The sequence below is a fragment of the Streptomyces sp. HUAS MG56 genome (assembly GCF_058673395.1).
Genome location: NZ_CM178722.1, coordinates 1,016,943 through 1,128,263, shown reverse-complemented (window position 1 = coordinate 1,128,263; position 111,321 = coordinate 1,016,943). Strand labels below are relative to the sequence as shown.

Annotated in this window: 104 protein-coding genes and 18 pseudogenes (2 of these 122 running past the window's edge); 59 read left to right on the top strand and 63 right to left on the bottom strand. The window is 69.3% G+C overall.

Translation table 11 applies throughout. From position 1 onward, the window contains the following. From AC4OXY_RS05730 to AC4OXY_RS05695, 8 genes are all read right to left on the bottom strand, one after another. Positions 1-1,218: the 5' portion of an Ig-like domain repeat protein gene (locus AC4OXY_RS05730; RefSeq protein ID WP_491993333.1), read on the bottom strand. Its footprint begins 462 nt before the window's first position; only the first 1,218 of its 1,680 coding nucleotides appear in the window; its start codon is at positions 1,216-1,218; its stop codon lies beyond the left edge, outside the window. Between the two features lie 151 nt (positions 1,219-1,369). Next, positions 1,370-2,149, bottom strand: coding sequence for a class I SAM-dependent methyltransferase (locus AC4OXY_RS05725; protein ID WP_491993332.1), 780 nt, complete (start codon positions 2,147-2,149; stop codon positions 1,370-1,372). Positions 2,150-2,526: 377 nt separating this feature from the next. Next, a complete protein-coding gene (locus AC4OXY_RS05720; protein WP_362817199.1) occupies positions 2,527-3,282 on the bottom strand; it encodes an ATP nucleotide 3'-pyrophosphokinase in 756 nt (251 codons plus the stop codon). Positions 3,283-3,646: 364 nt separating this feature from the next. Then, the gene (locus AC4OXY_RS05715; RefSeq protein ID WP_491993331.1) at positions 3,647-4,069 is read right to left on the bottom strand and encodes a hypothetical protein; all 423 of its coding nucleotides are present in this window, start codon (positions 4,067-4,069) and stop codon (positions 3,647-3,649) included. Continuing rightward, positions 4,066-4,845, bottom strand: coding sequence for a winged helix-turn-helix domain-containing protein (locus AC4OXY_RS05710; protein WP_491993330.1), 780 nt, complete (start codon positions 4,843-4,845; stop codon positions 4,066-4,068). Before AC4OXY_RS05710 ends, AC4OXY_RS05715 begins: the two co-directional genes overlap by 4 nt. After that, entirely contained in the window at positions 4,806-5,378 is a 573-nt protein-coding gene (locus AC4OXY_RS05705; RefSeq protein ID WP_491993329.1) for a helix-turn-helix domain-containing protein, read from the bottom strand. The genes AC4OXY_RS05710 and AC4OXY_RS05705 overlap by 40 nt, the downstream gene beginning before the upstream one ends. A gap of 76 nt (positions 5,379-5,454) precedes the next feature. Further along, positions 5,455-6,444 (bottom strand): S66 peptidase family protein, encoded by a 990-nt coding sequence (locus tag AC4OXY_RS05700; RefSeq protein WP_491993328.1) that lies wholly within the window; start codon positions 6,442-6,444, stop codon positions 5,455-5,457. A 366-nt stretch (positions 6,445-6,810) separates the two neighbouring features. Then, positions 6,811-6,987, bottom strand: coding sequence for a hypothetical protein (locus AC4OXY_RS05695; protein ID WP_356033840.1), 177 nt, complete (start codon positions 6,985-6,987; stop codon positions 6,811-6,813). 777 nt (positions 6,988-7,764) lie between these two features. Between AC4OXY_RS05695 and AC4OXY_RS05690 the strand changes: the two genes are divergently transcribed. The 4 genes from AC4OXY_RS05690 to AC4OXY_RS05675 all read left to right on the top strand — a co-directional run bounded on the left by AC4OXY_RS05690 (position 7,765) and on the right by AC4OXY_RS05675 (position 10,761). Then, positions 7,765-8,985 carry a glycosyltransferase 87 family protein gene (locus AC4OXY_RS05690; RefSeq protein WP_491993327.1) on the top strand — a complete coding sequence of 407 codons (1,221 nt, stop codon included), beginning with the start codon at positions 7,765-7,767 and terminating at the stop codon, positions 8,983-8,985. A gap of 520 nt (positions 8,986-9,505) precedes the next feature. Further along, positions 9,506-9,949: a hypothetical protein gene (locus AC4OXY_RS05685; RefSeq protein WP_491993326.1), complete on the top strand. Its 444-nt coding sequence runs from the start codon at positions 9,506-9,508 to the stop codon at positions 9,947-9,949. Positions 9,950-10,184: 235 nt separating this feature from the next. Next, positions 10,185-10,547, top strand: coding sequence for a DUF6400 family protein (locus AC4OXY_RS05680; RefSeq protein WP_491993325.1), 363 nt, complete (start codon positions 10,185-10,187; stop codon positions 10,545-10,547). Further along, positions 10,528-10,761: a hypothetical protein gene (locus AC4OXY_RS05675; protein ID WP_491993324.1), complete on the top strand. Its 234-nt coding sequence runs from the start codon at positions 10,528-10,530 to the stop codon at positions 10,759-10,761. Before AC4OXY_RS05680 ends, AC4OXY_RS05675 begins: the two co-directional genes overlap by 20 nt. Before the next feature lie 678 nt (positions 10,762-11,439). Here the strand turns inward: AC4OXY_RS05675 and AC4OXY_RS05670 are convergent. Then, positions 11,440-12,612 carry an alpha/beta hydrolase family protein gene (locus AC4OXY_RS05670; RefSeq protein ID WP_356033827.1) on the bottom strand — a complete coding sequence of 391 codons (1,173 nt, stop codon included), beginning with the start codon at positions 12,610-12,612 and terminating at the stop codon, positions 11,440-11,442. Positions 12,613-12,709: 97 nt separating this feature from the next. On the opposite strand from AC4OXY_RS05670, the gene AC4OXY_RS05665 reads away from it, so the two are divergent. Next, a complete protein-coding gene (locus AC4OXY_RS05665; protein ID WP_491993323.1) occupies positions 12,710-13,324 on the top strand; it encodes a TetR/AcrR family transcriptional regulator in 615 nt (204 codons plus the stop codon). 52 nt (positions 13,325-13,376) lie between these two features. Then, entirely contained in the window at positions 13,377-13,583 is a 207-nt protein-coding gene (locus AC4OXY_RS05660; RefSeq protein WP_356033854.1) for a multicopper oxidase domain-containing protein, read from the top strand. Positions 13,584-13,982: 399 nt separating this feature from the next. On the opposite strand, the gene AC4OXY_RS05655 is transcribed toward AC4OXY_RS05660, so the two are convergent. The 6 genes and pseudogenes from AC4OXY_RS05655 to AC4OXY_RS05630 all read right to left on the bottom strand — a co-directional run bounded on the left by AC4OXY_RS05655 (position 13,983) and on the right by AC4OXY_RS05630 (position 18,704). Next, positions 13,983-14,375 carry a hypothetical protein gene (locus AC4OXY_RS05655; RefSeq protein WP_491993322.1) on the bottom strand — a complete coding sequence of 131 codons (393 nt, stop codon included), beginning with the start codon at positions 14,373-14,375 and terminating at the stop codon, positions 13,983-13,985. Positions 14,376-14,661: 286 nt separating this feature from the next. Then, a pseudogene (locus AC4OXY_RS05650) lies at positions 14,662-15,310 on the bottom strand (ATP-binding protein); the annotation flags it as partial. Positions 15,311-15,589: 279 nt separating this feature from the next. Next, positions 15,590-16,573: an LppY/LpqO family protein gene (locus AC4OXY_RS05645; RefSeq protein WP_491993321.1), complete on the bottom strand. Its 984-nt coding sequence runs from the start codon at positions 16,571-16,573 to the stop codon at positions 15,590-15,592. 342 nt (positions 16,574-16,915) lie between these two features. Continuing rightward, a pseudogene (locus tag AC4OXY_RS05640) lies at positions 16,916-17,113 on the bottom strand (transposase); the annotation flags it as partial. A 125-nt stretch (positions 17,114-17,238) separates the two neighbouring features. Beyond that, the gene (locus tag AC4OXY_RS05635) at positions 17,239-17,901 is read right to left on the bottom strand and encodes a CoA transferase subunit B (protein ID WP_356033816.1); all 663 of its coding nucleotides are present in this window, start codon (positions 17,899-17,901) and stop codon (positions 17,239-17,241) included. 2 nt (positions 17,902-17,903) lie between these two features. Continuing rightward, positions 17,904-18,704 carry a CoA transferase subunit A gene (locus tag AC4OXY_RS05630; protein ID WP_376292582.1) on the bottom strand — a complete coding sequence of 267 codons (801 nt, stop codon included), beginning with the start codon at positions 18,702-18,704 and terminating at the stop codon, positions 17,904-17,906. A gap of 188 nt (positions 18,705-18,892) precedes the next feature. Here AC4OXY_RS05630 and AC4OXY_RS05625 point away from each other — a divergent pair, with 188 nt between their 5' ends. From AC4OXY_RS05625 to AC4OXY_RS05595, 7 genes and pseudogenes are all read left to right on the top strand, one after another. Next, entirely contained in the window at positions 18,893-20,128 is a 1,236-nt protein-coding gene (locus tag AC4OXY_RS05625; protein ID WP_491993320.1) for a substrate-binding domain-containing protein, read from the top strand. A 4-nt stretch (positions 20,129-20,132) separates the two neighbouring features. Beyond that, complete coding sequence (locus AC4OXY_RS05620; RefSeq protein WP_491993319.1) at positions 20,133-20,945, top strand: ABC transporter ATP-binding protein; 813 nt, start codon at positions 20,133-20,135, stop codon at positions 20,943-20,945. Next, positions 20,942-21,745 (top strand): ABC transporter ATP-binding protein, encoded by an 804-nt coding sequence (locus AC4OXY_RS05615; RefSeq protein ID WP_491993318.1) that lies wholly within the window; start codon positions 20,942-20,944, stop codon positions 21,743-21,745. Before AC4OXY_RS05620 ends, AC4OXY_RS05615 begins: the two co-directional genes overlap by 4 nt. Beyond that, positions 21,745-22,632 (top strand): branched-chain amino acid ABC transporter permease, encoded by an 888-nt coding sequence (locus tag AC4OXY_RS05610; RefSeq protein ID WP_491993317.1) that lies wholly within the window; start codon positions 21,745-21,747, stop codon positions 22,630-22,632. Before AC4OXY_RS05615 ends, AC4OXY_RS05610 begins: the two co-directional genes overlap by 1 nt. After that, positions 22,629-23,762 (top strand): branched-chain amino acid ABC transporter permease, encoded by a 1,134-nt coding sequence (locus tag AC4OXY_RS05605; protein ID WP_491993316.1) that lies wholly within the window; start codon positions 22,629-22,631, stop codon positions 23,760-23,762. The genes AC4OXY_RS05610 and AC4OXY_RS05605 overlap by 4 nt, the downstream gene beginning before the upstream one ends. Further along, positions 23,759-24,253 (top strand): annotated as a pseudogene (locus AC4OXY_RS05600) (alpha/beta fold hydrolase); the annotation flags it as partial. The gene AC4OXY_RS05605 and the pseudogene AC4OXY_RS05600, both read left to right, overlap by 4 nt. Then, positions 24,243-24,722, top strand: a complete 480-nt coding sequence (locus AC4OXY_RS05595; protein ID WP_491993315.1) for a hypothetical protein — start codon at positions 24,243-24,245, stop codon at positions 24,720-24,722. The pseudogene AC4OXY_RS05600 and the gene AC4OXY_RS05595, both read left to right, overlap by 11 nt. Before the next feature lie 29 nt (positions 24,723-24,751). Here the strand turns inward: AC4OXY_RS05595 and AC4OXY_RS05590 are convergent, their stop codons facing one another. The 3 genes from AC4OXY_RS05590 to AC4OXY_RS05580 all read right to left on the bottom strand — a co-directional run bounded on the left by AC4OXY_RS05590 (position 24,752) and on the right by AC4OXY_RS05580 (position 29,236). Beyond that, a complete protein-coding gene (locus AC4OXY_RS05590) occupies positions 24,752-26,701 on the bottom strand; it encodes a helix-turn-helix domain-containing protein (RefSeq protein WP_491993314.1) in 1,950 nt (649 codons plus the stop codon). A 117-nt stretch (positions 26,702-26,818) separates the two neighbouring features. Next, positions 26,819-28,216, bottom strand: coding sequence for an MFS transporter (locus AC4OXY_RS05585; protein WP_491993313.1), 1,398 nt, complete (start codon positions 28,214-28,216; stop codon positions 26,819-26,821). A gap of 192 nt (positions 28,217-28,408) precedes the next feature. Beyond that, positions 28,409-29,236: a 3-hydroxybutyrate dehydrogenase gene (locus AC4OXY_RS05580; protein ID WP_491993312.1), complete on the bottom strand. Its 828-nt coding sequence runs from the start codon at positions 29,234-29,236 to the stop codon at positions 28,409-28,411. A gap of 511 nt (positions 29,237-29,747) precedes the next feature. Here AC4OXY_RS05580 and AC4OXY_RS05575 point away from each other — a divergent pair. The 5 genes and pseudogenes from AC4OXY_RS05575 to AC4OXY_RS05555 all read left to right on the top strand — a co-directional run bounded on the left by AC4OXY_RS05575 (position 29,748) and on the right by AC4OXY_RS05555 (position 35,536). Next, positions 29,748-31,172, top strand: a complete 1,425-nt coding sequence (locus AC4OXY_RS05575) for an extracellular catalytic domain type 1 short-chain-length polyhydroxyalkanoate depolymerase (protein WP_376292603.1) — start codon at positions 29,748-29,750, stop codon at positions 31,170-31,172. Positions 31,173-31,945: 773 nt separating this feature from the next. Further along, complete coding sequence (locus AC4OXY_RS05570) at positions 31,946-32,941, top strand: ABC transporter ATP-binding protein (protein ID WP_491993311.1); 996 nt, start codon at positions 31,946-31,948, stop codon at positions 32,939-32,941. Further along, positions 32,938-33,714: an ABC transporter permease gene (locus AC4OXY_RS05565; RefSeq protein WP_491993310.1), complete on the top strand. Its 777-nt coding sequence runs from the start codon at positions 32,938-32,940 to the stop codon at positions 33,712-33,714. The genes AC4OXY_RS05570 and AC4OXY_RS05565 overlap by 4 nt, the downstream gene beginning before the upstream one ends. Positions 33,715-34,012: 298 nt before the next feature. Next, positions 34,013-34,183 (top strand): annotated as a pseudogene (locus AC4OXY_RS05560) (transposase); the annotation flags it as partial. Positions 34,184-35,188: 1,005 nt separating this feature from the next. Beyond that, the gene (locus AC4OXY_RS05555) at positions 35,189-35,536 is read left to right on the top strand and encodes a hypothetical protein (RefSeq protein WP_491993309.1); all 348 of its coding nucleotides are present in this window, start codon (positions 35,189-35,191) and stop codon (positions 35,534-35,536) included. A gap of 966 nt (positions 35,537-36,502) precedes the next feature. On the opposite strand, the gene AC4OXY_RS05550 is transcribed toward AC4OXY_RS05555, so the two are convergent. Together AC4OXY_RS05550 and AC4OXY_RS05545 are read right to left on the bottom strand one after the other, a co-directional pair. Further along, entirely contained in the window at positions 36,503-37,219 is a 717-nt protein-coding gene (locus AC4OXY_RS05550) for a hypothetical protein (RefSeq protein ID WP_491993308.1), read from the bottom strand. Positions 37,220-37,378: 159 nt separating this feature from the next. After that, the gene (locus AC4OXY_RS05545) at positions 37,379-38,302 is read right to left on the bottom strand and encodes a LysR family transcriptional regulator (RefSeq protein WP_491993307.1); all 924 of its coding nucleotides are present in this window, start codon (positions 38,300-38,302) and stop codon (positions 37,379-37,381) included. A gap of 70 nt (positions 38,303-38,372) precedes the next feature. Here AC4OXY_RS05545 and AC4OXY_RS05540 point away from each other — a divergent pair, with 70 nt between their 5' ends. The 5 genes from AC4OXY_RS05540 (at position 38,373) to AC4OXY_RS05520 (ending at position 43,938) form a co-directional block, all read left to right on the top strand. Continuing rightward, positions 38,373-39,314: an NAD-dependent epimerase/dehydratase family protein gene (locus AC4OXY_RS05540; protein WP_491993306.1), complete on the top strand. Its 942-nt coding sequence runs from the start codon at positions 38,373-38,375 to the stop codon at positions 39,312-39,314. Between the two features lie 14 nt (positions 39,315-39,328). Beyond that, entirely contained in the window at positions 39,329-40,213 is an 885-nt protein-coding gene (locus AC4OXY_RS05535; protein WP_491993305.1) for an aldo/keto reductase, read from the top strand. A gap of 510 nt (positions 40,214-40,723) precedes the next feature. Beyond that, complete coding sequence (locus AC4OXY_RS05530) at positions 40,724-41,122, top strand: GerW family sporulation protein (RefSeq protein ID WP_491993304.1); 399 nt, start codon at positions 40,724-40,726, stop codon at positions 41,120-41,122. 1,035 nt (positions 41,123-42,157) lie between these two features. Next, positions 42,158-43,036, top strand: coding sequence for an SGNH/GDSL hydrolase family protein (locus tag AC4OXY_RS05525; protein WP_491993303.1), 879 nt, complete (start codon positions 42,158-42,160; stop codon positions 43,034-43,036). A 176-nt stretch (positions 43,037-43,212) separates the two neighbouring features. Next, positions 43,213-43,938: a carbonic anhydrase gene (locus AC4OXY_RS05520; RefSeq protein WP_491993302.1), complete on the top strand. Its 726-nt coding sequence runs from the start codon at positions 43,213-43,215 to the stop codon at positions 43,936-43,938. 35 nt (positions 43,939-43,973) lie between these two features. Here the strand turns inward: AC4OXY_RS05520 and AC4OXY_RS05515 are convergent, their stop codons facing one another. The 4 genes and pseudogenes from AC4OXY_RS05515 to AC4OXY_RS05500 all read right to left on the bottom strand — a co-directional run. Next, positions 43,974-45,134, bottom strand: a complete 1,161-nt coding sequence (locus AC4OXY_RS05515; protein ID WP_491993301.1) for a protein kinase domain-containing protein — start codon at positions 45,132-45,134, stop codon at positions 43,974-43,976. A gap of 320 nt (positions 45,135-45,454) precedes the next feature. Continuing rightward, positions 45,455-45,907, bottom strand: coding sequence for a hypothetical protein (locus AC4OXY_RS05510; protein WP_402070501.1), 453 nt, complete (start codon positions 45,905-45,907; stop codon positions 45,455-45,457). 2 nt (positions 45,908-45,909) lie between these two features. Next, on the bottom strand, positions 45,910-47,826 hold the full coding sequence (locus tag AC4OXY_RS05505; RefSeq protein WP_491994793.1) for an amidase domain-containing protein: 1,917 nt from the start codon (positions 47,824-47,826) through the stop codon (positions 45,910-45,912). A 258-nt stretch (positions 47,827-48,084) separates the two neighbouring features. Next, positions 48,085-49,875 (bottom strand): annotated as a pseudogene (locus AC4OXY_RS05500) (DNRLRE domain-containing protein); the annotation flags it as partial. Positions 49,876-50,366: 491 nt separating this feature from the next. Between AC4OXY_RS05500 and AC4OXY_RS05495 the strand changes: the two are divergent. The 3 genes and pseudogenes from AC4OXY_RS05495 to AC4OXY_RS05485 form a co-directional block, all read left to right on the top strand. Beyond that, on the top strand, positions 50,367-50,645 hold the full coding sequence (locus tag AC4OXY_RS05495; RefSeq protein WP_491993300.1) for a hypothetical protein: 279 nt from the start codon (positions 50,367-50,369) through the stop codon (positions 50,643-50,645). A gap of 211 nt (positions 50,646-50,856) precedes the next feature. Further along, positions 50,857-51,015, top strand: coding sequence for a hypothetical protein (locus AC4OXY_RS05490; RefSeq protein WP_376292633.1), 159 nt, complete (start codon positions 50,857-50,859; stop codon positions 51,013-51,015). Between the two features lie 36 nt (positions 51,016-51,051). Then, positions 51,052-51,285: pseudogene (locus AC4OXY_RS05485) on the top strand (IS3 family transposase); the annotation flags it as partial. Between the two features lie 865 nt (positions 51,286-52,150). On the opposite strand, the gene AC4OXY_RS05480 reads toward AC4OXY_RS05485, so the two are convergent. Then, positions 52,151-52,351, bottom strand: coding sequence for a hypothetical protein (locus tag AC4OXY_RS05480; protein ID WP_491993299.1), 201 nt, complete (start codon positions 52,349-52,351; stop codon positions 52,151-52,153). A gap of 90 nt (positions 52,352-52,441) precedes the next feature. On the opposite strand from AC4OXY_RS05480, the gene AC4OXY_RS05475 reads away from it, so the two are divergent. Continuing rightward, on the top strand, positions 52,442-53,011 hold the full coding sequence (locus AC4OXY_RS05475; RefSeq protein WP_491993298.1) for a chorismate mutase: 570 nt from the start codon (positions 52,442-52,444) through the stop codon (positions 53,009-53,011). A 356-nt stretch (positions 53,012-53,367) separates the two neighbouring features. Here the strand turns inward: AC4OXY_RS05475 and AC4OXY_RS05470 are convergent, their stop codons facing one another. Continuing rightward, positions 53,368-53,892 carry a hypothetical protein gene (locus AC4OXY_RS05470; RefSeq protein ID WP_356033748.1) on the bottom strand — a complete coding sequence of 175 codons (525 nt, stop codon included), beginning with the start codon at positions 53,890-53,892 and terminating at the stop codon, positions 53,368-53,370. A 185-nt stretch (positions 53,893-54,077) separates the two neighbouring features. Between AC4OXY_RS05470 and AC4OXY_RS05465 the strand changes: the two genes are divergently transcribed. Beyond that, complete coding sequence (locus AC4OXY_RS05465; RefSeq protein WP_356033746.1) at positions 54,078-56,498, top strand: hypothetical protein; 2,421 nt, start codon at positions 54,078-54,080, stop codon at positions 56,496-56,498. Between the two features lie 243 nt (positions 56,499-56,741). Here AC4OXY_RS05465 and AC4OXY_RS05460 read toward each other — a convergent pair whose 3' ends face one another. Further along, positions 56,742-57,140 (bottom strand): hypothetical protein, encoded by a 399-nt coding sequence (locus AC4OXY_RS05460; RefSeq protein WP_491993297.1) that lies wholly within the window; start codon positions 57,138-57,140, stop codon positions 56,742-56,744. A 257-nt stretch (positions 57,141-57,397) separates the two neighbouring features. Here AC4OXY_RS05460 and AC4OXY_RS05455 point away from each other — a divergent pair, with 257 nt between their 5' ends. Beyond that, complete coding sequence (locus tag AC4OXY_RS05455; RefSeq protein ID WP_356033741.1) at positions 57,398-57,943, top strand: GNAT family N-acetyltransferase; 546 nt, start codon at positions 57,398-57,400, stop codon at positions 57,941-57,943. On the opposite strand, the pseudogene AC4OXY_RS05450 reads toward AC4OXY_RS05455, so the two are convergent. Next, a pseudogene (locus tag AC4OXY_RS05450) lies at positions 57,944-58,717 on the bottom strand (transposase). Between the two features lie 167 nt (positions 58,718-58,884). Here AC4OXY_RS05450 and AC4OXY_RS05445 point away from each other — a divergent pair. Then, positions 58,885-59,084, top strand: a pseudogene (locus AC4OXY_RS05445) (IS630 family transposase); the annotation flags it as partial. Beyond that, complete coding sequence (locus AC4OXY_RS05440; protein ID WP_402070518.1) at positions 59,044-59,343, top strand: hypothetical protein; 300 nt, start codon at positions 59,044-59,046, stop codon at positions 59,341-59,343. The pseudogene AC4OXY_RS05445 and the gene AC4OXY_RS05440, both read left to right, overlap by 41 nt. Before the next feature lie 76 nt (positions 59,344-59,419). Here the strand turns inward: AC4OXY_RS05440 and AC4OXY_RS05435 are convergent, their stop codons facing one another. Both AC4OXY_RS05435 and AC4OXY_RS05430 read right to left on the bottom strand, forming a co-directional pair. After that, positions 59,420-60,097 carry a histidine phosphatase family protein gene (locus AC4OXY_RS05435; RefSeq protein WP_491993296.1) on the bottom strand — a complete coding sequence of 226 codons (678 nt, stop codon included), beginning with the start codon at positions 60,095-60,097 and terminating at the stop codon, positions 59,420-59,422. A 9-nt stretch (positions 60,098-60,106) separates the two neighbouring features. Then, positions 60,107-60,586, bottom strand: coding sequence for a hypothetical protein (locus tag AC4OXY_RS05430; protein ID WP_402070523.1), 480 nt, complete (start codon positions 60,584-60,586; stop codon positions 60,107-60,109). Positions 60,587-60,864: 278 nt separating this feature from the next. Here AC4OXY_RS05430 and AC4OXY_RS05425 point away from each other — a divergent pair, with 278 nt between their 5' ends. From AC4OXY_RS05425 to AC4OXY_RS05405, 5 genes are all read left to right on the top strand, one after another. Next, positions 60,865-61,281, top strand: coding sequence for a hypothetical protein (locus AC4OXY_RS05425; protein WP_356033733.1), 417 nt, complete (start codon positions 60,865-60,867; stop codon positions 61,279-61,281). Between the two features lie 929 nt (positions 61,282-62,210). Beyond that, positions 62,211-62,720, top strand: a complete 510-nt coding sequence (locus tag AC4OXY_RS05420) for a hypothetical protein (RefSeq protein ID WP_356033731.1) — start codon at positions 62,211-62,213, stop codon at positions 62,718-62,720. 973 nt (positions 62,721-63,693) lie between these two features. After that, positions 63,694-64,149: a substrate-binding domain-containing protein gene (locus AC4OXY_RS05415; protein ID WP_491993295.1), complete on the top strand. Its 456-nt coding sequence runs from the start codon at positions 63,694-63,696 to the stop codon at positions 64,147-64,149. Positions 64,150-64,180: 31 nt separating this feature from the next. Then, positions 64,181-65,764 (top strand): class I adenylate-forming enzyme family protein, encoded by a 1,584-nt coding sequence (locus tag AC4OXY_RS05410; RefSeq protein ID WP_491993294.1) that lies wholly within the window; start codon positions 64,181-64,183, stop codon positions 65,762-65,764. A 217-nt stretch (positions 65,765-65,981) separates the two neighbouring features. Further along, positions 65,982-66,545 (top strand): dihydrofolate reductase family protein, encoded by a 564-nt coding sequence (locus tag AC4OXY_RS05405; RefSeq protein ID WP_491993293.1) that lies wholly within the window; start codon positions 65,982-65,984, stop codon positions 66,543-66,545. A gap of 688 nt (positions 66,546-67,233) precedes the next feature. Here the strand turns inward: AC4OXY_RS05405 and AC4OXY_RS05400 are convergent. From AC4OXY_RS05400 to AC4OXY_RS05360, 9 genes and pseudogenes are all read right to left on the bottom strand, one after another. Continuing rightward, complete coding sequence (locus AC4OXY_RS05400) at positions 67,234-68,442, bottom strand: MAB_1171c family putative transporter (protein ID WP_491993292.1); 1,209 nt, start codon at positions 68,440-68,442, stop codon at positions 67,234-67,236. Beyond that, positions 68,435-68,917: a ParH-like protein gene (locus AC4OXY_RS05395; RefSeq protein WP_491993291.1), complete on the bottom strand. Its 483-nt coding sequence runs from the start codon at positions 68,915-68,917 to the stop codon at positions 68,435-68,437. The genes AC4OXY_RS05400 and AC4OXY_RS05395 overlap by 8 nt, the downstream gene beginning before the upstream one ends. Before the next feature lie 105 nt (positions 68,918-69,022). Continuing rightward, positions 69,023-69,466, bottom strand: a complete 444-nt coding sequence (locus AC4OXY_RS05390) for an XRE family transcriptional regulator (protein ID WP_356033715.1) — start codon at positions 69,464-69,466, stop codon at positions 69,023-69,025. A 245-nt stretch (positions 69,467-69,711) separates the two neighbouring features. After that, positions 69,712-70,326, bottom strand: coding sequence for a ricin-type beta-trefoil lectin domain protein (locus tag AC4OXY_RS05385; protein WP_491993290.1), 615 nt, complete (start codon positions 70,324-70,326; stop codon positions 69,712-69,714). Positions 70,327-71,396: 1,070 nt separating this feature from the next. Continuing rightward, the gene (locus AC4OXY_RS05380) at positions 71,397-72,374 is read right to left on the bottom strand and encodes a TolB family protein (protein WP_491993289.1); all 978 of its coding nucleotides are present in this window, start codon (positions 72,372-72,374) and stop codon (positions 71,397-71,399) included. 440 nt (positions 72,375-72,814) lie between these two features. Further along, positions 72,815-73,100: pseudogene (locus AC4OXY_RS05375) on the bottom strand (VOC family protein). Between the two features lie 209 nt (positions 73,101-73,309). Further along, positions 73,310-73,447: a hypothetical protein gene (locus tag AC4OXY_RS05370; protein WP_491993288.1), complete on the bottom strand. Its 138-nt coding sequence runs from the start codon at positions 73,445-73,447 to the stop codon at positions 73,310-73,312. A 35-nt stretch (positions 73,448-73,482) separates the two neighbouring features. Continuing rightward, positions 73,483-74,457 carry an amidohydrolase family protein gene (locus tag AC4OXY_RS05365; protein ID WP_491993287.1) on the bottom strand — a complete coding sequence of 325 codons (975 nt, stop codon included), beginning with the start codon at positions 74,455-74,457 and terminating at the stop codon, positions 73,483-73,485. 69 nt (positions 74,458-74,526) lie between these two features. Beyond that, positions 74,527-75,243, bottom strand: coding sequence for an SDR family NAD(P)-dependent oxidoreductase (locus AC4OXY_RS05360; RefSeq protein WP_356033700.1), 717 nt, complete (start codon positions 75,241-75,243; stop codon positions 74,527-74,529). A 179-nt stretch (positions 75,244-75,422) separates the two neighbouring features. Between AC4OXY_RS05360 and AC4OXY_RS05355 the strand changes: the two genes are divergently transcribed. Continuing rightward, entirely contained in the window at positions 75,423-76,475 is a 1,053-nt protein-coding gene (locus AC4OXY_RS05355) for an Lrp/AsnC family transcriptional regulator (RefSeq protein ID WP_356033697.1), read from the top strand. Between the two features lie 14 nt (positions 76,476-76,489). Here the strand turns inward: AC4OXY_RS05355 and AC4OXY_RS05350 are convergent. Both AC4OXY_RS05350 and AC4OXY_RS05345 read right to left on the bottom strand, forming a co-directional pair. Further along, positions 76,490-76,649: pseudogene (locus AC4OXY_RS05350) on the bottom strand (IS5/IS1182 family transposase); the annotation flags it as partial. Positions 76,650-77,008: 359 nt separating this feature from the next. Continuing rightward, on the bottom strand, positions 77,009-77,641 hold the full coding sequence (locus tag AC4OXY_RS05345) for a type III effector protein (RefSeq protein ID WP_491994792.1): 633 nt from the start codon (positions 77,639-77,641) through the stop codon (positions 77,009-77,011). A gap of 124 nt (positions 77,642-77,765) precedes the next feature. On the opposite strand from AC4OXY_RS05345, the gene AC4OXY_RS05340 reads away from it, so the two are divergent. The 3 genes and pseudogenes from AC4OXY_RS05340 (at position 77,766) to AC4OXY_RS05330 (ending at position 79,199) form a co-directional block, all read left to right on the top strand. Next, the gene (locus AC4OXY_RS05340) at positions 77,766-78,197 is read left to right on the top strand and encodes an Hsp20/alpha crystallin family protein (protein WP_356033692.1); all 432 of its coding nucleotides are present in this window, start codon (positions 77,766-77,768) and stop codon (positions 78,195-78,197) included. Between the two features lie 101 nt (positions 78,198-78,298). Continuing rightward, positions 78,299-78,714, top strand: a pseudogene (locus tag AC4OXY_RS05335) (DUF2267 domain-containing protein). A 50-nt stretch (positions 78,715-78,764) separates the two neighbouring features. Continuing rightward, a complete protein-coding gene (locus AC4OXY_RS05330; RefSeq protein WP_491993286.1) occupies positions 78,765-79,199 on the top strand; it encodes a DUF2267 domain-containing protein in 435 nt (144 codons plus the stop codon). Positions 79,200-79,247: 48 nt separating this feature from the next. Here AC4OXY_RS05330 and AC4OXY_RS05325 read toward each other — a convergent pair whose 3' ends face one another. The 4 genes and pseudogenes from AC4OXY_RS05325 to AC4OXY_RS05310 form a co-directional block, all read right to left on the bottom strand. Then, entirely contained in the window at positions 79,248-80,519 is a 1,272-nt protein-coding gene (locus AC4OXY_RS05325; RefSeq protein WP_491993285.1) for an IS256 family transposase, read from the bottom strand. Positions 80,520-80,642: 123 nt separating this feature from the next. Beyond that, positions 80,643-80,918 (bottom strand): hypothetical protein, encoded by a 276-nt coding sequence (locus tag AC4OXY_RS05320; protein WP_491993284.1) that lies wholly within the window; start codon positions 80,916-80,918, stop codon positions 80,643-80,645. Positions 80,919-80,931: 13 nt separating this feature from the next. Then, positions 80,932-81,075: pseudogene (locus tag AC4OXY_RS05315) on the bottom strand (IS110 family transposase); the annotation flags it as partial. A gap of 746 nt (positions 81,076-81,821) precedes the next feature. Beyond that, the gene (locus AC4OXY_RS05310; RefSeq protein WP_356027904.1) at positions 81,822-82,196 is read right to left on the bottom strand and encodes a winged helix-turn-helix transcriptional regulator; all 375 of its coding nucleotides are present in this window, start codon (positions 82,194-82,196) and stop codon (positions 81,822-81,824) included. Positions 82,197-82,337: 141 nt separating this feature from the next. Here AC4OXY_RS05310 and AC4OXY_RS05305 point away from each other — a divergent pair, with 141 nt between their 5' ends. The 3 genes from AC4OXY_RS05305 to AC4OXY_RS05295 all read left to right on the top strand — a co-directional run bounded on the left by AC4OXY_RS05305 (position 82,338) and on the right by AC4OXY_RS05295 (position 84,169). Further along, a complete protein-coding gene (locus tag AC4OXY_RS05305; protein WP_356027906.1) occupies positions 82,338-83,306 on the top strand; it encodes an NADP-dependent oxidoreductase in 969 nt (322 codons plus the stop codon). A gap of 30 nt (positions 83,307-83,336) precedes the next feature. After that, positions 83,337-83,657 carry an NIPSNAP family protein gene (locus AC4OXY_RS05300; protein WP_356027908.1) on the top strand — a complete coding sequence of 107 codons (321 nt, stop codon included), beginning with the start codon at positions 83,337-83,339 and terminating at the stop codon, positions 83,655-83,657. Positions 83,658-83,722: 65 nt separating this feature from the next. Beyond that, positions 83,723-84,169 (top strand): GlcG/HbpS family heme-binding protein, encoded by a 447-nt coding sequence (locus AC4OXY_RS05295; protein ID WP_362817310.1) that lies wholly within the window; start codon positions 83,723-83,725, stop codon positions 84,167-84,169. A gap of 304 nt (positions 84,170-84,473) precedes the next feature. Here AC4OXY_RS05295 and AC4OXY_RS05290 read toward each other — a convergent pair whose 3' ends face one another. Next, a complete protein-coding gene (locus tag AC4OXY_RS05290) occupies positions 84,474-85,280 on the bottom strand; it encodes an oxidoreductase (RefSeq protein WP_362817312.1) in 807 nt (268 codons plus the stop codon). Between the two features lie 115 nt (positions 85,281-85,395). On the opposite strand from AC4OXY_RS05290, the gene AC4OXY_RS05285 reads away from it, so the two are divergent. Next, positions 85,396-85,908, top strand: a complete 513-nt coding sequence (locus AC4OXY_RS05285; RefSeq protein ID WP_491993283.1) for a MarR family winged helix-turn-helix transcriptional regulator — start codon at positions 85,396-85,398, stop codon at positions 85,906-85,908. A gap of 109 nt (positions 85,909-86,017) precedes the next feature. Here the strand turns inward: AC4OXY_RS05285 and AC4OXY_RS05280 are convergent. From AC4OXY_RS05280 to AC4OXY_RS05265, 4 genes and pseudogenes are all read right to left on the bottom strand, one after another. Next, positions 86,018-86,472, bottom strand: a pseudogene (locus AC4OXY_RS05280) (MmyB family transcriptional regulator). 8 nt (positions 86,473-86,480) lie between these two features. Continuing rightward, positions 86,481-86,861, bottom strand: coding sequence for a hypothetical protein (locus tag AC4OXY_RS05275; protein ID WP_491993282.1), 381 nt, complete (start codon positions 86,859-86,861; stop codon positions 86,481-86,483). 248 nt (positions 86,862-87,109) lie between these two features. After that, on the bottom strand, positions 87,110-87,475 hold the full coding sequence (locus AC4OXY_RS05270; protein ID WP_356027918.1) for a darcynin family protein: 366 nt from the start codon (positions 87,473-87,475) through the stop codon (positions 87,110-87,112). Positions 87,476-87,549: 74 nt separating this feature from the next. Next, complete coding sequence (locus AC4OXY_RS05265) at positions 87,550-88,443, bottom strand: NAD(P)H-binding protein (protein WP_491993281.1); 894 nt, start codon at positions 88,441-88,443, stop codon at positions 87,550-87,552. 104 nt (positions 88,444-88,547) lie between these two features. Here AC4OXY_RS05265 and AC4OXY_RS05260 point away from each other — a divergent pair, with 104 nt between their 5' ends. Together AC4OXY_RS05260 and AC4OXY_RS05255 are read left to right on the top strand one after the other, a co-directional pair. Then, positions 88,548-89,501, top strand: coding sequence for a LysR family transcriptional regulator (locus AC4OXY_RS05260; RefSeq protein WP_491994791.1), 954 nt, complete (start codon positions 88,548-88,550; stop codon positions 89,499-89,501). A gap of 771 nt (positions 89,502-90,272) precedes the next feature. Further along, on the top strand, positions 90,273-91,040 hold the full coding sequence (locus AC4OXY_RS05255; RefSeq protein WP_491993280.1) for a hypothetical protein: 768 nt from the start codon (positions 90,273-90,275) through the stop codon (positions 91,038-91,040). Between the two features lie 396 nt (positions 91,041-91,436). Here the strand turns inward: AC4OXY_RS05255 and AC4OXY_RS05250 are convergent, their stop codons facing one another. Next, positions 91,437-92,909 carry an FAD-dependent monooxygenase gene (locus tag AC4OXY_RS05250; RefSeq protein ID WP_491993279.1) on the bottom strand — a complete coding sequence of 491 codons (1,473 nt, stop codon included), beginning with the start codon at positions 92,907-92,909 and terminating at the stop codon, positions 91,437-91,439. Positions 92,910-93,015: 106 nt separating this feature from the next. Between AC4OXY_RS05250 and AC4OXY_RS05245 the strand changes: the two genes are divergently transcribed. From AC4OXY_RS05245 to AC4OXY_RS05230, 4 genes and pseudogenes are all read left to right on the top strand, one after another. Beyond that, entirely contained in the window at positions 93,016-93,636 is a 621-nt protein-coding gene (locus tag AC4OXY_RS05245) for a TetR/AcrR family transcriptional regulator C-terminal domain-containing protein (RefSeq protein ID WP_491993278.1), read from the top strand. Positions 93,637-94,802: 1,166 nt separating this feature from the next. Then, on the top strand, positions 94,803-95,273 hold the full coding sequence (locus tag AC4OXY_RS05240; RefSeq protein ID WP_356027932.1) for a cupin domain-containing protein: 471 nt from the start codon (positions 94,803-94,805) through the stop codon (positions 95,271-95,273). Between the two features lie 347 nt (positions 95,274-95,620). Beyond that, positions 95,621-95,707, top strand: a pseudogene (locus AC4OXY_RS05235) (transposase); the annotation flags it as partial. Between the two features lie 139 nt (positions 95,708-95,846). After that, entirely contained in the window at positions 95,847-96,533 is a 687-nt protein-coding gene (locus AC4OXY_RS05230) for an alpha/beta hydrolase (protein WP_491993277.1), read from the top strand. A 453-nt stretch (positions 96,534-96,986) separates the two neighbouring features. Here AC4OXY_RS05230 and AC4OXY_RS05225 read toward each other — a convergent pair whose 3' ends face one another. Further along, entirely contained in the window at positions 96,987-97,223 is a 237-nt protein-coding gene (locus tag AC4OXY_RS05225) for a type 2 periplasmic-binding domain-containing protein (RefSeq protein WP_491993276.1), read from the bottom strand. A 358-nt stretch (positions 97,224-97,581) separates the two neighbouring features. After that, entirely contained in the window at positions 97,582-98,181 is a 600-nt protein-coding gene (locus AC4OXY_RS05220) for a TetR/AcrR family transcriptional regulator (RefSeq protein ID WP_362817329.1), read from the bottom strand. Positions 98,182-98,296: 115 nt separating this feature from the next. Here AC4OXY_RS05220 and AC4OXY_RS05215 point away from each other — a divergent pair, with 115 nt between their 5' ends. The 7 genes and pseudogenes from AC4OXY_RS05215 to AC4OXY_RS05185 form a co-directional block, all read left to right on the top strand. Next, complete coding sequence (locus AC4OXY_RS05215) at positions 98,297-99,262, top strand: NADP-dependent oxidoreductase (RefSeq protein ID WP_376292699.1); 966 nt, start codon at positions 98,297-98,299, stop codon at positions 99,260-99,262. Positions 99,263-99,353: 91 nt separating this feature from the next. Continuing rightward, positions 99,354-99,506 (top strand): annotated as a pseudogene (locus tag AC4OXY_RS05210) (transposase family protein); the annotation flags it as partial. Between the two features lie 171 nt (positions 99,507-99,677). After that, positions 99,678-100,271, top strand: coding sequence for a transposase (locus tag AC4OXY_RS05205; RefSeq protein WP_491994790.1), 594 nt, complete (start codon positions 99,678-99,680; stop codon positions 100,269-100,271). Continuing rightward, positions 100,268-100,639 carry a transposase gene (locus AC4OXY_RS05200; protein ID WP_491993275.1) on the top strand — a complete coding sequence of 124 codons (372 nt, stop codon included), beginning with the start codon at positions 100,268-100,270 and terminating at the stop codon, positions 100,637-100,639. Before AC4OXY_RS05205 ends, AC4OXY_RS05200 begins: the two co-directional genes overlap by 4 nt. 282 nt (positions 100,640-100,921) lie before the next feature. Then, complete coding sequence (locus tag AC4OXY_RS05195) at positions 100,922-101,338, top strand: hypothetical protein (protein WP_356027944.1); 417 nt, start codon at positions 100,922-100,924, stop codon at positions 101,336-101,338. A gap of 338 nt (positions 101,339-101,676) precedes the next feature. Further along, positions 101,677-102,528 carry a putative RNA methyltransferase gene (locus tag AC4OXY_RS05190; RefSeq protein ID WP_491993274.1) on the top strand — a complete coding sequence of 284 codons (852 nt, stop codon included), beginning with the start codon at positions 101,677-101,679 and terminating at the stop codon, positions 102,526-102,528. After that, a pseudogene (locus AC4OXY_RS05185) lies at positions 102,525-102,983 on the top strand (IS5 family transposase); the annotation flags it as partial. The gene AC4OXY_RS05190 and the pseudogene AC4OXY_RS05185, both read left to right, overlap by 4 nt. A gap of 291 nt (positions 102,984-103,274) precedes the next feature. Here AC4OXY_RS05185 and AC4OXY_RS05180 read toward each other — a convergent pair. Next, a complete protein-coding gene (locus AC4OXY_RS05180) occupies positions 103,275-104,015 on the bottom strand; it encodes a TetR/AcrR family transcriptional regulator (protein ID WP_356027946.1) in 741 nt (246 codons plus the stop codon). 110 nt (positions 104,016-104,125) lie between these two features. On the opposite strand from AC4OXY_RS05180, the gene AC4OXY_RS05175 reads away from it, so the two are divergent. After that, entirely contained in the window at positions 104,126-105,082 is a 957-nt protein-coding gene (locus AC4OXY_RS05175) for an NmrA family NAD(P)-binding protein (protein WP_356027948.1), read from the top strand. 161 nt (positions 105,083-105,243) lie between these two features. On the opposite strand, the pseudogene AC4OXY_RS05170 reads toward AC4OXY_RS05175, so the two are convergent. From AC4OXY_RS05170 to AC4OXY_RS05135, 8 genes and pseudogenes are all read right to left on the bottom strand, one after another. Beyond that, positions 105,244-105,474: pseudogene (locus AC4OXY_RS05170) on the bottom strand (Tn3 family transposase); the annotation flags it as partial. A gap of 624 nt (positions 105,475-106,098) precedes the next feature. Then, entirely contained in the window at positions 106,099-106,938 is an 840-nt protein-coding gene (locus AC4OXY_RS05165; RefSeq protein ID WP_491993273.1) for an ABC transporter permease, read from the bottom strand. Continuing rightward, positions 106,935-107,540, bottom strand: a complete 606-nt coding sequence (locus AC4OXY_RS05160; RefSeq protein ID WP_362817339.1) for an ABC transporter ATP-binding protein — start codon at positions 107,538-107,540, stop codon at positions 106,935-106,937. Before AC4OXY_RS05160 ends, AC4OXY_RS05165 begins: the two co-directional genes overlap by 4 nt. Positions 107,541-107,547: 7 nt before the next feature. After that, positions 107,548-108,501, bottom strand: coding sequence for a polyprenyl synthetase family protein (locus tag AC4OXY_RS05155; protein ID WP_356028185.1), 954 nt, complete (start codon positions 108,499-108,501; stop codon positions 107,548-107,550). A 116-nt stretch (positions 108,502-108,617) separates the two neighbouring features. Then, positions 108,618-109,424 (bottom strand): phytoene/squalene synthase family protein, encoded by an 807-nt coding sequence (locus AC4OXY_RS05150; RefSeq protein ID WP_491994789.1) that lies wholly within the window; start codon positions 109,422-109,424, stop codon positions 108,618-108,620. 138 nt (positions 109,425-109,562) lie between these two features. Next, positions 109,563-110,111: a transposase gene (locus AC4OXY_RS05145; RefSeq protein WP_491993272.1), complete on the bottom strand. Its 549-nt coding sequence runs from the start codon at positions 110,109-110,111 to the stop codon at positions 109,563-109,565. Further along, the gene (locus AC4OXY_RS05140) at positions 110,051-110,473 is read right to left on the bottom strand and encodes a hypothetical protein (protein ID WP_376292719.1); all 423 of its coding nucleotides are present in this window, start codon (positions 110,471-110,473) and stop codon (positions 110,051-110,053) included. Before AC4OXY_RS05140 ends, AC4OXY_RS05145 begins: the two co-directional genes overlap by 61 nt. Continuing rightward, a complete protein-coding gene (locus AC4OXY_RS05135; RefSeq protein ID WP_356027960.1) occupies positions 110,470-110,598 on the bottom strand; it encodes a hypothetical protein in 129 nt (42 codons plus the stop codon). Before AC4OXY_RS05135 ends, AC4OXY_RS05140 begins: the two co-directional genes overlap by 4 nt. A 104-nt stretch (positions 110,599-110,702) precedes the next feature. On the opposite strand from AC4OXY_RS05135, the pseudogene AC4OXY_RS05130 reads away from it, so the two are divergent. Continuing rightward, positions 110,703-111,042, top strand: a pseudogene (locus tag AC4OXY_RS05130) (IS5/IS1182 family transposase); the annotation flags it as partial. Positions 111,043-111,100: 58 nt separating this feature from the next. On the opposite strand, the gene AC4OXY_RS05125 reads toward AC4OXY_RS05130, so the two are convergent. After that, positions 111,101-111,321, bottom strand: the final stretch of a protein-coding gene (locus AC4OXY_RS05125; RefSeq protein ID WP_362817345.1) for an alpha/beta hydrolase family protein. Its footprint extends 547 nt past the window's final position; 221 of the gene's 768 nt are visible here — the last part of the coding sequence; the start codon falls outside the window, past its right edge — the gene reads right to left on this strand; the stop codon is at positions 111,101-111,103.

Below are 111,321 nucleotides of genomic sequence, written 5' to 3'. Positions count from 1 at the left end.
GGCGAGGTCGGTCCGCGTCACCTCGATCGGCAGGGAGTCGGGAAGCGAGGGCAGGACGAGGTCGAACTTGCCGGTCAGGGTCAGCTTCCTGTCCAGCGGGGCCTTCGCGGGCGCACTGACGCTCAGCATGGTCACCGTCTTGGTGGCGTCGTCGAACGATCGCAGAACGAGGTTCTTCCCGCCCGCGCCGTCGCTGGTGAGGACGAACAGCTTGCTGCCGTCGGGAGCCCAGGCCAGGCCGTGCGGCTGCACGGAGTTGTAGTCGCCGGTGCTGATGGAGCGGATCGCGCGGTTGTCTCCCGGCCGGTAGACGTATGTGTCAACGCCCTTGCCGTAACGGACGCCCACGGCCAGGGCGCCGTTCGGCGCGTACTGGACGGCGTTCGGTTCGCCCTGGATGTCGAGGGTTCTGGTGTCCTTGCCGCCCGAGAGGTCGGAGCGGAGGTTCGTCACGAAGTCGTCGGTGCCGTCCGCGGTGACGATCTCCTTTCCGTCCGGCGAGACGGCGAGGTCTTCCTGGCCGCCGAGGCTGTCGGGCATGATCTGCTTGCGGTAGGCGCGCTTCTGCGCCGTGCCGGAGGAGACGTCGTAGACGGCGAGTTCCTCCGGGGAGCGGTCCTTGTTCCCCGCGACGAGGACTCCCTGAGCGGTGGTCAGCTGCGGTGCCGACTCCCAGGGCACCCCGCCCGACTGGTTCAGCGTGACGACCGGCTTGACGCCGGAGAGGTCGAGAGAGCCGATGTTGCCACCGCCCTGGGCGTACGCGCCGTAGCTGAACCAGAGCTTGCCGCCGGCGAAGGCCAGGTCCAGCGGGGCGGTGTGCGCGCCGGTGGCGTAGCGGGCGGTCTCCTTGAGCGTGACCGTGTCGACGGCGGAGATTGCGTCGGCATCGGGCAGGGCTATGTAGAGCGTCGACGAGTCCTCGCTCAGCGCCATTCCGGTGCCGCTGGTCTCGCCGGTGATTCGGCCCACGGCCTTGCCCGTGTAGTCGGCGACCACGACGGAGTTGGTCTTCGGGTCGCTGATGAAGACGGAGTGGTGGACACCGTCCACCACCATCTCGCCCCGCGGCCAGTCCGCCGAGATCGGCAGAGTCGTACGGCTGTCCGCGGCGGCGGTCTCAGCGCTGGCCCCGGCGAGGCATACGGAACCGAGCAGGATGGCGAGCCCCGCCGTACCTGTGGTGGCGGCTCGAGAATTGGCATGACGAACACGCATGGTCTTGCGTTCCCCGTTCACAATGTGCCCGGCCGGTTCTGCAATGGCCGGTATCGGTCGTTGACGAGGATATGTCATGTCTGGCGCACGGGCGCGACCCGTTCCCCGCGCTCATGGGCCATTTCTGCCTGGTCGGGGATGCTGCTTGGCCTCACTCGGCGCGCCGTCCGACGCGGAGGACGCTCAGATAGCGGCGTGATGCTCGGTCGTCCATCCGCGTGCGGATGCGCTCGGCGATGGCGTCGAGCAGGGGCTCACGGACGTCCCGTTCGAGCCTCCGGTACAGCGACGTCGAGCGAAGGAGATCGGCGAAGCCGTCCCCGTTGAACCACTGAACGGTCGGGTACCAGCGCACGATCGTCGGACCGAACAGTCCTCCGGGGTCGTCGACCAGGCCCCAACCCTCGTTGGTGGTGCGCACGTCGTCCTCCAGCGGTGGATGACCCCAGCCGGGGTTCCCGGGGCAGAACCGCTCGTGGAGATCGGCGGTCTCGGCGTAGACCTCCGGCTCTCCCGGCTTGCGGACAACGACGTTGCCGAGCAGCGCCATCCAGCCTCCGGGATGGAGCACGTCGTACGCTCGCCGCCAGCCGATCGACAGGTCGACCCAGTGCCACGACGACGCAGCCACGAGGGCGTCGAAGCGTCGGCCGCGGTCGTCCCACTCCTCAAACGTCGACGTCTCGACTTCGACGTTGCGGAAGGTGGCGATCCGCTGGCGGGTGAGTGCGGCCATGGCTGCCCCGGGTTCGACGGCGGTCACCGAGCAGCCGAGCGCTGCCAGTGAGCGCGTCGCCTGACCGGTACCACAGCCCACTTCCAGCACCGACGACCTCTCGTCCACGTTGGTGATGGCGCCAAGGTCCGCGAACAGTTCCTCGGGGTATCCCGGGCGGACCCGGTCGTAGAGCTCCGGCACCTCGTTGAACACTCGGCCGAGGCCGTGTCGATTCGGGGGGCACCTTCGGATCGTCGGTCACGAACGCACAAACTATGGGGCCGGTCCATGGAGACGCCACTGGTTTCCCGGCAGCCGCTGGCGTGCCGGAGGCGTGTGGTGGAGCCGGTTCGCCCGACACCGACGCCGTCCAGGCCTGTGGCCATGACGGTGCGGGCGCCGGCGCGGTGTCCTGTGAGGGAGCTGTACGCGACGTTGCTGTAGTTGATGACGACTGAGCTGGCCGTCAAAGGTGAGGGCGGGCAGGCCACCACAGACGTTGGGAAAGTTCCCCGGTGGCGCTGGGTGCGGCGGGCGCCGGTGGCTGGTCCGGGCGCCCGCGGGAAGGGTATCGGCTCTGGTCGGGCGGGTCAGGGGAGGGCAGGCACCGGCATGGGGGTGGTCGGGTTGGCGGGTGGGGTGAGGCGGTCGGCTCCCTCTGGTACGGGGACGGCGTTGAAGACGGCGTCCTGCTGGGCCTGGAGTTCCTTCTTGCGCGCCGGGGGAGTGGAGGGCAGGCGCTGTTCTTCGTAGAGCAGGTGGGTGACTTCCTGGGCGTGCTTGCTCTCGGGGGTGTGGAACTGGATCTCGAAGAGCTGGCCCGAGCGCGGGGCGCGCCAGCCGGTGTTGAGGCCCTTGTAGCCGCTGGTACGGCCCCAGGTGTTGGACCACTTGGTGCTGTGGTTGCCCCAGGCCGTGAGGAGGGTGGAGGCGCGGGTGACGCCGGTGGTGTAGGTGGTGTCGGGCAACTGGAGGGTGTAGCGGACGGCATCGGTGAGCCGGGCCAGGACGGTGTCCACGTTCTGCCCGGGGTCGTCCTTGAGGGAGGTGGCGACCTTCCGCTTGAGCGAGTCCGCGGACTTCAGCCGGTGGTCGAAGCCGACCAGTACTGCGCCGGAGACCAGGGCCGCGGTGCGCACGTCCGTGCTGATGGACTGCTCGGCCTGGCGGGCGTGGTTGAGGTAGGCGTCGACCTTCGCGTTGTCGGTGCTGTTCAGTGTGAGCCCGCCGGCTCCTTTCCAGCCGTCGTCGGCCGCGACCGCAGGGCCGGTAGTGAGGGTGAGGGCCGTGGTGAGCGTGGCCGCCAGCAGGCCCTTGCTGAGAGAGGAGGTGGTGGTGACCGTCATAGAGTGTCCGCCTTCACGCCGGTGGGATGCGTTGTGTCAGGCACAACCGCCGGGACAGGGGGCGGGTTACTGGCGCAGGTGCGGTGGTGCGGCTCCGCGACCGGTCTTGTCCGTGCGTGCGTCGGCGCCGCCTTCGTCACAGCCAGGCGACTGACATAGCGGTCCCGAGGGCACGGGCCCGGACGGCGATATCTCTCGGGTGTGGCTCGGGTGTGGCTCTTCCGTAGTGAGATCGCCGGTCAGGCCGTGAGCTCGTGGTCGCGCTGGTCAGTGGCCGCGCGGATGCGTTCGATCTCCCGGGCGGTGCGGAAGGGCCCAGTACTCCTCGCAGTGGTTGTTGCTGATGAGGTGCCGGCAGGCTCCTTCAATCACCCCGCTGGCGATCGGCCAGCCCTTCGCCAAGGCCTGTGGCGGGGTCCGTGGCGGTGTGGAAGCAGCGGGCAGCGGCCCACAGCTTGTCGATCGCGTGGACGGTGTCGAGGACGATGCCGACCTTCACGTTCCGCCGCCGCGCCGCGTCCTGGATCAGCTGCAGCTGGTGGGCGGGCGCCGTCCACCAGCACGATCCAGGGCCGCAGGTGCTGCGGGTCGCGGGCCTGTGCCTGGTCGAACGCGGCCGCGATGGCCTCGGCGGGGTCGTGGGCGAGCGAGCCGTCAGCCACTTGTTGCGGGCCACCGGGCCCGGTCGAGGGGTGTGGCGGCCACTGCGGCCGCCGGGCGGGGCGATCACGTCGTGGACCCGGCGGCGGGCCGGGTGGGCGTCGTAGACCATGGTGAGGGTGGTCATCCGCTTGCGGTTGTTCCTATCGCCAGGAGCGTGCCAAGCGCCGTGAGTTCGTGTCGGACCGCGCGGCCGTTGCGGGCGGTACCGATCAGTCGTGCTTCGCGGAGAGCGGCCGCGTGCGTGGAGGGCGCACCGGGGCTGATACCCAGCTGGCCGGCCAGCTCGCTGGTGCTGAGCGGATGGGTGAGGAGACGCAGTGTGTGTGCCCGGGTACTGCCAAGGACCGGGGCTGGCGCGTCTTCGTCTGATGCAGCGGGCAGGATCGGCATGCCCGGACCGGCTGGGTAGACCACCAATATCGGGTGCTCCTCGTTGTCGGCGACCAACGGCGCCACGGTCCAGTGGAAGGTGGGCAGCAGCAACAGGCCTCGGCCGCCCGCCATCACATGTCGGCGGTAGGGCGCGGGCAGCTCCCAGCAGCCGTTGACAACTCGGGAACCGGGGCACAACGCGGTCAGCGCGTCGGCCACTCCGTGCTCGGCCGTAGTGAGGGCGTAGCGAGCGAACTCGGTCTGGTGGGAGGCGGATATCCGGGGCCAGGTCGCGCCGAGCACCGCGTTGTGGGCGTCGTGCAGACCCTGGCACGCCAGTTCCCGGGAGGTGGCGTCTCCCCGGACCAGGTCCCTCAGCCACGGTGGCAAGGTGCCCCGCCGTTGTGCCCAGACCTGTTCGACGCCGGCTCGCAACCGGGAGGTAGGAGTGGCCCGCACCGCGTCCAGGCCGGTCGGCAGACCGGCACTCAGCGGGTCCAGGAACGCGGGGCCTCGGTACGCGGACACCAGGTCCCGAAGCGGACGGGTGGTAGTGGGCAGTCGCTGGCGTAACCGGCGGCGCCAGCGTCCGAACAACTGCTCCGAGTGCGGGCGCCGCAGAGCACGTCCTCGCGCAGCCAGCGGCGCACCGAGGACGGGGAGACGGTGTCGGTGAACCCGTGTGCGGCCAGCTCGGCGGCCAGCTCCGGGCAGGACCGGCGCGAAAGAGGCACACCCGTCTCGGCTGGTGACTGGCAGGCCAGAGCCTTGGTCTCGGCGATCTGTACGGGGGTGAAGCGGGCCGGGCGCCCTGAGCGTCTACGGTCGGCCAGGGCCGACAGGCCGCCGTGGGCGAACCAGCCGCGCCAGGCACGAACCGTGTCCGGGTGCAGGCCGGTCTCGTGTGCGATGCGTGCATTGGAGCGCCCCCGTGCCGCGTGCAGGACGATCTGCGCACGGCACCGCAGCTGGTGCTCGGTCTTGTGGCCATAGGCCATCTTCTTCAGTCGCTTGCGCTCGGCGGTGGTCAGGACGATCGGGCAGGCCCGCGCAACGGGCATGACAGGCAGGCCGATCGGGAGACGCGGAACACGACGGGTCGCAGCCCGCCGGGCCTGCGCCAATATCCAACAGAACTCAGCCTTCCGTGACCGCCGGCTCGATCAGGGACAGCGTCTGGTTGTCCGCGTCCACGTCTGCGCGGATGCCGAGAGGCAGCGGCAGGTTCGGCGAGGTGTGACCGAAGTCGACCTGCGCGAGAACCGGGATGTCACGTCCAGCCAGGACATCGAGTACCACGTCGCGTAGACCTGCGCGCTCTCCGCCGCCCTCGTGTGGCGTGACCTCGGTCGGGATGCCGACCACCATGCCCGCGATCCGGTCCAGCACACCGGACAGCCGCAAGGTATGCAGGTCGTTCCAGATCCGCGAGACCGGCCGCTGCAGCTCCTCCCAGAACAACACGGCGCCGTCGAACCGTTCGGCGGCCGGCGCGAACGGTGTCGCCTGCAGCAGGACCAGGCGGTTCAGCAAACCGCCGAACAGTGGTCCCTGCGCGCGGCCCGGCCGCCAGGTTTCCCAAGCCCCCATCGCGGGCAGCACGCCCGGCGCCTCGGCCTTGGTGAGCACACGGGTGTAGAGGTCGACGAGCTCGGAGCGACGGGCCTCGTCGCCCAGCGTGTACCAATCGCTGCCGAAACCGTGGGTGGCGATGTCGGCGTGGAAGCCGACGAGGCCGGTCTTGGCGTACAACGCCATGTGCAGCAGCGAGATATCGCTGTAGCCGAGGATCGGTTTCGGGTCGGCCCGGATCGCGTCCAGATCGATCAAATCAAGATAGCCGATGGTCGTCTGTCCACCGGTATGCGCGATGATGGCCCGCACTTCCGGGTCCCGGAGCAGACCATTGAGTTCGTCGGCCTGCTCCGCCGGAGTGCCCGACGCCCACCAGCGACTCCGCGCCGGGTTGACCATCGGGCTGACCCGCACGCGGAAACCCATCCGCTCAAGTATCGCCACACCGCGGGCGAGCAGTGGTTCCTCACCGGGTTCAAGCTGGCCCGAGGGTGCGGTAACGACCACGAGGTCGCCGGAACGTAGCGCGCGGGGCCGAAGGATCGCAGGCATGGGGTCTTCTCCTTGTTGATCAACAACGGCGAGGAACAAGGCCCGTGCCGCCGATATTCCGCCTCCCCCGACGTGATCAAGCCGAGCCCCGAAACCCCGGCTGGGCCCACCGATCGCCTCCACGCGGACAAGTCAGGAAGGGCGAGTGCCGATGACGTGTTCGTCGGCACCCCGAGGACTCCTTCGACTGCGCCTGCCAGCCCCACTTCGCCGCCCCAGACCACTAACGGATCGATGCGGAATCGGGCCCCGATGTCAACCCCGAAGGATTTCCGAAGCCGACCACTTAGGCACCCTTGCTACGACATGCGCAACGCCAATGGGGCGGCCCCGCCCGATCACCGATCAGGCGGGGCCGTATCCGCGTCAGTGCCCGGGCACGGGACAGGCCTGGATGGCCCTTGGAGTGCGGGCGCGGCCGGTGCGCTCGGGGCCGGGGAGGCCGGTGACCTTGAGCGGGGCCGTCATCGCGGTGACGTCGTGCGCGGTGGCGACCGGCAGGTCGGCGTCGTGGAAGAGGCGGAACATCGCCTCGACGTTCACCAGCAGACGGCAGGCCCACGCGCGGGAGCGCAGCGCCTGGTGCTCATGCGCGCTGAGCGCGGACAGGGTCCGCGGGCGCGGGGAAGTACGCCATGATCACCCCTCTACGGTCAGCCGCACAGGATGTGGCTGATCTCGTAGGGGGTCTGCTCGGCCAGGCCCAGCAGCGACTCCAGCAGGCCGTCCCACAGTTCATCGACTCATCGACCTTCGGCGATCCTGCTTCGTGCGCGTTGTTGGGGTCTGCCGAAGTCGTCGAGGCGTGGGTGGAGGCGGCTCTGCAGCACTCCCGAAGTCCGTCACGAAGCTGTGTCCGAAGCGGCTCCCGATCCGGTTGGCGAGATCGACACGGGGCAGGTCGTGAAGCGGCTACGGGAACTGCACGGGCGGGGCGGTGACCCGGTCTCCGGCGGTCCGCCGCTCGCCACCGACGGCCGGGTCTACGGGGTCGTCCTCGCCCGGTCGGAATCCGATGTCTCCGCCGGATACGGGCTCACCGCACGGCAGGTCGCGGCGGACGCCGCACGGGCCGCATCCACCACGGTTCCAGTCGGCACCGGCAATCGGGGCCGCGCGTTGACGGGTGGCAACGTGGTCGCTCGCTCGCAGCCATTCACGGAGTGGTGTCACAAGATGACGCGCTACGTTCATCATGTTGTCACCTTCGTGCGGGCCGACACCGGCAGTGTGACCCGTGCAAGGCGGTTGACGGAGAGGCGCTGGAACGTGACGGTGTGGTGGCGTGAAACGGTGACCGGGTGTCGCTCAAGGACATGGGTGCCGGTGCTGGCCTGGGCGGTGACGCGAGCCGTACTGCTGCTGACGCTCTTCGGCGCCCTGCGCTTCCCTGGTGACGATGTCCGCCCCGACGTGGTCATCATCTACCACGGCTGGTACGAACGGCTGCTGACCGGCAGCTTTCCGATCGGCGACGTCACCTGGCAGTACCCGCCCGCCGCGGCGGCGGTCTTCCTCGCCCCGGCACTGCTGCCGTTCCTGACGTACTCGCATGCCTTCTACCTGCTCGCCTGCGCCGCCGACGCGACGGTCCTGGTGATGCTGTTGCGGGCCGGGCGGGCCCACGGCCGGGGCCTGGCCGGCGCCTGGCTGTGGGTCGCCGGGGTCGCCGTACTCGGCCCGCTGGCGCTGGCCCGCTACGACGTGATGGTCACCGCCCTCGCGGTCGCCGCCCTGCTTGCCGCCGCACGGCACCCTCGGGTGGCGGGCGCGCTGGCCGGGATCGGCGCGCTGGTCAAGGTCTGGCCGGTGCTCCTGCTCGCCGGTGCGCGGCCGGGCCGCACGACCCGCCGTTCCTGGGGGGCGGCGCTGGTCACCACTGTCGGCGTCAGCGCCGCGTTCCTGGCGTTCACCCGGGGACCGTTCGCGTTCGTCACCGAGCAGCGTCAGCGCGGCGTCGAGATCGAGTCGTTGGGCGCCCTGCCGTTTCATGTCCTGCGCTGGCTCGGTATGTGGCACGGCACCTCCCGGCTGCACTACGGGTCGTTCGAGTTCCTCGGCCCGTATGTGCCCGCTGCGGCCCGGATCGCACTGGCCGGCGCGGTGCTGGCCTTCTGCTGGCTGGTCTGGTGGCGGGTCCGCGCCCGCACTTTCAGCGACGCCGTGCTCTACGACGCGGCGTTCGCCGCGGTGCTGGTCTTCGTCACCACCAGCCGGGTGATCAGCCCGCAGTACCTGATCTGGCTGCTCGGCCTCGGCGCGGTCTGCCTGACCGGCCGCTCCACCGTCCAGCGCCGGCCGGTGCTGCTCATCCTGGCCGCGTGCTTCTTCACGGTGCTCGAATTCCCCGTCGGCTTCGGCCAGGTCGTGCGCAGCGATCTGCCGGGCATAGTCGTACTGCTGATCCGCGACGGGCTGCTGCTGGTGGCGACGGTCTCGGCCTGCCGCCGGCTCTGGCGCAGTACGGCCTCGCAGCCGGAGGCGACGCCTGACGACGTGCCGTCCCCGGACACGGACTACGCGGCGGCACCTACGGGTTGAGCCTCCCAGGGCCAGGCGCGTCGGCCCTCGCCCCAATGGATCCATGCCTCGGGTTCGGCACGCACATGGCGGTTCACGGTCCTGGACAGCTCCGTCTCCATGGTTCTTCGACCAGGCCGTTTACGGGCACGGCGAAGCTGGTCACACAGGTGACCGGGACGACGTTGCGCGGCGCCTTGAACTTCGCTCGCCGAAGACCGGCATTCAAGCGATCCGGCCAAAGAGCGTGCTGCTCCGCGCACTTGCCGAGACCACAGGGCCCCGTGCAGCACCTGCCGTCCCACGGTGAGGATCGAAAGCGCGCGAGAGGACCGTCTTCCTGTGGCAACGCGGGGGCCGGAGCGGGGGCTTGATGCCACGAAGCCAGAGTCGGGTGAGGATGGTGAGGACACGGACGCGTACTCGGCGTGGTGGCGCTGTGTGCGGCCGCCAGGCTGATCTGGGGCGATGTGCCGAATGACCGGCTGACCGCGCGACGAACCATCGGCAGGCCGACCGGCGATCCCCTCCATGGCGGATTGTGGAGGGCCGCGCGCAACACCCAGAGGGGGAGTTCGACGCCGACAGCGGCGGGATGGGCCAGGGATTGCAGGTGCTCGCACCGGTGACCCTTGGCAAGGGCATCACCTTCGACAACAAGGTCATGACGGTCTCTGTCGAGTGTCCGGCTGGTTCACCTCGGCAGGCCGTGGGGAAGACCGGTACCCCGGGGCGCAGAACCCAGATCCCGGACCGCAAGAGCGCCTTCGGCACAGGCATGGGCTCAGCAATGCCCGGCCCTGTCCGGCGCCCCAACGGCCCGCAGATGTGGCCCAACCAGGAACCCGGCATCACCCAGGTGCGATTCGGCGACCGCCTGGAGCAGTTGCGGCAGGTAGTCGACCTGCTGGACGGACACGCGCGATCCGTCGGCCGCGGCTTCACCACGACGGGGCCGGAAGCAGCGAGTTGCTGCACCCGCTGAGGCCGTTCCTACGGGCCACAGCGCGCACTCGGCAGCCGGAAGCCCCGCCACTGCGAGCACTGCCTGGGCGCGTCCCTTGTGTCAGGCAGCCGCGCACGCGGCGAAGCGGGTGCCCTCTCCGCCCTGGCCACTGCCCCGGGCCGCCCGCCGAGGGACGGGCTGTGACACAGGGCTCCTGTGACTCCGCGCACTCTCTCTTGACCGGAAAGGGAGTATTTATCTAATTTCCCACGGCATGACCCCCCAAGACCCGACCCCCGAGATACCGCACCGGAACGAGCCAGCTCGGACGCCGGACGGCACCGCGCCGCCCGCGCTCGTCGGCTTCGACCTCGACTTCACCGCGCACGAGATCGAACGGCGCGCCCAGGTCCTCGCCGCCCTCGGCCCGGACTGGGACCCCATCGAGGCGCTTCGCGGTGAGGAGCAGGCATACGACCTGCTGTACTCCGGTCTGGACGGTGAGCAGCAGCGCCTGTACGACGACCTGGTCACGGCGGGGGTGCTGCCGCGGCGCGCGGGCAGCGACGGGCGTGGCGGCAGCGACAGGTGTGACGGCAGCGACGGCAGCGACGGCGATGACCGTGCTGCCACTTGATCCACAGGCGGATCCCGGCCGCCGCGCGTGGGCGGCCTGCCCGAACTGCGCCGACGAGCGCGGCTGCGAGCCCTGCGCGGCGCGCCGCAGCTGCGCCGCACACTGGCGCTATCTACTGTCGAGCACCGGCAGCCTGCTCTGCCTCCAGTGCCCGGCCTGCGCCCACGTCTGGGTGCACGACAGCGGCTTCGGCGCGACCCGCTCCCCGCTCTAGGGGTGTCGTCACATCGGGGCGGGCGGGCTCTCGCTGAGTAGCCGTGAACCGTCCGGTCTTCAGCGGGAGTTCATAGGTTTCGCCTCGCAGCCGTCTGCCTCCTGGCCCGCCCCTCGCCTCGCGTCTTCTGCCCCACATCCACCGGCAGCCGTCATGGTCCGCGGAAACCGTGATCCGCAGCTTCGAGTCATCGGCTCGAAGAGATCGCGAGAGGACGGACATGAGGCTGCGCGGCCGCGAACGACAGGAGACGGACGACCGGCCCGAGGCTCAGGGCACACTCGGTCTCGCCGTTCGAACTGCGCGGCGTCCGGCGGCGGTACGGCTGCGGCACCGGCGCCGCGCACGCCCCGCCACACGGCACGTTCACCGCGGTCACAGGCCTGTGAGGCGCCAGCCAGTCCACGCTCTTGTAGTACGCCGCCGGCCTCGACCGGCCGCGGGGGCGAGTTCGGCACGGGTCCGGTCCACGAGACCAGGGAGTACGCGACGGACAGGTGGCCACGCGCATCCGCAAGGTCTTCCGGCTCGCAGGCCTGCTTCCCGCCTACCGGCTCTACGCGACCGTGGAGGAGGCGACGTGAGGCGAGCCAGCCCTGTGACACGGCCCCGGAAAGGACGACACCAAGAGAGATCGTCCCCGTACCCTCGGCACGACGTGCAGACCGGCCGGCGAGGTCAGTCGGCGAGCAGGGTGTCGAGCCAGTCGAAGGTGCGCTGGTGGAACAGGGAGAGCGCACCCTCGTGGCAGTGCTCGCCGGCGCCTTCGTCCTCACGGAAGAGGATCAGTTCCTTCGGGCAGGTCAGCTCGCCGAGCAGACGCTGCGGCTGCCCCTTGAAGAACTGGTCGTTCTCGGCGTCGAGGACGAGTGTCGGGCAGGTGATGCGGTCGGCGATTCCCGCCAGGGTGTACGCCTCGGTTGCCTTGACCAACTCGTCGAAGTCGGACACACCGAAGGTCCACCGGCCGTTGCGCACCACCCATCGCACCATGGTGTTCTGCGCCATCAGCGCCTCTATGCCGCCGGGCATCGAAGCGGCTCGGCCGGCCGTCGCGGCGGCGACTTCGTGGAAGTCGTCGACGCCGTCGTGCAGCACGCACGCGGCGAGGCGGTGCTCGAAGGCGGCCGCCCTCGCGGCGAGGTAACCGCCGAGGCTCGTGCCGACCAGCACGAGTCGTTCGGCGTCCGCCTCGGGCACGGTGAGCGCGAAGTCGACGACCGGGGTGACCACGGCCTCCCAGTCCGGCCGGAAGTGCAGGCCCTGGTCGCGGACGGTGCTGCCCTGGCCGGGGCCGTCGAACGCGATGACGTTGTAGCCGCGCCGCAGCGCACCCGCGGCCAGCGCCAGGTAGTCCTCCTCAAGGGTGGAGTCGTACCCCCCGTGGTAGAGCACGGTCGGGCGCGGGATGCCGGAGTCGTCGACGAGGAACAGGTAGCCGGGAAGCGTGGTGTTCTCGTACGGGATGCGCAGGGCGCGGGCTGGTGTGTCGAGCAGGGCGGCCGCGTCGGCGAACGTCTGCTGGGAAGCCTTGGCGAGCCGCGCCGATTCGGCGTCGGCGGCGGGATCCTCGCGGCGGTAGAAGTCGGCGGTCCGGTAGTAGTTGGAGGCGCGCAGCAGTGCCTCCCGGGCGCTGACTCGGTGACCGGCGGCCAGCGCGTCCCGGCCGATGCGCTCGATGCGCGCCGCCGTCGCGGCCCACTGGGCCGACCAGGCCTCCTCGTCTCCCTCTGGGATCTGCCGGCAGGTAACCAGGACCTCTCCCAGATCGGCGCCGCCATAGGCGGCGTAGCCTGCGGCACGCAGTGCCTCGAAGGAGAAGGACTCGTCGTCGTAGAGGAACTTCATCATCGGCCCCCTTCCACGAATGGAACGGAACGGGAGCGTTCCGTCTTGTCCGAAGAGTAGCACACGGAACGGGACCGTTCCGTTCGCTATGCTGGGGAGCATGTCAGTGCAGCAGAAGAAGGGCCGGCCGGTGACCGGCGGGGCGGTCCTGCGACAGCGCGTGACCGAGGCGGTCACCGAGGCAGCCTTCCTCGAACTCGCCGAGGCCGGGTATGCGCGGATGTCGATGGAGTCAGTGGCCCGTCGCGCCGGCGTGGGCAAGGCCGCGCTCTACCGGCGCTGGCCCTCGAAGCAGGCGATGGTCACCGAGTTGATCCGTAGCAAGGTCACCGACACGCTCCCGCCCACACCGGCCACCGGAGCCCTGCACACCGACCTGCGCGAGCTGCTCGCCACCTTCCGCAGCCAGCTGGCCAATCCGCTGCTTGCCCGGATCGCGGCCGGACTGCTCGCCGAGGCCAGTCACGACGACGCCCTGACGGAGGCGCTCTACACCGGAGTGACCGCACCGCGGCGGGCGGCGGCGCGCACGGTACTGCAGGGCGCGATCGACCGCGGCGAACTCCCCCCGGGACTGGATCTGGATCTCGGCACCGACCTACTGATCGCACCGCTCGCATTCCGCATCCTGGTCATACAGGGCCGCAGCGACGATGAGTACCTGGAAACGCTGACCAACGCGATCGAGGCGGCGTTGAAAGCGGCCGTCCGCTGACAACGCCGTCTCGGTTGGGGCGGAATCAAGTGGCGGCCGGAAACGTGAAAGTATCAACGGCCGCCCCTTCAGCACCTCGGAGTTCCTCGCCCGCCCGCGCCCACCGACGCTGGGCTCGAAGGAAACGGTTGACGTCCGTCCGTACGATGCCGTGGACGTCCTGGTCCGCTTCCGCGGCTACCGCGGCCGGTACATGCTGCACTGCCGCAGCCTGGAGCACGAGGGCATGGCGATGATGGCCAACTTCCAGGTGGTGTGAGGAATCTACGCAGCGCCGAGCGCCCTGCGGTCATACTCCTCGCTCGGTGTTCACGGGCTGGCGGCCGTCGGGGCTGGTGTCCCCGCCACCGCCGGTGCTCGTGCAGGCCGGAGAGTCCTCCGAGTGTCGAACCGGCGTATCCGGACGGGGCTGGATACTTGCCCCCGCAGCGCTCGCCCCGGCAGGACGCGGGGGCGAAAGGGATTGTCGACGGCGGTGTGGTGGCCGGGGCAGCGGCTGGCGCCGGCCGGGCGGCGTCAGAAGGGGGCGGCCCGCTCAGATTCGGGCAACTGCTGCCAACGGCGTATGTCATCCCCGTCCCTGGTCCGTCTACCCCTCCCCGTTGGGCGGGGAAAGGCATCCGTGCGGTCACCAGGGACAAACCTGGCATTGGATGCTTCACCCGTCTGAAAGTGGCGTGCCGATGGTCGTTGCGCGAGGGAAGAAGACGCGGAGGGGCATGAGCAGTCCGGCCAGCGACAGAATGATGAAGACTACTTGGTGCACATGGTCCTTGCCGGGCGGCAGCCCGCCCACCAGGTGCGCGATCCAGACGACCGGATAGAACCACTGCACGTACCAGGCCCACCGCTCCCCGCGGCGGAACGGTACGAGAGTGATCAGCAGACCGAACAGGCCCATACCGGTTGCGGCCACTCCGTCGGCGCGCATGAGCTGTTCGTTGCCGGACCCAGGAGCCACAGCGGCGACAACGCCGAAGGCCAGGATGCCGACACCCACGATCGCGAGGCAGATCCACGCTGCCTTCAGACGCACGCTTTCGTGCCGCATACGGGATCTGTACCCGCTTCGAGGGGCGCGGCACGCCTTTCTCCTCGTCGTTCGTGGACACTTGCAAGTCCAGGCGGCAGCGATCAGCGGCCTGGTGGGCCATTTGCGGCAGCCGGTGCGTGACGTGTGCCGTGTCCACATCCGGGCGGCAGACGTCCGTCCGGGGTGAGCGGCGTGATGACCGGCGCCGCAGCGCGCATACTCGTCGCGTCCCCAACTCCCGTCTCCAGAGCCGATACGACCATGTCCTTGTTCAGCAAGCGCCGTGGGCCCGGCATGCTGCCCGTCACGGCCAGATCAAGGTCGACGGGCAGGCGATGCCCACCCGCCGGGGGAGCGGCAGCCGCCGGGCCCTGCACCGGAGTTCACGCACCTGTACGGCCGTACTGGGCGGGCGCACCTGCGACCTGCGGCCCACCAGCCTTCGCCAGGCCCGGATCCTGACGCAGCACCCCGAAACCGACCGCCAGCGAGGCGTGGTGGCGGAGTCGGCCGTGGGCGTCGTATGCGGGCGGCGTTCGACATGGGAGGCGGGGGCGAGGGTGAAGCCGATGACCGTGCCGCCGTGGGTGACGGTGACGGCGTGCGCGATGGCCAGGCTCAGCCCGGAGCCGGGCAGGCTGCGTGCGCCGTCGGCGCGGTAGAAACGGTCGAAGACGCGGGGCAGGTCGGCTTCGGCGATGCCCGGTCCGCGGTCGACCCCACGCGCTTACCGGTCGGGACAGGCCCGTACGACGGCGTCGTCGGCCTCGATGCGGATCTCCCGGCCGGTGCGGCGCCGGGCGAGGGCGGCCGCGTCTTCGGCCAGGGCGCCCAGGGTGTCGGTCTATACGGTCCAGAAGAGCCACGTTCGTCTGCAACGAGGTGAGCGGGGTGCGCAGTTCGTGCCCGGCGTCCTGCACAAGGCGCCGCTGCACCTCCTCGGAGACGGCGACCGTGAAGCCTCCGTGACGAGGGGGCGGCCCTCGTGGCCAGGACCGGAAGGACCTCGTTCGACGAGAGACGTGGAAACCCCGTACGGATGCTCCCGACAGCACGGGCCAGGCACCGGACTCCGGTGGCGAAAAATCACGCCGCAGCGGAACTCGGCTGACGACTTCATCGTTCGCGATGTCGTCGTGCGCTGGGCGTGAGGGCCGCCGACGGGGGCATCCACTACGGGGACGACGGACAGAAACAGTGGTGATCCGGGGGTCTCCCTGACGGGAAGTCATTCAGGGATTGGTGGCTAGATTGGTGGCCGTGCTGGCTGTCCGGAGGGTACGGGCCAGGGAGACGGCGTGGCCGACCGCCCAGAGGTGGAGGTAGAAGAGGCGGGGGTTGTCGCGCAGAGCGTGATTGTGCAGTTCGACGACCTTGATGCCGCCGTGCCGCAGCGCTCTGATGACCGGCTGGACCTCGTTGGCGGTGATGACGAAGTCCCCGCTGACCGCGGCAGAGCCGCTCCCCACGGAGTGCAAGGCGAAGGACGTCGTCACACCCATGGCCGGCGGCACCACGAAGGTGTCGTCGCTGATGGTCTCCCTGCGGGCGAAGGAGAACCGGTAGCCGTCCTCGCTCACGCCCTTCGCGCCGATCGCGGCGTCGATCGCGGCGGTGTCGAGACCGGCCGGAGGGGTCCTGTCGGGCTCCCGGGGCCCGGGGGTGGCGGTGGCGTCCAGGCAGGCTCGCATGGCGAAGGCCAGGACCGCCGGGTCGGTGGAGAGTCCCCGGACGTGCGTCCACCAAAGGGTGGGCCGGTGGGCGAGCAGATGTTTGTGGATCGCGCACTGTTCCAGGTCGTGGGCCTGGATGACGTCGGTCACCCGTTGCAGCTCGGCCTCGGTGGCGACCACATCGCCCATGAGCATCGTTCGGCCGTCGGGGTAGCGGGCGAACGCCGCGTACGACGCCTCCACCAGGCCGCTGACCCCGTACGAGGACAGGTTCAGGTCGTAGCGAGGAAACGTGGCGCGGTATACGACGCCGTCCGCGCCCAACTGCCCAGCCCCGTCCAGTTCCTTGGCCACAGGCTGCCAGCCAGCCGGGCGTGTCACCACGGGGTGCTGCAGCACCCCGGGGACTTCACCGCGCGTGCCCCCGGCGCGGGTCAGAGCGTGTGCCACGGGGGCCTCGGTCAGGGCGGAGGCCAGCGCGCTGCCCGTGAGGAGAAAGCCACGGCGCGATGTCTGAAGAGTGCTGCTGCAGTCTGGCTTCATGTGTCGTCCCCTGGTACCCCGGCTGATTGTTCGGGCCAGACCGGGATAGCGGTTTTCGCCGCTCAGGTGCGGGCGACACGACCGAGTTTCGCCTGGTCGTGGGAGGTCGGGGTACGGCGTTCTGCGCCCTTGTCAGTGAGCTGCCCTCGCCCGGATCGGCAACCAACACTCTCGCGCGCGGGGGCGGACCGCGTGGAACAGCTGCCGACCCACTACGGCTACACGGAGGCGTTGGTGCCCGTGCGAACCTTCCCGCTGCGGCAAGCGATCGGCGGCCTGGCCTGGTCGCAGTCGCTTGTACTCGGTGGCTACTGGCTGCGCGACTCCGTACGCCATCCCGCCGGTTGCACAGGCGAGGAACTCGCCGACCTGGCAGTTCGCCGTCCGCCCGGCGGTGCCGGAGTACTGCCGCCGCGCCCCTGCCGACCGCGTCCGCACTTTCATGAAGCCCGTCTCGTCCACCGCGCACCCCGCCCGCGAAGTCCGCCTTGCCCCCTCCGGGTCGTGTTGGACCCGCAAGCTGTCGATGCGCCGCCCCATGTTCCCGAACAGGGGTCCGAGGCTTCGGAGAGGAGCACGACCCCGTCCCTCGATCTGGGTGGTGACGTGGTGGTGACTGGAGGCCGATGGAGGTTTGGGCTTCGAGCTGTGCTCGTTCATCGGAGTCAGGAGGTGGGTGCAAGCGCCTCCCAGCCCGCGTCGACAAGGAGCCGGGCACCGGTCGCGGCCAGGACCTCCTGTACGCGGATGCCCGGAGCGGTTTCCACCAGGCGCAGTCCCTCGGGGGCGACGTCGATGACGGCCAGGTCGGTGATGATCCGGTTCACCACACGGCGGCCCGTGGCGGGAAGGCTCAACTCCTCGACGATCTTCGGGCGGCCGTCCCTGGCGACGTGCTCCATCACGACCACCAGCCGGCGGGCGCCGTGGACCAGGTCCATCGCACCGCCCATGCCCTTGACCATCTTGCCGGGGATCATCCAGTTGGCCAGGTCGCCGTGCGCCGACACCTGCATGGCACCGAGTACGGAGACGTCGATCCGGCCGGCCCGGATCATGCCGAAGGAGAGGGCCGAATCGAAGTAGGAGGTGCCGGCGACGGTGGTCACCGTCTCCTTCCCGGCATTGATCAGATCGGGGTGCTCCTCGCCGTCGTACGGGTAGGGGCCCACGCCCAGAATGCCGTTCTCCGAGTGCAGTACCACGTGCACCCCGTCCGGCAGGTGATTGGGGATCAGGGTGGGCAGGCCGATGCCCAGGTTGACGTACTGGCCGTCGCGCAGCTCCCGGGCGGCGCGGGCGGCGAGCTGGTTGCGGTCGAGCGGCATGGTCACTTCTCCTCGGAGTGGGTGCGCGGAACGGCTGCCTGGGCGCCGATGTGTGCCGGGCGCACGGTGCGGCGCTCGATGCGCTTGTGCAGACAGTCGTCGACGGCGACCACACGGTCCACGTACACGCCGGGCAGATGGACGGCGTCCGGTGGCAGTTCGCCGGCGTCGACGATGCGCTCGGCCTCCACCACGGTCATGTGCCCCGCCATCGCGCACAGCGGATTGAAGTTGCGCGCCGCCGCATGGAAGACGCAGTTGCCGTGCCGGTCGGCGACCGCGGCCCGGACCAGGGCGAAGTCGGCGGTGATGGCTTCCTCCAGCAGGTAGCGGCGGCCGTTGAACTCCCGTGTCTCCTTGGGCGGGGAGGCCACCGCGACACCGCCGTCGCGGGTGTGGCGCCACGGCAGGCCGCCCTCCTCGACCTGGGTGCCCACCCCGGCCGGGGTGTAGAACGCGGGGATGCCGGTGCCCCCTGCCCGCAGTCGCTCGGCGAGAGTGCCTTGCGGCGTCAGTTCCACCTCCAGTTCGCCGGCCAGGTACTGGCGGGCGAACTCCTTGTTCTCGCCCACGTAGGAGGAGGTCATCCGGGCGATCCGGCCGGCCCGCAGCAGCAGTCCCAGCCCCCAGTCGTCCACACCGCAGTTGTTGGACACGACCCGCAGGCCGGACGCGCTCGTCTCGGCCAGCGCGGCGATCAGCGTCGACGGGATGCCGCACAGGCCGAACCCGCCGACCGCGAGTGTCGCGCCGTCAGGGATGTCCGCCACTGCCTGCGCGGCCGCGGCCACCACTTTGTCCATGCCGTGTCCCTTCCCCACCGGGTTCGTTCGGTGGATCTCACCCTCGCGGTACCGGCCCCCACCGACCATGTGTGCCGATGCCACGACTGGGCCCGGAAGAGCGGTGATTGACCACATGCCGCCCGTCGTGCGGCGCTCCTATCGTTCCGGCAATCACGCACCGCGCCCACTGTCAGGAGCCGATCGCCATGCGTTCCAGCCTCACGGACACCTTCCGAAGCAGATCCGTTCGCGCACTCACCCTGTTCGCGGTCGGCGCCCTGGTCGTGGGCTGCTCCTCGGCCGGCACCGCCGGCACGGCGGCCGCCGGCGCGGGCGGCAGGGCCGCCCCCGTGAAGGTAGGGCTGGTGTACTCGCGCAGCGGACTCCTCGCCGCCTACGGCAAGCAGTACGAGCAGGGCTTCAAGGCGGGTCTGGAATACGCCACGCACGGGACGGACAAGGCCGCCGGCCATCCGGTCGAGGTCACCGAACAGGACGACGCGGGCGACCCGGCGAAGGCCGTCGCCGCGGCCAAGACCCTCGTCGGCAAGGGCTGCAAGATCCTCGCCGGCACCACCGACTCCGGTGTGGCACTGCAGATGGCGCCGCTGGCCGCGCAGAACAAGGTGCTGTACGTCAGCGGTCCCGCCGCCACCGACGCGGTCACCGGCGTCAACGCCTACACCTTCCGCTCGGGCCGGCAGTCCTATCAGGACATCCTCGCCGCCGGAACACTCCTCGGCGACGCCAAGGGCAGCAAGGTCACGGTACTGGCCCAGAACTCCGCGTTCGGACAGGCCAACGTGGCCGCCGTGAAGTCGGTCCTCGGCAAGGAGGGCGCGCACGTCGGCTCCGTGTTGGCCCCGCCGAGCGCCACCGATCTCACGCCCTTCGCCCGGCAGACCAGGGCCGGCAAGCCGGACCTGGTGTTCGTCGCCTGGGCGGGCGCCACGGCCCCCGCTCTGTGGACCGCGCTGAACCAGCAGGGCGTGCTGGACGCCAGCAAGGTCGTCACCGGACTCGCCGGCACCGCCTCGTACCCGGTCTTCGGACCGGCCGGCTCCAAGGTCGCCTTCCTCGCGCACTACTTTCCCGGCGCCGGGGGCGGCAACCCGGTGGAGAAGGCCATGCTCGACGGCATCACCAAAGCCGGCGGAACCCCCGACCTGTTCAGCCCCGACGGATTCACCGCCGCCCAGATGATCGTGCACGCGGTCGAGTCCGGCAGCGCCACCGACACCGCGGCCATGGCCAGGGCGCTACAGGGCTGGAGCTTCGACGGACCCAAGGGCAAGGAGCAGATCCGCGCTGCGGACCACGCCCTGCTGCAGCCCATGTTCACGGCCCGGCTCAGGGGCACCGGCAGCACCGCCCGGCCCGAGCTGATCGGCAGCATCCCGATGACAGCGGTCGCACCACCGGCCGCGCGGACGGCGGGCTGAGACGATGTCCTCCTCGAACACGACGTCACCGGGCGCCGCGCGGGTTCCGGGCGCCGGGGAGGCCCCTGCCTTCCCGGCCCCCGTGCTCCGGCTGCGCGACATCGGCTGGACGGTCGGCGGTGCGACCCTCGTCGACTCCGTCTCCTTCGACGTCCGCGAAGGCGAGCTCCTCGCCTTCATCGGCCCCAACGGCGCGGGCAAGACCTCCCTGTTCAACCTGGTCAGCGGACTCAGTCCGGTCTCCCGGGGCACGATCGAACTGGACGGCCGCGATGTCACCGGGGAAGCCGCCTACGCCCGGGCCCGGCGCGGCCTCGGGCGCACCTTCCAGACCTCCAGCCTGTGGCCGGGCATGACGGTCGCCGACCACGTGGCGCTCGCGGCCCAGGCTGCCGACGGCGGCTCGTACCGGGTCTGGCGCCGTGCCGACACCTACCCGGAGCGGGTCGACCGGGTGCTGGCCCGCACACAGCTCGCGCACCGCGTTGACACCTGTGCCGACGCCCTCTCGCACGGCGAGAAACGCAAACTCGAACTCGCCGTCCTGCTCGTCGGCGAGCCCCGGCTGATCCTGCTGGACGAGCCGATGGCGGGCGTGAGCGCCGAGGAGGTGCCCGCGCTGACCGACCTCATCCGGTCCCTGCACAAGGAGGAGGGGCGCACCGTGCTCATGGTCGAGCACCACATGGACGTGCTGCTGGACCTGGCCGACCGGCTGGCCGTGATGCATCACGGCACACTGCTGGCGCTGGACACCCCGCAGGCCGTGATGGCCGACCCCGCCGTACAACAGGCCTACCTCGGGGAGGAGTTGTGAACCCCGCTCCGGTGCCCCTGCTGACCGTACGCGATCTGCGGGTCGTGATCGGGGGCAAACACATCCTGCACGGCGTCGACCTGCAGGTGGCGGCCTCGGGCACCACCGCGCTGCTGGGCCGCAACGGAGCGGGCAAGACGACCACCGTACGCGGCATCCTCGGCCTGGTCCCTCGAACCGGCAGCGTCCTGCTGGCCGGTGAGGAGACGGTGCGCCTGGCCACCCACGCCCTGGTGCGCCGAGGGATCGGCTACGCCCCCGAGGACCGCGGTGTCTTCGCCGCTCTCAGCGTGGCGGAGAACCTGCGGCTGGCCGAGCGGCCCGGCGCCGGTGAACCGGCCTACGACCTGGTGCACGAGCTCTTCCCGGAGCTGAGACGACGCGCCCGGCAGGCCGCCGGAACCCTGTCCGGCGGCCAGCAGCAGATGCTCGCCATCGCCCGGACCCTGCTCAACGGCAACCGGCTGATCATCGCTGACGAGCCCACCAAGGGCCTGGCGCCCAAGGTGGTCACCGAGGTCGCCCAGGCGCTGGAGCGTGCCGCCGAGGCGGTACCCGTCCTGCTCGTGGAGCAGAACCTCGCCGTGGTGCGCCGTATCGCCCGCCACTGTGCCGTCCTCGCGGACGGCCGCACAGCGCACCGGGGCCCCGCCGCCGACCTGCTCGCCGACGCGGTGGCGGCACGCCGGCTGCTCGGCGTCGGCAGCGCCGGCCACGGCAGTCCCGCGAAGGGTTCCGCGGACCCGTCCGTTCGCACCGCGGCGCGCCCCGCCGCCCGGACCACGGAGGCGGACGCCTGATGGCCACCGTCGTGCTGCTCACCTTCACCGGACTCGGCCTGGGCGCCCTGTACTTCCTGGTCGCCGCAGGCCTTTCGCTGATCTTCGGACTGATGGACGTGCTCAACTTCGCCCATGGCGCGCTGCTGTCCGTGGGCGCCTACGGTGCCTGGTGGGCCGCCTCCGGCCACCTGCCCGGAGCCGGCCCCGGAGTCGCCGGATTCGCCCTCGCCGTCGTCTTCGGCACCGCGGTGGGCACGGTCGCCGCCGTGCTGCTCGAACTCGCCGTGATCCGCCCGCTCTACACCCGTCCTCGCGAGCAGATCCTCGCCACGGTGGGCGTGGGTCTGGCCGTGCCGGCGCTGCTGGCCGCGATCTGGGGGTCCGACGCCAGGCCCTTCCCCGGGCCGAAGGCACTGTCCGGAACGTTCGGGCTGCTGGGCGCCGAAGTGCCGCTCGACCGCCCGGTGTTGATCGGCGCGGCCCTGGTGGTACTGACCGCGCTCAAACTGTTCCTGAGCCGCACCCGGCACGGACTGGTCGTGCGCGCGGGGGTGGAGGACCGGGCGATGGTCACGGCGCTCGGCATCGACGTGCGCAGGGCCTTCACCCTGGTCTTCGCCATCGGCGGCGCGGCAGCGGCCCTCGGCGGTGCCGTCGGCGGCCTCTACTTCGGCTCCGTGGACCCCCAACAGGGCACCTCGCTGCTCATCTTCGCCTTCGTGGTCGTCGTGACGGGCGGCATGGGCTCGCTCACCGGCACCGCGCTGGCCTCGGTGGCCGTCGGCCTCGTCCAGCAGTTCGCCAACTACTACACCACCGCCGGGCTCGGCGACCTCGCTGTCGTCGTCCTGCTCGCCGCCCTGCTGCTCGTCCGGCCGCGGGGGCTCACCGGGAGGCTCGCATGACCACCGCCACCCAGCCGCGTGGCCGGGCCCGCACGGCGAACCACCGCGTCGCCACCCGCTCCGAGCGGCTGCGGCGAGCCACCCGCTGGTGGCCCGCCCCGCTGCTGGTGGTGCTCTTCACGTTGCCCTACAGCGCGTTGCCGTTGCCGGGCCTGCTGGACGGCCCGATCGGCAGTCCCGGCAACCTGCAATTGCTCGCCCTGTGCCTGCTGTTCGGGGGCCTGGCCACCGGCTACGACCTGCTGCTCGGCCGTACGGGTCTGCTGTCCTTCGGGCACGCCCTCTACTTCGCCGCGGGCACGTACGTCACCAACACCGTGATGCTCGAAGCGGGTCTGCCGTTCGCCGCGTCCGCGCTGTCGGGACTGCTGGCGGGCACGGCGCTGTCCGCGCTGCTGGGCGCCGTGAGCCTGCGAGTCAGCGGCATCGGGTTCTCCATGGTGACCCTGGCCTTCGCGCAGGCCGCGTCGATCCTCGTGCAACGCGATCCCGGAGGCGTCACCGGCGGTGAGGAAGGCAGGGCCGCGCCCGCGGACAGGCTGCCGGCCTCGCTGGTCGGCATCGAGCACACGGCCAACCTGTACTGGATGGCCCTGGCCTACCTCGTGGTCGTCCTGGTCGTCGTGCAGTGGGCGGTCCGCTCGCCCACCGGCCGGGTCTGGGAGGGCATCAAGGAGAACGAGCGCCGGGTGGAGGTGCTGGGGCTGCGCCCGTACGGTTTCAAACTGGTCGCCTTCGTCCTGGCCGGCACCCTGGCCGCGCTCGGCGGCATCGTGTACCTGCTGCTGACCGGCGGCGCCACGCCGCAGACGACCACCTCCGACTTCACGCTGTCCCTGCTGGTGATGGTGGTGCTGGGCGGCTCGGGGACCCGGTGGGGACCGATGATCGGTGGCATCCTCTACACCTGGGCCGATCACCGGCTCGGCGACCTGGCCGGCTCGGGTGCGGTCACCTCTCTGCCCTCCGTGGTCCGTGTGCCGCTCTCGCAGCCGCTGTTCCTGCTCGGCGCCCTGTTCGTCGCGGTGATCTACCTGCTGCCCGGCGGCGTGGCCCGGCTCCCGGCCCGGCTGCGCACCGCCCGTACGTCCCACGCCGCCGCCGACCACGAGGAGGTCCTCCAGCCATGAGCCGCACTCCACGGAACGAGCCAACGGCCCATCAGGGTGGCGCTGTCCCCGGGCACGAGGAGTTCCAGGTGCCGGTGGCCGGCGGGGAGTTGGCCGTGTCGCGCTGGCCGGCCGACGACCCGGGCGCGCCGGTGGTCCTGGCGCTGCACGGCATCACCGCCAACGGCCTGAGCTGGGCGCGCGTCGCCCACCACCTGGCCGGCCGGGTCACCCTGGTGGCGCCGGACCTGCGCGGCCGGGGCCGCAGCGGGTCACTGCCCGGCCCGTACGGCATCGCGGCCCACGCCGACGACATGGCCGCCGTGGTGGAGGCGCTGGGCGTGGCGCGGGTGGTGCTGACCGGCCACTCCATGGGGGCCTTCACCGCGGCCCTGACCGCGGTGCGCCATCCGGACCTGCTGACAGGCCTGTTGCTGGTGGACGGCGGCGTGGGCTTCCCCGTCCCCCCCCGGCCTGGATCCCGACGAACTGATCACTTCGGTGATCGGCCCGGCCATGCGGCGGCTGTCGATGACGTTCCCGGACCGGGAGGCCTACCGCACGTTCTGGCGGCGGCATCCGGCCTTCGCCGGCTCCTGGTCGCCGTGGGTGGACGCCTACGTCCAGCGCGACCTCGTGGGGGAGGAGCCCGAACTGCGCTCGTCCTGCAGCCTGGAGGCGGTCCGCACCGACGGCGTGGACCAACTGCGCGAGGAAGTGTCGGGTGCGGTGCACCGGCTGCCCCGCCCGGCCGTGCTGCTGTGGGCCGAACGCGGTCTGATGGACGAGCCGCAGGGCCTGTACGACGAGCAGCGGCTCGCCTCCGCGGGCCTTGCCCCCCGCCTGGTGCGCACACAGCTCGTGCCCGGCACCAACCACTACACGATCATCGTCGGCGACGAGGGCGCCCAGGCCGTGGCACGGCATCTGCTGGCCGCGGCCGGCGTGGCGGGAGCCGGCGGCCGGGACGGCACACCGTAACGGCGATCGCGCCGGCTCCCGTCCGGGCGTCAGGTGCCCGACAGCAGGTGCAGGCGCAGGGCGAGTTGGAGTTCCAGGGCCTGTTCGGGGGTGTTCCAGTCGGGTCCGAGCAGCGCCTGGATGCGGTCCAGGCGCTGCACGACGGTGTTCACATGGACGTGCAGCTCCTCCTTCGCCCGGGTCAGGCTCCCGCCGCAACCGAAGTAGGCGTGCAGGGTGCGGACCAGTTGGGTGCCGCGCTGGGCGTCGTACTCCAGCAGCGGCCCCAGGGTCGCGGCGATGAAGCCGTCCACATCGTGGTGGTCGCCCAACAGCACGCCGAGGAAGCCGAGTTCGTCGGCGCTCGCCCCGGTCCCGGCGCGGCCGAGCACGTGCAGGGCGCGCAGGCAGCGGGTGCCCTCGGCGTGTGCGTCGGCGATGGCCCGCGGCCCGGTGGCCGGCCCGGCGCCGGCCACCGTGACCGGCGTGCCGGCCAGCTGGCCGAGCTGCCCGGCGGCGACGCGGGCCGCCTCACCCGGACCGGTGCCGTCGTACGGCAGTAGCAGTACCACGGTGTTCTCGTGTTCCGCGCTGACGCCGCTGCCCCCGAACAGGCAGCGTGCGGCGGCGTCGGCGAGCCGCTCCCGAGCCGCGGCACCGGACCGGGCGACGAGCAGGACGTGGGGTCGGTCGAGGTCGATGCCCAGGCGACGGCCGCGGGCCACCAGCCCGGCCGGGTCGCGGTCGGGTGCGGTGAGAAGATCGGTGAGCAGGTCGCCGCGGACGCGGTTCTCTGTCTCCGCGACCGAACGCCTCAACAGGAGCAGCAGTGAGGTCACGACGCTGCTGCGCTCGAACAGGCGCCGGTCGGGGCCGTCGAGCTCCGGCCGCCCGTACAGAACCATGCAGCCCAGCAGTTCCTGCCCGGCCAGCACCGCGCAGACCCAGCGCCCGTCGCGGAACACGGCATGGGCGGCCGCGCGCGAGCTCTCCGCGGCCGTGACCAGCGCGGCCGCCTCGGCGTCACCTGCGTCGCCCGTGCCCCGGGTGAAGGCTCCACCGTCCCCGGTGACTGTGGTGAGCGGCCACCCGGAGCCGTCGTGGACCGCGACGTCCCCCTTCAGCAGACCGGCCACGGCGGCGGCCACATCCGGGACGTCACCGCCGCGCAGCACCAGATCGGTGAGCCGGTCATGGGACTCCTCGGCACGCTGCATGGCGGCTGAGTGCTCCCGGATCACGGCGTTCGCCTCGGCCAGCTCGGCCAGCGCGACGCGGGTGTCGGCCATGGCTTTCGCGGTGTCGATGGCGATGGCGGCATGGTCGGCGAGCGAGCACAGCAGGGCGACCTCGTCCGGGGCGAAGGCGCGCGGCGTGCGGTCCGCGGCGAAGAGTGCACCGATGACCTGGCCGCCGCTCCCCGACCCCAGCAGCAGCGGCACGCCGAGGATCGCGACCAGGCCCTCGTCCAGAACCCCGGCGTCGATGCTGCCGGTGTGGAGGAAGCGGTCGTCGGTGCGGTAGTCCGGGGACGCGTAGGGGCGCGCGGTCTGCGCGACCAGACCGCCGAGGCCTTCCCCCAGCTGGAGGCGCAGGTTCTGGAACAACTCCGACACCGAGCCGTCGGTGACCCGCATGTAGGTGTCCCCGGCCTCCTCGTCGGGCAGCGTGAGGTAGGCCGTGTCGGTGCCCAGGAGCATTCTGGCCCGCCGGACGATGGAGCGCAGCACGGCGTCCAGGTCGCGCAGGGCCGCCAGATCGCCGGCGGTGTCGAAGAGCGCGGTCAGCTCCGCCTCCCGGCGCCGGTGCTGCGTGAGCGCGCCTTGTACGCGCAGCGCCGCTTCGGTGGCCTGTTCGACCTCCGCGAGGTCCGGGGCGGAGGCACCGCTGCGTCGCGCCTCTACGGCGACGGCGCCGATCTCTTCGGCAGGGGCGCCTGCGGCGAGGAGTTCGAGCAGCCGGCGCAGGTGACGGGCGGCGGAGGTGGGCTGGTGCGGCATGGGCGGGCAACCGTTGCGAAGTCGGGGACAGGGAAGTCGGCGTACGGCCGAGGAGGGCCGGAGCCATCCCCGACCGGGAAGACCCTGACCCTCCGGCCGGGCAGTGGTACCGGCCCGTCAGGCGGACGCGGCCCGCTGCTGGTCCGGGGCCGGCCGCGCCGCGGAGCCCTCCGGCTCGATCGCGGCCAGGTCTCTGCCACGGGTCTCGCGCGCGGCGACGACCGCGATCACGGTGATGAGGGCGGCCAGGCCGACGTACACCGAGATCGGCGTGGAGGTGCCGTAGGAGCCGAGCAGGGCGGTGGCGATCAGCGGGGCCGGGGCCCCGGCCGCCACCGAGGAGAGCTGGGCGCCGATGGAGGCGCCGGTGTACCGCATCCGCGTGGCGAACAGCTCGGAGAAGAACGCCGCCTGGGGTGCGTACATGGCGCTGTGGAAGATGAGGCCGACGGTGACGGCCACGACCAGCGCGGGGAACGACCTGGTGTCCAGCAGGGCGAAGAAGGCCCACGACCACAGGCCCACGCCGACCGCGCCCACCAGGTACACCGGCTTCCGGCCGATGCGGTCGGAGAGGGCGCCGAACAGCGGGATCAGGCAGAACTGCACGGCCGAACCGATCAGTACGGCGTTCAGCGACGTCTGCTTGTCGATCTTGAGGTGCTCGACGCAGTAGGTGAGGACGAAGGCGGTGATCACGTAGTAGGAGATGTTCTCGGCCATCCGGGCGCCCATCGCGACCAGGATGTCCCGCCAGTGGTTGCGCACGACCGCGACGAACGGCGGCTGCTCGGCCCGCTGTTCCGCCTTGCGCCGCTCGGCCTTGGCCAGCGCCTCCTTGAACAGCGGGGACTCGTCGACGGACAGCCGGATCCACAGACCGATCATGACGAGCACGGCGGAGAGCAGGAACGGCACCCGCCAGCCCCAGGAGGTGAACGCGTCGTCGCTGAGCACGGTGGTCATCAGGGAGAGCACTCCGACGGCGAGCAGGTTGCCGGCCGGTGCGCCGCCCTGCGGCCAGGACGCCCAGAAGCCGCGTCGCTTCGCATCACCGTGTTCGGAGACCAGCAGCACCGCCCCGCCCCACTCGCCGCCGAGGGCGAAGCCCTGGACCAGGCGCAGGGTGGTCAGCAGCAGGGGAGCCGCGACACCGATCGTGTCGTAGCCGGGGACGCAGCCGATCAGGGCGGTGGAAAGGCCCATCATCAGCAGGCTGATCACCAGGAGCTTCTTGCGGCCGAGGCGGTCGCCGTAGTGCCCGAACACCACGGCGCCGATCGGGCGGGCGGCGAAACCGATGGCATAGGTGAGGAAGGACAGCAGGGTGCCGGTCAGCGGGTCCGACTCGGGGAAGAACACGTGGCCGAAGACCAGGGCGGCGGCCGAGCCGTAGAGGAAGTAGTCGTACCACTCGATGGTGGTGCCGATGAGGCTGGCCACGACGATCTTGCGCAGGCCTCCCGGTCTTGCGGAGGAGTCCGGGTCGGTCACGGCGTTGTGAGCGCTGGGCATGGGTGTCACCGTTTCGGAAGGAGAGGGGAGCGGACCTCCGGATCCGGCCGACGCTGGGGGACGAAAGGAGCAGGTCCGGGGGAGTTCGAGGGTGGGTGCGCCGGGGGCAGTGGCGCGCGGGTGCCGTCCCGGCCGACCTCAGCCGGTCGGAACCGGCATGGGCGGGCAGGACGACGGGCGGTCGACGGGCGGTCAGTGCGCCGTCCAGCCGCCGTCCAGGGGGATCGAGCCGCCGGTGAGGTAGCCGGTGCGTTCGGTGCACAGCCACAAGGCCGCCTCGGCGACCTCGGCCGGCGCGATCAGGCGCTTGATCGCGGTGCGTTCCAGGAACACCTGGTCCATCACCTGCGCCGCCGGGATGCCATGGGCGAGAGCCTGGTTCGCGATCTGCTCCTCGACCAGCGGCGTGCGGACGTAGCCGGGATTGATGCAGTTGCTGGTCACGCCGTGCGAGGCACCCTCCAGGGCGACCACCTTGCTCAGGCCCTCCAGTGCGTGCTTCGCCGCTACGTACGCCGACTTGTAGGCGCTGGCCCGCAGGCCGTGCACCGAGGAGATGTTGACGACGCGGCCCCACTGCCGCGCGTACATGTGGGGCAGGGTACGGCGCAGGATGCGGAACGGCGCCTCCACCATGACCCGCTGGATCAGGGTGAACCGCTCCGGCGGGAACTCGTGCACCGGCGCGACGTGCTGCAGACCCGCGTTGTTGACCACGATGTCGGCGTCGTCCGGCAACGCGTCGACGGCGTCGGCCTCGGAGAGGTCTGCCACGACTGCGATGCCGCCTATCGTCTCGGCCACCTCCTTGGCGGCCTCGGCAGCCCGGTCCACCACGTAGACCTCGGCACCGGCCGCGGCGAAGCCCTCGGCGCAGGCCCGGCCGATCCCGCTGGCGGCACCGGTGACCAGAACCTTGCGGCCGGTGAGGAATCGGGTCGAGGCCAGACCGGACGAGGTGACGTCACCGGCCTCGGAATGCTGGGTCGAGCCCTCGGCGGAGCTCTTGGCGCTGTCCATGGCCGAACACGGTAGGTAGGAACCATGAGGTGAGACACGTGGGTCGCCACCATATTTCCGAAGCATGAGATGGGTTCGGCCACCATGGGCGGGTGCTCGGTGCTCGGTGCTCGGTGCTCGGTGGTGGGTGGTGACCCGGCGGCCCCCGAACGCCAGAACACCCGATAAGCACGGGTGTACCGGCCCGTGCGGCCCGTCGCATGTCACAGCGCCATCGCCGACACCATGGGTGCGCGAGCCACGCCGGGCGCCGCAGTCCTGGCTGTTCCTCACATGTCGAGGTTGGGTCGGCCGGTCGTACGGTCCGCTTTCAGTTAGCCGGTACCACAGCGGGCCGGTGCGGCCCGGTGTCGCACCGACCGGTCACAGGGACGTGCGCGGGGCGGCGCCGGGCGGGGTGGGACTGCCGGGCGGCGCGCCGCGTCCGCGCTCCCCTCCCTCTCTCCCCACCACTCATCGGAGTCGCACCATGCTTCACTCCACCTGGCGCAGAGTCTTCCGACGCGGCGCAATGGCCGCCGCATTCGGCGTTTTTGCCGCGGGCCTGACCGTCGTCGCCCCGCTCGCCTCGAATGCGGCGGCCGCCGGCACCCTCCAGCAGGTCACCGACTTCGGCTCGAACCCCGGCAATCTGGCGATGTACGAGTACGCGCCGGCGAACCTTCCCACGAACGCCCCGCTGGTCGTGGCTCTGCACGGGTGCACCCAGTCGGCGAGCGACTACCACACGCACTCCGGCTGGCAGAAGTTCGCCGACGAGTGGGGCTTCGCCGTGGTCTACCCGCAGACCAGCGCTGCCAACAACAGCCTGTCCTGCTTCAGTTGGTTCGACTCCACGAAGGACACCCGCGGTAGCGGCGAGGCGGCCTCGGTCAAGCAGATGGTCGACACGGCCGTGACGCAGTACGGTTCGGACCGTGGTCGCATCTTCGTCACCGGCCTGTCCGCCGGTGGCGGCATGACCGCGGATCTGCTCGCTGACTATCCGGATGTGTTCGCCGGCGGCTCCGTCGACTCGGGCATCCCCGCGCAGTGTGCCACCACCCAGACGGCCGCCTCCGGCTGCCAGTACAGCAACCAGAACCTCACCCCGAAGCAGTGGGGCGACAAGGCTCGCAACTCCTACCCCGGGTACTCGGGCCCATGGCCGCGGGTCGCCATCTGGCAGGGATCCTCCGACACCACCGTCGCCCCGGTCAACGGCACCGAACTGCGCGACCAGTGGACCGACGTCTGGGGCATCGGCCAGACGGCCTCCAGCACCCAGAACCTGACCGGCGGCACCACCGAGAGCATCTACAACGACCCCGCCGGCAAGCCGGCCGTGGCGCTCTTCTCGGTCTCCGGCATGGCGCACGGCCTCGCCGTCAACCCCGGTTCGGGCGCCGACCAGTGCGGTACCACAGGCACGTACTACCTCAACTCCATCTGCTCCAGCTACTACACCGCGAAGTTCTGGGGCCTGGACGGAAGCGGCGGTCAGGGCGGCACCGGTTCGCTGCCCGCCCCGTCCGGCCTCACGGTGACCGGCACCACCGACACGGGTGCCTCGCTGTCATGGAACTCCGTCAGCGGCGCCGCCTCGTACAACGTCTACCGCGACGGCACGAAGGTCGGCTCCGCGACGGGCACCACGTACACCGACACCGGACTGTCCGCCGGCACCACCTACGGCTACACCGTCGCCGCGGTCGACTCCTCCGGCGCCGTCGGCGCGTCGTCCGTTTCGGTCACGGCGACGACGACAGGCTCCGCACCCCAGTGCTACACCGACAACAACTACAACCAGGTGGCGGCCGGCCGCGCCCACCAGAGCGGCGGATACACCTACGCCAACGGCTCTGACCAGAACATGGGCCTGTACAACGTCGCCGTCACCCACACACTGAAGGAGACCTCCCCGGGCTACTTCGTCATCGCCGACTCCGGCTGCTGAACCGGCAAGGGCCGCCACGCCTGCGCCGGCTGGTCAGAACAGCCGGCGCAGGCGGCGGACTGGCCGGTGAGAGCAGCCTCGCGGAAGACGCGCGCCACCAGCCTTCCTGGAGGTTGCGTCTGCAGGCGCCGACGGGGATGAAGCCGATGGGGATGAAGACGTGCCGGATCCCGGGATGGTCCCCAAGCCATGTGCGGGTGGACACGCTGTGGTGCGAGGACAGGTTGTGGGTGACGACGTTTCATGTCTGCCGCGTGCCCGCGGGGCCCCGTGGACCAGGCCTTCTCCGGCCCGCGGTCGTGGTCGACCTCGGACTTGATGTGCTGGCCGTCCGGCGATCAGCCCGGCCCGGCGGGAAGGCGCGGGGGAGCACCGGTCCGGGCTCGTCGGCGCAGACGATCCGAGGACTGAGCCGCTTGAGGTACTCGATGACCGGCAGCCCCAGGCCCAACCGGCGCGAGACCAAAGGCCGGTCTTCAGCAGGGCCGACACGGGCCACCTCCTCCTCGACGGCGGCGACGAGCAGCGGGCGGTCGGGCCGCATCCGGCCCAGCAGCCGCGTGGACGCAAGGGGCGGCGGCGGTGTCGATCGCCGTGCCGTCCAGGCTTCGGCACGTGCGGTGGACCCACGGCGCCGTGCGCACCCTCTGCCGGGGCGCGGCAGCGGCACGGGATGCCGTGCGCGCTCGAAGCAGTCTCGCCTCGGCCAGGAGTGACCAGGTCGAGGGGGTGGCCTGGCAACTCGCTAAAGTGATATCACTTTGAATGTGGCCGTGGACCGAAACAGTGCTGGAGCACGGACCCAGGCGCCCCCCTCCGGGCCCGCGATCGTCGTCGACGGGTTGACCAAGCGCTTCGGCGAACGCACCGCGTTCGCCGACGTGACCTTCTCCGTCGACTACGGCGAGGTGTTCGGCTTCCTCGGGCCGAACGGGGCCGGGAAGACCACCACCGTCAGGACGCTTGGCACCCTGCTCGCCCCTACCGCCGGCTCCGCGACAGTCGCGGGCCTGGCGCTGAACGCCGCCAACGGCGTCGAGATCCGCCGCCGGATCGCCGTCATGCCCGAGTCACCGGGCCTGTATCTGCGCCTCAGCGTCACTGAGAACCTCGACTTCTTCGCAGGCCTGTACGAGCTCGACAACCGGCGTACCCGCATCGAGCACGCCCTGCGGGCCGTCAACCTGCTCGACCGTGCGGACGACCCGTGCCGCTCACTCTCCAAGGGCCTGCGCCAGCGCGTCGGCCTGGCCCGCGCCCTGCTGAGCGACCCTCAGATCCTCTTCCTGGACGAGCCGACCTCCGGCCTGGACCCGCTGGCCGCCCGCGATGTCCACGAGCTCATCGACGGCCTGCGACGCCGCGGCGTCACCATCTTCCTCACCACGCACCGCCTCGCCGAGGCCGAGGCCCTGTGCGATCGCGTCGGCATCATGAACACCACCCTGCGCACCATCGGCCGGCCCGACGAGCTGCGCGAGCGCCTGTTCGCCAAGACCCTCCAGGTCTCGACCCGGGCGCCGCTCGCCGAGCCTCAGCGCGTCTTCGCCGACCTGCCCGGGGTGGAGGACTGGCACCCGAGCACGTGCGACGAGAATGGCGTCGGCTACGTGCTGGCCGTCACCGATCCGGATCTGGCCGCGCCTGCCGTAGCCCGCGCCGTGGTCGCCGAGGGCGCGGACCTGCTCACACTGAGCCCCTCGCGGCACTCGCTGGAGGACGTCTACCTCCAGCTCATCGACGAGGACGTGGAGGCGCAGGCGCGATGACGAACCCGACAACACTCCGGCCCACCGGCCGGCCCACGAGCCGACCGAGCTGGACCCGCATCCGAGCCCTGGTGCGCAAGGAGCTGAACGACTACCGGCGCAACCATTTCATCACCACCACGATGGCCGTGATGCCGCTGCTGTTCATGATCGAACCAGTGATCACCGTGTTCAAGCTGCCCGCGAACGCTCCGGCGTCCAAGCTGGACGCCCTGGTCGGCGTCTCGTCACTGGAACTGATGTTGATCCCGGCCCTCGTGCCGGCGGTGGTCGCCTCCTACGCGGTGGTCGGCGAACGCGAACAGGGCACGCTCGAACCGGTGCTGACCACCCCGATCCGCCCGGCCGAGTTCCTGCTCGGCAAGGCGCTGGCGGCCTTCCTGCCAGCGCTTGTGATCGCGTACGCGATGTACGGGCTCTTCCTCGCCGCCGTCGGAACGTTCGCGCACCCGAACGTCGTGCACGACGTCTTCCAGGCCCCCAGGATCCTCGCGCAGCTCCTGTTCAACCCGCTGCTCGCGCTCTGGTCGATCTGGGCCGCCATCGCCATCTCCACCCGCGCCGGCGACGTCCGCGTCGCCCAGCAACTCAGCTCGCTCGCCAGCCTGCCACCGCTCTCGGTGACCGCGCTGATCGGCTTCAACGTCATCCAGCCCAGCGTCGGCGTAGCGGTGAGCCTCGGAGCCGCCCTGTTCCTCATCGACGCGCTCGCCTGGCGGCTGGTGTCCACCCTGTTCCACAGCGAACGCCTCGTCACCGGCGCCAAGGCCTGAGGCCGACCTCCACATGCCTTCGCCCGGCATCTTCACCGAGCCCACGAAGCGCCTGGCCACATCCGTACCGTCGGCGAACTCCAGGAGCACCCGCCACCGGTCTATCGCCCATGGGCCTGACTCTGATTCAGGAGGTCCCGTTCGTGCGTGTGGTTGTGTGCAAGGAGGCGGGGTACGGGTTCGACCCGATCCGGGGGGTGCTCCGGCGTCGAGGTGAGGACCGCAGAGACGAACGGCCACCGGCTGACCTTCGAGGTGTCGAAGCTCGAAGGAGATCAACACGATGACCGCACCTGACATCCCCAAGATCCGGCAGGGCAGTTACTTCCCGCACCGGCTCCTCGCACGCCGTCGCCGGGCTGAGCAGGTTCTCGCCTCGGTGGTCGCGACTGCCTGTCTGTTGGGTGTCTCCACCCGTCGGGTCGAGAGGCTCGTCGAGTCTCTCGGTGTGACTCAGCTGGCATCGACGTCGCCACCTGCGAGGACGGTGCTGCCGGGGCTCGCCTTCCTGCTCTCGCGCATCGCCCGCAGTCGCCGTCGGCGAGCCCCTGATGGTGCTGGAGATCGAGTCGCGCAGCGCCTCGCTCGTCGCCCTGAGCAGCTGTGGACCGGGTGCGTTCGGCAGCCTGCTCCCTCTGGCACTTGGATTGCGTCTGTTTTGCGGATGTCAAGAAACGCCCTTGCGGTCAAGTAGCCACATCGACAACGTCGTTGATGGTAGGAACTCCTCCGTGACCGAACGGAGGCCGTACCCGAGCGACCTGTCCGACACCCGGTGGGCGTTGACCGGGCCTGTGGGTGCCGCTAATCCGGTCACCAATGCTGAGCTGGGGCTTTCCCTGCCATGTGATTGCCTCGCGCACGTGTACGGCAACGTGGCCGACCGGCACGCGCGGCAGCGCCGGTACCGGACATGACCGACAGGGAGTGGACGGCGATCCGGCCCACAGCGCCGCCTCTCAGCCTGCGTCCGTGGACCGAGCGGCTCGACCGCTACACTGCCTGCGCTGGTCGAACTGATGATCCAAGGGTTGGGGCTGTGAATCTAAAGGCTGGACGCGTTGTGTGCGCAGCGGCTCTCTCGCTGGGCATCATTCCGGTGTCGGCGTGCAGCAGCGCCGGCGGGACGGCCCAGGCACCCCGCACGCCTTTCCCAACTGCCGCAAGGCGGTCCACACAGTCGAGTTCCGACCCCACCCATTCACCAGTCGGCTCCACTTCGCCTTCGGCGGCAAGTGGGACTCCAATGACGGAGAGTCAGCTAAAGGCTGCCGTGATAGCCGCCGCAGACGTTCCGGGTCTGCAAGCCGACACAGCACATGACAGCACCGGGATCATGACCCGAAGGCTCACGGCGAGCTCCGGAGGGCCGGTCTGCACGGAATTCCTGAACGCTTCCAACGCGTCCGCGGACTCCTACCATCCCTCTTCCGAGCTGGGTAGGGCCTTCACTGCCCACACCACCGCCGGAACGATGAAGATCAGGGTCTCTTTGGTGGGCCATGCCTCGTCGGCCGATGCACAGCAGGTCATCAACGACACTCGTAGCTCTGCCAAGGGATGCTCCCATCTTACGGACGAGGGTGGGAAGCAGCGCATGAACCTGGCTCCCCTGCCGCTGCCGGTAATGGGCGACGATTCCACCGTTACCCGCATCGGTATGATCTCCGGCAGCCTGAGCGAATGCGTGACCGTTGGCCTGGTGCGAGTTGGCACGGTATCGCTCACCATCACGGTGTTCGCACATGACGGGTACTACCCCCATATGCTCCAAGAGGTGGCGAAAGCATCCGTGAGCAAGCTTCAAAATGCACAACCCTAGATCGCAGTCTCCCATCCCGATGCGGGCCTGACCTTGCGACGTCAGGGAAGGCCCGAGCGGTGTAAGAAGCCTGGCGCCGTACTGATCTTGGGGTTTGTCGATCGAACGGGAGTCCCGATTGGGTGGTCGCGGTGCGCTCAGCGCATACGAGCAAGGGGCTTACCGGTTCGGAAACGCCACCGACAACATCTCCCGGCATCCGAGCTATCCGACGGACCTGACGTACGCGGAAGCGGGCGGGAAGGGCAGCCGGAGGCGTACGGCCACCGGGCATTGCTCGATACGATCCGCAACCGGGTCGACAATGGCGTCAAGTGGCAAGTTATTAGAATTCGAGATAACGATCGGGCAGGGTGGTGGACGGAGGTATGAGTCGCCCTTGCCGGGAGGATTCGTCAATGCCGTCGTCCGTGTCGGGGGCACGGTGCGTCGTCCAGCCTCTCCTCGCACGAACTTCGTGGGTGATCTGCTGAGGTCGCTCGAAGCCGGTGGCTGGTGTGGAGCTCCGCGGTATCTCGGTGTGGACGAGAAGGGCCGCGAGGTGCTCAGTTACCTCGATGGCCATGTCGCTCGGAGTCGCGACAGCCTGCTGCTGTGGCGTCGTACGAGAGTCTGGTGGCGGTCGCCCGGCTCGTGCGCGAGTTCCGACGGCCGGCACCGGTCATGCGGCTCGCTTCGGCCAGCGGCGTTCATCGACTGGGACTTTGTGGCGCCGGGCGCCCGGATCCATGACATAGCTCATGCCTGCTGGCAGTACCTCGGTCCGGGCCCTGCCGTGGCTGACGTCGGGGAGACAGCCCGGCGCATGAGACTCATCGCTGACAGCTACGAGTTGTCAGCCTCGGCTACCGCAGTCCCGCCGACTACGAGGCAGTCTTGGCGGCCGGACCACGACAACGATGGTGTCCGTCAAAGCATTCCAAGAGTCAGCGATCCGGGCCCCGCCCCGGTGGATAGAACAGTTTCCTAGCTGATGAAGCGCTTGTTGGCGGCCTTGGCAGCAGCGGAGACCAGGCCATCGCGGTTGTGGGGGGTGTTGATGGTGAGAGCCATCAGGTTGGCGCCGTAGCGGACGATGAGTACCGGGTCGGCAATGGTGCCATCCCCGCCGGAGAGAAGTTCTGCGCTTTGATCCCCGTAGCGGGGAGCAGGCAACCGGGTCAGCGTGAATGTCGCTGCGGGCGTCGGTGAGGTGATGGTGCCGGCAGGACAGGCAGCCGCGTCGCGCAGCAGGTTGTTGGCGGCCTGTTCGGCCCGGGCCGGGCTGGAGAAGGAACCCACCCATTCGTCCAGGCCTGCCCCGGTCATGGGATTTCCCAGAGTGCGGAAGGCGAACTGCTTCGCCGAGAGCCTGCCAACCCGCGGATTCGCTGCGAAGGAGGCCATGGCGTCGGTGCAAGCGACCGATCCAGGCTTGAGCGTACGGAAGCCTGGCGGCTGGTCCACTCCTGTCTGAAGGGTGCCGAAGGTCTTGTAGCCGACGCCGAGTTCGTCGGGAGTGAGTAGCCGTTGGATGAGCTGGGCCGTGGTCAACGCGGGCATGCCGGAGGTCGTAGGCGGGGCGGCGCGGTCCGTGGAGGCCGGCTGGGTGCCGGCGCCAGAATGGCCTGTGCTGCTCGTGGCGTTGGGACTGCAGCCGACGACCAGCAGGATGCTGAGCATCCCGGCCATGGCACCGGTCATCAGGGAGGGTCTCGCTGGAGGGGTGAACACCCGCCTATCCAATCCGGTCCGCGGTGCCATTACCAGGGACGATGTTGTGTGACCTCAGCGGTCCCGTACACCGGCACACGGGGGCGTACACACAGACTTCGTCAGCGGTGTACGGATGAACGAGGGCAGTTAGTGCTGTGCGGGTCTGGTTTCGTCCAGCGCTGTTGCCTGTCCCTGGAGGGCCTGTATCAGTGTCCTGACCTGGGCGTGGTTGCGGCGGAGGAGCGTGGCTACGCCGACGTGCCGGGTCGGAGTCGGCGGTGCGATCGGGACGGTGCGCAGTCCTGCCACGTGCGGGGTGTGTGCGATGGAGGGGATCAGCGAGATTCCCGTGCCCGCAGCGACGAGCGAGCGGGCGAAGAAGTAGTCGGTTGTGGTGCCGCGCACCTCCGGGGTGAATCCGGCACGCTCAGCGTAGCGGCGCAGGTACGTCTCGGTCTTGCGGCAGCCGAGTACCCAGGGTTCGGCGGCCAGTTCGGCGATGTCGATCGCCTCGCGGTCGGCCAGGGGATGGGCGTCGGGCAGGACGACGTACAGGGGGTCTTCCATGAGCGCAGTCCACGCCAGGCTGGAACTCGGGCCCCGCCGGCCGGGCAGCGGGCCGTCGAAGTGGTAGGCGAGGGCGAGGTCTACGGCGCCCTGGCGGACCAGCGGCAGGCTGTCTTCGGGCTCGCTCTCCCTGACGTGCACCACGGTCTCGGGATGGGCGGCGGTGAGGCGGGCGAGTGCACCGGGCAGCAGGAGCCTGCCGCCGCTGGTGAACGTGGCGATGGTGAGCTGAGTGCGGCCGCTGCCGAGCCGGTCGACCTGCTGTTTGGCGTGTTCGAGTTCCGCGGCGACCGACTCGGCGGCCCCGACCATGATCCGGCCGGCCGGGGTGAGAGTGACGCCGCGTGTGCTGCGCACCACGATCTGGGCGCCGAGGCTGCGCTCCAGTGCAGCGACGTGCTGGGACACGGCTGAGGGAGTGAGGTGGAGGACTGCCGCCGCCCGGTTGAAGCTGCCCACCTCCGCCACCGCTCGCAGGACACGCAGCCGCTGTACATCGATCAACAGTATTCCTTAATACGTTTCCAGTAAGCAGGCACTTCTGCTGATGACGGTAGATGTCCAGGATGGGGGCATGCAAAAGATCAGCGTCATCGGCGGAAGCCGCTACTTCGGAAAGCTCCTGGTCGAGCGCCTGCTGGCCGGTGGCCACCAGGTCACGGTGATCAATCGGGGCTCCACCTCGCCGCCTGCCGGAGTCGAGCACCTCGTCGTCGATCGCAACGACGAGGCCGCCCTGATCGCTGCGCTCGGCTCCCGCACCTTCGACGTGGTCGTGGACCAGGTCTGCTACACCCCGGTGCAGGCCGCGATCGCCGCCCGCGCCTTCAGCGGCCGCACCCGGCGCTACGTCATGACCTCCACCATCGAGGTCTACGACCCGGCGACCGCCGCACTGCGGACCGTCCCGCCCGGCACTCCGGTGCCGGAGGAAGTCGTCGACGCATCCACGTGGCGGGTGGCCATGGACCTCCCGTGGTACGACGCGGCGTACCTACAGGCGCACTACGCCGAAGGCAAGCGCCAGGCGGAAGCCGTCTTCGCCCGACATCACAGGTTCGATTTCACCGCCGTGCGCAGCGCCCACGTACTCGGTGGCGGTGCGGCGGAGTTCACCGGCCGGCTGGCGCACTACGTCGAACACGTCACCCGGGGCACGCAGATCACCGTGCACGCCGAAGTGCTGCCCACGGTCTTCATCCACTACGAGGAGCTGGCGGACCTGCTGCTGTGGGCGGCCACGCTCACCGACGTCACCGGCCCGATCAACGCCTGCTCAGACGGTCCACTCGACGTCTACGACCTGGGTGCCGTCATCGCCGCACAGGCCGGCAGGAAGGCCGTGTACCGGAGCGCCACCGCGGGCGAGCCGGCCTCGCCGTTCTCCTTCGACCGCCACTACGCCATGAGCAACGCCCGCGCCAAAGAACTGGGTTTCTCCTTTTCCCACACCACCGACTGGCTCCCCGGTGCCGTTGCCGAAGCCCTCGGCACATCCGCCGCTCCCGCCGCCTGAGGAACAGACACACCATGCAGTACCGCACCATCGCAGACACCACCGTCAGCGCCATCGGCCTTGGCGCCATGCCGCTGTCCATCGAGCACCGTCCGGACGAACAGCAGGCCATCGCCACCATCCACGCCGCCCTGGACGCCGGGGTCACGCTCATCGACACCGCCGACAGCTACCATTGGCACGCTGGCGAAGCCGGCCACAACGAGCTCCTCATCGCGCGCGCCCTGGCGCGCTACAGCGGCGACACCTCTCGCCTCCTCGTCGCCACCAAGGGCGGCCGCGGGCGCCCCGGCGACGGCAGCTGGACCGTCACCGCCACCCCTGCCCACCTCAAACGCGCCGCCGAAGCTTCCCTGAAGCGCCTGGGCGTCGAGGCCATCGGCCTGTACCAGCTGCACAAGCCGGACCCGGCCGTGCCCTGGGCGGAGTCCGTGGGCGCGCTGCGCGAGCTGCTCGACACCGGCACCATCCGCGCCGCCGGGATCTCCAACGTGACCACCGCCCAGATCCGCGAGGCGCACGCGATCCTCGGCGACGGCCTTGTCTCCGTACAGAACCAGTACTCTCCCGCAGTCCGCGGCAGCGCGCCCGAGCTGCGGCTGAGTACGCAGCTCGGGCTGGCCTTCCTGCCCTGGAGCCCGCTGGGTGGCATCTCCCGAAGCTCCCTCGACGAACCCTCCGGCCCTACTGCTGCGAGCACCGCCTTCCACCGCATCGCGGCCGAGCGCGGCGTCAGCCCCCAGCAAATCGCCCTGGCCTGGCTGCTGACCCGCTCCCCGGCGGTGATCCCGGTGCCGGGCGCCAGCCGCCCGGCATCGATCCAGGACTCTGCCAAGGCGGCCGATCTTGAGCTGAGCGAGGCGGAGCAGGTGCAGCTGGAAGAAGCACTGCCCGACTGAGTGCCGCCACTTGTCGGCCGGTTGACGGATGAACCCGACGCCCGACCACCACAGGTGACCACCGTCGAACCCCGTGCCGGCCGCGTACGCCGACTGCGCCACTACCTGGACGCGCCGTTCTCCGCCTGCCGGAAGGAGTTGGAAGTGCTCCACGTCGTAGTGCTCGCCGTTGTCCTGCCACTGCCGGAGCTGGAAGGTGACGGTTCGCTCTCCGCATCGGCGCAGTCGTTGACCCAGTGGACTTGCGGAGGCGCCGATGTACGACGGCGCCTCGGACTCCATGAGCACCCCTGCCCGCGACGACCTCAGCAAGATCATCACACGCCGTACCCACAACTCGACGACACCCGGCGTCTGCCTGTAGAAGCCCAGCAACTGCCTTTCCCCGAAGGCTGGTTCGAGGCGGCCGTGGTGTGCCTGGCTCCCTGCTGCGCAGCCGATCCACACGCGCGCCATGCCAGGCACCCCCATATCCTAGGGACCGCCGTACCCGCCCCCCGGAGGTATTCGATGACCAGCTCAGACACACCGGACCAGCCCGTCCCGCAGACCGACACGGCCGCAGCCCTGATGAAACGACTGGCCGAACAGCTCGGTAGCCGGGCCTCGGTGTCAGCCGTCTTCGGTGAACCCGTCACCAGCGACGGAATCACCGTCATTCCGGTCGCCGAAGTCGGTTTCGGATTCGCCGGGGGCACGGGCCCCGAAGCCGGAGCCGCCAACGCCGGCGCAGGAGGGGGCGGAGGCGGCGCCCGCCCCCGTGGCTACATCGAGATCAAAGACGGCATCGCCACCTACAAACCCCTCCGAGCCTCCTGGGCGAGTGTCGCCGTACCGCTGGCCGCCCTCCTGGCAGGAACCGTCGTCCCCCTGCTCGTTCGCCGCCTCGCCAAGCGCTGCTCTCGCTGAACAACTGCAACGACGAACCAGACATCAACTCACGTACTGCCCTCTCAGCCACTCCCGGCGAGATGTGCGAGGTGCGGGATGCCGTCGTGGCGAGTGCATGGTCGCTGCGCCCGTCGACTGGGCGACGCCCCGTTGTGCGTCGTGTTCGTCGTGACCGAGTTGGCGGTGCGCCGGTTCGAGTGGCTCAACTCCCTGTCCCGGTAGTGACGTTCGCCGAGCAGATTCCCGGACTGACCAGCCCCTATGACCGTTGCATTTCGCTGCTGGGAGGCGGGTGGCAACGGTCCGTGCCGATCGGGAGTGTGCAAGGTTCCGGGAGGGTCACGTGACCAGCCCCGCATTGCGGAGTGCCGGCGATGCCACCGCTCTCCACGGCGCAGGCCCGCCGGGTGACGGCCGGGCTACCGGGGGCGACGGGCGACGTCAGACGCTCCGTGGCGGTCCTCGCCGCCCAGGTCCGCGACGCGCACACCGCCCGGGTGCGGCTCCGGCTCGGCCATATCACCTTCCCTGTTGGATCTGCGTGTTGAAGCGGATCGACCAAGGGGGGTGCCTGGGTGCCGCAGGTCCGGAGCGGGGCGTAGGAACGGTCGCGCATGAGCCAACTACCCCCTTCGCCTTCAGGTGACGTCAAAGGTCAGGCGGAGCCCCGCGCACCGCCGGCGGACATCTGGCCAAGTAGGCAGAGGCAACAGCGTCGGTCACGGAACGCATCTTCGATGGCTGCTCCTCTGTGCGGCATGGCCGACTGCGCGCCAGATGCCCTCCGCCCTTTCAGCACACAGCCACGCTGTCGAGCCCGTGCGGCGGCCGGGCCGGGCTCCTTCTCATTCGGGTAAGGATGACGTCCGGGCTCGTCGGCCGTGCCTCTTCAACACCCCTGCTGAACAGGCGAGATGGACACACGCGAGGGGCTGTCCAGGAACGCCTGGGTTAGCTCACATTTACTGGAACATTACATTCCGTGCATGGGTGAATACGGAACATTCCGGCTCGTTCGCCTCTCCTCGTGGGCCTCGACGAAAGGGCACAGGCATGTCTTCGGCCATGCGCAAGACGACGAAAACTCCGGTGGTACGGCGGCTGGTCTCCGCTGCCGTCGCACTGGGCAGCTGCCTGGCGCTCGCCGGCCCGGCGGGAAGCGCCGGCGCGGCGCCCGCCGACCCCGTACCGACCGTCTTTTTGGGCGACTCGTACACCGCCAACTACGGCATCGCCCCCTTCAACCAGGACGGCGACAGAACCCTCTGTTTCCAGGCGAAGGAGAACTGTCCCACCGTCGCCTCGCGGACAAGGGCATCCTGCTCAAGGTCCAGTCGGATGCCTCCTGCGGAGGCGCACTCATCCATCACTTCTGGCAGGAGCAGCAGCTGCCGCTCACCGGTCACAGGCTCCCGCCAGCCGGCCGCCAGGTGCCGTGAGTTCTTCGAGTCCGATGACGGAAAGGAGTGGCTGGACGGTCAGTTCGAGCGGGTCGGATGGGATCTGGAGGAACTGCTCGAACGCATCCGGTATTTCTCCCCCGACGCGAAGCCCGTCCTGGTCGGCTACCCCAGGCTCGTGCCAGCGGACAGCGCGAAGTGCCTGGCGCCGGCGCCCGGTCAAGCGGAGCTGCCGCTCGCCGACATCCCGCGGGACGCCATGCCATTCCTGGACCAGATCCAGAAGAGGCTGGACGACACGATGAAGAAGGCCGTCGCGGACGCCGGAGCCGACTTCGTCGATCTCTATGCCCATACCGGCAGCAACACGGCGTGCGACGGCGCCAACCGGGGCATCGGCGGCCTGCTGGAGAACTCCCAGATCGGTGGCGACGGCCAGTGGCTCCCCTGGTACGCGCACCCCAATGAGAGGGGCCGCGACATCCAGGCCAAGCAGGTGGCCGACAAGATCGAGCAGATCCTCAACCGGTAAAGAGGCACGCGACCCCTCCGCTGCGTTCGACGGTGTTGCGCTGCTTGTGTGCTTTGGCGCCGGCGCCAGCGCCGGGCGGCAGGCCCGAGGAAGGTTGACCGGGCCGCGCTTGCGCGTGGCGGATCGATCAGGTCGGAGAAGAGATCGATGACATATGGACTGTCGAGGTGGGAGCTGTGACGCAGATCGACAGGAGGACCGTATTGCGACAGGCAGGCGTTGCTGCCGGGCTTGCGGCCGTGGGAACCGTGTCCGCGGGTGCGGTCCCCGCCGCTGGGACGCCGCTGCGCTCAGGCGTGTCGGCTCCCGCGTACCCCACACCTCACGAAGCGCTGACCCTGCTCAAGGAGGGCAATGACCGGTTCGTCGCCGGTGAGATGACCCACCCCAACCAGGATCCGGCGCGTCGCAAAGAAGTGGCCGCCGGACAGGAGCCGTTCGCGGTGGTCTTCAGCTGTATCGATTCCCGTGTGCCGCCGGAGATCGTCTTCGACCGGGGCCTGGGCGACCTGTTCGTCATCCGCACCGGGGCGCAGGACTACGACTGCCTGATCGAAGGCAGCGTCGAGTACGGCCCCGTACTCGACCACACGCCCCTTCTCGTGGTGATGGGCCACCAGCGCTGTGGCGCGGTGACGGCCGCCGTCAACGCCCTGGAGTCCGGCACAACCCCTGCACCGAACCTCGACGCCGTCGTGCAGTCGCTCAGCCTCGCCTACGCCGTGGCCAAGAAGACCGGCGCCGACGATCTCGTCGAAGCCACAGTACGTGCGCAGATCCGGCTCACAGCCCGTGCACTGCGCCGCGACCCGGCTCTGAGACCCAACATCGCCCGGGGCATGTTGACGGTCGTAGGCGCCTACTACTCCCTCGAAACCGGTGAGGTCAGCTGGCAGCCCTGAGCTCTTCACGGCATTCGTGTCGGGCTCGACGGCAGTCAGCGGCGTCGAGTAGAGCTTTCCGGCCTGCGTGCCAGACCGTGCGCGCGTAGAGCACCAGATGCAGCAGCGAGTTGTCTCTGTAGCCGAGGATCGACCACGGTCTGGCCGCCGTCGTGCGCGATGATCGCGCGCATCTCAGGATCACGCAGCATGGCATTGAACTCCCTGGCGGTCTGCGTCGGCGTAGCCGCGCTCCACCAAAGGTGCCGCCTGCTGCGAGGGGCGGTGCCTGACGCACGCGGAATCCCATCAGACCTTGAGCACGGCGACCGCCTGCGACCGCCCGGCCTGGTCAACGGCCTGCGCCGGGACGGGCACACCGTCGTGGTGGGCCTGTCCGGCTCCAGGAACACTGGCCAAGACGAGGGGCGGACCTCCGGAGTGGAAGCGTGACAAAAGGGACAGGTGTGGTCGGGGCGGCTTCGATCTCCTCCACACCCGTACCCTGCACAGGTAGCCGGGTTTCGGGATGGCCCGCACCGGTGGTGTGATCCCGCCCTGGCGTGCCGCGCCCCATGGAAGATCACCGCTGCTCTGATCCGGAGAGGCTGTACCGGGGGAGAGAGCAGCCAGTCCTCGGGCGACGAGTCGTTCGGGGAGAGCTGTTCGAGTACCTCGGCGGCCGCCGGACGGATGTCCGGGTCATGGTTGAGGTACCGGGTGATGATGCCGACGAAGCGGGACGGCAACCGGCTGAGGGCGGTTTCCAGGGAGTCGCCGTCCGTGAGCGGCCTGGCTCGGGCGGCGTGGCACAGCACCATGCCGAAGGCGTAGAGGTCCGTGGCATGTGTGATCGATGCGCCGGTGAGCTGTTTCGGGGCGAGGAAACCCTGTGTGCCGACGACGTGGTTGGTACGGGTGAGTGCGGTGCTGTCGAGGGCTCGGGCGATGCCGAAGTCGATGACGCGAGGACCTGTGCTGGAGATGATGGTGTTGCTGGGTCTGAGGTCGCGGTGGATGATGCCGCAGGCATGGGTGCGCTTGAGGGCGTCGGCGACGCCGACGGCGAGGGTGTGCAGGGTTCTTGTGGGCAGGGCGCCCTGTTGTCTGAGAACGTCGTGCAGTGACGGGCCGGGGATGTACTCGGTGGCCGGCCAGGGCGGATCGCCGTGGGCGTCGGCAATCGACCACGGGCGCGGTGTGGAATCCGCCGACAAGGCGATCGGCCTCGATCTCGCGAGTGAACCGTTCCCGGAATGTAGGGTCCGCAGCGAACTCCGGCCGGATGACTTTGACCGCGACCATGCGCTGCCCGGGGGACCGGCGGAGATAGACGGTCCCCATCCCCCCTTGGCCCAGCAGAGCCGTCATCCGCCACCTGAGCCGTGGCGCGCGGTGGGCCAGGCTCCGCGCGAGCGGCCTGCCAAGGCGCCCGGACTGCAAGCCCTTGGCGGCCTGCCGAGCGAGGAACAGAAGAGAAGGGGTGTACCCCGGTCACCCGACCGGGGCACACCCTGCGCACGAGAGGTGCGGCCTCTCAGGACTCCTGCCGCGGCTCCGGTTCGTCCAGAACGATCCCCCAGGAGTCGTCGGCGCCGATCCGCACGGTGAGTTCCTGCGTGCGGCGCGGCCCGGTGAAGTGGAGGACCACGTCCTGGCGCACGGAGCCCTCGTCGAGGAAGTCGGCGGTCACCTCGGACCGGGCCGCCTTGCCGTAGGCCTTGATCCAGGCCTTGGCCGCCGGACCCACGTCGCCGGGTTCGGTGTGCAGGGCGGCGAGGCCGTCGGCGTCTCCGTCGGCGAGGCGCCAGACGACCTTCTGGACGGTTTCGAGGCTGCCGGTGCTGGGGCGGCCCATGACGCGCAGGGGACGGTGGTTGGTGTAGTCCGTCTGGTAGTCCAGGTGGCCGTCGTCGGAGCAGGCGGTCAGGGCGGCACCCAGGGCGAGGGCGAGGGCGAGGGCGACAGCCCGGATATGGCTCGGTTTCACGGTCAGTTCCTCGCCTTCGGGCGCAAGATGATCACGCGCTCGATGTAGTTGGCCTTGTGGCGGTAGCGGGCGATGGCGGCGCTCAGCGTGGTCTTGCTCACGCCGCCGTGCTGGCGCAGTTGGATCTCACGGCCGTTGTTGCCGACGACGATCGCGGCATGGTTGTACACCTTCTCCTTCTTCCACTTGAACATGACGATGTCGCCGGGCCGGGCGCCCTTCTGCGACACCGACGGCGCGCCCCTGTACTTGGTCATGTGCCGGCGGAAGTTCTCGGCGCCCGACCAGGTGTAGCTCTTGTTCTTGATCGTGCCGAACAGGTAGTACTGCTGCCACCAGGCGCGGTCGTGCTTGCGGCCGCCGGAGCGGGTCTTCATCTTGCCGCCGTGGTAGAGGGCCTTGGACACGAAGTTGGTGCAGTCCTGCCCGTACTCCCACTTGGTGTTGATGTTCTTCGAGGCCCACGCGGCGGTCCCGGAGCCGGACACCGCCGCGTCACGCAGGGCCACGGGGGACGCGGCGGACCGCTCCTCGACCGGGAAGCCGTCGGCGTCCAAGGCGATGGGTTCGTCCGGGACCTCGTCGGCGCTCTGGGCGTCGGGCGGGGCCACGTCCAAGCCGTTCCAGGCAGAGGGTGCCTCGGTCAGCACGGTCTCGGCGGCCGGGGCGTCGGTCGCCAGGTGCAGGATGGGGGCGCCACCGTTGCTGCTGAACGTGAACCGCTGCTCCTGGAGCCCCTCGTCCGGCTCGGCGGCACCATCCTGCTTCAGCTGGGCCGACTCGGCGACCGCCGCCCGCAGAAAGACGGTTCCGTCGGCGTCCGTGCCGACCAGGACGTCGGAAAGCCTCGCCGAGGCGTCGGTGTAGGTACGGCCATGCCGGGCAAGGAGCTCGCGGGATTCGACCAGGGCGGGCGCCTGGGCGTTCAGCAGGTCCGCGAAGGACGCCCCGCGGGAGCCGGCGGCGAGTGCCGCGGCGGCGGTCGCGTGCCGGCCGGTGAGGATGCCGGCGCGAGCGTCAAGGTACTGCTGGACGATCTCCCGGTAGGAGGTGGCGCCGCCGGGGACGCCCGCTGTGGTCACCGGCTCGGCGGTGGCTTCGGGGCTGGTGCCGTGCCCGGTGCGGGCCTGGACGGAGACGCGGTAGGTGGTCTTGTCCGCGAGACCGGTGACGACGGCCCGGGGGGCGGTCGTGGTCACGCGGGCGGCCTCGGTGCCGTCCTGCCTGCGGACAACGACGGTGTACTCGGGCCCGTCACCGGCCGACCCGTCGTCCTGCGGCGGGTTCCAGGTGGCCAGCAGTCCACCGTCACCGGACGTGGCGCGGACGTCCTGCGGGCGGCCCGGGGCGGCCGAGGGGACGTAGTCGATCACCAGGCGGGGCCGCTGGGCGGCGTCCTGGGCCCGGGAGGAGTGGTACGCGACGGTCTCCCGTTCACCGGAGGGCAGCCGCAGCGCGAGGCCCTCGCCGCTCTCCTGCTCCAGCCAGGACTGGACGACCGGGGCGAGGTCCTGGTCGCCGGGCCGGGCGGCGTCGGCGAAGGGAGCCTCGTCGAGGAGGCCCGGGAGGTCCTTGCCGTGCTGCGGAGAAGACCAGGCGTCGAGCAACTCATAGATTTCGACCGGCCGTTCGGCGCCGCTCACGGGCGTGAGTTCGAGCCGGGCCCGGGCGATCCGCGCACCGGCAGGCACCTTGGTGAGGTCCGGTTTGATCCAGCCGATGTGGTCGGCGTCCAGTACAAGTCGGCCGTCCCGCGTGGCGGGAGCGTCCTCGTGCACAGGGGCGGTGGCGTCGTCCAGCGACGGGCCGGTCAGCGTCAGCGACTTGGTATCGGGGGCTTTCGGGCCGGGCTTGTCGGACGCGGTGAACTCCTGCTCGTACGACCAGGCCGAGCAGCCGGCGTCGGTGCAGGCGCGCATTGCCCAGAGGTACGTCGTTCCGGATCGCAGCGCGCCTGCCGGGACCGGGGCGGCGGCGCGCCGGCCGCTGTCCACCCAGGCGTCGGGCACATGCACGCCGTCGAGTGGCTTGCCGTCCTCGTCGCGCAGGGAGAACTCTGCGCGGACACGGCCCTGTTCGGGGCTGGAAGCGACACCGGACAGCAGCGGGGTGCGGGTGTCAGTCGCACCCTGCTCCAGCGCCTGCGGCATGTCGGGCAGCCCGCCGGGCCGGCGGCCGGTCTGCACGGTGAAGGTGGTCCACTGCGACCAGGCGGTGTTGTAGTGGCTGCCGTCGTAGGGGCTCGTGCGGAAGCGGTAGGTGGTGCCGTCCCTCAGCAGCCCGTCGGGCAGGGTGACGGCGGCGGGGCGGCCGGAGTCGACATAGGGCGAGACGAGATGGTTCCCGACGCGCTTGCCGGTGGCGACCTCGACGATCTCGAAGGTGCCGTTGACCCGGTCGCCGTCCTTGTCGGAGAAGGTGTCACGCAGCGTCGGGGTCGTGGTGTCGACCTGCCAGGTGGCAGAGGCGTCCTTGACGAACGGCGGCCCGGCCTGCCGGTTGTTGCCGCTGCGCGGACGGAAGTTGTACGTCACGGACAGCTTCGGCGGGTTCGCGGTGGCGTTGGCCGAGTTGACGCGCTTCCAGGGGGCGACGGCAGACTCGTCGGCGGCCCGCAGGCCCATCGTGGCCTTGGGGGCCCTGGCGGAGGCCCAGGTCTGCACGAGACCGGTCACGTCGGCACCGATCCAGCCACCGGCACCGCAGGCCGGGTTGCCCTTGGTCTCGGTGGAGGTGGCGTACTTGTTCTGCATCGCGGGCTGGCTGGTCCAGCGGCTGGCGGTGGTCGCCGCGTCGGCCGACCAGACCTCCCAGGCCTGCGGCTTGCAGTCGGTGTTGGCCGAGTGGAAGTTCCACAGGCTCAGCTTGGCGTTGCTGACCAGGGCGTCCGCGACGGGGGCGGTGCCCCAGGTGATGAACGAACGGGCCGTACGGGGCGTTCCGTTGGCGTTCTTGGTCCCGGGATTGCCGAAGTCCAGCTCGGTGTCGGTGGACCAGTCGCGGGTCTCGCCCTGTTGGACGTAGGTGTCGAAGACGTTGCTCAGCGCCGAGGTGGACGGGTCCACGGTCACCGGGTAACGGGTCTTTGGGTCGGCGAGGAAGCCGGCGTCGGGCGTCACCACGAGATCGAAGGAGTCGTCACCCTTCTCCACGACATCCATGTCCACCGGCACCCTGCGGGTGTGCTCGCCCGACCGCTCGTCCACGGTCGCGTCCCACATCACCGGGGCCGGCATGACGGCACGCTCCTGGCCGGTGCGGCGGTCGGTGAACAGCACGCTGCCGTCGGTCTGCTGCTTGAGTTTCAGTCCCTCGGCCCGCAGCGGCAGGGTGTACCGGTAGGCACCCTCGCCGTCGAGCTGCCGGGGCCGCTTCTTGATCTCGACGTACTGCTCGAAACCGGTCCGGGTCGCCTCCACGACCACGTCGGCACCGGGCACGGCTTCGACGTACTCGGCCCGGTTGCCGTCCAGCAGGGGCTTGGGCAGCCCGCCCTTCCATTGGAGGGTGACCTGCTGCTCGCCCTCCCCGAGAGTGACCAGGTCACGGGGCTTGGCGGTACGGGTCCCGGCGAGCGAGTCGGCCGGCTCGCCACCCGGGCCGCCCAGGGTCAGCTCGGCGGGGTGCGCCTTGGGGGCGACGGAGCCGTCCGGCCGGACGGCCAGGTCGGTGTCCACGGCCACCCAGCGACCGTCCCGCTCGAACCGGACCGGACCGGCGGTTAGTTCCGTGGTCAGCGAACCGTCCGCGTGCACCCAGGTGGTGGAGGTCTCGGTCCGCTCGGACAACGCCTCGACGCGATCGCCGCCACGGCGGGCAGCGGCGAGGGCGGAGGGAACGTCGGGGGCCGTCGTGGCGTCCGGTACCGGACCGCTCTGCTGCGACGGCGCAGCGGCGTACGCCGGTGTCGCCGGCACCAGGACGGAGAGAAGAACCAGGCCGGCGACACCGGCCTTTGGTATGCGCATGTGCTTGTCAATTCTCTGGCCAATAGAAAGTAATGCAACCGTAAAGTCTAGGGTCTGGGGCGATCCTCAGGCGCAGGCCAATGACCGTTTCGTTGCCATGTATCCATAGATCTGACCTGCCGTCCCACAGGTGACATTGATCATCGATCATGCTGGAACGCTGAGCTTCGAGAATCCGTCCCTCTCCGGTCAGTCCCTCCCGGCCGAACCGCGCACCCCCTTCTCTCCGCGACCCGCTTGACATCCGGCAGGGCCTGGGAGCGCGGGATCGACGAATGACTCCGACGTCGACTCCACCGCCATCGCCGTCATGACTCTCGCCAAGGCGGACCGTGACGCCTTGGACGCGGGCCAGATGGGAGCCGTCAGACAGCCGGTCCGTCGTCGGCAGACGCCGGCCGGTTGGAGGTGAGGCGAACGCGGCGGCGTCAAGGGCCATGCCCGCTACGTCCCCTGACCACCGCCACCCGCACGCACGGGAAAGTACCGCCATGAAACCGGAAGAGATCGCGGAACTGCGCACCATGTTCGTCTTCACCCCTCCTCAGGGCCAGAGCTGGGCACTGACCTTCGAGGGGCTGGAAGCACGGCTGCGCGAGCGCAATCCGGACACCTTCATCCGCCTTGACGACGGGGGAGACGAACCGGTCCGCGGGGCATCGATTATCTTCGGGATCACTCTCAAGGACGAGGACCTGGAAGGCCTGGCCAGCCTGGAAACCGAGGGCGCGTCCGTACTGGACTGCTTGCCCACGTCGCGAAGGACCTGAGCATCCACGAAGAGGCCCTGCGGGGCTGGGTCCGCCAGGCCGAGGCCGACCGCGGCGGGCGCGATGAGCGGCTGACCAGCGCCGAGTAGGACGAGCTCAGTCAAGTCCGCGAGGAAGTAGCGGAGTTGAGGCGGGAGAACGAGATCCTCAAAGCCGCCTCGGTGTCTTTTGCCCAGAAGATCGCCCGTCCCCGGACGAGGCCGAGCAGGTGATGGACCACCTGCGTGACAAAGGTCTCGGGGCCGATCTCGTCTGCCGGGTGTTTCAGCTGTTGCCGTCGACGTACTTCGCCCGCAAGAAGCGGCCGAAGTCGGCCCGTCGGCTCCGTGACGAACAGCTGATGCCGCTGACCGAGGGGATCCACACGTAGTCGGGCGGCACCTATGGCGCCCGCAGGATCACCCGCGCACGAGAGATGGCCCTGCGGAGACGGCGGATCAAGAAGGGCTCCGGCCTCGTTCGTCACAGCGACCGCGGGTCGCAATACGTATCCCTTCGCTACACCGACCGGATCGCCCACATCGGCGCCTCCGCGTCCGTCGGCTCCGTCGCGGACTCGTTCGTCAACGCGCCGGCCGAGGCGCTGAACGGCACCTTCAAGGCCGAGCTGATCGAAATGCAGGGCCCCTGGACCGGCTTCGGCATTTTCCGCGCACGACGACTGGGTGATGCTCGGCGCTGGTGGCTGCGGAGCCGCGGCAGTGCGCGTGGAGGCGACTCGGGTGTGCTTCGACGTGCCGATAGCTGATGATCGTTTGGCGAGGCTTGCCTGGCGCAACCGTCGAGGCCGGACCCGCTGTTTGAAGCACGTGGTCGACGGCCGCCTCAAGCGCTCGGTCGGCCTCCAGTGCTTCTAGCGGCTGACCACCGAGTCGGCCGACGCGTCGGCGGAGGTCGTCAGCAACAACATCCCTTCACCCTGAGGGCTGCCACTGTTGGGCGGGAGGCCCGAGAAGCCCTCGTCATTCCGATCTTGAAGTGTGGCAGTCGCACGAGGTTCTCATTCAGGCGCGCGTCGCCGCGTGTGGGACGGGCCACGCCGACGGCTCAGCGTGCGGCGCGCCCAGGACGGAGCTCATCAGGGTCGACCGTCGTCAGCGCCACGGTCAGTGGCACGCCGGTGCGGGCCGCGGCGGCCAGCCGCTCGCGTACCTCGCGCGGCGTTCGAGGCCGCCAGCCGGGCCCGTCACAGCAGCCAGAGTGGAACGTGACACCCGCATTCAGCAGGGCGGTCAACGTCCGCCACCCAGCGGAGTCGCTCCGCCTCGGCACAGCGAGGTCCTGGCCCGCGTCGATCAACTCTCCACCGCAGCGCGGGCATCGGCTTGCCCACGTGCCGCGCTTCTTGAACGAAGAGCGACAGGGAAGGCACACGTAATGCCGGTTAGGGGTCCCTCCGCGAAAGCACATCGCATCAGTATGGCAAGGCCACTTCGCCTGTCCCAGCGATTATCGATGCGAAAGAGTCGGTATTCTGACTTACCGTCAGGGTGGCTGCCCCTGCCTCAACGACCGCTGTCGTTTGCGTTGCGGTCCCACGCAACGTGGTGTGACCAGGCCATGCCCAGCTGCTCCCACTGTTGGATGCGTTCGGCGTCGAGGCGTTCGCGGGCGTAGACGACGGCGGCTTCCACGCTGCGTCGCCGATACCTGCTCCCCTGCCTGTCGATGGACAGGCGCGACAGCGCCTCTCTCTCGACCCCCAAGTCGCCCTCCAGGCAGGATAATTGAGGATGTTTTCCGGTGGGATCGCGTTTTTCGGGTGATCCTGGGATCGGTTCGACCGAGGAGGAACTTTGCGTCAGACGATCATTGCCGTACTCACGACGGCCGCCCTGGCCGTCGCCGTCGCCCCTGCGGCGGCCGCCGGACCCGCCGCACGTCCGTCCCTGGAACCGCTGACCAGGCTGTCCGCCGAGCGGGTCCTCATCGCCGACCAGGTGGCCGCCGCCAAGTACCGCACGGGGCAGCCCATCGACGATTCCGCCCGCGAGCAGCAGGTACTCGACGATGTGGCCGCCCAGGCCAAGGCGCTCGGCACCGACCCGGATGAGGTGGTAGCCGTATTCAGGGACCAGATCGAGGCGAGCAAGATCGTCCAACGCGGGCTGTTCCACACCTGGGACGCGGATCCGTCGAAGGCGCCGACCAGCAGCCCCGATCTGTCAGTGATTCGCGCCGAGATCAACCGCGTCAGCGGCGAGCTCGTTCAGGCCATCGCGGACACCGAGGCGCCCCGTACCGGCCCCCGGTGCGGAGGTCGGCTGCTGGCCGCGTACCGCAACACCGACCGTACGATGCGGCTGGACGTGCTCCACTCGATCGCGCTCGGACGTTCCCTGCCGCACGTGTGCGAGGCAAAATAGCTCCCTCACCAGTGCCGTCGGCGCGCCGGGGGAGCGGTCAATCGCGCAACGTCTGACCACGATTGAACGGGTGATGTTCGCTTTCACCCGTGCGCAGGGCGTCGATCCTGCTTCGCAGCAGGGCATCTGCGTCTGCGCCCTCTGCCCGCACCGCACCGCCCGGATCCGCCCCCTCCCCGGGGCGGGCGCCCGTGCCTCGTCCGTGACCCCTGGCAGACGGTCTGGTCGCTCTCCCCGACGCGGTGGACGGGTCCGGCGCTCGCCGCCGTGTGATCGAGAAAGATGGCGAGACCGCGGCGCCGTACGCTCCGCATCCGGCCTCCCTGGCCCTGGAGCGCTGGGGTCTGGCCGGTGGATCAGGACTTCGGTGGCATCCAGGGAGTGAGGTCGTCGCGCCAGTCCTCGAAGTGTTCGAGGGCGACGCTCAGATGGGAGTTCGCTCGATACAGGGTGCCGACGATGTGGTGCGGGTCGACGGTCGGGAGCAGGGACTCGCCGTCCTCCTCGGAGGCGGCGACGGCTTCGGCCTCCCGGTCGGTGAGGTGGTCGTAAGGGTAGGTCACGGCCGGGCACGACCGGTCCGGGCTGGGGCAGGGAGTGTCGGGCGGCCACACCCAGACCGCGCCGTGGTGCCGTACGAGGACTTCGCCCACGTACCAGCCGACCGCGCGCAGGAACGGCCCCCGTCGGTCCTCGTACTGCTCCTCCCAGGTGGCGTAGCGGTCGAGGACGAGGTGTTCGAGGCGGGGGAGGGAGTCGGGGGAGAAGTCCCAGGATCCGCCTGCCTGTTCGGCGAGGGCGGTGAAGTCGGCGCGGGCGGCGTCCAGCCAGGCGTTCAGATGTGGGTTGTCCTGGTAGGAGGGGTCGTCGATGGGGCGCATGCCCGGCACTCTACGGCTACCGGGGTGCGCCCGGTTGTGTCGATCCTGTGTGCGCGGCGAGTTGACGAGGGCGTGTCAATGGTCTCGTCCGTAGGGTGAGGCTTCCGGCGGCGCCACAGATGTCACGGGGGCCCCGTGGCGCCGTATGCGAACCGAGTGGTCTGGGCTCCCACTGGAGAAGCCTCGTGACTCAACTGATACCTGCGCCCCGTCGGCGCGTGTGGCTGCGGGCCGCGCTGACCCTGGCCGCAGCTGGCGTGCTGACCCTGACCGGGCTGCCCGGCCTGCCGGGCGATGCCGCGTACGCGGCCAAGGGCAAGCGCTGCGACAGCCTTGCCGACGTCACCGCGACGAATCCGGGTACGAACGATCTGCCGTGGGATCACAACATCCAGGTCCGCGCCCCGGGTGACGTGGACACCTACACGTACAACGCCCCGCGGCAGACCTTGGACGGTCTGACGCTGCCGGGGGACGCGGAGAACCCGACTCCGGATCAGATCAAGGAGCGGGACGCGTTCCTCGACAAGTTCGACAAGAAGTACACCCAGTATCCGGAGAACAGCGAGGAGCGGGCGTTCGCCCGCTACAAGCAGTATCTCCAGGACAATCAGGGCAAGACGCCGAAGTACTCGACGTTCGCGAAGTGGCTGTCGGACGGCTACATCCTGCCGAACAACAACAACAGACGCGGCGCTGCCTACGAGACGAAGGTGATCAACGATCTCGGCCTGGTCGGCGAGGACTGGCTCTGCCAGGAGGAGATCGAGATCAAGGACAAGGACGGCAACCCCGTCATGGTCAAGGACCCCAAGACCGGCCGGATGAAGCCGCTGGTCCGCAAGTTCGACGCCGTGAACTACAAGAAGGGCGAGTTCCTGGAGTTCAAGGCCGGTCCGGGCCGCGACACCGGGCAGGACCTCGCGAATCAGAAGTTCCTGGAGGACCCCCGCTTCAGCGAGGGGAAGATCGCATATGTCAACGGGGAGTCCAAGGACTCCGCCACCACCAAGTACGTCACCAGGATGGCCGACGAGTACAAGGACGCGAGCGGCCAGCCCCGCATGCGGGCGTACGAGCACCTGTCCGACGACGTCCCGGAATACAAGTCCGTCAACTACCGCAACGTGTCCGGCTCCACGCTGGAGGATCCCGACTTCGCGGTGAACGGCAACAACCGGGCCGCCGGCGGAGCCTCACGTGTCATCGACCAGTCACCGCCCACCCCGCTCGACATGGAGAGGCAGCTCCAGCGCATCGGGAGGAACGGCGCGACCAACTTCGGTGTCCGCGGGCCGGGCGGCATCGACTTCTCCACCCTCGACCTCGCCTATGTCGGAAAGCCCGTCAAGGGCAAGGGCCTGCCGTACGCGTTCTCCGCGGACAAGATCCAGGACGAGAGCAAGGACTACGGCTGGGGCGGCAAGGCCAAGGCCTCCCTGATCTCCGACAGTTTCTTCACCTGGCTGGCGCTCACACCGGACAAGTTCTGGGTCAACCTCAACCCGGACCAGCCCGACAAGATCATGAACCCGGTGTTCGGGAAGACCGACGCGGGACGCGTGCTGCTCCAGGCCGACCTCCAGCTCAAGCACGACTACGCCAAGGACATGGATCCCCGTCAGGGCGTCGGCAAGACGTTCTGGGACGCCATGAAGGTCGCCAACGTCCCCTGCTCGCCGTCGATCCGCCTGTGGATCGAACCGAAGACCGCCAAGGTCCGCGCCGACGACAACGGCCTCTACATCCTCGACGCCCCCCTCAAGGTGAGCGTCGCCCACCTCGTCGTCAAGCACCCCAACCCCAACGGCAAGTGCGACCTGACCGACGCCCAGGAGAAGACCGGCGAGGCCCTGGTCCGGCAGTACGTCATCCCCGACGTGGAGCAGAAGGTCAGCTCCACTGCCGACTTCGCCGACCTGCGCCGCGTCTACAGCGCTCGCGTGGCCGCGGAGTACGTACGCCAGCAGGACGCGCAGAGCCCGTCGGACTACCACTCCGTCATCAACAGCGGCAACATCGGCGCGTGGCCGCTGCGCGCCCCCAACCAGCACTGGACGCCGAAGCAGACGTGGGACGACTACATGACGTCCTACACCAAGGGGGACTACTCCTACCCGTGCGAGTACGCAGGCCAGCAGAAGGTGTGCGTCATGGGCGGCGTCGACTTCTCCAAGGCGCCCAAACGGAACATCACCTCGGTCGAGTTCCGCGTACAGCACCCGTACCTGCCCAAGTCGGCCAGGACAGCCGCCAAGACGCAGCCCGATGACGCCGACAACCCGAAGCTGACCCTCCTCGGCGGCGACGGCCAGTCCACCGGCAGCGGCGGCGGCACGCCGACGCCCACTCCCACCGGTACTCCGACCAGCACGCCCACCCACCAGCCGACCACGCCCCCGGCCAGCCACACCCCGGCCCCGGGACACTCGACGCCGGCGGCCGGGCACACGCCGCCCGCCACCCCGCCTGGCGATGACAACAATGGCGGCGGCCTCGCGCACACCGGCACCCAGGTCCTCGGCATCGCCGGCATCGCCGCGATGCTCGTCGCGGCAGGAGCCGCTCTGGTCTGGTTCAGGCGCCGACACGGCACGCACCGCTGACGGCACAGACGGCACCAGCGAATCGTCGCGGCTCCCGCACCCGCCTTCCGGGCGTGGGAGCCGCGTCGTCATCCCGCGCTGGCGGCCCGACGCCACATCGCCGTTCTCTCACCGAGCAGGCCCCGGAGGCGAGGCGAGCCGGTGCGGACGGCGCGGGCGGGCGAGGAGCGGAGCCGCCTTCCCCGGAGCGGTCGTGCCGTTCCGGGGAAGGCGGTCGATCGGCGTTCGGTGCTGTTGCGTGGGTCAGCGGACGACGTGGACGGTCACTGGCGTGGAGGTGCGATCCGTCGTCGCGTGCTGGTGGTGCTTGTCGGTCGAGTACAGCACGGAACGGAACTGCAGCTCGCCCGTGTGCGGGGCCTTGACGTTCGCGCGCGCGTCGCCGTTGAAGCTTCGTGTGACGGCGTGCCAGTGGCCCCAGTGGCCGGGTTTGCCGGACCGCTCCTGTATGACGAGCGTGGTGTACCGCTCGGCGTCGTCATCACCCTGGCCGCGTACCTTCACCACGTGGCCGGCGTGCACGGTGTGAGGAGTGGCCTGAATCGAGATGTCGCCCTTCGCGAACGCCGGGGATGCCGCCAGTGCAGCCGAGGCCACACCCAGCGCGCCGACCGCCGCGAGACGCTTCATGCCAAGCTTCATGCTCGGGTCTCCTTTGATATCTTTGCTCCCTTTGCGTCAACTGGGCTTTATTAATCCCTAATTGACGCTCTTTCATCGGAGAAGAGTGGTTGCCGTGCCAAGAAGTTGGCCCCCGATTGTCACTGCCTCGTAACTGCAGTGGGCCGACCACCCACGCTGCCTCACCGTGTACGGACCAAGGCGAGCTGCCTGACAGCCAACCTGGGCGTCGACATAACTGATCGACACGCTGATCTTGACCGGGTTGGCTGGGTGGCATGCCAGAGCTGCGAACCGATCGTCTTCTGCTCCGCCGGTGGCGGGAGTCCGACCTCGAACCGTGGGCGGCCATGAACGCCGATCCCGAAGTCCGAGAACACCTGGGGGCACTGCTGACGCGGGAGCAATGCGATGCCTCGGTGGCACTCATGCAGGCCGAGTTCGACGAGCGTGGCTTTGGGTGGTGGGCGCTCGAAGCACGGGAGACCGGTGAGTTCATCGGCCGTGCCGGCCTGGACGAGGTGGGCGGGGACATGCCGTTCGCGGGAGTGGATGTCGGTTGGCGGTTGATGCGTTCGGCGTGGGGTCACGGTTACGCCACCGAGGCCGCCCTGGCCTGCCTGGCTTTCGGCTTCGAGGCCCTCGGGCTGCCGGAAGTGGTGGCGTCGACGACCGTCCACAACCTCCGTTCCCAGGCAGTGATGCGCCGGATCGGCATGACCCGGGATCCGGCCGACGACTTCGAGGATCCGAGCGTGCCCGAGGGGCCGCTTCGCCAGTGTGTCCTGTACCGGATCCGCTCGTGCCCTCGCGAAGTGATGTAGTCACCGGCCGAGCTGATTCGGTTCTGGCGGGAGAAGCCGCCGGTCGCAAACCTGCCACTCGCCGTGGTGCTCGGCCAGGACTGCGGCTGCGACGCGGTCCGGGGCCGCAGGGTTGGGAAGATCTGCCCAAGTGGGCCGGCGGGGAGTCCGCGAACGCGCTGCTATCCGTCGAATCCTCCAGCAGCAGCGTCCTAACCTGTGGGAACTCGCGTCCGAGCATGTCGGTGACCACGTCCAGCTGGGTGCGGACGGCCTCTGCCGTGGTCTGCGCGCAGATCGTGCGGATATCACCAGCTGGACATCCTCCAGGGCACGGGCCCGTAAGGAGCGCAGGAACTTACCCAGAACGGCCGCGACTGGCTGTCACCAACCATCAGCCCGAGGATCGGTGGCCGGTTGCGGAGATTCCCGTGGCGATGACCACGGCCTGGGACACGATCCGATGGTGCACCCTGGCCTTGCAGTAGGCGGCATCCAGGCAGACGTAGGGGAAGACGGTGTGGTCCAGGCTAGGGAAGAACGGCCCGGCCGCACCTTCGGGATCTTCAGATCGAGGTCACCGGCCTGGGTGGTCAGCCCCCGCTCCCGGTGGCCGTTGCGTCAGGTCGTGCACCTCTCGGAGTGCTCGCCCCGGGCGGCACCGACGACGTCCGTGGCCTCGGCCTCGATGAGCTCCCGCCGAATGCTCTCGCACAGCACCCTGATCGTCTCGACTACGTCAGCCGTACGTAGTGACTCCGGCATCCGCATCAGATCGGTTTGGGACAAGGCCATCGCGGGCTCCTCCGGTCGAACTGCCCATTCACCAGGTCGACTTACGCGATGGCTTGCATCTGGTCAGGGAGCAGTCACGGACAGAAGGTGCACACCCTGGGCAGATACCAGCGCGTTCACGTCGAACGACCGGCTACAGTTCCTGCCCGGCTGGGTGAGAGAGCTCGAAGACCTCCCGCGACCCTGACTACGCCGCCAAGAAGGCCAGGCTGGAGCACCTCTACGCCGTCGCCGACGGCGAGGTCATGAGCCCGACCGGGAACCCCGCCCCCGCCGGCGGGCGACCTGCGCCCGCCCGCACGGTTTCCGCCACCTCTTCGCCGCGAATGACCCCGCACCTGACCGCGAAGAAGCACACCCGCGTCGGCATCCTGGTGAACGGCGTGAAGTCCACCAGCTCTGGCTCCGGCGTCACGTCCACCTTCGTGGGCCTCGACTCCGGCCATCCGCTGGGCCTGACCCTGGAGAACGTCAGCCTGGACGTCACGGCGTTCACGGCCTCGTACCCGAACATCGGCCTGTACAACAGTGACATCACACCTTCCGGCAACGGCGTGACCACCGGCTCGGTGAACGGCAGCGGTTCCGTACCGTGCTGCACGTTCCCCTCCTTGCCGAGCCTGTAGCCTGCGCCCCGGATCACCGCACCGCTCGACGGGGTACGCCGTGACATCGCACGTACCCCGTTCCGCGATCCGTCGGTCACCGGTCTCCCGGCAGCAGATGCTGGTCGACCTGCGTGAACGACCAGGATCCGGACCGGCGGCGGAAAACCCACACGAGGTCGAAGCGGTCCGGCCAGGTGGCCGGCGTTCCTGGTGCGTCCGCCGCGCCCAGCCCTGCTACGACGGCGGGGATCCGGCTGTGCTCCCAGCAGATCAGTACGGGGCCCGGCGCGGTCAGCGCGGCCTGCGCGAGCCGGCGCTCGGACCCTTCGGCGAAGTCGGTGTCGACGGTCAGCCCGAGGTCCTTGGCCAGCGGGGTCACGGTCTGGCGCATGCGATGGGCGCCCGCGTTCGGGCCCTGGTCGGCGGCGGCGAACACCGTTGCCGGTCGTGCCAGTCCCGCCCTGGGCGGCGAGAACAGCTTCGGGAGCGCGTGTGCCCGCTCCCAGCCCCGGGCCGTCAGCGACTTGCTGTCCGGTCGCCCCGAGTCGTCCATCCCGCTCAACCCGGAGGTGGGCTTTTCGCCGTGCCGGATCACCATCACCACGGTCCCGTCAGCGGCATGCACCGTGGGTGAACCGGCCGCTTCGGGTTTCTTGTGCGAGTCGCCGCATCCGACGCCGAATTGGGCGACCGACACGAGGGCCGCGCCCAGCAGCAGACGACGAGCCACAGGGGCGGAGGACAGCGAGGGGGGTTCACCGACTGCACGCACGGGCCGACCTTACGCCGACGACGGCGCGGTTTGCTCGCGCATACGAGGAGATTGCGAGGAGTTGGCGGGCTGTTGGCCTGTGCCGACAGCCCGACGGCCGGGCTCCACGGTGCCGACGACGAACGCACTGGCCGGGACCGCGTACGTGAACAACGTGTTGTTGCCGCGACAGGTGCCGATCGGCAGGCTTCGAGAACTCGGCTCGCCGGAGGCGCCGCGCGCAGGAGGTCCAGTCCAGGACGAGGCGATGTTCTGACCCGCGGTGACGGTGTCGGCCGTCACGCCCACGGCCCGTGCGGCGACGGCCAGTTCGTCCTGGAAGAGGGTCTGGGTGTACGTACCCGGCCTCAGCACCAGGCTGCTGAAGTTGCCCGTCGACGCGTCCGGCGTGCACCAGTACTGCGCCGTGATGTCGGCGAGGCCGACCAGGGTGGTGGAACGGCTCGTGGCGCCGGATGTCTCGCCACTCGCCGGTGGTCGGGGCGCCATACGGGTGCGGAGGGGCCTGTGGTGGAGCAGGTCGGCCGGTGACGTCGGCGTCCCGGCTCTCGTCGCAGCTGGCTCCTTCGGCGCAAACCTTCCTGGTTCGCTGTGCACTGCGGCACCGGAACCCCCGCTTCACTGTGCAACCAGACACTCCACATGAAGCGTTGCCGACCCTAGATTCGCGATGGAGCGCAAACAGGCAAACCGATGTGCGGACGAAAACCGGAAATCGTCCGCGGCCCCTCACCAGGGCCTCCACTCACACAGGGGGAACTTCACGCATGCCCAAACTCGGGAAGTCCAAGCGCGCGATCGCCATGGCCGCAGCAACCGTCGCTCTCGCCGCCGGCACTGCTCTCGGCGCCGGCGGGACCGCCAACGCCGCCGTGAGCGGCCCGGATCCGTCGACCACTGACTGGTTCAAGCTCTATCTGCAAAACGACTCGGGCGGTCGCACGTTCCTGGTCTGCAACGAGCAGTCCGGCCCCAACACGGTCGGCGTCCAGGTCATCGACTCCGGCTGGAACAACCTGAAGTTGCAGGACGTCAACACCGGGGCGACGTTCTACAAGGCGAACATCTACTTCAACCGCGGCGCCTGTAAGGAGTACAACGTCATCGGCAGTGATGGCAGCACGATCCTGGGGCTCATCACGACGCCCAACATCTACGACACGGGCTGGGTGACTTTCAACTGACCTCACCGGCGCGTGTGACCTCGCGGTGAACGATGCCCTCTCTGGCAGGTCCCGGGGAGGGCATCCTCATGCGCCGCCGTCCCACACCCAGCAGGTGGCGCGCCGAGCCGCGCAGCTCTGGGTGCTCGCCGGCGACCCCGGTCAGAGGATGAGAGGCGTTGCGGCATTGCTGCTCATGGCAGGAGGCTGTCCGGGTGGTTTCTCTGCCGTCGCGCGAAGAGTCGACCGTCCGTTGCGTTTCTCCCATCGGTGGTCGCATCCCGGCACGGGGACCCCGCCCAAGCTCCCAGGGCCCGTCTTCGTCCACTCCCGACACCTCGCACTCCCCAGGGCCGACTCCGGAGGCGGCAAGCGCGCCCCTGAACGGGGCCGAGCACCGCACGCGGGCGAGGACCCCGGCTGCGCCCTTCTCGGTATCGCCCTGGACGCTCTCAGCCGCCTGGGTGCCATGGACGTGATCCTGTTCGTGGACGACAACGCCCGCCCGCCTGGCGACGATCGAGCGAGGGCGAACTCGGCTGTGAGCTGGGCAGGGTCCCGAAGTGGCAGTCCGGTTTGGAGACCAGGGCTGAACACCGGGCAGGTACCCCGTGCGTGCGCTTCCAGCGGAGCTCCTCTGGCGATGGCGGTGACGGTCGCATCGCATCGTGTAAGGGCGTCGGGACAGCGCTGTTGCGACGTGTCGAGGTCCAACACCGCGCCCCGCCAAGGCTCCCAGGGCTGCTCCGGTTGGCGATGCGGGGATGGTCCCGTGGATTTCGTGTAAACGTGAACAGTACTTTCGCTCGGGCCGGTCTAGGTCGGGCAAAGGGATCTACCCGCATAGAGGGATTCGCTGATGTCATGCACGCGTCCGCCCGGAATCCCTGCCGGGCATCCCCACCGGGAGATCCCCCATGTCCCCCCTGCCCCACATATCGCGCCCTCTGGTGACCACTCTGTCGGCCTTCGCGCTTGCCGCCGCGGGCCTGACGGCCACCATGGGCACCGCCCACGCGGCCAGCTGCAGCCAGTCCTATCTCCCCCTGCCCGACTCCAGTTGCACGCCGGGCGCCCTCAACCCGGACGTGACGCAGGACACCATCGACTCGACCATCTGCGTCTCGGGCTGGACCTCGACCGTCCGGCCCCCGAGTTCGTACACCACCGCGCTGAAGAAGCAGCAGATCGTGGAGTACGGCTACGCGGACACCAGCCTCTCCGACTACGAGGAGGACCACTTCGTCCCGCTCGAACTCGGCGGCAGCCCGACCAGTGAGCAGAACCTGTGGCCCGAGCCCCGCTACGACACGGGCACCGGGTACGTCTCGGCGAACAAGGACACCGTCGAGAACAAGCTCAAGACGGCCGTCTGCGACGGTCAGGTGAACCTCTCCGACGCGCAGAACGCCATCATGACCGACTGGACGACCGCTCTGTCCAACCTCGGCCTGAGCTGACCTCGGACCGGAAAGCGGCGGGGCCCTCCGTGCGGGAGGGCCCTGCCGGCGCCGGTCCGTTGTGCAGAACCCCGCGCTACTGCGTGGCCGGGGCCACCAGTCCAGGCCGAGGCCGGCCACGCGCTGCGCCGACGGTGGCGGTGAGAAGGCCGGGGCGTGCCGCCTCAGCGGTCCTTCCTGCTCCCCGGCGACATCATCCGCCGGCAGTCGGTGTCGAGGCCGTTGCTCAGCCCGACTGGTCATCCATCGGCCACACCCTGCCCGCCGTCCGGTGTGGCGCACCGCCCGTGTGTGGGGAGGCATCTGACGGCCCGTAGCAGGCGACAGCATGCGCGGCCACGTGGCCCTGGGGCCGGGCCCGCGCACCTGTGCGCCCGGGCCCCGGCGAGTAAAGCGGTCCACGGGTCGTGGAGCATCTGCGCAGCTGCCGCTCGTCCGTGAGGGGATCGTCATGAGTTCGCTTGGTCGGGCTGTCCTGTAAGTTGCCTCTGTCTTCCAACGGCGCGGCTCGGCATGGCAGTTGCTCTGCGGCGTACTGCGCCGCACGACCCGTTTCTCCCTGTCCCGCACTCGTGCCGCACGCCATCTCGGTCTGTTCCTCGCCGCGGAGTTCACATGCGCTCCCTGACCATCCGGCTCCGGCCCGCGTGCCCTCACCATCACAGCTGGCGACACTGTCCGCTGGGCCAACCAGGACCAGGCTCCCACGACGTGAAAGCCACCTCCGGCCCGGAGTCGATCCACGCGCCGATGCTGAGCAAGGGCGGCAGCTGGAGCCATACCTTCACCAGGGCCGACGGAGTCGCCTCCGCGTCCCGCCCGCTCGGGCCCGATCCCTCCTCCTCACCGGAGTCGTCGTCGGGGTCGCCGTGCTCTGCCTGGTCCTGGTCGGATCACGCGCTGGGCCGTAGGGTCACCGGAGTCGGCGAGGTGATCGACCTTCTGGTGGGCCTCGGTCACCGCACGATCGCGTGTGTCATCGCCATCGGCATGCTCACCGCCCTGCGGGGAGGCGGGGGGTCCGGTTCCCCACGATGTCTCCGTCGTCGGCCATGACGACGACACCCTGTCCCGGCTGACCTGCTTCGATCTGACCACGGTCAGCCAGAGCACCGAGGAACAGGCCCGTCAGGCAGAGTCCTGGCCGTCGTCGAACGCTTCGACCAGGGCCGTAACGAGCCACGCGGGATCGTCCTCGTTCCCTCCCGCGTCGTTCGCGCGATCACCGCGCGGCCACGCTGATCGTGCCGAACGACTGCCGTCGGCCCAGACCAAACACCGAACCGCCGAGCACGTCTTCGCCTCGGCCCCCGCCCAGCACATCCCCGGAACCGCCGCGTCATGGAACTCCGCCGGCTGGTGGCCGAAGGTGGTCCCTGTGAAGCCACGGCTTCTGAGCGGCGTGTTTGGATGTGTTGGTGATCATTAACGCACAGGAAACTTCCGAGCCGCGGACGTACGTGGACCGGATTCTGGAGCACTGGTGCAAGGACGAGGACACCGAGGCGCTCGTCCAGGGGGCGCAGCGGCTGACCAGGGGGGAGGCTCGGCGGCGGCTGTTCAGGTTGGGGCATGCGCTGCGCGGGCAGGGGCTCGCGCCCGGCGACGGAGTGGGGCTGTTCCTGGCCAATCGCGTGGACTCCGTCCTGGTGCAGCTCGCCGTTCATCTCATCGGCTGCCGCGTGGTGTTCCTGCCGCCCGAGCCAGGGCCGGGCGAGCTCGCCGCGCTGGTCGAGCAGTCCCGGGCGTGCGCCGTGGTCACCGACCCGCTCTTCGCGCAACGGGCCGCCGATGCGGCCGGTCGCAGTGTCCATGCCCCTGTACTGCTGAGCCTCGGGCCCAGTGAGCAGCGGTGCACGGACCTGCTGGCCCTGGCGGCAGAGTGCCCGGCCGTGCGCCCAGACGGCGTGCCCGCCCCGGGAGCGGACGAAGCCGTCACCGTCCTCTACACCGGCGGAACTCTGGGCCGTCCCAAGCTCGCCGCACACAGCCACCGGCTTTACGACGCGCTGGTGGACCTGCTGGAAGACGCTCCGCAGAACTCCCGCCCCGCGGTCTTCCCGGCCATGGACCAGGGCACGGACAGGGTGCTCGCCTCCACACTGCTCACGCACGGCAGCGGCCACCTCACCTCGGTCCAGGCTCTGGTGACGGGGTGCACCCTCGTCGTGCTGCCCGAGTTCGAAGCGGGCGCGGCGTTGACGGTGCTGCGCGAGGAGCGGATCACCGCCACCATGTTCGTACCGCCCATGCTGTACGCGGTTCTCGACCACCCGGCGTGCGAGCCGAACGCTCTGCCTGCGCTGCGGCGGATCGTCGTCGGCGGCGCGGCCACGTCGCCCAGCCGGCTGCAGCAGGCGGTCGAGGTGTTCGGGCCCGTGCTCAGCCAGGGCTACGGGCAGTCGGAGGCGCTCGGGATCACCGTGTTCGGTGCGGAGGATCTCGCCTCGGAGGGAGCCCGCCGCCCCGAGCTCTGGCGCAGCTGCGGTCGCGTGATATCCGGCGTCGAGATCGAGATCCGTGGGGAAGACAGCGCGGCGGCACTGCCCGTCAGGCAGGTCGGCGAGGTGTGCGTCCGTGGCGAGACGGTGATGCTCGGCTACTACGAGGACCCGGAGCGCACCGCGGCGGCGCTGCACGACGGCTGGCTGCGCACCGGGGACATGGGCTATCTCGACGCCGAGGGGTACCTCTATCTCGTCGACCGGGCCAAGGACATCATCGTCACCGGCAGCACGAGCGACAACGTCTACTCCAGGGTCCTGGAGGATTTCCTGCTCACGCTGCCCGGTGTGCGCAACGCGGCGGCGCTGGGTGTGCCGGACGAGGAGTACGGGGAGGTCGTCCAGATCTTCCTGGCCACGGCCGAGGGCGCTGACGTCGACCCGGAGGCGGTCGGCGCGGCGGTGACCGCAGAGTTGGGCGCGTTGTACACGCCCAGGAAGACAGTGCTGCTGGACCACCTGCCGACGACCAGGGTCGGCAAGGTGGACAAGAAGGCGCTGCGCGCCGCGTGGGCCAGCGGGGTCTTGGACATGCCGTAGGTTCCGTCGCTGTGGAGGCACGTCGGCCGATGCGACGTCAAGTGCGCCCGGAGGACACGATTGTCGTGGCCCACCTCTACCGGCCGCCCTTTCCCCTGTGGAAAGGCCGAAGAAGTGCGGAACGGTGAGGTGGTTCGGCCCGGATTCCGCGAGTCGCGATGAGTCCTGTGGCGTCCGGCGGTCCTACTGTCGAACCCGTCACCGAGGAGGGCTTCTGATGCGCAGCGTGACCTGTTCGATGAACGTCTCGCTCGACGGTTACATCGTCGGGCCGGACGGCGACTTCGACTGGACGGCGCCCGACGAGGACGTCTTTCGCTTCTGGATCGACGAAATCCGAGAGGTCGGCGTCCACCTGTTGGGACGACGGCTGTACGAGACCATGCTGTACTGGGAGACCGCCGATCAGGATCCATCGCTCGACGACTCCATGCTTGAGTGGGCCGCACTCTGGAAGCCGCTCCCGAAGGTGGTGTTCTCCACCACGCTGTCCGCGGTGCAGGGCCGTGCCCGCCTGGCTTCCGGTGGTCTGGCGGAGGAGATCGAGCGGTTGCGAGCCGAGCCGGGGGAGGGCGACATCGCGATCGGGGGCGCGACCCTCGCCGCGGAGGCGGCCGCGTTGGGTCTGATCGACGAGTACCGGGCCATGGTCCACCCGGTGCTGGTTGGCGGTGGCATTCCGTTCTTCCCCCGGCACAAGCGCCGGGTGGATCTCGAACTCGTCGAGACCCGCACCTTCAGCTCAAGAGTCGTCTACCTCCGCTACCGGGTGGCGCGCTAGCGTACGCCAACGTTCTTTCAGCTCCGCCGCGGTGCGCTCGCCGAGCGCTCGGACGTCTCTGATCAGCGCGTTTTGCATGCGTGTGGCGACGTGGAGGGTCTGCTCGGAGCGGCCGAGGCGGCGGCGGACGGGGACATGGATGCCGATGCCGGCGCTGATGTAGCCCTTGTCCGCGGGACCCCGTGCGACCGCGGAGCCCCACACAGGGTCGCCATCCGGCGCGGACAGGAACTGCACGTTGCCGCCGAACGCCTTGTGCTCCTGGCTGAACCACCCGTCATTGCCGTTCTCGGGCGCTCCGGCGCCGTGGAGGGCGGCGTAGGCACGCGCGACGGCCAGGCTGTCACCGGCCCGGGCGCCGCCGGGTCGTGCGGAGAATCGCTCCGCTTCGCCCTTGGCGAGGCCGAGTTGGTCGAGCAGAGACTGTTGACCCTGCTGCAGCTGGCGGGTAATGGGTGATGTGGTGACGCAGCCACCGCCGGCGGCAGCTCGCTAGGCCGTGCAGGTTGTCGTCAGTGCGCAACTGGGCCGCGCTCAAGCACGTGGGTACGGGCCCCGTACCAACCGCGCTGCCGGTCGATCGGCCAGGGCGGGTTCCACACTGTCAACGGTCAAACAATGTGGCGGCGTCAACAATTATGTGGCGGTGTCGTTGTGGCACGGCGCGCATACGGGGCGGGATCCACCCTCAGCCGCCCACCGTCGGGCCGGTGTGCTTGCGGGCAGTGGCTCGGACGTGGGCGATGACGGGTGAGGTGGCGAAGACGTCGCCGAGTTGCGCGAGCCAGTCGGCCTCGGCCTCCAAGGGCTGATGGAGTGCATCCGTGCCGCTGGCATCGGCGTCGCGAGGAGTTGGGAGGGCACCGACGGCCGCGCGTTCGAGGGCGCCGGCCAGGGACGCGGCTTCGGCGATGAGTGAGACCTGCTCTGCGGCCGGGGGGAACCGACGGGTGGCCTCGGCAAGCCAGTCGACGGTGCGCGGATCCGTGTAGTGCCGGAGGATCATACGGGCATCCTGGATCTCGATGACTCTCCGGTAGAGCGCGAAGTGCACCTGGGACGGCCCGAACTGCCCTCGCGGCGCAATGAGCGTGATCTCGGGCAGCACGGCGTGCATTTCGCCCCATAACGGGGTGAGCGCACGGTAGCGGCGACAGGCGCCGAACCAACCACGCACGGCGGTGGAGATCGGTGCCCACAACGTGGTGCCGACCCCGGCCGCGAGCAGCCCTATGCACAACCCGCCCAGCACGGCGGACAAGGTGTCGTCCCCGCTGTCCTGGGCGCTGGTCATCGCCTCGCGGATCATGTCGTCGACTCCCCAGGCGTCCCACGCCAGACCGGCCAGGGCGCCGAGGGTGAACAGGCGCATCGCGGTGCGCAGGAGGCCGGGTCCGGCCAGGCGGGCACGCCGGGCCAGCGGGCGGACCAACGCAGCCAGACAGTAGCCGAGGTACAGCGTGATGATCGCGTCGTACCCGACGAGGTACCACCGGTGCGACGGGTTGGTGACCAGATCGCCGCTGACCAGCCGCGGACGAGCGAGGAGTTCCAGTGCGAGTGAGGTCAGCAGGGCCCCTGCCGTGAGGACCAGCTCCCGGCGGACCGCACATCGGGGCGGCTCCGCGGCGTACAGGGCGAGGGCGAGCAGCCGGAACGCACACGCCGCGCACACATACAGGCCGGCGCCCAGCAGCACCGGCAGCAGGACCAGCCGTAGGCGCGCGGCACTCTCGATGGTCAGGGGATCGAGCAGGCTCAGCTTGGCGCCCAGTGCCGCCGCCGCGAGAGAGCCGTACCGGGTAGCGGCCGAGAGGCCCTTCCAGCGGACGCGGCGGAGATAGCAGGCGCTGAGTACGAAGACCGCGGAGATCAGGTAGAGGCCGATGTCAGTCACGGCCGTCCTGGTCCGGTGCCGGAGCGAAGAAGACGTCGAGGCTCAGGAACCGCTCGCGGTGTAGTGACGCCATGTCGGCTCGGGCCGCCCTGCTCATGATCAGCGACGCCAGCAGTTCGGCCTCCCGCTCCTGCGGTTCGTCGTAGCCGGTGCGTCCGAGCACCCGCCGTACCAGGTCGGAGGACAGGTGCGGCAGGAGTGTCTGGGATGTGACCGGGGAGAGCGGTGTGGTGCCCGCGTGGTCGAACAGCAGGTGGGCGGCCTCGTGGACGAGGATGTGCTGTCGGTGCAGGGGGCTGGTGTCGGCTGTGTAGAGGATGTAGTCGGTGCCGCTGGTGGACACCAGCAGGCCGCAGGGAAGGTCGGGGCGGGAGGCCACCGGCACCAGCTCGATGGCTCGTCCGCGCCTGCGGCCGAGCCGGGCGAGTAACTCCGCGGCGTCGAACGGCTCGGGTAATTCGAGCTGTTCGGCCATCTGTCTGCATCGCCGCACCGTGGGCCCGAAATCGCCTCGACGCACCGCTGTCCCCACCTCACTCGTCGAACCCTGTACCGGTCGGCCGGAGCCCTTGCCGCGCTGTCAGGACGTCGGCCTGTTGCGGGCCGCGTCCCGTCGTGCGATGACGTCGATCAACTCGCTCACCGTGTCCAGCCCCTCTGGTGAGAGGTTGACCGCGCGCAGGGCCACGCTGCGCACACCGGCATCGCGCATCGCGCCGAGCAGTGCCAGTTCCCTGGCGATCTCCGCGCCCTCCTGCTCGTCGAAGAAATAGGCGGGCGGGACCTGGAAGAACTGCGCGAGCGCCTCCAGATGGCGCTTGGTGGGGTTGTCGCGGCGACCGGTGCGCAGTTGCCACAGGTAGGTCGTGGAGAAGGACTCGCCCGTCGCCTCGCGACAGGCACTCGCCACCTCCTCGTTGCTGTACTGCTCACGGTCGGGCCGGCGTACCGTCTCGAACAGCGCCTCGATCTTGGCCGCAAGCCCGGACGGCTCGGTCAGCTCTCCCTTCCGGGCCGAGTCCACTACGTCACACCTTCTTCGCCTTGTGCGGGGTTGAGCCTGAATGAACGACGGATGCCTTGCTCCGCAACGATAGCTAATGGCGGCGGCAGCCTCCAGACGCACGCGGCCTGCCTCGTGGGCACCCGGATCAGGGGCCCACGAGGCAGGAGACCGGCTGCGTTCCCCGGTGAGTTGACCTGGCCGGTTGTGCGCCCCCCCTCCGACCGCACACCCGTGGCCTTGAGGTCACGCCGAGGCTACGACGGTCAGAGGTTGGGGTTGATGGGTGTGTTGCTGTCGGAGTGGTGCCAGTCAAACTGCTGGTTGATGTTGGGGGACGGGCCCTTTCCTGCGCCCATGAGGTGGTACGAACCGCGCGGTCCAGGCATGCCGGTGGAGTTCAGGCAGGCGTTGGCGCCATTGCACACGCTGCGGTTGCTGTCGAACGTCCAACGCTGGTGTGCATCACTGGAGTTGCATGGGACGGCGATGGTGTCAGGTCCGTCGGAAGGCCCGTTCGCGACGTGACCCCACAGGCACTGACCGTCATTGGTGCTGTGGATCAGGCCGTTCTGGTCGACGAACCAGAACTGGTTCCAGGAGCCGTCACACGGTTTGAGTACGACCGGACGGCCTTGGCCGTTGATCTGCCGGTACTCGTCCATGCAGAAGTAAGTCCCGTTGTTGGAGGGCGGCTTGTAGAGCGCGGCGAGGAACCCGTAGGCGTAGGGCTGGGGGTTGACCGGGTCCGCCTGTGCGGACACGGAGCACAGGGTCAATCCCAGGCCGAGCGCGATCGCCAGGGCCGAGACCATCTTCCATATGTGCCTCACAGGTTTGATTTCCCTTCTGTCGAGCGTCAGCGAAGCCTGCTCCGTCATGTTGGCGATGTGAGCAGTGGGGTCGGGAGCATTCCGAACGTTCCCGAACGAGTACGGGCAGCAGATGTGTATGAAAAAGGCCGTGACCATTCATCTGAGTTGACGCTCGCCGGTGGGGTGACGACACTTCGTGACTGACACCGAAGTCGGTTCGACGCAACGGAGGTTGGATGTGGCGACGTCACAGGTGACTGCGGTGGCATCGCGCAGATGCCAGGCAACCGCAACAAGCCCCTGGGCGATACCGGACCTCGCAGGCGTATGCACCCTGGATGCACTGGCCGAGCGGCTGACGCTGCTCAGGCAGGACGCCGGAAACCCCTCCTACACGACGATCACCCGGCGGATCAGTGCAGCCAGAGCCGCCCGCGGCGTGCCGGCGGAAGAGCGTGCCCCGGGCCGTATCACGGTGTACGACTGCTTCCGGACAGGGCGCCGGCGTATGGACGTGGAGTTGTTGTCGGACATCGTGCAGGCGCTGGGTGCAGACCCCGGCCCGTGGCGCCGCGCCCACCGCGCGGCATCCGGCCCCGCTCTCCCTCTTCCCTCCGCGGTGCGACGCCGATGAAGAACCGACTGGACCCGACAAGGGGGACGTACCTCCCCGTTGAGGAAGCCGGGGGAGTGGGTTGGGCGGGGTGGTTGGGGTCTGGGCTACGGCCGTCTGGGTCCCTCAACCGCCGTTAGGCCCGCCCCCCGCCCCGCCGTCGCCGCGGCGGGGCGGCAGCCTTGGCACTACCGTCCCCGACTTCCCAAGACGGCAACGCGCCTGCCAGATACCCGTAGGCACCCCGACCCAGCCGGCGAGCTGCTTCTTGGCCGTCTCGTCGCGCAGCCCTCCAGTGAAGGCGCGTACCGCGGCTTTGGCGGATGCGGTTGGCCCAGGGCGCACGCACACCATCCCCGACGCCTTCGCGACCTCGATCGCCGTGGATCGTTCCACCAAGTCCTCGGCTCTGCCGAGTTCTTCCGCCGGGCTCAGGACACTGAGGTAGCCGCCCGGGGCGGGGCCGCGGCCGTCTCCGGTCGACTCGTGCGGCCGTTCGGCTGCCGGGTCTTGCGGCCGCTCCCTACGGCTGCCAGGCCAGTCCGATGTAGTCGCCTGGGATCTTCGCCGTGCGGGCGACGATTCCCGGAACGGCCGGGTCCATGGTGTCGATGAATTCTTCCCCGGGCTTCTCCGAGCCCCAGGCGGCACCGATGGCCGAGCCGATGCGTTCCACGAACGCGACTTTCCTGCCGTCCGGCGAGAAGACCGGGTCCCCGTAACCAGGAAGGACACCGTTGCCCGCGCGCGGTACCGCCGTCAACTGCTGCCATTGGCGCGCCGCCAGGTCGTACTCGATGAATCCCCCGTCATTTCCTCCGTCAGTGGAAGCGGTGGCCAGCAGCCGACCGCTCTCCGGCGACCAGCTCAACTGGCCGGTGAACGTTGGGAAGTGGGAGCCGTGGCGGCCTGCGTAGTCCGGCAACTGCGTCGCCGCTGCCGAGCCCTTCTTCACCCAGATGGTGTTGTCGCCGATGAAGGCGAGCGTTTTGCCGTCGGGGGAGAACTGCGGAGTGCCGCTGATCGCAACGGAATTGGAGACGCCGAGGTTGAGCCGGGTGAGGTGGCTGCCGTCGAGACGGGCGCTGTAAACGGTGGGAGTGCCGTCGACGTAGCTCATGAGCGAGAAGATGAGCGTTCCGCCGGGGCCGAAGGACGGGGCACCTGTGAGGTAGTGCTGGGCGTCCGGTGAGCGGTAGACGAGGCGTTCGCCGGTGCCGTCCCGGCGCAGGGTGTGGAGTTCATAGGGGGCGACCTGGCGCTGGATCCGCGCCGTCTTCGTCACTGCGATCAGCTTTCCGTCCGGCGAGACGGCGGGGAAGCACACATTACCCATCGCGGCGGAGGTCAGCCGTCGGTTGGCGCCGGTGACGGGATCGATCGAGACGAGATAGGACGTCCCGGCCGGTGCCTGCTGCGTCCGGCAAGTGATCAGTGCACCATGGCCGGACGGCCTTCCGGAGGCCGGTGCCGCGGAAGCGGCTGCCGTGGTGCAGGCCATGATTGCCGCGAGGAAGATCGCCGCTGGTCTTCTGCGTAACCTCAAGCGCATATGAACCCCCTGGTGGGAACCCCGGCTCGGCGGGAGAACACGGTGGCTCCCCACCGCCGTCCCGCGATTTCCCGGAAGCATAGGCAGCCCGAAGCTGCTCAAAGTCCGCTCGTGGCGAGCGGAAATCCCTATCTACGTTCCATTCGGGATCCAGGGCGGCCGAGGGCGCGTACCCGGCCTACGCCTGGCATTCGGGTGGGCGGCACGGTCCCGGACAGCTCATCGTGCCGCGCGCCCGGGGCGCACGGCGGCGACTGGCACCGACCGCCGCCTCCCGTAACCCTGCCGCGGGCTCCGCGCGCATATGTCCGTCCTGCATGCCTCACCGCGATGCGCTGGAGTCAGCGCTGCCTCGTTGGGGAGTGGGGCATTTGTTTCCTGCCCACCCATCACGCAGAGGCCGCGCCGACGCAGAACTCGTTGGCCTCGGGATCGGCCATCACGACATGGTGCCTGGGACCTTTCCAGGACGGTTCCGCCCACTCGCACCGGGCGCTCGGACTCCGCCTTGATCCGTGCCCATCGCTCGTCAGACCTGCCGCGCAGGTCGAACTGCGCGAACCGCTCCGCACGTGTCTCGAAGGGAGCAGGGGGTGGTTCGTCGACAGAGCCCAGGGCTGTCTCCCAGAAGACGGCAAGAACCTGCACGTCCGCACCATCGAGCGTCAGGTCGATTCTTGTTGCCTTGGAGGGGCCTTACTGCGTACCTCTGACAGCCCAGGAATGACAGAAGCCGCGGGTATCAGCAATGCGCCGACTTCGATCACGCCATCGAGGGCTCTTTGCCTCGCGGCCGAGCCTGCTGGGGCAGCACACCGACTGGTCGAGCACGGCCACCTCGTCGGCGCCGGTGCAGGGAGTGCCGGGCCACAGTGGTTCCCAGATCACCTGGGTGGCGGGGTTGGACGGGCCGCCGACCGCGGCAGGCGGAACAGGAGGGCGTCGATGAAGACGCCGATGGCGAGGGCGATCGGTTTGAGCATGGTGCTGCCGCCGGGGACGGAGCCGCGAGCACCGCGCATACGAGCAGCAACAGCAGCAACAGGCCGATCCAGGTCTATAGGTCAATGGCGAACAGGGATGCGGCGTTGCCAGAGGAGAACTGTTGGCGTTCTGCGTCGGAGGAGAAGTTACCTAGAAACAACCGAATCTCCTCCTTGGTCGGTCGTTGGAAGGGGTAGTCGGTCGCGAAAATCAATCGGTCGACTGAGGTCACCGACAGAGCATGCTGCAGATGTGCGGGGTTGAGCATGCCGGAGGCGGTGATGTGGAAATTCGATCGGATGTAGTCGGATACGGAGCGCTGCAGGCCGGCGGTCCGGGAGATGCTGTCGGCCCGATCCAGCCAGAAGAGCAACCCCTCTCCCCAATGGCCGAGCACCACCTGAAGGCCGGGATGCCGGTCGAAAGTACCTCGGAGGATCAGCCGCAACGCTGCTGTTGCGGTGTCCATGTGCCATCCCCAGCCGAAAGTGGCCAGGGCGAGTTCCGTCTTGGGGTCGAATCCGCGATATGAGGCATCGCGGACAGCGCTCGACGGCAGTTGGGGGTGAATGAACACGGGCTGACCGAGTTCCGATGCCGCGCCGAAGAAATCGTCATAGACGGGATCGTCGAGAAACAGATCTCCTGATCGGCCGTGCACCATGGTTCCGACGTGCCCCATACCCGCGGCTCGTTCGAGCTCGGCGGGAACGTCCTTCGGTGAGGACATGGGCAGGGTGGACATCGAGCGAAAACGGGCAGGGTTTCGGGCGACGGCCGCCGCGGCCACGTCGTTCGCCGCGCGACTCAGCGCCAGGGCTTCCTCGGGTGGCAGCGACTGCGTTCCGGGCGGAGTCAGGGCGAGGATCGACAAGTCGATGCCCTGCGCGTCCATCGACGCGATGCGGCCCGCCGCCAGGTCCTCCAAGCACTCCTGGTTGTCGTCCATCTCCCCGAGAACGAGACTTTCATCCGGGTGGGGTAGGGCGTGGAGAGCAGCCGTCAGATCCGGCATGCCCCAGTGTTCTTCGATGGCGATGATCGGCACGATCTCCTCCGTGAGGCCGTTCCAATCCGGCGAATGGCTGCCGGTGAGTGCTGGGGTGGATCGCAGGGTTCACCAAGGGACGGTCCGGCCGAAGCGGTCCAGATACGCCAGACCGGGCGTGCCCAGTCGGGAGAGCAGGACGTCCACCAGCAAGGGGACGGTCTCCTCGATGGTGAACGGTGCATCCGGACCACCCAGGGCGGTGCGTATCCAGCCAGGCGCCATGAGTACGAAGGCGCGCTGTGTCTCGCGTTGCCGGGCCGCGAAGCTCCGCAGGAACATGTTCAGGGCTGCTTTGCTCCCTCGGTAGACCTCGCGGCCTCCGGTCGTGTTGTTCGTGATGCTGCCCTGTCCGGAGGACATCGCGCCGATGAGTCCTGCCGGTGACACCAGATCTTCGAGGGCTTCGATGACGCGCATCGGACTGAGCGCGTTGGTGACCATCACGTGGATGAAGTCGGCTGTCGCGACCGAGCCGATGGGCGTCTGCTCGTTGTTGGTGGTGCCCGCATTGACGAAGAGCACGTCGAGTCGGTGGTGCGCCAGACGTTCGTGCAGCGAGGTCAGGTGGCCGGGGTCGTTGATGTCGAGGTGCTCGATGGTCAACCGTCCGTCAGCGTGATCCGAGAGATCGTGCAGCGGCGTTCGGGCAGTGGTGTCGCGAACGGTGCCGACGACGTTCCAGCCCCTGTCGAGGAACTCCGCCGCCATCGCGTGGCCGAGGCCGCGTGAGGCCCCGATGATGAGAGCGGTGGGTGGACGTTGTTCGGTTCCAGTCGATGACATCCAGCGTCATCTCCGTTCTTCGAGAGTTGCTGTACTCCGCTCGGGCATCGTCGATGCCGCGGGATCGGTATAGGGCGCTGCCCGTTGCTGTGGCTGGCGCCTCAACCCGTGCGCTTCAAGTGTTCCGTCCGCACGGCATCGCAGGCGAGTCATGAATGCTCGTTTGTACGATTGCTGATATGGCAAGGGCACTCGTGACGGAATCCGCTTCAGTACAGCCTGACGATGTACGAATCATCCGGGCGCTGCAGATCGCTCCGCGGGCTTCGTTCGCCGCGATAGCGACCGCCCTCGGCCTGACCGAGGGCACGGTCAACCGTCGGTATCGCCGCCTGCGCGCGGACGGCGTCATCCGCGTGGCCGGCGTGGTCAACCCGGGTGCCTTGGGGCAGAGCAGGTGGCTGGTGCGACTGCGCTGTCGCCCTGGCAGTGGCGCGGCGATCGCCGACGCGCTCGCCAAGCGTGACGACGTCAACTGGGTAGCCCTGAGCGCGGCGGGCTGCGAGATCACCTGCGCTACGCAATCCCGGACGCGGGAACAACGCGACGACCTCCTGGGGCAGCGGCTTCCCCGCACTGCAGCGGTGATCGACATCAACGCCTTCGCCATGCTCCGCCAGTTCCTCGGAGGCCGCGGCCACTACTGGTCCGCCCTGCAGGGCACACTGTCCCCGAAAGAGGAAGCGGCGCTGGGGAGCAGCGGGCCCCCTTTCATCGAGTCTCCAGTCGTCACTCGCGAGCCACCGAGCCTTACCCCCGAGGACGAGAAGATGCTCGATGCGCTCGCTGCAGATGGCCGCGCCAGTCTCGTAGATCTCGCCACAGCCGCCGACCTCACTCCGGGACGCGTCTCGCGACGTCTTGACATTCTGATCCAGCACGGCGTCGCCCACATCGACGTCGAGATCGCCGCAGCAGCCTTGGGCTATCACGCTCGCGCGAACCTCTGGCTTCGCGTGCACCCGTCGTCCGTGAAGAGCGCGGGCCGCACACTCGCGCAGGAACCCCAGATCGCCTTCGTCGCAGCCATCTCCGGGCCCTGGAACATACACGCTGTCGCACACTGCCGGGACCTCGACGAACTGTTCGAGTTCACTTCGGATCGCATTGGGTCCCTGACCGGACTGCAGAGCATGGAGGTCTCACCCGTCCTGAAGCATGTCAAGCAGGCCGGCACTCGGCTCTCCGACGATCGCCTCGTCGAGCCATCCAGCGCTCGCGCGCGACGCTGAGAGGCTGGTCCCATGATGATGCCGTGGGCGCGGGCGGTGGTCAGGTCGTGGGTGTGTCCGGGTGTCGCGCGCGAGAAACACGGGGGCGGGACGTCCGGGACTGCGACGACCTGCACGTCCATGCCGTACCACTCGATGTTTCATCGAGTGGTACGGCTCACCGGCCTTGATGCGGTCAGCGAGTAGCCGTAGTTCTGGCCCGCCTGCGCGTACGTGGCGACGCCGCCCGCGTTTCAGGGCCCAGGCGAGAGGGCGCATGGTTGGGCAGGCGTCGATTCGGCAGTCTCGTGCGCTGTAGGGCGCGAGGGCGTCCGTGAGGCCCTCGTCGGCCCACATCTGCGGACTGATGGCGTTCCGCCGAGCCGACGGGACACGATCACATGCACTTCGAGAGGCAGTTCCGTCCGCCTGGGGGATGGCGATCCCGCTCCGGCTGCCGCCCAGTCCACCGGCAGCCCTGCGGCTTTCCGCGCGTGCCGGTACGTCAGTGCCCACCCCCAGGGCTGCCTTGAGGCAACGGTGGGGTGGCGGATTCAGGGGGCTGTGAGCGTGTCGAGTTGTGCTGCGAGGTCGGGGTGAGGGGCCGTCAGGTAAGGGCGGGTGGCGTTGAGGGGGTGGATGAGGTCGGCGGGGTCGTCGCGGGCGAGGGCTTCGTGGAGCTGGCTGAGCGGGAGGCGGGCCGCCGGGGGCAGGTCGGTGAGGGCGGTGATCTGGCCGGCGATGCTGCGTAGGTCGGCTGCGTTGCGGCGGGCCCAGGCGGCGGTGGTGCGTTCGGCGGCGCGGCGTTCGCGGGCGGCCTGGACGCGTTGTTCGCCGGTGGTTCCTGCGGGTCCGGGCCGACCCCGCAGGTAACGGCGTTCGGCGGCCTGGCGGCTGGCGACGCCGAGGGGGTGGGCAAGGTCGGCCCAGCTGGCACCCGCGTGGCGGGCGGTTTCGATCAGGCCGTTTTCCCACCCCGCGAGCTGCTCGCGGACCTGGCGCAGCAGCAGCAGCGAGGCCAGGGCCTGCTCCGGGCCGACGTCGTGGGTCTCGGCAGTCCCGGGGACCTCATGCCGGGCGGCATGCAGAGCGTCGTCTATGGCGTGCAGGGCTGCCGCGGCGGCGAGGAACGACGCCGGGCTCGGCGTGTCGGCGCTGGATGGTGCCGGCTGGTCGGCCGGGGTCATAGGCACCTCCCTCATGTCGTCCATCGGACGACAACAGGTTTGTCATCCATTGGATGACATGTTACAACGGTTTCAGTGAGGCGCATTGGCAGCAACTGCCCGAACCTGCTGGAGGTGTTTTCCGATGTTGATGCGCACTGACCCCTTCCGTGAGCTGGACCGGCTGGCCCAGCAGCTGATGGGACCGGGCACCTGGTCCAGGCCGTCCCCGATGCCGATGGACGCGTACCGCGAGGGCGACCAGTACGTGGTGGCCTTCGACATCCCCGGCGTCAGCGCGGACGCGATCGACATCGACGTCGAGCGCAACATGCTGACCGTCAAGGCTGAGCGCCGGCCGGCGACGAAGTCCGGCGACGTGCAGATGGAACTGTCGGAACGGCCGCTTGGCGTCTTCTCCCGCCAGATCATGCTGGCCGACACGCTGGACACCGAGAACATCACGGCCGACTACGACGCAGGCGTGCTCACCCTGCGTATCCCGATCGCCGAGCGCGCCAAGCCCCGCAAGATCGCCATCGGCGTCGGATCGGGCCGCAAGGAGATCTCCGGCTGAGCCGGACCCGATGAGGGCTGACCAGCGGCGGAGGACGGGTATCTGATCCCCCCTCGCCCGTCCTCCGCACCCCCCGGGAACCGAGGAAGGGGGCGGCCGACGTGCCTGCGCGACGCGAAGCGTTTCTCGACCATGTGAAGGAACGCGGTACGCGGTGAATACGGCACCGCGCAGGAAGCCGACCACGCGGCCCGCGTGGCGCTCGCCCTGCTGGGCGGGCGCACACCTGGTCGGCGAGGTACGCGCTGACTGGCGACGCGTCTGCCGGAGGACTTCGCCCTGGTCCTGCTCAACCCGCTGCAGAGCGCCGAGCCGCTCTCACCTGAGCGGTTCGTGCGCGGCGGCCTGGATCGAGGGCGCGACCGAGTAGCCGCGCGGCCTGGGAGGTCGGCGCCGTCCTGTCCATGGTCGCCGACGCCGCCAGTGAGGCCTCCTCCAGGAGATCCTGCTCCAGCTCACCGCAGGCTACGACCTCCTCTTCGGCCACCCCAGTCCACCTGACACCCACCCCCGGTGACCGCACACCGGCCACCACGACCTGGTGACAGAAAGGCAACCACCGCAGTCATGTCCGACCACAGCGCACCGCGCCAGCACTCCTACGGGAGGGCGTACGAGCACATGCTGGAAAAGGTCCGCTACGAAGGCGCCTACCCCACCCGCGACAAGGCCGAGGAAGCCGTCCGCCTCGTCCTTTCGGGTCTGGGACGCCAGCTGACCGGCGACGAACGCGTCGAACTGGCCGCCCGCCTCCCCTTCGAAGCCGCACGCATCCTCACCGCCCAGATCCCCGACACCCAACCGCTGGGCGGCTGGGCCTTCGTCAAGGACCTCGCCGCCCGCACCGGCGCCTCCCTGGCCACCACCCGCTGGGACACCGGATCCGTCTTCTCCGCCGTCGCCGCCTACGCCGGCCCCGACCTGCTGACCCGCATCCTGCAACAGCTTCCCTCCGGCTACGCGCTGCTGTTCGGCCGCGCCGAACTCACCCCCGTCGCGTAGGTGGCCCCGTGCAGGGCGTGTACGGAACTTTGTGTAAGTCCTGGGCCATCACTTGGTGTTGAGCCGGTCCTCGAAGAAGAGTGAGAACTGGTTCAGTGCCTTCTTCCAGTGTGCCGCGACGTGGTTGACATCGCGCGCTCTGGGGGTGATCTGCTCGCGGACGGCGAGGTAGAGCACCTTCAACGCGGCCTGTTCCGAGGGGAAGTGCCCACGATTGCGAGTGGCTTTCCGCAGCCGTGCGTTGATCGACTCGATCAGGTTGGTCGAGTAGACGACCTTCCTTATCTCCGGCGGGAAGGCGAGGTAGGGGGTGAATTCGCTCCACGCGGCGTGCCAGGTCCGCACGATCGCGGGATACCGCTGGCCCAGCTCGCCTGCGGCGAAGTCGGCGAGGGCCTGCTCGGCGGTCTGCTCGGTGGGGGCGGTGTAGATGGCCTTCAACTCCGTGACCAGCCTGGTGTGGTGCTGCTTGGAGGCGAACCTCAGCGAGGCGCGGATCAAGTGGATCACACATGTCTGAACGGTGGCCTTGGGCCAGGTCGCGGTGACCGCGTCGGGCAGGCCTTTCAGTCCGTCGCAGGCGACGATGCACACGTCCTCGACCCCGCGGTTGCGGAGCTCGGACAGCACGGTCATCCAGGTCGTGGCGCCTTCGCCCTCGTCGCCGACCCACAGGCCGAGCACGTCCTTGCAGCCGTCCATGTCCACCCCGACGGCGAGATAGACCGGTCGGGAGGACACGGACCCGGAGCGGATCTTCACCCACAGCGCGTCGATGTAGATGATCGGCCAGACGGCGTCCAGCGGTCTGTTCTGCCATGCGTCGAGCTCGTCGGTGACGGCCTCGGTGACTTTGCTGATCAGGTCCGGTGAGACCTGGACGCCGTACATGCCGGCCAGGTGCGAGCGGATGTCGCGCACCGACATGCCGCGCGCATACAGGGACAGGACCCGCTCGTTGAACCCTGCAAGTCGCCTGGCGTGCTTGGGCACCAGCTGCGGTTCGAAGGACCCGTCACGGTCCCTGGGAACGGCCAGCGTGACCGCCCCGGCATCGGTCAGCACCGTCTTCAGAGATGTTCCGTTGCGGCTGTTGCCCGAGCCGCGGCCCGCGGGATCGTGCTTCTCGTATCCGAGGTGGTCGGTCATCTCCGCGTCGAGGGCCCGTTCCAGCACGGCCCGGGTCACCGCCGTCAGCAGGCCGCCTTCGCCCAGCAGGGCAGCACCCGAGGCGTCGGCGCGGTCCAGCAGGCGCTCGACGACCTCATCGACGAGCTTGTCCTCGACCGGTTCGACGGCCGGGATCTCGTTGTCGTTCATGTCCGTCCGTCCCGGCTGGCCGAAGGCCCAGGTCAGAGCCCTGACCAGCCTGTCACATCACGGACTTACACGATCTTTCAGACACGCTCCCCGTGCACGCTCGGGCACGCTTGGCCAGGCGCTTCAGTGCGAGCTCGTCGGCAGCGGCAGGGGTGGTCGATCGGCGCCGGGTCGGCTGGTAACCAGGCGCCGTATCAGCTCGGTGGCGGTCAGCGAGTGCAGTGCTTCGCGGACCGCAGCGGGCGCGGTGATAATCAGCGATTTGATCTGCTTGATGGTCTGGGTGCGGGCCTTGATGGCGCTGGCACGTACGACGCGCAGTGCGCGGATCGCCTCGACCGTGCCGGGGTCGGATTTGCCCGCGGCTCGACGAACTCGACGATCGGGTCGGTCCCTCAAACACGGTGATCTGGTTGGCACGCAGGTACGGGGCGAGTTCGGCGCCGAAGGATCCGGTGCCCTTCATACGCACCGTCAGTGCGTGGCCGTGCGACCGCAGCCATGCCAGCAGGCTTCGATAGCCTTCAGGTGTCGCAGGAAACGCCTCGGTGGCCAGGTACCGGCCGATGGTGTCGATGACGGCGGCCTGGTGGACGTCGGTGTGGGCTCGCGCGCACCGGCTCGGCGGACGGACACGACTGTGATGGGACCGCCTCGGTCAAGCTCGTGAGGTCACGATCGCCGAGTCGGCACGCGCAATGGCACCGCTCGTCATAGTCCCGTTCCGCACTTTGACGTGGCTGGTCCTGCTGGCGAGCTGACCTGCGGCAACGGGTGGAATCGCTTGATGCGGAGCCGAGTCGGTCCGCACCTGGTCCGGCTCTTGGTTTGGTGTCGGCGGAGGCGATTACTGCGGCACCACATGGCACATGTCGTAGAGACCGTCCACGGGCGTCCAGTTGGTCCTAGGTGAGCGCGTAAGTTCAGGTCAGGGCCTTGTGACGTGAGGGCGTCCGTGGGGTTGGTGACACGCCTGTGATCGCTCGTGACACGTGAGGACCCCCGTCGGCTTGCGTCGACGGGGGTCCAGGGTAGACGGGGATCTGATACGACGACGCTCAGCCAGGCTTGCTCCGGGGGGCGTCGTCGTGCAGTTGGTCAAGACGGATTGAGGCTTGCGAGGGAGGCCCCGTTGTACTCCGGCGCGCCGATCTCAAGTACGCGGAGGAGCGAGGCGGTGACGACGAGGGCGGTGTGCCTATCGGCAGGACGGGGCATGGGAATCCCCACAGCGAACACGGTCGTGGCTCTTCGATCGCGACAAGCCGAACGCCTGGCTCGCGCACGCGCTCGTCGGGGTGTTCAGCGACCGGGTTCCCGCCGGAACGCCTGGTCGATGTTGTCCTCGACCCACGAGCGGAGCGCGTTGAGAGGGAGCGCGGCGCTCTGGCCGAGGGGGGTGAGGGTGTACTCGACGTGCAGGGGGACGGCGGGGTAGATCGTGCGGTCGAGGATGCCGAAGTCCTCCAGGCGGCGCAGCGTCTGGGTGAGCACCTTGGGGCTGACGCCCTGGAGCCTGCGCTGGAGCTCACCGAAGCGCTGCGGCCCGTCCTCTAGGGCACCGATGGCCAGCGCGGACCACTTGTTGGCGAGCAGGTCGAGCAAGGCGCGACACGGGCACTGTGCGGCGTAGACGTCGTGGTGGGCGTGCTGGCCGCTGGGGCAGGTGGTCGTCATGCTTCCCTCTCCTCACCAGGTCACTTCCCAATGGGAAGTACTGGACCTTGAAGGTAACTATATCCGCGGGGATAGCGTCGTCGACGTCCACGGGAGGGCCGCAAAGGCCTTCCACAGAGTGCCCTTTTCAGGAGATGACGCATGTCCGCAGACACGATGCGCGCGGTGGTCCAGGACGGTTTCGGCGGTCCGGAGGTGCTGCGGATCCAGCAGGTGCCGCGCCCGGTGCCGCTGCCCACCGAGGTGCTGGTGCGGGTGCACGCCGCCGGGATCAACCCGGTGGACTGGAAGACCCGGGGTGGCACCGGCATGGCCGGAGTGCTGGGTGAGCCGCCGTTCACCCTGGGCTGGGATGTGTCCGGGGTGGTGGAGGAGGTCGGCTTCGGTGTGACCACGTTGAAGGCCGGCGACGAGGTGTACGGCATGCCGTGGTTCCCGCGCGTCGCGAACGCCTACGCCGAGTACGTGACCGCCCCGGCCCGCCAGTTCTCCCGCAAGCCCGCCACCCTCGACCACGTGCACGCCGCCGCCGTACCGCTCGCGGCGCTGACCGCCTGGCAGGCCGTGGTCGACACCGCCCACGTGCGGGCCGGCCAGCGCGTCCTCGTCACCGCCGCCGCCGGCGGGGTCGGCCACTTCGCGGTCCAGTTCGCCCGGCACCTGGGCGCCCACGTGATCGCCACCGCCGGCGCCGCCCGCCACCCCTGGCTCAAGGAACTCGGCGCCACCGAGACCATCGACTACACCACCGCCCGCTTCGAGGACGCCACCGCCGACGTCGACGTCGTCATCGACCTGGTGGGCGACGCCCACGACCGGACCAGCACCCGCTCGCTGAAGGTCCTGCGCCCCGGCGGTCTGCTGGTCGCGATCCCGGCCGGCGTCTCCCCGGAGCTGGCCGAGGCCGCTGCGGCGGCCGGTGTGCGGGTGACTCCCTTCCTGGTCGAGCCGGACGGTGCCGCGCTGACGACGATCGCCGACCTGATCGATGCGGGCCATGTGGCCGTCGAGGTGGAGGACACCTTTCCGCTGGAGCAGGCCGGTGCGGCCCACGCCCGTGGCGAGGCCGGCCGCACCCGCGGCAAGCTCGTCCTCACTGTCACCAACTGACCATCCCCGCAGGCAGTTTGGAGTATCAGCATGTACTACGAGATCCGCCGCTACCAGGCGCAGCCCGGACGCCGCGAGGAATGGGTGCGCTACATGGAGGACGTGGTCATCCCGTTCCAGACCTCGCTGGGCATGGACGTGACCGCCTCCTTCGTCGACGACCAGGACCAGGACGGCTACGTGTGGATCCGCCGGTTCGAGGACGAGGCCCAGAGCGAAGCCCTGTACGCGGCGGTCTACGACCACGACCGGTGGAAGGGCGAGATCGGACCGGTCGTGTACGGCCTGCTGATTCCGGAGAAGACCGTCGTCACCCGCGTGGTCCCCACCCCCGCCTCACCATTGCGCTGACCCCGCCGCGAAGGCACCGACCGCCACTGCCCCACCTCACGACACAGCCACAAAGGGAACCGTTCATGAACACCGATACGCTCGAAAAGTCCAGCCCCGCCTCCTCGATCACCCAGGCCGCCGCCGGCGCACTTGTCGCGGCGGTGCACGTGGCTGCCGCCCGGATCGGCTTCACGGCTGCCGTAGCCGTCACCGACCCGGGCGGGCACCTCAAGGCGTTCGACCGCGCCGACGGCGTGCCCTTCCTCGCCGCCGAGGTGGCCGTCGACAAAGCCTGGACCGCGGCCTCCTTCCACACTCCCACCCACGTGTGGAACGACTACCTCGCTGAGCCGCGGGTCGCGCCGCTGGCCGGCCACCCGCGCCTGATGGCGGTCGGCGGCGGCTACCCGATCACCGACAACGGTCGGTGCGTGGGAGGTCTCGGAATCTCCGGCGGCACCTATGAGCAGGACCAGCAGGCCGCCGTGGAAGCCCTGGCCGCCCTCGGGTTCGAGCTGCCCGCCCGCTGACCCCACGGTCTACTCGTCTCCGAGGTCATCCCGCTGCGGGCGGTCACCTTGGTTCTGCCGACCGGCGCCGGATTGCGGTTCGGCATGCCGGTCAGCCGGCGGACGAACCGCTTCTGGACCGGTTCCGCAGCGAACAAGCTCAGCGGCGGGATCCGGGCCCGGGGGATTGCCGCGTCGAAAGCCCGATGGGTACGGCGTGCGCCCCCTGTTCCTGAACTATGGACGCCGACGCCGACCGTGACCGGCTTCCGTTGCGCGGGAAGAGAATGAGCCTCTGGTGTTCAAGGAGATCCTCGACGGTTCGTCAGAGGGTGGGGAGAATCCCTCCGTCGACCGAAATGGTGATGCCGGTGAGGTAGGAGGCGCGGGGGGAAGCGAGGAAGGCGATCAGCTCTGCGGCTTCTTCGGGGCGTCCGGGGCGGCCGAGCGGGGCGGCGAGGCGCTGGTGGAACTCCTCGCGGATGGTGTCCAGGTCGCGGCCGGTGCGTTCTGCCGCCTGCCGCAGGCTTGCTTCCACGGCGTCGGTCTCGATGACTCCGGGCATGACCGCGGTGACGCGCACGCCGTGTGGGCCGCAGGCGAGTGCGAGGCTCTTGCTGTAAGCGTTGAGGGCGGCCTTGGCGGCGGCGTACGGAGCGCCGTTGGGCTGAGGGTAGCGGGCGGCGTTCGACGACACGTGGACGACTGCCCCATGGCCTTGTGCGGTCATGTGCGGGACGAGGACGCGGTCGAGACGGACGGCGGACAGCAGGTTGGCCCCGAGGTTGGCCAGCCAGTCCTCGTCGGTCGCAGCGAGGACGCCGTCCGGTACGTGGGTGTTGCGTCCGGCGTTGTCGACGAGCACGTCGACGCCGCCCAGCAGGTCGAGCGCTGCGGCTGCCGCCTGCTCGGCTCCGTCGGGGGTGTCGAGATCGGCGGTCACCACGTGCACTCGGGCGGGGACTTCTGCTCGGTTGCGGGCGATGGCGACCACGTGCGCTCCGGCCGTGACCAGACGGCGCACGGTGGCTGCGCCGATCCCGCGGGTTCCTCCGGTGACGACGGCGCGTGCGCCGTGCAGGCCCAGATCCGCGCTCGGATCGGGGTACAGGGTCGGACGGGTGGCAGACATGGCGCTCCTCGGGCGAACAGTGGCGTACGGAGGCGGAGGGACTTGCGGTCCCTCAATCGTTCACATGCATAATTCATTGAGGAACTTACACGATTGTGTGATGTAAAGTGAAAGGGTGACTTCGGCTACCTCCATCACCTCCGGCCCGGTGCTGCTCGGCGAGCACCGCAACAGCCCCGGCCTCATGCTCGCCCTTCTGGGGCACGAGGCCATGCGTCGCCTGAGGGATGCGCACACCGCCCATGGCCTCGCGCCGCGGCAGTTCCACATCCTCGGGCTGCTCCACGATCGCGGCCCGCTGGCGCAGACCGACCTGGCCGCCGAGACGGATACCGCGGCCAGCGTGCTCGTCACGCAGCTCAACCCTCTGGAGGCCGAGGGGCTGGTGACGCGCACGCGTGACCCTCGCGATCGGCGCCGCCACCTGGTCGTGCTGACGGAGGCGGGACAGCAGCGGCTGCGGGACGCGGCAGCCGCGCAGCAGGAGGTGGAAGACGACCTGTTCCGCTCGCTGACTGACACCCAGCGCTCGCGGCTGACACAACTCCTTGTCCTGGTGCGCGACGACCTGACCGACGGCAACGAGCGCTGCGGCACCCCGACCTCCCTCGACAGGAAGACGCCGTGATGCCGTGAATGGGCTGGACCAGGCGCCGAAGCGTCCTCCGGCCCGGACGGCGACGGGCGCCCTGCTCGGTCGCTCCACACGCGGGTCCGCCTCGCGCGACAGCTTCCGCTCAGGCTCCGTTCGCCTCCGCCTGTCTGCGCGTCGAGAGGGCGGAGACGCGGTCCATTCCGCGGTCAGTCCAACCGGCGCCCTCTGCCTCGGCGGCTACAACGTGAGGGCGAAGCTGCCCAGCAAGGTCAGGGACTGTCGGCGGCGGTGCCGGGCTCGGCTCGGTAGACGACAAGGTGCTGGCCGGGGCGCTGTTGACGGAGAAGGTCTCGAAGCCCAGAGTGAGGTCGCCGATCAGCGGGTGGCGAAAACGCTTGGTCGAGGCCGTCTTGGCCCGTACCTCGTGGCGTGCCCACATGCGGGCGAAGTCGGGACTTCGCCCGCAAGTTCACCTACCAGCTCCTGCAGTCGCTGATCGTCCGGGTCGGGGTTGGCGGACCGCAGCGCAGCCACGCACCCCTGCGCGACGTCGGCCCAGTCACAGTAGAAGCCCTGGGCGGCCGGGTTGAGGAACATCGCTGTGATCAGACTGGTCTCGCTGTCGAGCCAGGTAAACGCAGCTGGTGTCTTTGCTGGACGCCTGGGTCGACACGCCGGCCCTGGTCTACGGCAGGTACATTGACCTGCCCGCGCTGTGGCGGATCGACCAGCGTACGCAGGTAGGCGGATTCCTCGCCCTTCAGCAACAGGGCTGCCGCCAAGGCCCGCAGGACCTGGGACGACGGATTGCGTTCGTGTCCTTGTTCCAGCCGCACGTGGTAGTCCGTGCTCACCCCGGCGAGCAGCGCGATCTCCTCGCGTCGCAGACCGGGAGTACGGCGCGTCCCCGCGGGCATCCCGTGGTCCTCGGGGCGCACCAGTGCGCGCCGGGACCGCAGGAACTCACTCAGCGGCTTCGCCTGCATGTCGACCAACGTACGAGCCCGCACCGCGAAGAGGGTGGCCCTGAGGCACCCACCCGGATGGCCAGATCAACAGATGTCGGAGGCCGAGCCGGCGCACAACGCCGGTCTCGGCGTCAGCCGAGTCCAGCCGCCGCCGGCGGGACTACGTCATGAACGGCTGATCCGCCGCGCGTGCGGGGCTGAAATGTGCCACGCCTCTTCGGAGATCAGTGTGCGGGTGAGTGTGCCGTGGGCCGGACGGGCGGGTGTCAGGTGGTGATGGTGGCGACGGGGTCGAGGCCGTAGGTGTGGGCGTAGCCGTTCTCGGTGCCGACGAGCAGGTCGACGACCTCGAAGTAGCGGTCCCAGAACGGGGTCTCGCGCAACGCGTCGACGAGGAGCTGGTAGGCGTGGTGGTCGTCTGCCTCCCAGACCCAGACGTCGGTGACGCGCGCGGAGTAGAACTCCGTGTCGTAGAAGCGTGACCGAACACCGGTGGTCTTGGCCTTGATTGCGGGGAGGACCTGGGTGGTGAAGGCGTCCACACGTTCCTGGACGGTCAGGGCGAGCCACTCGGGTGTGGTCTTGACGAGCATGAACGCGGTGACCGGCGGTTCGGTCTTCTCAGTGGACATGATGAGTGCCTCCGGGGTGGCAGGGGGTCTCGGTACGGTGGGCGCCATGTGCTGCGGCGACGGCTGTTGGGCCTTCAGGAGAGGACGGCGGGCTTGAGGGTCCGGGCGCACCACTGCTCGAAGGTGGTGGGGGAGGCGGTGTCCGGGGTGCGGGCGACGCCAGCGTCGAGGCCGTCGTCCTTGGCCCGCTTCATGTCGGTGATGCCCCGGACGAATGCCTCGTTGAGGCCGTAGCCGACGAGGGTGGTGTGCAGATCGTCGAGCGGCTGGCGTTCGTAGCGCACGGGGCGGCCGAGCTGCTCGGTCATGATGCGGGCCAGGTCGTTGGGGGACAGGTCCTGCGGCCCGAGGACCGGGACGCTGTCGGTGCCGGTCCAGGAGCGGTCCAGCAGCAGGCCGGCGGCCACGGCGGCGATGTCGGCGACGGCCACGAGGGGCGCCTTGCGGTCGGCGTCGACGGTGTCGGCGAAGACGCCCTTCTCGCGGATCGAGTCGGCCTCCTCCAGGAGGTTCTCGAAGAAGGACGGGTTGGCCAGGGCCCGGTAGGCGACGCCTGTGCCCGCGATCAGGTCGTCCATGGCAAGGGAGGCGGTGACGAGCCCGGCGTGGTCGGCGACCGGGGTACCGCGGCCGAGCGCGGAGACGCCGACCACATGTCCGACGCCGTGGGAGGCGAGTGCCTTGGCGGCGGGGCGGGTGAAGCCGCAGTAGGCGTCCTCCGGGGTCAGGGAGGCGTCCGGGGGGACGAGCCAGAAGACCGCGTCCGCGCCTTCGAAGGCCCGGTCGACGACCTGGGCGTCGCCGTGCGAGCCGGTGATCACTTCGACGTGTTCGCGTACCGCGTCGGGGAGCCGGGCGGGGTCACGCACGACCACGCGCAGTTCCTCGCCGGCGGCGGGGGCGGACTCAAGGACCAGCGGAAGCAGGTGGCGGCTGATGTTCCCGGTGGGGCCAGTGATGACGATCATGAAGACCTCGTGGATGGTGTCGGGTCGGTACGCCCCTCATCCTGCGGAGATCAAGGGTGTTGCCACAATGGGAACTTCAGCATGGAATCATTGCCTGAAACGGAATTACGCTGGTGAACAACCCTGACCCGGTTATCGATGCCCAACTCGCCGTCGCATTGGACGCTTTGCTGTCCGAGCAGAGCGTCACCCGCGCCGCCGCCCGCCTGCACACCTCCCCCGCCGCCATGAGCCGCACCCTTGCCCGTCTCCGCCGCGTCCTCCAAGACCCGCTCCTGGTGCGGGCCGGACAGAGCATGGTCCCCACCCCGCGCGCCCAGGCCCTGCGCGACGAAGCCGCCGCAGTGGTGCGCCGCCTCGGAGCACTGCTCACCCCCGGCACTGGCATCGACCCTGCCGCCCTGCACACCACCTTCTCCCTCCAGAGCGCCGACCTGGTCGGCGCGGTACTGGCCCCCGGACTGCTGCAGCTGGCCCGGCAGGAGGCGCCGGGGGTTTCCCTGCGGTTCCGGGCCGAGGAGTTGGAGGCCGGACCGGCACTGCGCGACGGCCGCATCGACCTGGAAGTCGGATCCATCGACCACGTCGACCCTGAAACCCAGGTCGAGGAACTGCTCACCCTCCGGATGGTGGCGGCTGTCCGGCCCGGCCACCCCCTCACCGAAGGAACCCTGACCCCGGCTCGGTTCGCCGCTGCCGAACACGTCGCGGTCAGCCGCCGCGGCCGGTTCACCGGCCCCCTCGACACCGCCTTGTCCGAGCGCAACCTCAGTCGGCGGGTCAGTGCCGTCCTCCCCAGCCACTTGGCCGCGATGACCCTCGCCGCCCGCAGCGATGTCATCTGCCTCGTCCCTGCCGCGCTCCCCGGCGCCGCACCCTCGCCCCTCACCGATGCCGCCACGGCCCTTGGCCTGCACCTCCTCGACATCCCCCTGCCACTGCCGCCCCTGACCATCGGCATGGCCTGGCACCCCCGCCATGCCGCCGACGGAGCCCACCACTGGCTCCGCAACGCCGTCCGCCGCACCGTTCGCGCACCCGGGAACTCGCCCCCCTGACGTGCCTAAAGCCCCCCTTGGCTGCGGGCGGCCGCGACCGGGCAGCAGCAAAGACCCTGGCGAGGCCGTCGGCGTCATCACACCGGCACGAGCAGAAGATTGCCCGGCCGATACGCCGCACACTCGAGCCACCGGCCACCATGGTCGGTACGACAACGGCATCCTTTCCGGCACGGTGACCCAAAGCCGGCTGGGCAGGGACGCCGGCCTTTCGTGGCCCGAGCGGCACATGCCGGCCCGGGGCCGCGGGGCCGGGCAGTGGATCGTGCCCCAGTCGCTGCGGGAGACCAGCGCCGTTCGCGCATCCGGACGGGCGGCAGCGGCGGCTGATGACCGGGGCCGAGGCCCGGATCCCTGGGCACACGGCCGCGGCTCTGGGGCTGGACGAAGACGGGATCCTCGCAGAGGGAGTCTGGTGGGTTCACCGGCTTCCGGCCGCCTGGTCCGTGCTTTCTCAGCCACCGTCGACCTGTGGCTGGTGTGGTGGGGAGCTGGCACAGCGGGTGCGGACGTCACCGGATGCGGTGGGTGGCTGATCATGCGGGAACCGTGTCGTGCGGCCCCCGCGTCTTGCCGGGGGATGCGTTGAAGACGTAGGGGTGTCCGTGGGCGAGGTGTGCGGAATTGGTCTCCATCCGACCGGGAAGTGGTCCACTGCCGTACTGGCCGCCGAGCGGGGTGCCCGTGCCCCCTTCCCCTGATCCGGCCGGCCCGGCACAGTTCCGGGACTGGCTCTCGCTGTTCGGACTCCTCGGCCGCCTGCCCGGCGGCGTGGTGCTCGTGCTGTCGCCGTTTCTGCTGCTGTTCTCTCCCTTGATGGGGCTGTACTGCCTCGCACGCAGCGCCCGCAGTGTCGCCTGGCGCCTCTTCCTTCGTGGCCCAGGCTCCGTCCCCGTGCGCGATCCGGACGTGGCACGCGTCAAGAGGCTCCGCACGTGCGCGGCGATCGGGGTGTCACTCGCGGATGTCGTGGCCTTCGGCTCCGTGCGGGACATAGGCGAGTCGCTCTCGGATCGCTGGAGCGCGCTCCTCACCACACCGTGGCTGCTCGTCGTGAGTGCGCCGGTCGTCTTCATGGCCTTCGTCTGGTGTGCGCCTTCCAGCCGCCGCCGGACGATGTGGGCTGCACTGCGTGGATCGTTGCGCCAACTCGGCTTGTTCGTCAGCACGTTGTTGCTCATCGTCGTACTGGTCGTTTGCTGGAGCGTGGCCGATCCGTCGCGGCTGGGCGGCTCTGCGGGTACGTGGCTGTCCCTCGCGTTCCTGGCGGGAGTCATGTGGTCGGTGTTCTTGTTCCTGTTCGCCTCGGCCGCCGTCGCACGAACCGGCTTCGGCGCGGCCGCGGTTCACCCCGCGGCCCCGCCTGTGCTGGCCACCTTCCTGGTCTGGACGTTCGCGGCCACAGCGAAACTGCCCAGCGGACCGACGCCGATCGCCTATGCGCTGTTCATCGGCGGTCCGGCCACGGTGACGGCGATCGCATGGTGGGAGATCCACCGATTGCGCACCCGGTTCGGGGTGAGACTGAGGGGCGGCTGAAGCCTCGCCTGAGCAGAACGTCGCCGGAGGGTGAGGACAACTCCGGCCGTCCTCGTCGGTCACCTTCAACTCGCCCAACTGCCCCATTGCCACCGTCTGGCAACGTGGCATACGGGCCGGGCTGGGGCGTGTCCATGGCGTGGACGCGGAGCAGGAACGCGACTGTTTCGGTTCCGGTTGTGGGGTGATCTGGGGTTCGGGTTCGGTTGGCCTGGTGGTGAAGAGCCCGGACTCCAGACCAGGCACGCCTCCAGCCTTCGGCCGGAAGGTGCGCCGCCTTGCGATGCACGCATGGATGGCGTGCCCCCGCTGGGGCTGGAGGAGTCGCGCTGATCCGGCCTGGTCCGTGAGAGAAGGGCGCCGAGTGGGTCCGGCGGGTGGGCTCACCGAGCGCGCTCAGCGGCACAGGGTGCGCATGGCGGTGAGGCAGTCCGCGGCCCGGCGCTGCGGGTCGGTGTCGGTGCTGGCCCAGGTGATCCGGGCGTCCGGTCGGATCAGAACCGCGGTGACGTTCCGCCAGATCGGGTCCGTCGCTGCGGTGTTGACGGTGACTGCCCGCTGTTCCAGACCGTCTGCGGTACACGGCGTCCGCGTCCCGCCGAGGTCCAGTAGCAGCGGCCGGCCGTGGTGCATCAACGGGTGGGCCGTGGGTGCGTCGGCCGTGTCCAGGGCGAGGCCGGCCAGTCGAGTGCCGTCCAGCGGGTGTGCGCCGGGTGCGGTGTCGGCGGGGAGCGGGTCGTCGAAGCCGGCGATCCGGCGGGCCCACTGGCGGTTGGTCTGCGGTTCGGCCAGCGCGGTGGACCAGACCTCGCGCAGCGCGATCTGCTCCGGGCTCGCCGCGGCGAACAGGGCGAGCTGGGCACGGGTGTTGTCGATGACGGCGCGGGCGGCCGGCCGGCGTTCCGTGTCGTAGCTGTCGAGCAGTCCGTCGGGCGCCCGGCCCTGGAGGGTGGCGGCCAGTTTCCAGCCCAGGTTGGTGGCGTCCTGGATGCCGAGGTTCATGCCCTGGCCACCGGCCGGGAAGAACATGTGCGCCGCGTCCCCGGCCACCAGCACCCGTCCGGCCCGGTACCGCGCGGCCTGGCGGGTGGCGTTGCCGTAGCGCGACAGCCAGCGGGGGTTGCGGATGCCCAGATCCCGTCCCAGTAGCGTGCGGGTCTGCTCGCGCACCTCCGCCAGGGTCAGCGGTTCGCCGGTGCCATGGTGCATGGTGGCCGTGGAGAGGCCCGCCAGCCGGTGGACGCCGTCGCCGATCGGGGCCGCCAGGAACGAACCGGCCGGCCTGGTGGCGGCGAGCGGCGCGCTGGGCGGGTCGTCGAGTTCGACGTCGGCGAGCCATCCGGTCAGCGTGGTGTCCTGCCCGGGGAAGTCGATGCCGGCCGCTTGGCGCACCGCGCTGCGCGTGCCGTCGCAGCCCACCACCCAGCGGGCCCGCACGGTCCGGTGGGTGCCGCGGGCCCGAATCACCGCCTCGACGGCGTCCGGGCCCTGGGTGAGCGAGACGACCTCCTCTCCGCGCAGCACCCGGGCGCCCACGGCAACCGCGTGCTCCTCCAGGAGCTGTTCGGTGACGGACTGACCGAGCGCCAGCATGAACGGGTGCGCCGCTCCGACTGTGGAGAAGTCCAGCCGGGTGGTCGCCGCACCGAAGTGGCCGGTCGGCACCGGGGTACCGCGTTCGATGAACCGCTCCGCGAGTCCGCGGGTGGCGAAGGTGTCCAGCGTGCCGGCCTGCATGCCGACCGCGCGCGACCGTCCGTCCGGTGCCGCCCGGCGTTCCACGACGGTCACCTCCACCCCGTGCAGGCGCAACTCCGCGGCCAGCCAGAGCCCCACCGGGCCGGCCCCGGCGATGAGCACATCGATCATGACAACCACTTTCCCCTCACTCTTGTCCAATGGATAAGAATGAGAGTGCCCTAGAATTGTCCACTGGACAACAGGGGTGCGGAAGCCGACCGGAGAGGCGCATCGGATGGGCACGACACGGGGCGAGATCGTCGCCGCCACGCTGGCGGTCCTCGACGAGCACGGGCTGGACGGGGTGACCATGCGCGCCGTCGGGGCCCGGCTCGGCGTGCAGCACAACACCGTCCGCTGGCACGCCTCCAGCAAGGGCCGCCTGCTCGAACTGGCCTCCGACGAACTCCTCGCGCACTGTCTCGACGAGCCGCTGCCCGAGGCATTCCCCGACCGGCTCAGGGAACTGAGCCGCCGCTGCCGCGCGGCGCTGCTCTCCCACCGCGACGCCGCCAGGATGGTCGCGGGCGTTTTCGCGGCCGAGCCCCGCACGCTGCGCTTCGCAGACAGCGTGATCGCGACCCTGCTGGCGGCCGGCCACTCGCCGCGCACGGCCGCGTGGACCCACTGGTCGATCTTCTACCTGACCCTGGGCCTCGCCCAGGAACAGCAGGCCGCCCAGGAAACCGCACCGGCCCTCCTGCCGGACCAGGTCCCGGCCGACACCTACCCGGCCCTGGCCGCGGTCCTGCCGTACATCGGCCCTGACAACTTCGACCAGCGCTTCGAATTCGCCCTCGACCTGATCATCGCCGGCCTTCCCCGGGGCGAGGGGCCAGTCGGCTGGCGGTCGTGAAGAGGAGTTCCGCTGGACGGACGTCCGGCGGGTCTCGGTCAGCTCCAGCAGTCCCGCACAGGGCGGGGTACGGCGCCGTTTGCACGCCAGCCGGAGCGCGTAGCCGGTGGGCGCGCCCGGGTGTGCGACGGTGGAGTGTCCAGGCCCCACGAGCCGAGCGTGAAAAAACACGACCACAGTGAGTGCAGCGTGGCCATCCTGTGCGCCTGCCGGGCCGGTGGCTGCGGTCCCACCCGGATCGATGGAGCTCGTTCGACGCCGGGGTGCTGGTCGAACTGGAGGCCACCGGCACCTTCGGGGCCAGGCTCGCCCGCCACTCGCGCGAGTGGGGCGTGACGCCGCCGGAGCCCGTCACGGGACGGAATGAGTGTCTGGATGCCGCAGGCGATCAGTCCAGCACCGGGCTGACGAGGCGTTGGGCCGCTCACGTGGGGTTCACCACCAAGATCCACCTGACGAGTGACGGTGGATGCCGCCCGCTGTCCATACTGATCACCCCTCCACACCGCGGCGCCGAGGAAGAGCACGCTTCCGGTAAGCAGGCTGATGACCGTAGGCCGGAGGTGCTTCCGGGTGAACACCCTTGCGTTCTCGGGGTGTTCGGGCGGATAGACGACCGGCACCTGGGTTCCAAGCTCCATCCCCATCCTCGTCCCCGTCGCCACGGGTGTGAATCTGACGGGTCGCCCCTGCCGGTCGGTGAACTCGATGACGGGTGTCGAATAATCGTCCGACGGCGCCAGATACTGGTCCACCACCAACCCCTCGGCGTGTACGCCGTACCGACGCAGCCGCGCTTGCAGCCGCGCCTCCCGCACACCGCCCCACAGACACAGCAGGCCCGCCAACACGGCCAGCGCGAAACCGGTCACTTCACCTGTTGTCATCTGTCCCCTGCTCTCCCTCGCCCAGCTCCACCCGGCACGGGCCGCGCACCAGGATGACGCGGTACCCGGCCCGATGGTTCACGAAGGTGCGCGGGTACACCGGCTCCTCGGGCTTACGTCGTCATGGCAGGGGTGTGCCCACGAAGGGCCGGTAGCCGCCTTCGCCGTCGGGCACGCGACTGCTGTCCCTGGTTCTCCTTCGCTGACTGCGTCCGGGTGGGCCGCTGGCACATCTCGAATTGCCGGCTGAGCAGTCAGCGCCTGGGTCACAATGCCCCCATGACCGACGACCAGTCCCGGAATCCCGCTCGTCCACTGCTGCGACGCCCTCAGGACGGTGAGCTCATAGACGTTGCCGGTGTCGCTCACTTCTTCCGGCTCACCGGCAAGCACACGGGCGGACGCTTCGCCTTCGAGGAGTTCGCTCTGGCCCCCGGAGTAGTTGGCGCCAGACCGCACGTTCACGATGGACACGACGAGTACTTCTATGTCCTCGAAGGGGAGTTGACCCTCCACACCGGGGACGGCGAGGTAGCGGTTGGCTCCGGGCACCTGCTCGCCGCGACCCGCGGCACCCCGCATGGCTTCCGCAATGCGGGCTCGACTCCGGTACGCGCCCTGTGCCTGTACACCCCTGCCGGCTACGAAAACTACTTCCGTGACGTCCACGCCGCGGTGAGTTCCGGGGCCGAGGTGACTGATGAGCTGCTGGCAGAATTTCGCAGCCGCTACCGGACCAGTTCCTACTAGCGTGCCGGAGCGAGGTGCGGGTCCCTCGCCGTGTCGCCTCCGCTCTCGGCAGGCTCCGCGCCGCCTCTGCTTGGCTGATGGCTTTGGTGATCACAGGTGCTCCACGGACGGCTTCGGCGGTCGTGGCAGTCGGGCAGCGGGACGAGGCGGGCGTAGCGACTGATGCGGTCGACCGGTGTGGCGCTCGCGGACCGGAGGCAACTGGCGCACAGACCTCACCCACCGGCCCGAGCACCGCGGCGGTGGGACCATCGCAGCTGAGGCGCACACCGATCCCTATGCCGACGGCATGATCGATGTGCCGATTTCAGCGCTGGAAGTCGCGGTGGTCGAATCAGGTCCCATGGATCCGACGCCGCTTGCGCCACATCCAGTACCGCGGCGACCTCGTAGACGGCTGCCTCGCTGAAACGAGCCTGATCATCAGCACATGACCACCACGAGAACGCGTTCAACCTCGTAGGCCCAACGATTGGGATGGGGCAACACGCCTGGCCAGCACGCAAGAATAGGTACCGAGCACGCAATATGGTGCAATGCGGCATATTTAATCTCGCTGTAGGAGGAAATGCCATGGCGGGCAAGCCCAGCATTGTCTTCGCCCATGGACTCTGGGCGGATGGGTCGTGCTTCAACAAGCTCATCCCCACGCTCCAGGCTGAAGGGCACGAGGTGTTCGCCTCACAGCACGGCCTCGACTCGCTCGAAAGCGACGTCGCGTGTGTCAACTTCACGCTCAACCACGTCCCCGGCCCGATCGTGCTGGTCGGTCACTCCTACGGCGGGACCCTGATCACCAAAGCGGGCACCCACGACCGCGTCCGCGCTCTGGTGTACATCGCCGCGCTCGCCCCGGACGAGGACGAGACGTCGCAGGAACAGCAGGACAAATTCCCCCGCACGCCCATCTTCGAGCACGTCGACGTCGCTGACGGCCGCGTGTGGCTCAAGCCTTCAGGCGTCCCGCACTTCTGCGGCGACCTCCCGGAAGCGGAGCAGAAGCTCGTCCTGGCGACGGGCGCTGTGCCAGTGGCGGACCTGTTCAACCAGCAGGTTCCCGGCACCGCCTGGCGGACGAAGCCAAGCTGGTACATCGTCGCCAACAGCGACCGCACCGTGCACCCCGACCTGGAGCGGTCCACCGCCGAGCGCATGGGCGCCACAATCCGCCCCGTGGACAGCAGTCACGTTCCCATGCTCTCGCATCCCGACTTCGTCCTCGATGTGATCCGTGAGGCCGCGAAGTCCCTCGACGCCTAGGCCAAGCCAAGGAGGCGGCCCGGACCGACCGGGCCGCCTCCTTGCTGCGACTCGCCGGCTTGCTCGACCTGCCGGGCCTGCCCGAGGACACCCGGATCGGCGTCCGCCGCGGGCGCCCGCATCCCGTCGCCCAGGCGTCCCTGTTCGATCTCGACGGGCAGTTCGGGAGGCAGTATCCGTGCCGGATGCCAATGTGACGGTAGGCGGTGGAGGTGCCAATCCGAACCCGGCCGCGAGCTGGGCGCAGGTCCGCCCGTTGTACAGATGGGCGAGTGTGGGCAGGGGCTTGGCGGCCGACACCCAGCCGGCGCTCCTCGAATCCGGCTACTGCAGTGCCGGACGACGCTCCCCGCGTCCGTGCCCGGATCGTAGTCGCCGTCCGCCCGGGCCGCCGCTCACCGAAGGTCCGCTGAGCATAAAGAGAAGGCCCGGCGCGCTGCAGGCGTGTCTGTGTCAGCTGGTGTTCAGCGTCGAGATGATCGTGTTGCGGAGCCAGCGATGTGCGGCGTCGTCGTCCAGGCGGGGATGCCAGGACATCGCGTAGCTCATCGGGCTGATCTCCTCCGGTGCCGGGATGACCGTGGTGACACCCGGAGCCGCGTGCTGGATGGCGAAACTCGTCGGCAGCGTCGCCACCAGCGAGGTACCCGGGACCGAGCCGGCGGCCGCTGCGTGGTAGGGCACGGTCACGCTCGCCCGCCTCGGCCTGGCCTTCGCCCTGTGGCGGCCCGCAGGCCGACTCCTGCGCCGACAAGGTGTCCCGTCAGCCGGCCTCGCCCAGCCATAGGGGCAGTGACACGTGCGGACCGCTGTCGGCATGCTTCGGCGGGTGTCCTGCGTAGACGTAGACCTGATAGGGCGACGCCCCGCCCGCTCCGGCGGGGCATCGTCGTGCCGCAGGGCGATCCAGGTCAGAGGCGCCAATATCGTGGAGATCCATAACGGCTCCTCGAACTTGACCGTGGCCTCACAGTCTTGATGAATGGGCGACGGCTGAAACCTCGTGCGATGCCGCGCATCGGCCGCTGGTGAGACGCTGCTGTTCGCGTCAGATTGTGCCCGGCGGAGGTTGGGGCAGTGGGTGGGCTCCTTCGGGGCGCAGGCCGTCGAAGATGATCGCGAGGTATCGCTGCCACAGGTCTGGTGAGGCGTCCGGGACGGAGCTGGTCACGTAGTTGGGCGCGCACATCAGCAGGGTGACGTCGGTACCGGTGACGTCGGGCCGGATGGCGCCGTCTGCACGGGCCCGGTCGACCAGGGTGTCGATGGTCTGGAACATGGCCGTGCGCGCGTGGCCGACTTCGGGGCGGGTGTCGCCGGCCTCCTGCAGGAACGACAGGTCGCGTTGTTGCCGCCGGTGTGCGGCGGCGGCGAGGAACTCCAGCAACGCGCCGCCGGGGTCGTCGGAGTCCAGCAGGCGTTCGCCGATGGCGGTGAGGGCTTGGATGCGGTCCAGCACGATGGCGGCGATCAGGTCGTCTTTGGTCGGGAAGTGGCGGAAGACAGTGCCTTTCCCGATCCCGGCCCGGCGGGCGATATCGGCGACCGAGGCGTCCAGTCCGTGCTCGGCGAACTCGTCGGCCGCCGCCGCCAGCAGCAGTGCGCGGTTGCGGGCGGCGTCGGCGCGTAGCGGGCGGGACGTGGTCATGGTCGCAGCCTAACAAGTTGACCGCCCGGTCCGGTTATCGCTAGCGTCTTCCGCCGGGGCAGAACATGACCGCCCGGTCCGCTTTTCTGGAGGGGCTTTGAACAACCACCGATCGATGAAAGCCGTCGTCGCGACCGCCTACGGACCGCCGGAGCAGTACACGGTGGCCGAGGTCCCCATTCCTCGACCCGGCCCAGGACAGATCCAGGTACGGATCGCCGCCGCGGCGATCAATCCGGCCGACGTCCGACTGCCCAGCGGCGAGTTCGGCGACGCCGTGCGGCTGGAGTTCCCGCACATCCCCGGCAACGACTTCGCTGGAACCGTCACCGAAGTCGGCGACGACGTCACCGCCTACCGAGTCGGTGATGAGGTGTTCGGCCTGGCCGTGCCTCGGGCGTTGCGCGCGATGGCCGGCAAGCGCCCGTCGGTGGGCACCGGCACGCTGGCCGAGTACGCCGTCATCGAGGCGGACACCCCGCTTGTCGCGCACCGCCCGGCCGAGTTGCCGGCCGAGGACGCGGCGGCGCTGGCCACCGCGGGCCTGACCGCGCGGGCGATCGCGACGACCGCGAACATCCGACAGGGCGAGCACGTGTTGGTTGTCGGGGCGACCGGCGGCGTCGGCACCGCGTTGATTCCGCTGCTGGCCGCGGCGAAGGCCCACGTGACCGCCACAGCGACCGACGCCGACGCCGACGTACTGCGCGAGCTCGGTGCAGCCGAGATCATCGGCTATCAGCCGGCGGACTACCCCGCCGGCATCGACGTCGCTGTCAACGTGGTCCTGCCGGGCGACCGCCTGACCGGCCTTGCCGCGGCGCTGCGTCCCGGCGGCCGGCTCCTCACTATCACCTACCCGGTGCCGACGCCGGAGCTGATCGGCCGTGACGATGTCGAGATGCACTTTGTCCTCGACATGGACGGCGACCTCGGCGGCATGCGTGAAGTCGGCGACGCAGCCGTGCGTGGAGAACTGCGTGCCACGATCGGACACCGGTACCGGCTCGACCGCGGCCCGCAGGCATGCGCTGACTTCCTCCGCGTGCACACCACGGGCAAGCTCGTCGTCACGAGGTAACCGTGTATCCCGTCGGCACGAAGGACGTCCCATCGGCGCCTCGCAGGCCACGAGCAGGCGAAGCGCCGATGGGCGAACCCTCAACGTCCGGATGCTGACACTGGTCACGGCCTGCCGGGACGCGTGGCATTGCCCGGGATGCGGGCAGCGCGCAAGTAGATCGTCAGGGCTGGTGACCACTACTCCGCGGGACCTGCCGCTGGCGGGGAGGCTGACACTACTGCGATGGACGAAACGCCGGTGGGAGTGCCGTAACCCTGCATGTGACCGTCGGTCGTTCACCGAATCGCTGCCGGCGATCCCCGCGCGCTCCCGCCTGACCAGCAGGCTGCGGGCCTCGGCAGGGGCAGCGGTCGCCGACGCCGGCCGGCCGGTCCTGCAGTCGGCCCGGGACCACGAGTTGTCATGGCCGGTCGTGAACGCGGCGTTCGTCGCACACGCACAGGCGGTGCTTCCGCGGGCGACACCGAGCGTCAAGCACCTGGGGATCGATGAGACCCGACGCGGCAGGGCGAAATTCCGCCGTGTCCCCGGGCCCGGTGGTGCCGAGGTCTGGGAGGTGGTGCCGGACCGACGGCATGTCGGGTTCTGTGACCTGACCGCTGGCGCCGGGCTGCTCGGGCAGGTCGAGGGCCGCACCGCCGCGTCGGCATCGGAGTGGATCGAGGCACAAGCCGCCGAGTGGCGGGCCGGGGTGAAGGCCGTCGCCATCGACATGTGCACCGTCTTCAAAGCCGCCGTCACCACATCCCTGCCGCACGCAGTGCTGGTCGTGGACCGGTTCCACATCGTGCAACTGGCGAACAACGCGGTCATCGAGGTCCGCCGCCGCGTCACCCTGACCCAGCGCGGCAGGCGCGGGCGCAAGGGCAACCGGGAGTGGCAGCTGCGTAACCGGCTGACCCGGGCGGCCTCCCGGATACACGCCGACCACCTCGATCCAAGGTCGACGACCTCAAGGCGCTGCCGAAGAACATCGGCGAACCGATCCTGGCGGCCTGGAAGGTGAAGGAGGATCTGCGCGACCTGCTGGAACTGCACGGCACCAACCCCACCCGACAGCAGATCGGCCAGCTGCTCACACAGTTCTACGAGTCTGCCGCCGCCAGCGGCCTTACGGAAATGGAGCACCTGGCCACCACCGTCACCACGTGGTGGCCGCAGATCCTGTCTGGGATCACCACGGGGATCACGAATGCCGCCTCTGAAGGCATCAACCGCACAATCAAGACCGACGCCCGCTGCGCCTACGGCTACCGCAACCCCGCCAACCAGCGACTCCGCGGCCATTGCACCACCATCCGACGCGCACGAGGGCACCTCACGGCTCACCCCAGCGGACCCCACGGCCGACCCCGAAAGCACTCAAACCCTTGATGCCACGGTCAAGCTCGATGAGCCGGATGGGCATAGTTCTGTGGATGGGCAGTGCACTCACTGTGCGGTCCGACACCGGAAGCATCCCCTCACCGTGCAAAGAGATCCTTCCGCCCCACCCCCTCACGGTCATACCTTCGGACCACGGAGCCGCAGGCGGGGGTGTACGGATTCGTACGGGAAACGAGACTCCACACAGCCACACTGAGCAACCTGGTTGAGCCTCCGCACAAGGCGGGGTCAACCGGCCATGCCTGGCAGTGATCACACACAGGGGGATTCATGAAGCTCAGGATTCGACTCGCGGCCGGCGCCGCAGCTCTGGCAGTGTCCACGTTCGGACTGGTTGGGCTCGGCGCGACGACTGCTCACGCGGTTGACAGCTACTACTGCGGCGACGGTGTGAAGCTCGGCAACGGCACGGTGGTGGAGGAATGCCTCCACCTCGGTGGCAACGGGTACTGGCAGCCCTACGTGTTCGTTGGCGCTTTCACGAACGTGATTTCGGGGTCCCAGTGGATCAACTCGAACGGGCAACATGGTGATATCACCAACATCGCCACCGGGCAGTACTGGGCCGGCAACATCTGGGGAAAATCCACCAACTGGCGGTCTAGCTGCTACGTCCAGGCTCAGGTGAGCATCGACTTTCCTGGCGAGGCATACAACCTGTTCTCGCCGTCGGAGTACGTGTGCTGATAAGCCGGGACACCCAGCGAGCGACCTGAGAAGCGCGAAGCTCCGGTGCCGTAGTGGGCGGCCGGGCCACTCCGCCAGGTCGTGTCTCCCAACTCCTGCGGGGCACGGGGGCTTCGCCGATGCTCGTAGACTCGTGACGTGGCATTCATGAGCACCCCGCACTGCTGCTTCCTGTGATCGGAAGGCGTTGACGGCGATGTCGGACGGCGTCGCCCTCCTTGGTGTGCCTGCTGCGTGAACCACGGTTCCAGCGCTGCCCGTTCCTTCCTGAGGCAGTGACGCTCTGAGCGCGCGTGCAGGCACGATCCCCTGCCTTCACCCCTTGCCAGGAGTGCCTCGTGCCCGTGTCGCTTTCCCCTGCCCTTGAACTGTCCCTCGACCTGCTGCGTTGCCCGACGTGCCGCACGAGTTACCTGCACCCCGACCGCGGCGCACTGCGTTGCCAGGTGGGCCATACCTTCGACGTCGCCCGCCATGGCTACGCCAGCCTGCTGACGGGCACCCGCGGCATCAGCGGCGACGACGCGGCCATGGTCCAGGCCCGGGACCGGTTCCTGTCCACCGGCGCCTACGCGCCCATCCGCGAAGTCGGGGCCCGCCTGGTGGCCGGCGCCGTGTCTGAGCAGGCCACGGTTGTGGACGTGGGATGCGGCACGGGCTACTACCTGGCCGGCGTACTCGACCAGTTGCCCGGTGCCCGTGGTCTGGGACTGGACACGTCGGTGCGCGCGCTGCGCTCGGCGGCCCGTGCCCACGACCGAGCCGCTGCGGTGGCCTGGGACGTCTACCGTCCCTTCCCGCTGGCCGACGGGGTGGCCGACATCGTGCTGGACGTGTTCGCCCCGCGCAACCCGACCGAGTTCCACCGCGTGCTGCGCCCGACCGGGCGGCTGATCGTGATCCGTCCCAGCGATCGGCATCTGGCCGAGCTGCGCGACCGGTTGCCTGGGATGGTCGCCATCGACCCCGCCAAGGAGCAGCGCCCGCACCGGGCGCTGGGCCCGTTCTTCGATGCCGTCGTCACCGAACAGGTGGAGTACCCCGCGACCCTGTCCAGGCTGGATGTCCTGGACCTGGTGGCGATGACGCCGAGCGCACGCCACGTGAGTCGTGCTGACCTGAACCATGACGGCCTCCTGCCCGACCAGGTCACCGTCTCCGTACTGGCCACCGCCTATCAGCCTCGGTGACCACGAGCGGGCGCGTGCGCCTGCTGACCGACCAGCAGTGGGCACGCCTGACGCCCTGCCTTCCCCGCAACGCCGGAAAGACAGGGCGTCCGTTCGCCGACCACCGTCGCATCATCGAAGGGGTCTTCTACCGGTACCGCCGCACCGGAATCCCCTGGAGAGATCTGCCCCGCGAAGCATTCGGTCCCTGGCAGACGGTAGGGAAGCGCCATCGCAGGTGGGCGGCTGACGGCACCTGGGACACGGTTCTGGCCCAGCTGACCGCCCAGGCGGATTCGACCGACGGAATCGACTGGACCGTCTCGGTCGACTCGACAATCAACCGGGCTCACCAACACGCCACGAACACGGCACGGCCGGAGAACACCGGCGCAGCCACGAGGAGGTGGGCTGGGGGACCTCTTCCGTGTCAGAGCAGCACGAGCGGCGAAGCCTCCAACGTAGGCGCAGGCCGATACACGTCCAGACGCTGTCCACTGGCTCCATACACAAGCCCGGTCACCACCGCGACATCCACGGTCCACACTGCCGGCCTTGTTCTGCATGACGTTGTGGCGCATCGCGCGCCCGGCCATGCTGGTCGAGTTCGTCATGGCGTCCGGCCCGGCGAGGAGTGCGTCTGCTGCGGCGCCGCAGCACGGCGTGCACGATGTGGTCGGTGATCACCGGGCGCCGCGTGCTTGGCCGTGTCAAGTCCGTCGAGCGTGGACTGCCGGGCGGACGAGAAGAACACGACTCCAGCCCGTTCAGCCCGCGAGGCGTCGACGGCGGGCCCGCTGCCGGCAAGTAGCCCCGCAGTAACGTACCGGGCGACCGGTGGGCCGGACCGTGAGCGTAGCCCCGCATTCCTCACAGAACACGACGGTTTCCCGGCGGACACCGAGGCCATCACGAAAGCCTTGTCGTTCCGTGACGATGGCGGAAGGGCGCAGACCATCCAGGGTCAGCTGGACGAGTCTGAGGCCGGCCGACCGATCGCGGCGGGCAGCGAGCATCGAGGCGCATCCGACGGTGAGTGAGACGACATCGTCGGGGACGATGTCAGCGCGGACACCGCCGGCCCGCTGCGCCGCGTGGAGTAGCGCGGTCAGGACCTGGCGGAATCGCAGCACGAACGCCGTGAGCATCGGGCGTGGCCAACTCGCGTCGGCGGCCACGACATCGCATATATGCCCGCGCTTGTGGGACTTCTCGACGACGTCCATCAGGAACCCGAAGAACGCCTCGGTGGGCGCGAATCGGGCCATCCGTCGCTCGCCCGAGGCGACCAGTTCGTCCAGGTGCTGGACGAACACCGCCTCAAGGAGAGCCTGTTTATTCGGAAAGTGCCGGTACACGGTGCCGGCGCCGACACCGGCCCGGCGCGCGATCTCGCCGAGCGGGACGTCGAGTCCCTGCTCGGCGAATGCCTCACCAGCGGCGGACAGCACCTTGGCCCGGTTGCGGCGGGCATCGGCCCGGTCGCCACCGCTGATCACTGTAGTCATGTCACGAAACCCCTTGTGCGCCCGACCCAACCGGGTTGAAGTATTCCAGATATCCCCGGGTTCACCACCCTGTCCATAGCAACCGGCCCCCGGGGAAAGGAGAGGACGACATGGCCGCCGAACCAATCCATTCCGTCACCGGCCCGACCCAGGGCCGAGCGGCCGGTGGCCTCGCCGACGGCCCTGTCGCTGTGACCGGCGCGACCGGCAAGCAGGGTGGCGCGACGGCGCGACGGCTGCTGGCCAGCGGCCGACCGGTGCGCGCGCTGGTGCGGGACAAGACCGCGCCCGCCGCCGCAGCACTCGCGGACGCAGGAGCCGAGTTGGCCCTCGCAGACTTCGACGAGCCGTCAGGCCTGGCGCCGGCACTTGATGGCACCACCGCTCTGTTCGCCGTGCCGCCGGTTGTCTACGGGCCAGCCGGCAGCAACCCAGAACTGGAGTTCACGCGCGGCCGGGCCCTGGCCGACGCAGCAGCTGCCGCAGGTGTCCGCCACGTGGTGTTCACCGGTGTCGCCTCGACCTCGGGAGACGCGTTCGCGGCCCCGGGAAAGCGGCGCATCGAGCAGTACCTGCGCGAACAGATCCCACTCGTGACCGTGCTGCGCCCGGTACGGTTCATGACGAACTACCTCGGGGAGTCCGGCATCGGCCTCGACGGGTTCGTTGACGGCGTCCATCGGCACCTCTTTCCGCCGAACGAGCCTGTCCAGATCATCGCCCTCGAAGACATTGCCGAGTTCGCCGCTCTGGCCTTCGAGCAACCGGACCGGTTCGCTGGACGGACTCTGGAGTTGGCCGGTGACAACCCGACCCCGGCTGAGGCCGTCGCCGCGATCAGTGCTGCCACCGGAGTCGCGGTGCACTACGAGCAGCTCACCCACGACGAGGCCGCCGCGCTGAACCCGGGGATCGCCGAGACCCGGCAACGGTGGATCTCTGGCCAACGCTGGCACGCCGACATCGAGGCTCTGAGGGTCATCCATCCCGGACTGCGCACCCTGGCGGACTGGCTCTCCGAGGGCGGCGCCGCCGCACTGCGCATCCGGTTGCTCGGCACCCCGTAGCAGCAGGCTGCGCCTGGCCGCCCGGGTGATCCTTCAGGCATCCGATTGCTTCCGGCGACCTGGTTGCCCACCGCCTGGAACAGCGCCCCGTCCCTCGGGGTGCATCCAGGCCCCGTGACACGCCAGGCCAGGTGCCCCAGAGGGGGCCGTCGGCTGATGTCTCACTCGTCCTCGGGCGCCTCGGGGTCGCGCAGGGGGCGTAGTCCTACGGGCAGATGGGGGAGTTTGAACGAGTACCGGCCGTGCATGTCGATGTGGTGCCGTACGAAGGGAGAGAGACGGGCCACGCCCCTGTCGCGGACGTCGGAGCCGTCCGCACGCAGTTGGTTCACCGCGGTGTCCGTGTACCGGGTGTTGAACAGGATCAGGGCGTTGAGGACCAGGCCGAGTGCCAGCCCCCTCCACCAAGGACCGCCGACACGAAGAGACGGTTTCGCCTTCCTGTACGAGCGCATGCGGGCCGGGGGCGTCGGCCCCGTCCTCACCCTCACCCACGGCGCCCGCGTCGCCGGGGCGATCGGCCCCATGCAGACCATGATCGACGCGACCGGACGGGGTGGAGCAGCCGGCGGCGGGCGCTGCGGGTACGTCGGGTGGAACGCCAGCAGCCGGATGAGGCCAGCCGTGGCAAACCACGCCAACTGCATGAGCGGGCACCGGGGGACGGTGGTACAGGAGAAACCCGCCTCGGTGGCCGCCTGTATGGCGCCGCAAGAAGGCAGGTAACGGGGGTGATGGCGGTGTCGGCTCCGGAACTCACGACGCGTTCGGCAGTGCAAGGTCGACGATGCTGGGCATCACGATGGCGTACATGCCTTCGGCCTCTTGCGCAGCAGAGTGCCGAAGACGACTCCGAGCTACGCCGTAGGTCATGTCGGCGCAGAAGAGTGCCGCGGCGAGCAGAACTGGCTGGCGGGGTGTCCAGGTCAGGCAGGTGATCGCGCCATCTGGCGCTTGTGGCCGGGTATGCGGCCGAGCCGTCGGACGAGCCGACGCGGCATGGCAGGTGAGGCCGTTCAGCGCGGGGTGCGGGGGTGCGGCGATCGGGGTTGGTCGCGGCGCGGGCGCGGGAGGTCGGATGGCAGGCTGTTGACGGGCGGGAGGGTGTTGCGGGTGCGGTGATGGAAAGTGAGGAGACTGACCAGAGCGGCTGCGGTGAACCACAGGAGTTGGACGCCGAGGTAGGCGGGGGTGGCGATGGTGGAGAAACCGGCGGCTGTGGCGGTCTGCATGGCGCCGTAGGAGGGCAGCAGGCGGATGAAGGGGCTGTTGGCTCCTGAGCTGGCCATGGGGTTCTGCAGAGCCACGTCGACGACACTGGTCATGATCATCAGGAACATGCCCTCTACTTCGCGCCGTAGCAGGGAACCGTAGACGACTCCGAGAGCACCGTAGGTGAGGGCGGCTCCGAAGAGGGCAGCGGCGAGTTGGACGGGTTGTTTGGGGGACCACGCGGCACAGATGACGGCGGTGGCGTAGGTGGCGACGGCTGCGGAGGCAAGGGGCAGGGAGGTCGTCTTGGCGAGGACCAGGTGAGTGCGCGGGTAGCCCGCCAGGGCCAGGCGCCGGTCGAAGCGGCCGCTGTTGAAGGTGGCCGCGAACATCATGAAGCCGGTGATCAGCGTGACGGCGTTGAGAGCGCCGGTGATCTGGGTGAGCAGGTTGCCGGCCGGGGCGAGCCGCTCGCCTGTGGCATTCAGTTGGAATGGGACGAGTTTGTCAGGGATGACGAGGTAGGCGAGGGTGACCCAGACGGGGATGTACAGGGCGACCAGGAGCATGGCGAAGGTGTTGCGGGCGTGTTCGATCAGGTCGTACCGGGTGGCGGTGGTGTAAAGAGCGAGGTGCCGTTTCACGCCGCCACCGCCGTGCCGCGGGTGAGGGTGCCGTTGTCCAAGTGCCAGAGTTCATCGAGGCGTTCGATGTCGTAGGCCAGGTGGGACACGACCAGGACGGAGCGGCCGGCGCTGCGCAGGCGGCTCGCGAGGCCCCAGAACTGCTGGTACGTGTCCCAGTCGAAGCCCTGGTAGGGCTCGTCCAGCAGCAGGACCTGCGGGTCGTGCATGAGAGCGAGGGTCAGGTTGAGTTTCTGCCGGGTGCCGCCGCTGAGGTCGCCGGAGCGTTCGTCGGCGTACTCGGCGAACCCCAGTGTTTCCATGATCGCCTCGGCATGGTGCAGGTCGGGCAGGCCGAAGGCGGCCTGGAAGAACTTCAGGTGTTGGTGGACGGTCAGGGCGTCATTGAGGACCACGTCCTGCGGGCAGTAGCCGAAGCGGCCCTGATGGCGGACCGTTCCCCGGTCCGGGCGCAGTTCGCCGGAGAGGATTTTCAGCAGGGTGGACTTGCCTGCCCCGTTCTCCCCGACGATTCCGACCACGGCACCGGGACCCAGGTCCAGGTGGATTCCTCGCAACACTTTCCGCTGACCGTACGCATGGTGCAGATCTTTGACCTCCATCACTCGGTCACCGGGTACGGTCGACGACCGTCGTGGTCAGTTCTTCCAGTCTGTGCCGGGCAGCCGAGGGAGGAAGCTGGGCCAGTGCGTCCCGCGCGTTCGCGGCATGCGTCAGGGCCATGTCGGTGGCCTGGTCGAGAGCACCGCTGCGGATGAGGACCTCGGACAGCCGCTGGTGAGCGGTGACGGCATCAGTCTCTTCGACGAACAGGTCGTGGAGCGTGTCCCGGTCGGCGCCGTCGGCGGCGTCCCGCGCGAGCAGGACCGGGACGGTGGGCTGCCGGTTGGCCACATCGCTGAGCGCGCCGGGGTTCTCGGTGCCGTGCGTTCCGGCTGCGTAGGGAAGGAGATCGTCGCGGATCTGGAAGGCCACGCCGAGTTCCTCGCCGTAGGTGCGCAGTGCCGCCTCGTGGTCGGCCGGGGCGTCGGCGAGGATCGCGCCGGCCTGGCATGCGGCACTGGTCAGCGCTCCGGTCTTGCCCCGGATGATCTCCAGCACGGTCGCCAGTACACAGGTGAGATCTCCGCGGACAAGAGCCTCCTGGGCGATGGCAGCAGCCGTGTGCTTGAGCGCGTCCGCCGCGACGCGCCCCGCCCGCAGGACGCGGTCGGCGGGCAATCCTGCTTCGGTGCCGGCGAGCATCGCCACGTACGCGGTGGAAGCCAGCCCGTCACCGGCCATCAGCGCCATGCTGATACCGAAGTGCTCCGCAGCCGAAGCTCGTGCGCGGCGGACGGGAGCCTGGTCGATGACGTCGTCATGCATCAAGGTCGCCACATGCAGGCATTCCAGACCGGCGGCAAACGACAACGTCTTGTCCACCGTGCCCCCTGATGCGGCCGCGGACCACACGCACAGCCTGGGGCGCAGCAGTTTGCCCGACGGAAACAGCGCGTCCAGGCACGCGACGCTCATCAGGTTTTCCCCGGCGCCCACCCAACGCCGGATCTCCTGCTCCACCAACTGGTTGACGGTCCGGTCATCCAACTCGCTGCCTGCCGTTCCGGTTGTGTCCGACACTTTGGTCGTCATGGGTTCCTCCCCCAGTTCTCACTCAACGTAGTCAGGCTCCCGCCTCAGCCCGCCAGGGCGGCACGCCACAGGCCCAGCCCCGCCTGAACCATCGGTCCTGTCGGTGGAACGGCGACGCACCGCAGGATGGAGGGACCCGCCGCGAGGACGGCGGAGCACAGCGCACGGGTGAGGGTGTCGAACGCAGGCGCGTACCGGTGCAGCCATGGGTGCTGCCGTGTGCTGTCCAACAAGGCCGGCAAGCCACTGGTGATGCGTGCCACTTCGAACGCGATCAGCTCCCTGGTGGCCGCCGTCCATCGCCCGGCCTCCAGATCCTCCCTGCGCACGCCGAACCGGTCGAGGTCCTCAAGCGGCAGATACAGCTGTCCCTCGCGCAGGTCCTCCGACAGATCGGCCAGACAATCCACCATCTGGAACGCGTCGCCGTAGCCGCGCACGATGCCCTCGCCGACCTGTCCGGCCTCGCCGAGCGCATCCCATGTCGACATGATCAAAACAGCGGAAGCCCCGCTGCTGCCGGTCGCCCAGGTCTGCCAGTCCTCGTAGGTGGCGAACTCGGTCGCCTCCCAGCTGCGGCGGAGCGCGGCAAAGCACTCTTCCATCAGGGCCCGGGGCGGGCTGTCGAAAACAGTGCTGCACGCGTGAGCCGCCGCGTGCAGGACCGGATCCGAACTGCCCCCGGATTCCAGAGCGGCGTACCAGGCGTCAATCCACTCGTCCAGACGCCGAAGGCGCGCCTCGGGTGGCCCTGTGTCCACCCGGTCGTCAGCTTCGAGGATCACCATGGTCATGGCGGCGGCGTGGGCGCGTCTCTCGGGTGGCGCCGCGAGGGTGCCTACCCAGCCCACACCGCCACGTTCCCGCAAAGCGGCGCGGGCACAGACGGTGTAACACTCCCGCAGCACCGGATCCTTGATTCCTGCTGCGTCCAGCCAGCGTCGTACCAGCACGGCACCCCCACTCGACTCCCCGGCCAAACCGGACTCTCACAGGTCCGCCTGGGCTGACGCAGGCGAGCCGAGGAGGCTCAACTCAATGAGGTGAACTGATCCGCCCCCAAGGGTGTCTGGCTGTTGCGGCATTGACCGTGAGTGCGTGACGCTGACACGAAAAATAGAGTGTGTGCGGGTCAGGCTGTGGGGACGGAGTCGAAGGCGGACGGTGAGACCGAGGCGGTTGGCTTCCTTGGTCATGCGTCGGATGGCGCGTTCGGGGTCGCGTCGGGTGAAGTAGTCGGCTCCCAGGTCCTGGTCGGTGGTCTTGTTGCGGAGGATGTGCCAGATCGCGATGGCGGTCTTGTGTATCACGGCGACCTGGGCCCGCCGCCGGCCACGCCAGGTGGCGACGCGCCGGTAGTAGGCGCTGAGGTAGCAGTCCTTGTTCCGGATCGCCGCCATCGCGGCAACGCCCAGTACGCGCTTGTGGTTGCTGCCCTGCCGGGTGCGGCCGGACTTGTTGACACCGGCAGATTCGTTCATCCCCGGACAGACCTCGATCCAGCAGGCGAGGTGCCCGGCGGTGGCGAACTGCGCCATGTCACCGCCGGTCTCGGCGATGACGATCTGGGCGGCTGCGGGGCTGATGCCGGGATGGTGTCGAGGTCGGCCACGTTCTGATCGTGCCCTAGGCGGGCGAGGAGCGCGGTGATCCGGGCGTCAATCCGGTCGGCCGCGGAAGTGAGGCGGTCGGTCTTCTCCAGGTAGTGGCGGCACATGAACGCGTGGTGGTCGGTGACCTGTCCGTACAGGGCATCGATCAGCGCCGGGACCTTGCTGCGGCCCCGGCGGACGGCGAGTTCGGCGAGTGTCCCGGGATCGCGCTCACCGTTGATGAGCGTGCCCAGAATGGCCCGGCCGTCGGCTCCGGTGATGTCGGAGAGCACCGAGGAAAGCTTCATCCCGTGTCCTCCAGTTCCTTCTCCAGGCGCTGGGCCTCCTGCCCGCAGGTGGTGACCAGTTCGGTGCAGCGGCGGGTCAGGCCGCGCAGCTCGCGGATCTCCCGCTCGGGCACGAAGGAGCCCATGACCATGCCCGAGGCGCCGGCCCGGCCAGCAACGCGGCATCGCTGGGATCGCTCATGTGCCCTCGGATGCCCTTGAGGCGGGCCGGGTTCACCAGCATCAGGACAAGGTCAAGGTGCGCGGACCGGTGGACCGTCCGTGCACCAGACCGGACGCGGTGGCTGCCGATAAGGCGTAGCCCTCGCGGGCGAACCGTGCACACCTGCGCAGACGCGAGATCAAAGCGGTCATCCAGGAGAAGGCCGATCAGGCTGCGAATCGCAAGAAGTGCGTCCGGGATGGCTGTCGACTGGTGGTCCATGGCGCCGAGCAGTACAAGGAGCGCAACACGGCGGAACGCTGCATCAACAAGATGGCGGGTCCTGGCCAGGCGGTACGACAAGACGCCCGCGAGCTGCACGGCGGGGCACCAACTACGTGGATCCATCATCTGGATGCACAGCCTCAACCCGGGGCCGTGGTCGCGGCGCCTGGCTGGCAAGCCGGACGCCGCCACCGCGCACGTCAGACCGGCGAGGTAATCGGTCGGCCGAGGTGCCGGGCGAAGAACCGGACCGCGCTGTCGGCCTCGAACCGGGGCAATTCCTTGTGCTTGCCCGAGTTCACGTGCAACGACTTCTCCTTCGAGGCGAAGGCGTCGAACAGCGCGAGACCCTCCTGTCGCGAGATGTGCTCGTCGTCCCACTGCATGTCGAACTCGATCGGGATGGTGATCTGCTTCGCCT

What these genes read in the sequence shown, in the direction of transcription:
- AC4OXY_RS05720 (WP_362817199.1), bottom strand. Translation starts at nt 3,282, where the DNA reads ATGACGGTCACCACCACCTCCTCTCTCAGCAAGGGCCTGCTGGCGGCC.
- AC4OXY_RS05715 (WP_491993331.1), bottom strand. Translation starts at nt 4,069, where the DNA reads ATGACCACCCTCACCATGGTCTACGACGCCCACCCGGCCCGCCGCCGG.
- AC4OXY_RS05705 (WP_491993329.1), bottom strand. Translation starts at nt 5,378, where the DNA reads ATGCCCGTTGCGCGGGCCTGCCCGATCGTCCTGACCACCGCCGAGCGC.
- AC4OXY_RS05700 (WP_491993328.1), bottom strand. Translation starts at nt 6,444, where the DNA reads ATGCCTGCGATCCTTCGGCCCCGCGCGCTACGTTCCGGCGACCTCGTG.
- AC4OXY_RS05680 (WP_491993325.1), top strand. Translation starts at nt 10,185, where the DNA reads ATGACCCCCCAAGACCCGACCCCCGAGATACCGCACCGGAACGAGCCA.
- AC4OXY_RS05675 (WP_491993324.1), top strand. Translation starts at nt 10,528, where the DNA reads ATGACCGTGCTGCCACTTGATCCACAGGCGGATCCCGGCCGCCGCGCG.
- AC4OXY_RS05670 (WP_356033827.1), bottom strand. Translation starts at nt 12,612, where the DNA reads ATGATGAAGTTCCTCTACGACGACGAGTCCTTCTCCTTCGAGGCACTG.
- AC4OXY_RS05665 (WP_491993323.1), top strand. Translation starts at nt 12,710, where the DNA reads ATGTCAGTGCAGCAGAAGAAGGGCCGGCCGGTGACCGGCGGGGCGGTC.
- AC4OXY_RS05655 (WP_491993322.1), bottom strand. Translation starts at nt 14,375, where the DNA reads ATGCGGCACGAAAGCGTGCGTCTGAAGGCAGCGTGGATCTGCCTCGCG.
- AC4OXY_RS05645 (WP_491993321.1), bottom strand. Translation starts at nt 16,573, where the DNA reads ATGAAGCCAGACTGCAGCAGCACTCTTCAGACATCGCGCCGTGGCTTT.
- AC4OXY_RS05635 (WP_356033816.1), bottom strand. Translation starts at nt 17,901, where the DNA reads ATGCCGCTCGACCGCAACCAGCTCGCCGCCCGCGCCGCCCGGGAGCTG.
- AC4OXY_RS05630 (WP_376292582.1), bottom strand. Translation starts at nt 18,704, where the DNA reads ATGGACAAAGTGGTGGCCGCGGCCGCGCAGGCAGTGGCGGACATCCCT.
- AC4OXY_RS05625 (WP_491993320.1), top strand. Translation starts at nt 18,893, where the DNA reads ATGCGTTCCAGCCTCACGGACACCTTCCGAAGCAGATCCGTTCGCGCA.
- AC4OXY_RS05620 (WP_491993319.1), top strand. Translation starts at nt 20,133, where the DNA reads ATGTCCTCCTCGAACACGACGTCACCGGGCGCCGCGCGGGTTCCGGGC.
- AC4OXY_RS05610 (WP_491993317.1), top strand. Translation starts at nt 21,745, where the DNA reads ATGGCCACCGTCGTGCTGCTCACCTTCACCGGACTCGGCCTGGGCGCC.
- AC4OXY_RS05605 (WP_491993316.1), top strand. Translation starts at nt 22,629, where the DNA reads ATGACCACCGCCACCCAGCCGCGTGGCCGGGCCCGCACGGCGAACCAC.
- AC4OXY_RS05590 (WP_491993314.1), bottom strand. Translation starts at nt 26,701, where the DNA reads ATGCCGCACCAGCCCACCTCCGCCGCCCGTCACCTGCGCCGGCTGCTC.
- AC4OXY_RS05585 (WP_491993313.1), bottom strand. Translation starts at nt 28,216, where the DNA reads ATGCCCAGCGCTCACAACGCCGTGACCGACCCGGACTCCTCCGCAAGA.
- AC4OXY_RS05580 (WP_491993312.1), bottom strand. Translation starts at nt 29,236, where the DNA reads ATGGACAGCGCCAAGAGCTCCGCCGAGGGCTCGACCCAGCATTCCGAG.
- AC4OXY_RS05575 (WP_376292603.1), top strand. Translation starts at nt 29,748, where the DNA reads ATGGCCGCCGCATTCGGCGTTTTTGCCGCGGGCCTGACCGTCGTCGCC.
- AC4OXY_RS05565 (WP_491993310.1), top strand. Translation starts at nt 32,938, where the DNA reads ATGACGAACCCGACAACACTCCGGCCCACCGGCCGGCCCACGAGCCGA.
- AC4OXY_RS05555 (WP_491993309.1), top strand. Translation starts at nt 35,189, where the DNA reads ATGAAGATCAGGGTCTCTTTGGTGGGCCATGCCTCGTCGGCCGATGCA.
- AC4OXY_RS05550 (WP_491993308.1), bottom strand. Translation starts at nt 37,219, where the DNA reads ATGACCGGTGCCATGGCCGGGATGCTCAGCATCCTGCTGGTCGTCGGC.
- AC4OXY_RS05540 (WP_491993306.1), top strand. Translation starts at nt 38,373, where the DNA reads ATGCAAAAGATCAGCGTCATCGGCGGAAGCCGCTACTTCGGAAAGCTC.
- AC4OXY_RS05535 (WP_491993305.1), top strand. Translation starts at nt 39,329, where the DNA reads ATGCAGTACCGCACCATCGCAGACACCACCGTCAGCGCCATCGGCCTT.
- AC4OXY_RS05530 (WP_491993304.1), top strand. Translation starts at nt 40,724, where the DNA reads ATGACCAGCTCAGACACACCGGACCAGCCCGTCCCGCAGACCGACACG.
- AC4OXY_RS05525 (WP_491993303.1), top strand. Translation starts at nt 42,158, where the DNA reads ATGTCTTCGGCCATGCGCAAGACGACGAAAACTCCGGTGGTACGGCGG.
- AC4OXY_RS05505 (WP_491994793.1), bottom strand. Translation starts at nt 47,826, where the DNA reads ATGCGCGCCTGCACCGACGCCGGCTGCTCGGCCTGGTCGTACGAGCAG.
- AC4OXY_RS05495 (WP_491993300.1), top strand. Translation starts at nt 50,367, where the DNA reads ATGAAACCGGAAGAGATCGCGGAACTGCGCACCATGTTCGTCTTCACC.
- AC4OXY_RS05490 (WP_376292633.1), top strand. Translation starts at nt 50,857, where the DNA reads ATGGACCACCTGCGTGACAAAGGTCTCGGGGCCGATCTCGTCTGCCGG.
- AC4OXY_RS05470 (WP_356033748.1), bottom strand. Translation starts at nt 53,892, where the DNA reads ATGCGCCCCATCGACGACCCCTCCTACCAGGACAACCCACATCTGAAC.
- AC4OXY_RS05460 (WP_491993297.1), bottom strand. Translation starts at nt 57,140, where the DNA reads ATGAAGCTTGGCATGAAGCGTCTCGCGGCGGTCGGCGCGCTGGGTGTG.
- AC4OXY_RS05455 (WP_356033741.1), top strand. Translation starts at nt 57,398, where the DNA reads ATGCCAGAGCTGCGAACCGATCGTCTTCTGCTCCGCCGGTGGCGGGAG.
- AC4OXY_RS05440 (WP_402070518.1), top strand. Translation starts at nt 59,044, where the DNA reads ATGACCCCGCACCTGACCGCGAAGAAGCACACCCGCGTCGGCATCCTG.
- AC4OXY_RS05430 (WP_402070523.1), bottom strand. Translation starts at nt 60,586, where the DNA reads ATGGCGCCCCGACCACCGGCGAGTGGCGAGACATCCGGCGCCACGAGC.
- AC4OXY_RS05425 (WP_356033733.1), top strand. Translation starts at nt 60,865, where the DNA reads ATGCCCAAACTCGGGAAGTCCAAGCGCGCGATCGCCATGGCCGCAGCA.
- AC4OXY_RS05405 (WP_491993293.1), top strand. Translation starts at nt 65,982, where the DNA reads ATGCGCAGCGTGACCTGTTCGATGAACGTCTCGCTCGACGGTTACATC.
- AC4OXY_RS05395 (WP_491993291.1), bottom strand. Translation starts at nt 68,917, where the DNA reads ATGGCCGAACAGCTCGAATTACCCGAGCCGTTCGACGCCGCGGAGTTA.
- AC4OXY_RS05385 (WP_491993290.1), bottom strand. Translation starts at nt 70,326, where the DNA reads ATGACGGAGCAGGCTTCGCTGACGCTCGACAGAAGGGAAATCAAACCT.
- AC4OXY_RS05380 (WP_491993289.1), bottom strand. Translation starts at nt 72,374, where the DNA reads ATGGCCTGCACCACGGCAGCCGCTTCCGCGGCACCGGCCTCCGGAAGG.
- AC4OXY_RS05370 (WP_491993288.1), bottom strand. Translation starts at nt 73,447, where the DNA reads ATGCGCGGTGCTCGCGGCTCCGTCCCCGGCGGCAGCACCATGCTCAAA.
- AC4OXY_RS05360 (WP_356033700.1), bottom strand. Translation starts at nt 75,243, where the DNA reads ATGTCATCGACTGGAACCGAACAACGTCCACCCACCGCTCTCATCATC.
- AC4OXY_RS05355 (WP_356033697.1), top strand. Translation starts at nt 75,423, where the DNA reads ATGGCAAGGGCACTCGTGACGGAATCCGCTTCAGTACAGCCTGACGAT.
- AC4OXY_RS05345 (WP_491994792.1), bottom strand. Translation starts at nt 77,641, where the DNA reads ATGACCCCGGCCGACCAGCCGGCACCATCCAGCGCCGACACGCCGAGC.
- AC4OXY_RS05340 (WP_356033692.1), top strand. Translation starts at nt 77,766, where the DNA reads ATGTTGATGCGCACTGACCCCTTCCGTGAGCTGGACCGGCTGGCCCAG.
- AC4OXY_RS05330 (WP_491993286.1), top strand. Translation starts at nt 78,765, where the DNA reads ATGTCCGACCACAGCGCACCGCGCCAGCACTCCTACGGGAGGGCGTAC.
- AC4OXY_RS05325 (WP_491993285.1), bottom strand. Translation starts at nt 80,519, where the DNA reads ATGAACGACAACGAGATCCCGGCCGTCGAACCGGTCGAGGACAAGCTC.
- AC4OXY_RS05310 (WP_356027904.1), bottom strand. Translation starts at nt 82,196, where the DNA reads ATGACGACCACCTGCCCCAGCGGCCAGCACGCCCACCACGACGTCTAC.
- AC4OXY_RS05305 (WP_356027906.1), top strand. Translation starts at nt 82,338, where the DNA reads ATGTCCGCAGACACGATGCGCGCGGTGGTCCAGGACGGTTTCGGCGGT.
- AC4OXY_RS05300 (WP_356027908.1), top strand. Translation starts at nt 83,337, where the DNA reads ATGTACTACGAGATCCGCCGCTACCAGGCGCAGCCCGGACGCCGCGAG.
- AC4OXY_RS05295 (WP_362817310.1), top strand. Translation starts at nt 83,723, where the DNA reads ATGAACACCGATACGCTCGAAAAGTCCAGCCCCGCCTCCTCGATCACC.
- AC4OXY_RS05290 (WP_362817312.1), bottom strand. Translation starts at nt 85,280, where the DNA reads ATGTCTGCCACCCGTCCGACCCTGTACCCCGATCCGAGCGCGGATCTG.
- AC4OXY_RS05275 (WP_491993282.1), bottom strand. Translation starts at nt 86,861, where the DNA reads ATGCAGGCGAAGCCGCTGAGTGAGTTCCTGCGGTCCCGGCGCGCACTG.
- AC4OXY_RS05270 (WP_356027918.1), bottom strand. Translation starts at nt 87,475, where the DNA reads ATGTCCACTGAGAAGACCGAACCGCCGGTCACCGCGTTCATGCTCGTC.
- AC4OXY_RS05265 (WP_491993281.1), bottom strand. Translation starts at nt 88,443, where the DNA reads ATGATCGTCATCACTGGCCCCACCGGGAACATCAGCCGCCACCTGCTT.
- AC4OXY_RS05250 (WP_491993279.1), bottom strand. Translation starts at nt 92,909, where the DNA reads ATGATCGATGTGCTCATCGCCGGGGCCGGCCCGGTGGGGCTCTGGCTG.
- AC4OXY_RS05245 (WP_491993278.1), top strand. Translation starts at nt 93,016, where the DNA reads ATGGGCACGACACGGGGCGAGATCGTCGCCGCCACGCTGGCGGTCCTC.
- AC4OXY_RS05240 (WP_356027932.1), top strand. Translation starts at nt 94,803, where the DNA reads ATGACCGACGACCAGTCCCGGAATCCCGCTCGTCCACTGCTGCGACGC.
- AC4OXY_RS05230 (WP_491993277.1), top strand. Translation starts at nt 95,847, where the DNA reads ATGGCGGGCAAGCCCAGCATTGTCTTCGCCCATGGACTCTGGGCGGAT.
- AC4OXY_RS05220 (WP_362817329.1), bottom strand. Translation starts at nt 98,181, where the DNA reads ATGACCACGTCCCGCCCGCTACGCGCCGACGCCGCCCGCAACCGCGCA.
- AC4OXY_RS05215 (WP_376292699.1), top strand. Translation starts at nt 98,297, where the DNA reads ATGAAAGCCGTCGTCGCGACCGCCTACGGACCGCCGGAGCAGTACACG.
- AC4OXY_RS05195 (WP_356027944.1), top strand. Translation starts at nt 100,922, where the DNA reads ATGAAGCTCAGGATTCGACTCGCGGCCGGCGCCGCAGCTCTGGCAGTG.
- AC4OXY_RS05180 (WP_356027946.1), bottom strand. Translation starts at nt 104,015, where the DNA reads ATGACTACAGTGATCAGCGGTGGCGACCGGGCCGATGCCCGCCGCAAC.
- AC4OXY_RS05175 (WP_356027948.1), top strand. Translation starts at nt 104,126, where the DNA reads ATGGCCGCCGAACCAATCCATTCCGTCACCGGCCCGACCCAGGGCCGA.
- AC4OXY_RS05160 (WP_362817339.1), bottom strand. Translation starts at nt 107,540, where the DNA reads ATGGAGGTCAAAGATCTGCACCATGCGTACGGTCAGCGGAAAGTGTTG.
- AC4OXY_RS05145 (WP_491993272.1), bottom strand. Translation starts at nt 110,111, where the DNA reads ATGGCGCAGTTCGCCACCGCCGGGCACCTCGCCTGCTGGATCGAGGTC.
- AC4OXY_RS05140 (WP_376292719.1), bottom strand. Translation starts at nt 110,473, where the DNA reads ATGAAGCTTTCCTCGGTGCTCTCCGACATCACCGGAGCCGACGGCCGG.
- AC4OXY_RS05135 (WP_356027960.1), bottom strand. Translation starts at nt 110,598, where the DNA reads ATGGGCTCCTTCGTGCCCGAGCGGGAGATCCGCGAGCTGCGCGGCCTG.